103 protein-coding genes, 7 tRNA genes, 3 pseudogenes and 1 riboswitch (1 of these 114 cut by a window edge) are annotated in these 113,359 nt (G+C 72.2%); of the genes and pseudogenes, 90 read left to right on the top strand and 23 right to left on the bottom strand.

The features are described from left to right. Positions 1 to 930 precede the first annotated feature (930 nt). A complete protein-coding gene (locus tag VT52_RS04475; protein ID WP_107481238.1) occupies positions 931 to 1,815 on the top strand; it encodes a phosphotransferase family protein in 885 nt (294 codons plus the stop codon). Positions 1,816 to 1,916: 101 nt separating this feature from the next. After that, the gene (locus tag VT52_RS04470; RefSeq protein WP_079174822.1) at positions 1,917 to 2,216 is read left to right on the top strand and encodes a TFIIB-type zinc ribbon-containing protein; all 300 of its coding nucleotides are present in this window, start codon (positions 1,917 to 1,919) and stop codon (positions 2,214 to 2,216) included. Between the two features lie 52 nt (positions 2,217 to 2,268). On the opposite strand, the gene VT52_RS04465 is transcribed toward VT52_RS04470, so the two are convergent. The 5 genes from VT52_RS04465 to VT52_RS04445 all read right to left on the bottom strand — a co-directional run bounded on the left by VT52_RS04465 (position 2,269) and on the right by VT52_RS04445 (position 2,750). Next, positions 2,269 to 2,340: transfer RNA gene (locus tag VT52_RS04465), tRNA-Val, on the bottom strand. A gap of 29 nt (positions 2,341 to 2,369) precedes the next feature. Beyond that, a tRNA-Val gene (locus VT52_RS04460) sits at positions 2,370 to 2,441 on the bottom strand. A 51-nt stretch (positions 2,442 to 2,492) separates the two neighbouring features. Further along, a tRNA-Val gene (locus VT52_RS04455) sits at positions 2,493 to 2,564 on the bottom strand. A gap of 1 nt (position 2,565) precedes the next feature. Further along, positions 2,566 to 2,639, bottom strand: a tRNA-Cys gene (locus VT52_RS04450). Positions 2,640 to 2,677: 38 nt separating this feature from the next. Next, positions 2,678 to 2,750, bottom strand: a tRNA-Gly gene (locus tag VT52_RS04445). Between the two features lie 177 nt (positions 2,751 to 2,927). On the opposite strand from VT52_RS04445, the gene VT52_RS04440 reads away from it, so the two are divergent. The 3 genes from VT52_RS04440 to VT52_RS04430 all read left to right on the top strand — a co-directional run bounded on the left by VT52_RS04440 (position 2,928) and on the right by VT52_RS04430 (position 5,726). Next, positions 2,928 to 3,983 (top strand): chorismate-binding protein, encoded by a 1,056-nt coding sequence (locus tag VT52_RS04440; RefSeq protein WP_046425998.1) that lies wholly within the window; start codon positions 2,928 to 2,930, stop codon positions 3,981 to 3,983. Further along, positions 3,980 to 4,804, top strand: coding sequence for an aminotransferase class IV (locus VT52_RS04435; protein WP_046426000.1), 825 nt, complete (start codon positions 3,980 to 3,982; stop codon positions 4,802 to 4,804). The genes VT52_RS04440 and VT52_RS04435 overlap by 4 nt, the downstream gene beginning before the upstream one ends. Before the next feature lie 94 nt (positions 4,805 to 4,898). Continuing rightward, positions 4,899 to 5,726, top strand: a complete 828-nt coding sequence (locus tag VT52_RS04430) for a GNAT family N-acetyltransferase (protein WP_046426001.1) — start codon at positions 4,899 to 4,901, stop codon at positions 5,724 to 5,726. A gap of 129 nt (positions 5,727 to 5,855) precedes the next feature. On the opposite strand, the gene VT52_RS04425 is transcribed toward VT52_RS04430, so the two are convergent. Further along, entirely contained in the window at positions 5,856 to 6,380 is a 525-nt protein-coding gene (locus VT52_RS04425) for a DsbA family protein (protein WP_046426003.1), read from the bottom strand. Between the two features lie 274 nt (positions 6,381 to 6,654). Here VT52_RS04425 and VT52_RS04420 point away from each other — a divergent pair, with 274 nt between their 5' ends. Both VT52_RS04420 and VT52_RS37780 read left to right on the top strand, forming a co-directional pair. Further along, positions 6,655 to 7,116, top strand: coding sequence for a hypothetical protein (locus VT52_RS04420; RefSeq protein WP_046426005.1), 462 nt, complete (start codon positions 6,655 to 6,657; stop codon positions 7,114 to 7,116). Between the two features lie 164 nt (positions 7,117 to 7,280). Further along, entirely contained in the window at positions 7,281 to 7,433 is a 153-nt protein-coding gene (locus tag VT52_RS37780; protein WP_164932512.1) for a hypothetical protein, read from the top strand. A gap of 117 nt (positions 7,434 to 7,550) precedes the next feature. On the opposite strand, the gene VT52_RS04410 is transcribed toward VT52_RS37780, so the two are convergent. Next, entirely contained in the window at positions 7,551 to 8,111 is a 561-nt protein-coding gene (locus VT52_RS04410; RefSeq protein WP_046426007.1) for a CGNR zinc finger domain-containing protein, read from the bottom strand. Positions 8,112 to 8,421: 310 nt separating this feature from the next. Next, positions 8,422 to 8,835, bottom strand: a complete 414-nt coding sequence (locus VT52_RS04405) for an SsgA family sporulation/cell division regulator (RefSeq protein WP_004002642.1) — start codon at positions 8,833 to 8,835, stop codon at positions 8,422 to 8,424. A 190-nt stretch (positions 8,836 to 9,025) separates the two neighbouring features. On the opposite strand from VT52_RS04405, the gene VT52_RS04400 reads away from it, so the two are divergent. The 4 genes from VT52_RS04400 (at position 9,026) to VT52_RS04385 (ending at position 10,401) form a co-directional block, all read left to right on the top strand. Then, a complete protein-coding gene (locus tag VT52_RS04400) occupies positions 9,026 to 9,421 on the top strand; it encodes a TIGR02611 family protein (RefSeq protein ID WP_338059175.1) in 396 nt (131 codons plus the stop codon). An 83-nt stretch (positions 9,422 to 9,504) separates the two neighbouring features. Next, positions 9,505 to 9,576 (top strand) — tRNA-Val (locus VT52_RS04395). A 267-nt stretch (positions 9,577 to 9,843) separates the two neighbouring features. Further along, positions 9,844 to 10,290 (top strand): SRPBCC family protein, encoded by a 447-nt coding sequence (locus VT52_RS04390; protein WP_046426014.1) that lies wholly within the window; start codon positions 9,844 to 9,846, stop codon positions 10,288 to 10,290. 39 nt (positions 10,291 to 10,329) lie between these two features. Next, positions 10,330 to 10,401: transfer RNA gene (locus tag VT52_RS04385), tRNA-Val, on the top strand. Between the two features lie 98 nt (positions 10,402 to 10,499). Here VT52_RS04385 and VT52_RS04380 read toward each other — a convergent pair. Continuing rightward, positions 10,500 to 11,225, bottom strand: coding sequence for a 3'-5' exonuclease (locus VT52_RS04380; protein WP_046426017.1), 726 nt, complete (start codon positions 11,223 to 11,225; stop codon positions 10,500 to 10,502). Positions 11,226 to 11,392: 167 nt separating this feature from the next. Here VT52_RS04380 and VT52_RS04375 point away from each other — a divergent pair, with 167 nt between their 5' ends. The 4 genes from VT52_RS04375 to VT52_RS04360 all read left to right on the top strand — a co-directional run bounded on the left by VT52_RS04375 (position 11,393) and on the right by VT52_RS04360 (position 15,890). Next, positions 11,393 to 11,959 carry a DUF4365 domain-containing protein gene (locus VT52_RS04375; RefSeq protein ID WP_046426018.1) on the top strand — a complete coding sequence of 189 codons (567 nt, stop codon included), beginning with the start codon at positions 11,393 to 11,395 and terminating at the stop codon, positions 11,957 to 11,959. After that, positions 11,956 to 13,170, top strand: a complete 1,215-nt coding sequence (locus VT52_RS04370) for a hypothetical protein (RefSeq protein WP_046426019.1) — start codon at positions 11,956 to 11,958, stop codon at positions 13,168 to 13,170. Before VT52_RS04375 ends, VT52_RS04370 begins: the two co-directional genes overlap by 4 nt. Before the next feature lie 113 nt (positions 13,171 to 13,283). After that, a complete protein-coding gene (gene thrS / locus VT52_RS04365) occupies positions 13,284 to 15,260 on the top strand; it encodes a threonine--tRNA ligase (protein WP_046426020.1) in 1,977 nt (658 codons plus the stop codon). Between the two features lie 72 nt (positions 15,261 to 15,332). Beyond that, positions 15,333 to 15,890 carry an HIT family protein gene (locus VT52_RS04360; protein WP_063888371.1) on the top strand — a complete coding sequence of 186 codons (558 nt, stop codon included), beginning with the start codon at positions 15,333 to 15,335 and terminating at the stop codon, positions 15,888 to 15,890. Positions 15,891 to 15,960: 70 nt separating this feature from the next. On the opposite strand, the gene VT52_RS04355 is transcribed toward VT52_RS04360, so the two are convergent. Both VT52_RS04355 and VT52_RS04350 read right to left on the bottom strand, forming a co-directional pair. Then, positions 15,961 to 17,607 (bottom strand): hypothetical protein, encoded by a 1,647-nt coding sequence (locus VT52_RS04355; protein WP_107481237.1) that lies wholly within the window; start codon positions 17,605 to 17,607, stop codon positions 15,961 to 15,963. A 189-nt stretch (positions 17,608 to 17,796) separates the two neighbouring features. Next, positions 17,797 to 19,995, bottom strand: a complete 2,199-nt coding sequence (locus tag VT52_RS04350) for an elongation factor G-like protein EF-G2 (protein WP_046426025.1) — start codon at positions 19,993 to 19,995, stop codon at positions 17,797 to 17,799. Positions 19,996 to 20,325: 330 nt separating this feature from the next. Here VT52_RS04350 and pgsA point away from each other — a divergent pair, with 330 nt between their 5' ends. The 8 genes from pgsA to ruvC all read left to right on the top strand — a co-directional run bounded on the left by pgsA (position 20,326) and on the right by ruvC (position 27,002). Continuing rightward, complete coding sequence (pgsA, locus tag VT52_RS04340) at positions 20,326 to 21,042, top strand: phosphatidylinositol phosphate synthase (RefSeq protein ID WP_046426064.1); 717 nt, start codon at positions 20,326 to 20,328, stop codon at positions 21,040 to 21,042. Beyond that, positions 21,039 to 21,947 (top strand): phosphatidylinositol mannoside acyltransferase, encoded by a 909-nt coding sequence (locus VT52_RS04335; protein ID WP_046426027.1) that lies wholly within the window; start codon positions 21,039 to 21,041, stop codon positions 21,945 to 21,947. Before pgsA ends, VT52_RS04335 begins: the two co-directional genes overlap by 4 nt. Beyond that, a complete protein-coding gene (locus VT52_RS04330; RefSeq protein ID WP_046426029.1) occupies positions 21,944 to 23,107 on the top strand; it encodes a glycosyltransferase family 4 protein in 1,164 nt (387 codons plus the stop codon). Before VT52_RS04335 ends, VT52_RS04330 begins: the two co-directional genes overlap by 4 nt. 184 nt (positions 23,108 to 23,291) lie before the next feature. Next, a complete protein-coding gene (locus tag VT52_RS04325; RefSeq protein WP_046426031.1) occupies positions 23,292 to 23,834 on the top strand; it encodes a LemA family protein in 543 nt (180 codons plus the stop codon). A 127-nt stretch (positions 23,835 to 23,961) separates the two neighbouring features. Then, positions 23,962 to 24,867 (top strand): pyridoxal 5'-phosphate synthase lyase subunit PdxS, encoded by a 906-nt coding sequence (gene pdxS / locus VT52_RS04320; protein ID WP_037651067.1) that lies wholly within the window; start codon positions 23,962 to 23,964, stop codon positions 24,865 to 24,867. A gap of 27 nt (positions 24,868 to 24,894) precedes the next feature. Next, a complete protein-coding gene (gene pdxT / locus VT52_RS04315) occupies positions 24,895 to 25,500 on the top strand; it encodes a pyridoxal 5'-phosphate synthase glutaminase subunit PdxT (protein ID WP_046426033.1) in 606 nt (201 codons plus the stop codon). Positions 25,501 to 25,548: 48 nt separating this feature from the next. Then, the gene (locus VT52_RS04310) at positions 25,549 to 26,301 is read left to right on the top strand and encodes a YebC/PmpR family DNA-binding transcriptional regulator (RefSeq protein WP_046426035.1); all 753 of its coding nucleotides are present in this window, start codon (positions 25,549 to 25,551) and stop codon (positions 26,299 to 26,301) included. A 161-nt stretch (positions 26,302 to 26,462) separates the two neighbouring features. After that, positions 26,463 to 27,002 carry a crossover junction endodeoxyribonuclease RuvC gene (gene ruvC / locus VT52_RS04305; RefSeq protein ID WP_046426037.1) on the top strand — a complete coding sequence of 180 codons (540 nt, stop codon included), beginning with the start codon at positions 26,463 to 26,465 and terminating at the stop codon, positions 27,000 to 27,002. Positions 27,003 to 27,162: 160 nt separating this feature from the next. Here the strand turns inward: ruvC and VT52_RS04300 are convergent, their stop codons facing one another. Beyond that, positions 27,163 to 27,468 carry a hypothetical protein gene (locus VT52_RS04300; RefSeq protein WP_046426039.1) on the bottom strand — a complete coding sequence of 102 codons (306 nt, stop codon included), beginning with the start codon at positions 27,466 to 27,468 and terminating at the stop codon, positions 27,163 to 27,165. A gap of 419 nt (positions 27,469 to 27,887) precedes the next feature. On the opposite strand from VT52_RS04300, the gene ruvA reads away from it, so the two are divergent. The 6 genes and pseudogenes from ruvA to VT52_RS04270 form a co-directional block, all read left to right on the top strand. Beyond that, on the top strand, positions 27,888 to 28,496 hold the full coding sequence (gene ruvA / locus VT52_RS04295; protein ID WP_046426041.1) for a Holliday junction branch migration protein RuvA: 609 nt from the start codon (positions 27,888 to 27,890) through the stop codon (positions 28,494 to 28,496). A gap of 26 nt (positions 28,497 to 28,522) precedes the next feature. Next, positions 28,523 to 29,590 carry a Holliday junction branch migration DNA helicase RuvB gene (gene ruvB / locus VT52_RS04290; RefSeq protein WP_046426043.1) on the top strand — a complete coding sequence of 356 codons (1,068 nt, stop codon included), beginning with the start codon at positions 28,523 to 28,525 and terminating at the stop codon, positions 29,588 to 29,590. A 192-nt stretch (positions 29,591 to 29,782) separates the two neighbouring features. Continuing rightward, a complete protein-coding gene (gene yajC, locus VT52_RS04285; protein ID WP_046426046.1) occupies positions 29,783 to 30,289 on the top strand; it encodes a preprotein translocase subunit YajC in 507 nt (168 codons plus the stop codon). Positions 30,290 to 30,435: 146 nt separating this feature from the next. Then, entirely contained in the window at positions 30,436 to 32,229 is a 1,794-nt protein-coding gene (gene secD / locus VT52_RS04280; protein WP_206306434.1) for a protein translocase subunit SecD, read from the top strand. Positions 32,230 to 32,232: 3 nt separating this feature from the next. Beyond that, on the top strand, positions 32,233 to 33,330 hold the full coding sequence (gene secF, locus VT52_RS04275) for a protein translocase subunit SecF (protein ID WP_046426048.1): 1,098 nt from the start codon (positions 32,233 to 32,235) through the stop codon (positions 33,328 to 33,330). A 116-nt stretch (positions 33,331 to 33,446) separates the two neighbouring features. After that, positions 33,447 to 35,537, top strand: a pseudogene (locus VT52_RS04270) (RelA/SpoT family protein); the annotation flags it as partial. 83 nt (positions 35,538 to 35,620) lie between these two features. Here VT52_RS04270 and VT52_RS04265 read toward each other — a convergent pair. Together VT52_RS04265 and VT52_RS04260 are read right to left on the bottom strand one after the other, a co-directional pair. Beyond that, a complete protein-coding gene (locus VT52_RS04265) occupies positions 35,621 to 36,850 on the bottom strand; it encodes a DUF349 domain-containing protein (protein ID WP_046426055.1) in 1,230 nt (409 codons plus the stop codon). A gap of 143 nt (positions 36,851 to 36,993) precedes the next feature. Further along, the gene (locus VT52_RS04260; protein ID WP_046426058.1) at positions 36,994 to 37,818 is read right to left on the bottom strand and encodes a peptidylprolyl isomerase; all 825 of its coding nucleotides are present in this window, start codon (positions 37,816 to 37,818) and stop codon (positions 36,994 to 36,996) included. A 181-nt stretch (positions 37,819 to 37,999) separates the two neighbouring features. Between VT52_RS04260 and VT52_RS04255 the strand changes: the two genes are divergently transcribed. The 5 genes from VT52_RS04255 to rpsD all read left to right on the top strand — a co-directional run bounded on the left by VT52_RS04255 (position 38,000) and on the right by rpsD (position 43,785). Further along, the gene (locus tag VT52_RS04255; protein WP_046426059.1) at positions 38,000 to 38,707 is read left to right on the top strand and encodes an MBL fold metallo-hydrolase; all 708 of its coding nucleotides are present in this window, start codon (positions 38,000 to 38,002) and stop codon (positions 38,705 to 38,707) included. 13 nt (positions 38,708 to 38,720) lie between these two features. Then, positions 38,721 to 39,983 carry a histidine--tRNA ligase gene (hisS, locus tag VT52_RS04250; protein ID WP_046426062.1) on the top strand — a complete coding sequence of 421 codons (1,263 nt, stop codon included), beginning with the start codon at positions 38,721 to 38,723 and terminating at the stop codon, positions 39,981 to 39,983. A gap of 799 nt (positions 39,984 to 40,782) precedes the next feature. Continuing rightward, on the top strand, positions 40,783 to 41,436 hold the full coding sequence (locus tag VT52_RS04245) for a vitamin K epoxide reductase family protein (protein WP_046427987.1): 654 nt from the start codon (positions 40,783 to 40,785) through the stop codon (positions 41,434 to 41,436). A gap of 72 nt (positions 41,437 to 41,508) precedes the next feature. Continuing rightward, a complete protein-coding gene (locus VT52_RS04240; RefSeq protein ID WP_046427989.1) occupies positions 41,509 to 42,864 on the top strand; it encodes a replication-associated recombination protein A in 1,356 nt (451 codons plus the stop codon). A 306-nt stretch (positions 42,865 to 43,170) separates the two neighbouring features. Beyond that, positions 43,171 to 43,785 (top strand): 30S ribosomal protein S4, encoded by a 615-nt coding sequence (rpsD, locus tag VT52_RS04235; protein ID WP_046427991.1) that lies wholly within the window; start codon positions 43,171 to 43,173, stop codon positions 43,783 to 43,785. A 150-nt stretch (positions 43,786 to 43,935) separates the two neighbouring features. Here the strand turns inward: rpsD and VT52_RS04230 are convergent, their stop codons facing one another. After that, the gene (locus VT52_RS04230; RefSeq protein WP_053055729.1) at positions 43,936 to 46,071 is read right to left on the bottom strand and encodes an ATP-binding protein; all 2,136 of its coding nucleotides are present in this window, start codon (positions 46,069 to 46,071) and stop codon (positions 43,936 to 43,938) included. A 152-nt stretch (positions 46,072 to 46,223) separates the two neighbouring features. On the opposite strand from VT52_RS04230, the gene VT52_RS04225 reads away from it, so the two are divergent. The 13 genes from VT52_RS04225 (at position 46,224) to nusB (ending at position 59,277) form a co-directional block, all read left to right on the top strand. Continuing rightward, on the top strand, positions 46,224 to 46,679 hold the full coding sequence (locus tag VT52_RS04225; protein WP_086808818.1) for a DUF948 domain-containing protein: 456 nt from the start codon (positions 46,224 to 46,226) through the stop codon (positions 46,677 to 46,679). 9 nt (positions 46,680 to 46,688) lie between these two features. Continuing rightward, complete coding sequence (locus tag VT52_RS04220; RefSeq protein WP_046427995.1) at positions 46,689 to 47,045, top strand: hypothetical protein; 357 nt, start codon at positions 46,689 to 46,691, stop codon at positions 47,043 to 47,045. Next, the gene (gene alaS, locus VT52_RS04215; RefSeq protein ID WP_046427999.1) at positions 47,045 to 49,717 is read left to right on the top strand and encodes an alanine--tRNA ligase; all 2,673 of its coding nucleotides are present in this window, start codon (positions 47,045 to 47,047) and stop codon (positions 49,715 to 49,717) included. Before VT52_RS04220 ends, alaS begins: the two co-directional genes overlap by 1 nt. A gap of 25 nt (positions 49,718 to 49,742) precedes the next feature. Continuing rightward, positions 49,743 to 50,207: a Holliday junction resolvase RuvX gene (gene ruvX, locus VT52_RS04210; protein ID WP_046428003.1), complete on the top strand. Its 465-nt coding sequence runs from the start codon at positions 49,743 to 49,745 to the stop codon at positions 50,205 to 50,207. Positions 50,208 to 50,328: 121 nt separating this feature from the next. Next, on the top strand, positions 50,329 to 52,050 hold the full coding sequence (mltG, locus tag VT52_RS04205; protein ID WP_079174820.1) for an endolytic transglycosylase MltG: 1,722 nt from the start codon (positions 50,329 to 50,331) through the stop codon (positions 52,048 to 52,050). Then, the gene (locus tag VT52_RS04200; RefSeq protein WP_046428008.1) at positions 52,031 to 52,870 is read left to right on the top strand and encodes a shikimate dehydrogenase; all 840 of its coding nucleotides are present in this window, start codon (positions 52,031 to 52,033) and stop codon (positions 52,868 to 52,870) included. The genes mltG and VT52_RS04200 overlap by 20 nt, the downstream gene beginning before the upstream one ends. Before the next feature lie 196 nt (positions 52,871 to 53,066). Next, positions 53,067 to 54,251, top strand: a complete 1,185-nt coding sequence (aroC, locus tag VT52_RS04195; protein WP_046428010.1) for a chorismate synthase — start codon at positions 53,067 to 53,069, stop codon at positions 54,249 to 54,251. Next, a complete protein-coding gene (locus tag VT52_RS04190) occupies positions 54,248 to 54,763 on the top strand; it encodes a shikimate kinase (protein ID WP_046428012.1) in 516 nt (171 codons plus the stop codon). Before aroC ends, VT52_RS04190 begins: the two co-directional genes overlap by 4 nt. Next, positions 54,760 to 55,851 (top strand): 3-dehydroquinate synthase, encoded by a 1,092-nt coding sequence (gene aroB / locus VT52_RS04185; protein WP_046428015.1) that lies wholly within the window; start codon positions 54,760 to 54,762, stop codon positions 55,849 to 55,851. The genes VT52_RS04190 and aroB overlap by 4 nt, the downstream gene beginning before the upstream one ends. A 168-nt stretch (positions 55,852 to 56,019) precedes the next feature. Continuing rightward, positions 56,020 to 56,952, top strand: coding sequence for a Pro-rich N-terminal domain-containing protein (locus VT52_RS04180; protein WP_079174819.1), 933 nt, complete (start codon positions 56,020 to 56,022; stop codon positions 56,950 to 56,952). A 176-nt stretch (positions 56,953 to 57,128) separates the two neighbouring features. Then, positions 57,129 to 58,235 (top strand): aminopeptidase P family protein, encoded by a 1,107-nt coding sequence (locus VT52_RS04175; RefSeq protein ID WP_046423693.1) that lies wholly within the window; start codon positions 57,129 to 57,131, stop codon positions 58,233 to 58,235. Between the two features lie 44 nt (positions 58,236 to 58,279). Then, positions 58,280 to 58,846 carry an elongation factor P gene (gene efp, locus VT52_RS04170; protein WP_046423694.1) on the top strand — a complete coding sequence of 189 codons (567 nt, stop codon included), beginning with the start codon at positions 58,280 to 58,282 and terminating at the stop codon, positions 58,844 to 58,846. 2 nt (positions 58,847 to 58,848) lie between these two features. Continuing rightward, positions 58,849 to 59,277, top strand: coding sequence for a transcription antitermination factor NusB (gene nusB, locus VT52_RS04165; RefSeq protein ID WP_046423695.1), 429 nt, complete (start codon positions 58,849 to 58,851; stop codon positions 59,275 to 59,277). Positions 59,278 to 59,476: 199 nt separating this feature from the next. Here nusB and bldD read toward each other — a convergent pair whose 3' ends face one another. Then, complete coding sequence (gene bldD, locus VT52_RS04160) at positions 59,477 to 59,980, bottom strand: transcriptional regulator BldD (protein WP_014671524.1); 504 nt, start codon at positions 59,978 to 59,980, stop codon at positions 59,477 to 59,479. A 254-nt stretch (positions 59,981 to 60,234) separates the two neighbouring features. On the opposite strand from bldD, the gene pyrR reads away from it, so the two are divergent. The 14 genes from pyrR to VT52_RS04090 all read left to right on the top strand — a co-directional run bounded on the left by pyrR (position 60,235) and on the right by VT52_RS04090 (position 77,140). Next, entirely contained in the window at positions 60,235 to 60,807 is a 573-nt protein-coding gene (pyrR, locus tag VT52_RS04155; RefSeq protein ID WP_046423696.1) for a bifunctional pyr operon transcriptional regulator/uracil phosphoribosyltransferase PyrR, read from the top strand. Positions 60,808 to 60,896: 89 nt separating this feature from the next. After that, positions 60,897 to 61,874, top strand: coding sequence for an aspartate carbamoyltransferase catalytic subunit (locus VT52_RS04150; RefSeq protein WP_046423697.1), 978 nt, complete (start codon positions 60,897 to 60,899; stop codon positions 61,872 to 61,874). Between the two features lie 5 nt (positions 61,875 to 61,879). Further along, positions 61,880 to 63,193, top strand: coding sequence for a dihydroorotase (locus VT52_RS04145; protein ID WP_046423742.1), 1,314 nt, complete (start codon positions 61,880 to 61,882; stop codon positions 63,191 to 63,193). Further along, positions 63,190 to 63,750: a PH-like domain-containing protein gene (locus tag VT52_RS04140; RefSeq protein WP_046423699.1), complete on the top strand. Its 561-nt coding sequence runs from the start codon at positions 63,190 to 63,192 to the stop codon at positions 63,748 to 63,750. Before VT52_RS04145 ends, VT52_RS04140 begins: the two co-directional genes overlap by 4 nt. Continuing rightward, positions 63,747 to 64,889, top strand: a complete 1,143-nt coding sequence (carA, locus tag VT52_RS04135) for a glutamine-hydrolyzing carbamoyl-phosphate synthase small subunit (RefSeq protein WP_046423701.1) — start codon at positions 63,747 to 63,749, stop codon at positions 64,887 to 64,889. The genes VT52_RS04140 and carA overlap by 4 nt, the downstream gene beginning before the upstream one ends. Next, positions 64,882 to 68,190, top strand: coding sequence for a carbamoyl-phosphate synthase large subunit (gene carB / locus VT52_RS04130; RefSeq protein ID WP_046423703.1), 3,309 nt, complete (start codon positions 64,882 to 64,884; stop codon positions 68,188 to 68,190). Before carA ends, carB begins: the two co-directional genes overlap by 8 nt. Before the next feature lie 87 nt (positions 68,191 to 68,277). Then, complete coding sequence (locus VT52_RS04125) at positions 68,278 to 69,384, top strand: quinone-dependent dihydroorotate dehydrogenase (RefSeq protein ID WP_046423705.1); 1,107 nt, start codon at positions 68,278 to 68,280, stop codon at positions 69,382 to 69,384. Further along, positions 69,381 to 70,226 carry an orotidine-5'-phosphate decarboxylase gene (pyrF, locus tag VT52_RS04120; RefSeq protein WP_046423707.1) on the top strand — a complete coding sequence of 282 codons (846 nt, stop codon included), beginning with the start codon at positions 69,381 to 69,383 and terminating at the stop codon, positions 70,224 to 70,226. Before VT52_RS04125 ends, pyrF begins: the two co-directional genes overlap by 4 nt. A 269-nt stretch (positions 70,227 to 70,495) precedes the next feature. Further along, on the top strand, positions 70,496 to 70,819 hold the full coding sequence (locus VT52_RS04115) for an integration host factor (protein WP_037651003.1): 324 nt from the start codon (positions 70,496 to 70,498) through the stop codon (positions 70,817 to 70,819). Positions 70,820 to 70,880: 61 nt separating this feature from the next. Continuing rightward, positions 70,881 to 71,474, top strand: a complete 594-nt coding sequence (gene gmk, locus VT52_RS04110) for a guanylate kinase (protein WP_046423710.1) — start codon at positions 70,881 to 70,883, stop codon at positions 71,472 to 71,474. A 53-nt stretch (positions 71,475 to 71,527) separates the two neighbouring features. After that, positions 71,528 to 71,800 carry a DNA-directed RNA polymerase subunit omega gene (rpoZ, locus tag VT52_RS04105; RefSeq protein WP_005319902.1) on the top strand — a complete coding sequence of 91 codons (273 nt, stop codon included), beginning with the start codon at positions 71,528 to 71,530 and terminating at the stop codon, positions 71,798 to 71,800. A gap of 144 nt (positions 71,801 to 71,944) precedes the next feature. Then, positions 71,945 to 73,150: a bifunctional phosphopantothenoylcysteine decarboxylase/phosphopantothenate--cysteine ligase CoaBC gene (coaBC, locus tag VT52_RS04100; protein ID WP_240509636.1), complete on the top strand. Its 1,206-nt coding sequence runs from the start codon at positions 71,945 to 71,947 to the stop codon at positions 73,148 to 73,150. Positions 73,151 to 73,398: 248 nt separating this feature from the next. Continuing rightward, positions 73,399 to 74,607 (top strand): methionine adenosyltransferase, encoded by a 1,209-nt coding sequence (metK, locus tag VT52_RS04095; protein ID WP_037650999.1) that lies wholly within the window; start codon positions 73,399 to 73,401, stop codon positions 74,605 to 74,607. Positions 74,608 to 74,974: 367 nt separating this feature from the next. After that, a complete protein-coding gene (locus VT52_RS04090; RefSeq protein ID WP_046423715.1) occupies positions 74,975 to 77,140 on the top strand; it encodes a primosomal protein N' in 2,166 nt (721 codons plus the stop codon). A 340-nt stretch (positions 77,141 to 77,480) separates the two neighbouring features. Here the strand turns inward: VT52_RS04090 and VT52_RS04085 are convergent, their stop codons facing one another. Further along, complete coding sequence (locus tag VT52_RS04085; RefSeq protein WP_046423716.1) at positions 77,481 to 78,029, bottom strand: hypothetical protein; 549 nt, start codon at positions 78,027 to 78,029, stop codon at positions 77,481 to 77,483. A gap of 284 nt (positions 78,030 to 78,313) precedes the next feature. On the opposite strand from VT52_RS04085, the gene fmt reads away from it, so the two are divergent. Continuing rightward, positions 78,314 to 79,246: a methionyl-tRNA formyltransferase gene (gene fmt, locus VT52_RS04080; RefSeq protein ID WP_046423717.1), complete on the top strand. Its 933-nt coding sequence runs from the start codon at positions 78,314 to 78,316 to the stop codon at positions 79,244 to 79,246. A 213-nt stretch (positions 79,247 to 79,459) separates the two neighbouring features. Here the strand turns inward: fmt and VT52_RS04075 are convergent, their stop codons facing one another. After that, on the bottom strand, positions 79,460 to 79,918 hold the full coding sequence (locus VT52_RS04075) for a GNAT family N-acetyltransferase (protein ID WP_240509635.1): 459 nt from the start codon (positions 79,916 to 79,918) through the stop codon (positions 79,460 to 79,462). Between the two features lie 171 nt (positions 79,919 to 80,089). Here VT52_RS04075 and VT52_RS04070 point away from each other — a divergent pair, with 171 nt between their 5' ends. The 8 genes and pseudogenes from VT52_RS04070 to VT52_RS04035 all read left to right on the top strand — a co-directional run bounded on the left by VT52_RS04070 (position 80,090) and on the right by VT52_RS04035 (position 87,764). Then, positions 80,090 to 81,511 carry an RsmB/NOP family class I SAM-dependent RNA methyltransferase gene (locus VT52_RS04070; protein WP_046423721.1) on the top strand — a complete coding sequence of 474 codons (1,422 nt, stop codon included), beginning with the start codon at positions 80,090 to 80,092 and terminating at the stop codon, positions 81,509 to 81,511. Positions 81,512 to 81,685: 174 nt separating this feature from the next. Further along, entirely contained in the window at positions 81,686 to 82,372 is a 687-nt protein-coding gene (gene rpe, locus VT52_RS04065) for a ribulose-phosphate 3-epimerase (protein ID WP_046423723.1), read from the top strand. Positions 82,373 to 82,462: 90 nt separating this feature from the next. Next, positions 82,463 to 83,506: a sugar-binding transcriptional regulator gene (locus tag VT52_RS04060; RefSeq protein ID WP_046423724.1), complete on the top strand. Its 1,044-nt coding sequence runs from the start codon at positions 82,463 to 82,465 to the stop codon at positions 83,504 to 83,506. Between the two features lie 226 nt (positions 83,507 to 83,732). Next, complete coding sequence (locus VT52_RS04055) at positions 83,733 to 84,236, top strand: guanyl-specific ribonuclease (protein ID WP_079174818.1); 504 nt, start codon at positions 83,733 to 83,735, stop codon at positions 84,234 to 84,236. Continuing rightward, positions 84,233 to 84,553 (top strand): barstar family protein, encoded by a 321-nt coding sequence (locus tag VT52_RS04050; RefSeq protein WP_046423726.1) that lies wholly within the window; start codon positions 84,233 to 84,235, stop codon positions 84,551 to 84,553. The genes VT52_RS04055 and VT52_RS04050 overlap by 4 nt, the downstream gene beginning before the upstream one ends. 477 nt (positions 84,554 to 85,030) lie before the next feature. Next, a complete protein-coding gene (locus tag VT52_RS04045) occupies positions 85,031 to 86,473 on the top strand; it encodes a GuaB1 family IMP dehydrogenase-related protein (RefSeq protein WP_046423747.1) in 1,443 nt (480 codons plus the stop codon). A 95-nt stretch (positions 86,474 to 86,568) separates the two neighbouring features. Next, positions 86,569 to 87,297, top strand: a pseudogene (locus VT52_RS04040) (amino acid permease C-terminal domain-containing protein). Between the two features lie 14 nt (positions 87,298 to 87,311). Beyond that, on the top strand, positions 87,312 to 87,764 hold the full coding sequence (locus tag VT52_RS04035) for an Lrp/AsnC family transcriptional regulator (RefSeq protein ID WP_046423727.1): 453 nt from the start codon (positions 87,312 to 87,314) through the stop codon (positions 87,762 to 87,764). A 78-nt stretch (positions 87,765 to 87,842) separates the two neighbouring features. Here the strand turns inward: VT52_RS04035 and VT52_RS04030 are convergent, their stop codons facing one another. Continuing rightward, entirely contained in the window at positions 87,843 to 88,583 is a 741-nt protein-coding gene (locus tag VT52_RS04030) for a GntR family transcriptional regulator (RefSeq protein WP_046423729.1), read from the bottom strand. A gap of 230 nt (positions 88,584 to 88,813) precedes the next feature. Between VT52_RS04030 and VT52_RS04025 the strand changes: the two genes are divergently transcribed. The 11 genes from VT52_RS04025 to VT52_RS03975 all read left to right on the top strand — a co-directional run bounded on the left by VT52_RS04025 (position 88,814) and on the right by VT52_RS03975 (position 101,770). Continuing rightward, positions 88,814 to 89,974, top strand: coding sequence for an ABC transporter substrate-binding protein (locus VT52_RS04025; RefSeq protein WP_046423734.1), 1,161 nt, complete (start codon positions 88,814 to 88,816; stop codon positions 89,972 to 89,974). After that, on the top strand, positions 89,971 to 90,870 hold the full coding sequence (locus VT52_RS04020) for an ABC transporter permease (protein WP_046423735.1): 900 nt from the start codon (positions 89,971 to 89,973) through the stop codon (positions 90,868 to 90,870). The genes VT52_RS04025 and VT52_RS04020 overlap by 4 nt, the downstream gene beginning before the upstream one ends. Then, the gene (locus VT52_RS04015) at positions 90,855 to 91,673 is read left to right on the top strand and encodes an ABC transporter permease (RefSeq protein WP_046423737.1); all 819 of its coding nucleotides are present in this window, start codon (positions 90,855 to 90,857) and stop codon (positions 91,671 to 91,673) included. Before VT52_RS04020 ends, VT52_RS04015 begins: the two co-directional genes overlap by 16 nt. 9 nt (positions 91,674 to 91,682) lie before the next feature. Beyond that, complete coding sequence (locus VT52_RS04010) at positions 91,683 to 92,759, top strand: ABC transporter ATP-binding protein (RefSeq protein ID WP_046423739.1); 1,077 nt, start codon at positions 91,683 to 91,685, stop codon at positions 92,757 to 92,759. Positions 92,760 to 92,772: 13 nt separating this feature from the next. Beyond that, entirely contained in the window at positions 92,773 to 94,242 is a 1,470-nt protein-coding gene (locus VT52_RS04005) for an HAD-IA family hydrolase (protein ID WP_276207937.1), read from the top strand. A gap of 94 nt (positions 94,243 to 94,336) precedes the next feature. Then, on the top strand, positions 94,337 to 97,429 hold the full coding sequence (locus VT52_RS36715) for a sensor histidine kinase (protein WP_079174817.1): 3,093 nt from the start codon (positions 94,337 to 94,339) through the stop codon (positions 97,427 to 97,429). Continuing rightward, positions 97,419 to 97,856, top strand: coding sequence for a roadblock/LC7 domain-containing protein (locus tag VT52_RS03995; RefSeq protein WP_046421898.1), 438 nt, complete (start codon positions 97,419 to 97,421; stop codon positions 97,854 to 97,856). The genes VT52_RS36715 and VT52_RS03995 overlap by 11 nt, the downstream gene beginning before the upstream one ends. Positions 97,857 to 97,863: 7 nt before the next feature. After that, positions 97,864 to 98,247, top strand: a complete 384-nt coding sequence (locus VT52_RS03990) for a DUF742 domain-containing protein (RefSeq protein WP_240509634.1) — start codon at positions 97,864 to 97,866, stop codon at positions 98,245 to 98,247. 101 nt (positions 98,248 to 98,348) lie between these two features. Beyond that, a complete protein-coding gene (locus VT52_RS03985; protein ID WP_046421899.1) occupies positions 98,349 to 99,014 on the top strand; it encodes a DUF4232 domain-containing protein in 666 nt (221 codons plus the stop codon). Between the two features lie 205 nt (positions 99,015 to 99,219). Then, positions 99,220 to 100,008, top strand: a complete 789-nt coding sequence (locus VT52_RS03980) for a carbon-nitrogen hydrolase family protein (protein WP_046421900.1) — start codon at positions 99,220 to 99,222, stop codon at positions 100,006 to 100,008. Positions 100,009 to 100,072: 64 nt separating this feature from the next. Then, positions 100,073 to 101,770 (top strand): flavin monoamine oxidase family protein, encoded by a 1,698-nt coding sequence (locus VT52_RS03975; RefSeq protein ID WP_046421901.1) that lies wholly within the window; start codon positions 100,073 to 100,075, stop codon positions 101,768 to 101,770. A 42-nt stretch (positions 101,771 to 101,812) separates the two neighbouring features. On the opposite strand, the pseudogene VT52_RS35240 reads toward VT52_RS03975, so the two are convergent. From VT52_RS35240 to VT52_RS03965, 3 genes and pseudogenes are all read right to left on the bottom strand, one after another. Beyond that, positions 101,813 to 102,455, bottom strand: a pseudogene (locus VT52_RS35240) (LLM class flavin-dependent oxidoreductase); the annotation flags it as partial. A 15-nt stretch (positions 102,456 to 102,470) separates the two neighbouring features. Further along, positions 102,471 to 103,226, bottom strand: a complete 756-nt coding sequence (locus VT52_RS03970; protein WP_046421902.1) for a DUF5995 family protein — start codon at positions 103,224 to 103,226, stop codon at positions 102,471 to 102,473. Between the two features lie 100 nt (positions 103,227 to 103,326). Next, positions 103,327 to 104,718, bottom strand: coding sequence for a uracil-xanthine permease family protein (locus tag VT52_RS03965; protein WP_046421903.1), 1,392 nt, complete (start codon positions 104,716 to 104,718; stop codon positions 103,327 to 103,329). A 208-nt stretch (positions 104,719 to 104,926) separates the two neighbouring features. On the opposite strand from VT52_RS03965, the gene VT52_RS03960 reads away from it, so the two are divergent. Then, positions 104,927 to 105,385, top strand: coding sequence for an acyl-CoA thioesterase (locus tag VT52_RS03960; protein WP_046421904.1), 459 nt, complete (start codon positions 104,927 to 104,929; stop codon positions 105,383 to 105,385). On the opposite strand, the gene VT52_RS03955 is transcribed toward VT52_RS03960, so the two are convergent. Next, on the bottom strand, positions 105,345 to 106,547 hold the full coding sequence (locus VT52_RS03955) for an MFS transporter (protein ID WP_046421905.1): 1,203 nt from the start codon (positions 106,545 to 106,547) through the stop codon (positions 105,345 to 105,347). The genes VT52_RS03960 and VT52_RS03955 overlap by 41 nt on opposite strands. 144 nt (positions 106,548 to 106,691) lie before the next feature. Here VT52_RS03955 and VT52_RS03950 point away from each other — a divergent pair, with 144 nt between their 5' ends. The 8 genes from VT52_RS03950 to VT52_RS03915 form a co-directional block, all read left to right on the top strand. Continuing rightward, positions 106,692 to 107,969 (top strand): ROK family transcriptional regulator, encoded by a 1,278-nt coding sequence (locus VT52_RS03950; RefSeq protein WP_046421906.1) that lies wholly within the window; start codon positions 106,692 to 106,694, stop codon positions 107,967 to 107,969. A 633-nt stretch (positions 107,970 to 108,602) separates the two neighbouring features. Then, positions 108,603 to 108,733, top strand: a riboswitch (FMN riboswitch). 160 nt (positions 108,734 to 108,893) lie between these two features. Further along, positions 108,894 to 109,517 (top strand): riboflavin synthase, encoded by a 624-nt coding sequence (locus VT52_RS03945; RefSeq protein WP_046421907.1) that lies wholly within the window; start codon positions 108,894 to 108,896, stop codon positions 109,515 to 109,517. Then, positions 109,514 to 110,155 carry a nicotinamide mononucleotide transporter family protein gene (locus VT52_RS03940; RefSeq protein ID WP_046421908.1) on the top strand — a complete coding sequence of 214 codons (642 nt, stop codon included), beginning with the start codon at positions 109,514 to 109,516 and terminating at the stop codon, positions 110,153 to 110,155. The genes VT52_RS03945 and VT52_RS03940 overlap by 4 nt, the downstream gene beginning before the upstream one ends. Then, entirely contained in the window at positions 110,152 to 111,456 is a 1,305-nt protein-coding gene (locus tag VT52_RS03935; RefSeq protein WP_046421909.1) for a bifunctional 3,4-dihydroxy-2-butanone-4-phosphate synthase/GTP cyclohydrolase II, read from the top strand. Before VT52_RS03940 ends, VT52_RS03935 begins: the two co-directional genes overlap by 4 nt. 48 nt (positions 111,457 to 111,504) lie before the next feature. Continuing rightward, positions 111,505 to 111,987 carry a 6,7-dimethyl-8-ribityllumazine synthase gene (gene ribH, locus VT52_RS03930; RefSeq protein ID WP_046421910.1) on the top strand — a complete coding sequence of 161 codons (483 nt, stop codon included), beginning with the start codon at positions 111,505 to 111,507 and terminating at the stop codon, positions 111,985 to 111,987. Positions 111,988 to 112,021: 34 nt separating this feature from the next. Continuing rightward, entirely contained in the window at positions 112,022 to 112,294 is a 273-nt protein-coding gene (locus VT52_RS03925; RefSeq protein WP_046421911.1) for a phosphoribosyl-ATP diphosphatase, read from the top strand. Between the two features lie 64 nt (positions 112,295 to 112,358). After that, complete coding sequence (hisG, locus tag VT52_RS03920; RefSeq protein WP_046421912.1) at positions 112,359 to 113,207, top strand: ATP phosphoribosyltransferase; 849 nt, start codon at positions 112,359 to 112,361, stop codon at positions 113,205 to 113,207. A gap of 10 nt (positions 113,208 to 113,217) precedes the next feature. Next, on the top strand, positions 113,218 to 113,359 hold the 5' portion of the coding sequence (locus tag VT52_RS03915; protein WP_046421913.1) for a PH domain-containing protein. Its footprint extends 323 nt past the window's final position; the window shows 142 of its 465 coding nt (coding positions 1-142); its start codon is at positions 113,218 to 113,220; its stop codon lies beyond the right edge, outside the window.

Genomic DNA, 113,359 nt, shown 5'->3' with positions numbered 1-113,359 from the left:
CCGGAGCCCTCTTGACTGTCCGTCACCCTCAACCCGGTTTGTCCGAAGGGGCGTTGACCCCGCCGCGACCAGGGGCCACCTTCCTCTCCTCGCGTCCCGCGACCCGTCGCGGACGCCCCGTCCCGCCTGCCGTCGGCCGCCGCCCGAAGCGCGCCCGGCACCCGCTCCATGACCGTACCGAGTGATCGAAGTCACGCGTTCCGGCGTGCTGCCCGCATCCGACATGCCCGACACGGCGGGCGCCCCCTCGGGGAAGACCCCGAGACCTGGGTTCGGGTCTCCACCCAGGGGAGTAGACCGCGGCCGGGGGCTCATCCTCCGGGAGGCCCGCCAATCGGTACGAGGGCATGACGCCCGGTGCGGGCCCCACGCCTAGATTTGAGGTCAAGCGGCGGGTGCAGCGCTCGTCCCCCGAGGTCGGACACCCGCCGCTGTGAAGAAAAGCTGCAAGGACAACACCAGACGGTCAGGAGAGGGGCCATGGCCCACCCGGCACCGCGACGTTCCACGTTCGCACCCCGCCGAGCGGGCCGCCGCCACCCCTTGGTGGCGACGCTCATGGCCCTTCCCCTGGCGGCCCTGCTCCTGCTCGTCTTCGACGGCTGGGAGACGGTGGCCGCACAGGCGTCGTCCGTGGGTGCGATGCTGGGGCGCTGAGCGGCGACCCCAGGCCCGAAAGAGCGGTTCGGGCGGGGACATCCACCCATGAAACCCCGTGGGGACGGGGGTGCGGCGGACGGCACATATGCCGGCGCAGCTGGGGAGCTGCGCCGGCATCGCCGTCCCCGGGGTGCGGTCCGGCGTCCGGTGCGCGCCCGTGGGCGGCTGGTCACGCGGTTCCCCGCGCCCCCGCGGGACGCTCCCGCACCGCGACCGGCACCCCGCCCCGACCGTCCTGCCCCTCTCCCCGCCCCGACCACCCGAGGCCCCGTGACCATCCTCCCCGCGCTCACGGCACACGTCCGCGCCGACGGCACCCCCGCCGCCCCCACCACGCTCGCCGACCGGCCCGACGCCACCGTCCTCCGCCTCGGGGACACCGTCGTCAAGGCCCACGCCCCCGGCACCGACCCCGCCCAGCTGGCCCGCCGCCTCGAAACGGCCGCCCGGCTCCCCGGCATCCTGCTGCCGCCGCTCACCCCCGCCACGGAAGTACTGCGCGACCGCCTGATCACCTCCTGGCCGTACGGCACCCCCGTGGACCCCGGCAACCCCGCCGCCCCCTGGGAATCCGTGGCCGGCCTCCTCGCCCGGCTGCACCACAGCACCCCCGGCCCGGCCCTGCCCCCGATGCGCGGCCCCGCCAAGGCCGCCCGTGCCGTCACCCGGCTCCGCGCCGTCCGCCACGCACGCCTCCACCCCGGCGCCCGTCCCGTCCTCGACGCCTGGGCCGCCCTGCCCGCCTGGGCCCGCGCCGAGGCCCCGATGCCCGGACCCGCCGCCCTCTGCCACGGCGACCTCCACCTCGGCCAGCTCGTCCGGCATCCCGCCCCCGACGGCCCCTGGCTGCTGATCGACGTGGACGACCTGGGGCTCGGCGCACCCGCCTGGGACCTCGCCCGCCCCGCCGCCTGGTTCGCCTGCGGACTCCTGCCGCCCGACGACTGGACCCGCTTCCTGACCGCCTACCGGGCGGCGGACGGCCCGGCCGTCCCCGCGGCCGGCGAACCCTGGCCCGCCCTGGACGTCCCGGCCCGCGCCCTCACCGTCCAGACGGCCGCCCTGGCGATCACCAAGGCGGCCGCGGCGGACCGTCCCCTGGACACGGTCGAACAGGCCGTCGTCGACGCCTGTGCCCGCATGCCCGCGCGGTGACCCGGGGCCCTGCCCGCGGTCGTCGCAACCGCACGCGGAGAAACGGAGTCTGTGCTGGGGAGCCACCAAGCAGTACCGACCGGCGAGGAGTTGAGCCGACGATGCATTGTCCGAAGTGCCACGCACCCATGCAGACGTACAACCGCAGCGGCGTCCAGATCGAGCAGTGCGGCGGGTGCCGCGGCATCTTCCTCGACTACGGCGAGCTGGAGACGCTGACCCGGCTGGAGTCCCAGTGGTCCAGGCCCGTCCCGCCCGCCCCGCAGGGCTACCCCGCCCCGTCCGCGCCCGCCTGGGGCGCCCCGTACGGCGGCCACGGCGGTGGTCACCACGAGCACGGGCACCACGGTCATCACGATCACCACCGCCGGAGCTTCACGCACATGCTGTTCTCCAGCTGAGGCCCACGCGGAAGCCCCCGGCCGTGGAAACGGCCGGGGGCTTCTCGGTGTGTGGACGATACTGGGATTGAACCAGTGACCTCTTCCGTGTCAGGGAAGCGCTCTCCCGCTGAGCTAATCGTCCGGGGACGGTGATCCGGGGATCACGGTCAGTGCGCGATACTGGGATTGAACCAGTGACCTCTTCCGTGTCAGGGAAGCGCTCTCCCGCTGAGCTAATCGCGCGGGTGTGGACCTTCGTGAGATCCGGGATCTCCGGACGGACCGGTGATCCAGTGGACGATACTGGGATTGAACCAGTGACCTCTTCCGTGTCAGGGAAGCGCTCTCCCGCTGAGCTAATCGTCCTTGGAGGTGGAGACGGGATTTGAACCCGTGTAGACGGCTTTGCAGGCCGTTGCCTCGCCTCTCGGCCACTCCACCAGGAGTGTAGGGGATCGGGATGACCCCTTCTTCCTTCGAGCGGACGACGAGGCTCGAACTCGCGACCTCAACCTTGGCAAGGTTGCGCTCTACCAACTGAGCTACGTCCGCTTGTCGTTTCGGTCCGCTTCCGCGTCCCGGCGACGTGTTGAACTCTAGCGGATTCCCGGGCCAGTACAAAAACGCGTTTGCGCAGCGTGCTGCGGTAGGCCCGGCGGACCCGGTGGTCAGGGCCCCCTCCGGGACGTCCCCGGGTCACCTCCGGGACACCCACCTAGACTCGGGCACGTGCTCCACCATGCTCCCGGCCTCCCCCCGCTGGCCCGCTTCGGCGACCGGCTCGCCACCGGCCTCCTCGATGTCACCAGTGACCCCGCCGCCCTGGAGTCCACCGGCTTCTGGGCCGTGTGCGCGGACTTCGAGGGCCGTCTGACCTGCGCACGCTTCGCGGACGTACGACACGCTCCGGTGCCCGCCCCGGCGCCCGGCGCCTGGCACGGCCCCGCGGTGGGGGACTGGGCCACCTCCCTGGACCACGCCGCCTACACCGCGGCCGTCCGCCGCATCCGTGCCCACATAGCGGCCGGCGAGGTCTACCAGGCCAACCTCTGCCGGGTGCTCAGCGCGCCGGTCGCCCCGGACGCCGACGTGGACGCCCTGACCGCTGTGCTGGCCCGCGGCAACCCGGCGCCGTACGCGGGCACGATCCGCCTGCCCGCGCACGGCGTGGAGATCGCCACCGCCTCCCCGGAGCTGTTCCTGCGCCGGTCCGGCCGCACCGTGGAGTCCGGACCCATCAAGGGCACCGGCCGCACCGAGGCGGACCTGCTGGAGAAGGACTACGCCGAGAACGTGATGATCGTGGACCTGGTCCGCAACGACATCGGGCGCGTCTGCGCCACCGGCAGCGTCACCGTCCCCGATCTGTGCGTCGTGGAGAAGCACCCCGGCCTCGTCCACCTCGTCTCCACCGTCCGCGGCGAGCTGCGCGCCGGCACCGGCTGGCCCGAGCTGCTCGGCGCCGCCTTCCCGCCCGGGTCCGTCACCGGCGCGCCCAAGTCCAGCGCCCTGCGGATCATCGAGGCCCTGGAACCGGTGCCGCGCGGCCCCTACTGCGGCGGCATCGGCTGGGTGGACGCCGACCGGGGCACCGCCGAGCTGGCCGTGGGCATCCGTACCTTCTGGATCGACCGCGCCGACGGCGTCCTGCGCTTCGGCTCCGGCGCCGGCATCACCTGGGGGTCGGACCCGGAGGGGGAGTGGCAGGAGACCGAACTGAAGGCGTCCCGGCTGCTCGCGGTAGCGTCGGGGTCGTACGAGGCGAGTGGAGAGGCGTGCGCATGAGGATCTGGCTGGACGGCGGGCTGCGGGAGGCGGATTCCGCCCGGGTCTCCGTGTTCGACCACGGGCTGACCGTCGGCGACGGCATCTTCGAGACGGTGAAGGCGGCCGAGGGGCGCACCTTCGCGCTCACCCGGCACCTCGACCGGCTGACCCGCTCGGCCCGGGGCCTCGGGCTGCCCGACCCCGACCACGACGAGATCCGCGAGGCGTGCACCGCCGTGCTCGCGGCCAACCCGATGCCGCTCGGCCGGCTGCGGATCACCTACACCGGCGGCCACGGCCCGCTCGGCTCCGACCGCGGTGAGCACGGTCCGACCCTGGTGGTCGCCCTCGGCGAGACCGCCCGCCGCCCCGACAGCACGGCCGTGATCACCGTCCCCTGGACCCGTAACGAGCGCGGCGCCCTGACCGGCCTGAAGACCACCTCGTACGCCGAGAACGTCGTCGCCCTCGCCCGCGCCCACGAACAGGGCGCCTCCGAGGCCCTGTTCGCCAACACGGTCGGCCAGCTGTGCGAGGGCACCGGCTCGAACGTCTTCGTCGTCCTGAACGGCGAGATCCACACCCCGCCGGTCTCCTCCGGCTGCCTCCCCGGCATCACCCGCGCCCTCGCCGTCGAATGGACCGGTGCCAAGGAGACCGACCTCCCGCTCGACGTGCTGGACCGCGCCGACGAGATCTTCCTGACCTCGACCCTGCGCGACGTCCAGGCGGTGCACCGCCTGGACGACCGCGAACTCCCGGGCGCACCTGGCCCGGTGACCGCCAAGGCGATGCGGATCTTCGAGGAGCGGGCGGGGGCGGACCCCGACCCGCGGTGACGCGGCGACCGGTCGGCCGCCGCGGGCACCGCGATCACCGTCCGGAACCGGCGAACGGACTGACTCGGCCCGTGCCGTGGGTAGAACACGTGTGATGACCACGACCCTGCGGCCGGCCGAGCCGCTCCGACAGCACCCCGACGGCACGCGTTCGCGCCGCTACCAGGTGTGCGTGAACAGCCGTCCCGTCGGCGAGATCCGCCTCGGCACCTCGCCGGTCCTCGGGGACACGGTGGCCCGCGTCGACGAGCTGCGGATCGCCGAGGCCGACCGCCGCCGCGGCCGGGGGACGATCGCCGCGCTCGCCGCGGAGGAGGTGGCGCGCGGCTGGGGCTGCCGGCAGATCGAGACCGTGGTACCGGTGGCCGCGGCCGACAGCGCGCTTCGGCTCTTCGACGCCCTCGGCTACACCCTCCGCAACCGGGGCATGGAGAAACGCCTCGACGCCGGCCCGCCCGCGCTGCCCCCGGACATCCTCGAACGGCCCATGACCGAGGACGAGTTCACGGCATGGCGGGCACGCGAGCACGAGCGCCACGCCCGCGCCTGGGCCGAGCGGGGCGTCCCCGAGGCCGCCGCCCGCGCCAGGGCCGGCGACGACCAGGCCCGGCTGCTGCCGCACGGGCTCGCGACCGAGGGCATGCTCCTCAGCGTCCTGGAGCGCGCGGGAACCCGGGTCGGCACCCTGTGGCTGGCCCTGCGGGAGGACACGGCGTACGTGTACGACGTCCGGACCGACGCGGCCGAGCGCGGCCGGGGGTACGGCAGGGCCCTGATGCTGCTCGCGGAACGCCAGGCACTGGCGGCCGGCCGGCCGCTCATCGGCCTCAACGTGTTCGCGGGCAACACCCCGGCCGAGCGGCTGTACGAGTCGCTCGGCTACGAGACGGTGACGTACTCCCTGTCGAAGCCGCTGCTGTAGGCGGGCCGGTGCCGCCCGGTGTCCGCCGCCCGGTGCCGCTCCCGCCCGCGGCCACGCCCGCGCGGGCGTGGCCGACGTCCCGACCCGCGGGGAGCCCTCGGTCGTCCCGCCCGCCCGTCGCGGGAGTCCTCAGCCCTTCTGCCCGCCCAGCAGCCGGTCCGCGATCTCCTCGATCCGGGCGCGCAGCCCCTCCTGGCTCTTCCCGCCGTCCAGCCGCTCGCCGCCGATGACGTACGTCGGGGTGCCGGTCACGCCGATCGCCTTGCCCTCGGCCTGGTCGGCGTCGACGATCAGGATGTGCCGGCCGTCGATCAGCGCGGTGTCGAACTCCTCGGCGTCCAGGCCGAGCTCACGGGCCACCTCGACCAGCAGGGGTTCTCCCTCACGGCCCAGCTCGTCGACCCGCGCCAGGACGGCCTCCACGTACGGCCAGCCGTCGCCCTGCGCCAGCGCCTCCTCGACGGCCTGCGCGGCGGCGAAGGCGTGCTTGTGCCGCTCCAGCGGGAAGTGCCGCAGCCGTACGTCCAGCCGGTCGCCGTAGCGGGCGCGCAGGGCGCGCACGTCGTCGAGGGCGGTGCGGCAGTCGGGGCACTGGAGTTCGCACCAGACGTCGAGGACGACGGCGTCGGCGGGCGCGGGGGAGGAGTCGCTCATGCGCCCAGTCTTCCAGGCGGGGCACGACCGCCCCAATCCGGACCCGGGCACGGGCCGCGCGGGTCCCCAGGGGGCCGGGACCCGCGCCTCCCGCGTCCTCGGCCACGGCACCCGAGGAGGAGGCGACCCGGAGATCACCCTGATCTGTGGCCCGGACCGTGGCCCCGCACGGGCCGGGCGGTGCAGGATGGAAGGGACGAAGCGCACACGGCGTGCCGTGGTGCCGCTTTTGCCGTACGACCCGCCACCCCGCCGAGCCCGCCTGGAGGACCGGATGATCGCCGAGACAGTCTGCTCCGCCGTGTCCGCGGCGGGCCTGGGTATCGCGGTGGTCACGGCCTACCGCAGACGTTTCCTGGCGGCGGCCCGCATCGCGGCCTACGCGCTGGTGCCGGTCGGCCTCGTGATGACCGGCGTCGTGGGCTGGCTCTCGGACACCGCCTTCAGCCCCACCGCCTGGGCCGGCTTCGGCGTGCTGGCCGCGGCCTGGGCGCTGTTCGCCGCCACCCGCGCGGTGGAGCGCCGCAGGGGCCGCGCGGGCGCCGACGCCGAACACGCCGCGGCGGCCGGTACCGCTGCGGCCCGCCCGGCCGCCACCGCACCCGTCTCGTCCGCCCCGGCCCTGCGCCGGGGCCGGGGCAAGGGACAGGAGCCGGGGCAGGTCCAGGGCGAGCGGCCCGCGTCCGGTGACGACTTCAGCGACATCGAGGCGATCCTCAAGAAGCACGGCATATGACAGTCACATGACTCGCCGGATCGTCACAGTGGGTCCGCGGACGTCCGGAATCGTTCACCAGCCGAAGCGAGCCGGAAGCAAGATCATGGGATTCGGCGAACTCCCGCAAGATCGTGCGTCTTGATCGCTCGCGGGGTTCCGTTTGCGCCATCATCGGCCGCGAGATGCTGGATACGACACAGAGCGAGGCCGCGCCGCCGAAGGACGAGCCGCGCGGGTGCCTCTTCGCCCTTTCCCAGCCACCGCTGATGATCTTCCTTGCGGTGATCGGGTGTCTGATCCTCATGGCTGCGCTGCACGATCTGCTGTTGCTGTGAGCCGTACACGTCCGTCCCGGCGCCACCCGCCGGGACCGACGTCGCCCCGAGGACCGCCACCGCCGAGGACGCGGGCGCCGGTCCCGGCCGGATCCCTCGGTGCCGGGCGGAAACAGGTCAGCCGGTCGCTTCCTTGCGGCGCGCCCGGTAGGCGGCCACGTGCAGCCGGTTGCCGCAGGTGCGGCTGTCGCAGTAGCGGCGGGAGCGATTGCGGGAGAGGTCCACGAAGGCGCGGCGGCAGTCCGGGGCCTCGCAGCGGCGCAGGCGCTCCTCCTCGCCGGCGACGACGAAGAAGGCCAGGGCCATGCCGCAGTCGGCGGCGAGGTGGTCGGCCACCGAGGAACCGGGGGCGTAGTAGTGGACGTGCCAGTCGTAGCCGTCGTGATCGGTCAGCCGCGGGGTGGTGCTCGCCGCCGCGACCAGCTCGTTGATCAGCCCGGCGGCGCTCCTGGAGTCCGGGGCCGCGAAGATCGCCGCGAACCGCGCCCGGACCGCCCGCACGTCCGAGAGATCGGCCGAGGAGACCACGCCGACATCGCTGATCTCGTGGTTCCGTACGAATTCCGCGAGGGCCGGGACGTCGGGCAGCCCCTCCGGCGCCGCCTCGTCCTCCGGCGCGGTGTTCACCAGGTCCACCACGGTGTCGAGGGCGCACCGGGTGTCATGGGTGATCAGCACGTTTCGCTCCCTGGCCTGGGGGTCGGGCAGGCGCCCGCCGATGCTGGCCGATGGTAGCGACATCGCGCCCGCCGCACGGGCCGTGTCCGGCCCCGGCCGCCGGTGGAACGCCGCCGGGGGCCCCAGAGGGTCCCGGAAGCCGCCGTACGCCCGCCCAGGGCCGCCGCGGCGGCACGCGGCCGGGCGCGCGGACGGACCGACGCCGTTCCGTGAGCGCTCACGGTGACGGCGCCGGCCCGTGCCGTATGCGGTTGTCCTGGCCCGAGCCGTCTCCCCGAGTGGACGGCGCCGGGCTGCTCGGAAGGGCGGGCTAGCTTTCCGCCAGGATGTGGGAGAGCTCCTGGTCCAGATCGAAGTGCCGGTGCTCCGTGCCGGGCGGCACGGCGGCGTCGGTTCGCTTCAGGAAGGACTCGAGGGCCCGTGCGGGCGCCTCGAGCAGGGCCTCCCCCTCAGGGGAGCTGAGGGCGATGCAGACAACGCCCTGACCGTGGCTGCGGGACGGCCAGACGCGGACGTCTCCGGTTCCGGTGGGCCGGTGCAGCCCCTCGGCGAGGAGGTCGCGGGCGAACACCCACTCGACGGTCTCCTCGGCTCCGGTGTGGAAGGTGGCGTGCACGGCGTAGGGGTCGGCCGTGTCGTACCGCAGGCCTGCGGGGACAGGCAGGGAGGACTCGCTCGACACAACGAGGCGCAGGTGCAGCTCGCAGCTGACCGTGGTGTTCATAAGCGCCAGGGCCTTTCGCTCAGTGTGCGCTCGGGGATTCGCACGTCGGCGAAATCGACATGCCACCTACGGTGCCGTTGTAAACCCCTCTGAGGGTTTTGCGTGCGTTTACGACACTCTTCCGGCCGAGAACTCGTACCGGATCTACGACCATTCCGGTGATGTGAATCACTCGGGTAGCGTTGTCGGTGTGAATACGGGGAGTGACGAACCTGGGCTCGGGTCGCGGGCGCCCGAATTCATCAGGGCGCGCCGGGTGCTGCACCGCGGCTGGCAGGCCGGCGTCTTCGCGATCGGACTCGCCGTCGTGGTCGCCGGCGTCGCCATGCTCGCGCTGCCCGGACCCGGCTGGGTGGTGATCTTCGCCGGCATGGCGATCTGGGCGACCGAGTTCGTCTGGGCCCAGATCGTGCTCCGCTGGACCAAACGCAAGGTCACCGAGGCGGCACAGCGTGCCCTGGACCCCCGGGCGCGCCGCCGGAACATCGCGCTGACCGCGATCGGAGCGGTGATCATCCTGGTGCTCGGCTCGATCTACCTGTGGCGGTTCGGGCTCGTGCCGCCCTGGCGGGCCAAGGACGGGTGAGCCGCTCGCACCGCCGCGCGCGCACCGGCGGGCCGCTGGTCGAAGGCACCGCCTGACATGGGGTAATGTTCTTCCTGTGCCCGGGGCGATTAGCTCAGTGGGAGAGCGCTTCGTTCACACCGAAGAGGTCACTGGTTCGAACCCAGTATCGCCCACCCCGGACCGACGGCCCATCCGCGAAAGAGCGGCTGGGCCGTCGTCGTATTCCAAGGCCCGTGACGAACCGTCACCCGGCGGGAGAAGTTCCGGTCGCGCGTAACTGGCCAAATCTCCGCGGGTTTTCCGGAAAGCCGGGGATTTTCCCGCGTGCGGCACCGGGAGTGCCGAATTCCGGGTGGGCCGACACCCGTGAGCGGTAAGCGTTCTGAGTGCCGGTCAGCGGACGGCGGGGGCGCCCGTCCGGGTGCGGGCAGACTCGGCGCATGGACTGGAACCACTACCGCTTCCGCAGCCCGTGGCGCCTGCCCGTGCCGCCCGCCGCCGTCTTCGCCGTGCTGGAACGGCCGGAGGACTACCCCCGCTGGTGGCCCCAGGTGCGCTCGGTGATCCGGCTCGACGACGCCACCGGCGTCCTCACCATCCGCTCGGCGCTGCCCTACGCCATGACCTTCACCGCGCACGAGCGGCGCCGCGATCCCGCCGCGGGGATCCTGGAGATCGCCATGAGCGGCGACATCGAGGGCTGGGCGCGCTGGACCGTCACCGCCGCGGGTCCCGGGACGCTCGCGGTCTACGAGCAGGAGGTCGACGTCCGCAAGCCCCTGCTCCGGCGCCTGGCCGTACCCGCCCGCCCGCTCTTCCGCGCCAACCACCGCCTGATGATGCGGGCCGGACGGCGCGGACTGCTGCTCCGGCTGCGAGCGGTTTGAAGGATCGGCCTCGGGACCTGTATTGTTCAGTGCGTTCCCGGGCGATTAGCTCAGTGGGAGAGCGCTTCGTTCACACCGAAGAGGTCACTGGTTCGAACCCAGTATCGCCCACCGGGAGAGGGCCGGTCCGCGACAGCGGACCGGCTCTTCTGCTGCCGAGGGTCCTCGCGCCGTCCGGTCCCCGGCCACTCGCTCGGGCGCCGAAGGTCCTACGCCGCCGCCGGCATCTCCGGCCGCAGCGGCCACTCCGTGTCGACCGTCTCGTCCGAACCGTTGCGGGCGAACCAGGACTGGAGACCACGGGCCTGCGCGGCGTGCCAGTCGGCCTGGAGGGTGTGCAGTTCGGCGGGGGAGAGGCGCTCCAGGCGGGTGGCGAAGCGGCGCCCCAGCGCGCGGACCACCTCCAGCGCGGCCAGCGCGTCCGCCGCCGCGTCGTGCGCCCCCTCCAGCTCCACGCCGTAGTGCGCGCACAGGTCCGTCAGCGTGCGGCGCCCCTTGCGATAGCGGTCCAGATGCTTGTCCAGCACCCGCGGATCCAGCACCCGCAGCGGCACCGACGGGAACCACCGCTCCAGCGAGGACGCCCGGTGCCGGCGCAACTCCCGGTCCAGCAGCGTCAGATCGAACGGCGCGTTCATCACCACCAGCGGACGCCCCCGCGCCGCGTGCTCCGCCAGCTGCTCGGCTATCTCGAACATCACCGGAGCCGGCCAGCGCCCGTTGCGCTGGAGGTGCTCCTCCGTCAGCCCGTGCACCGCGGTCGCCCCCGCCGGCACCGGGACCCCCGGGTTCACCAGCCAGCGCGAGACGCGGGGCAGGGTCTCCGGCGCGTCCTGGACGACGACGGCGGCCGACACGATCCGGTCGGTCTCGACGTCCACGCCCGTGGTCTCCGTGTCGAAGGCGGCCAGCGGCCCCTCGTACCAGTACGTCATGCCAACCAACTCCTCGATCATGCACGGCAGATGACGTCCCGTCTTCTGCCTGTTTGGTGATACCCGGGCCGTTTGCGCCGTACGCCGCCGGGAGACAACAGGAGTACGGGTCTTTGCAGTTCAGCAGCCCGCAGCGGGGAAACTCTTGGTTCGGAAGGCTGTCGGTCATGGCCACTCTGCAGCCCGAGCGCGGCGGGCTGCTGCCCGAGCGCACGGGCACCGTCCGCGGCTCGCTCGCCACCACCGCCTGCATGGAGACGCTCCAGGTCGGCTATCTGCACGCGGTCGCCGCCGCGGCCGGCTGCTCGCTGTCCCAGCCCTTCCCGGACAACGGCATCGACTGGCACGTCAGCCACAGCGCGCCCGGCCACACCGTCGACGACGAGGTCACCATCAAGGTCCAGCTGAAGGCCACGTACCAGATACCGCCCCACCCCCCGGGCCGTACCTTCTCCTTCACCCTCGACAACGACCATCTGCGCAAACTCGCCCGCACACCCGTCTCGGTGCACAAGATCCTCGTCGTGATGCTGGTCCCGCGCGCCCAGGGCGACTGGCTGCGCGCCGGCCACGACCGGCTCGACCTGCGGCACTGCTGCTACTGGGTCAACCTGGCCGGCCACCCCCTCACCGGCCGGACCCGGACCACCGTGCGGATACCGACCACACGCATCTTCGACGACCGGGCGCTGTGCGAGATCATGACCCGCGTCGGGACGGGAGGCAGACCATGAGGATCCGTCCCCACGAGGAGCCGGTGCCGCCGCGGGCACATCCCGACGCCCTCCCGTGGCACCGCCCGCCGGACCCCGCCGGCGTCGACCCCGCGATCCTCGCCGCCCTGCTGCGCCGGCACGGCTGGCAGCGGCGCGGCGGAGCCGCCGGACGCTACGGCCGCTGGACCCCGCCCGGCCCGGCCGGCGCCGGCACCAGCCTGCTCGTGCCCGAGAGTCGCGCCTACCCCGACAGCGACGACCTCCTCGCCGAGGCCCTGGACGCCCTCGCCCGCAGCGACACCCCCGCCGCCCGCGAGGTGCTGATCTGCCTCGCCGTACCCAGCGACGAGATCCGCTGGTGGCGCGAGACCCCGAGCGGCCCGGCGGGCGCCGCCTCCTGGGGGCACGAGGAGCAACTGCGCGACGCCGGACGCCAGTTGCTGCTCGCCGCCGCGCTCGCCACCCGCGCTCGGGCCGGCTACCACGGTGCCCGCCACCGGCGCGCCGCCACCGCCCTGCTCGACCATGTCCTCGTCGGCCCCGCCGCCGAGGACGGCCGGCTGACCGCCTTCGCCCCCGTGGCCGTCGCCCGCCCCCTCGCCGTCCGCCTCCACCAGGCCCTGCACGCCGCCCGCGAGGCCATCGACTACCGGCGCGCCACCGGCGGCATGGACGCCTTCGCCGGAGCCGTCGAGGCCGGCGTCAGCCGCGAACTGACCGAGGCGATCGGCGCGCTGGTACGGGGCACCGAGGGGGCCGGGGTCGCCGTCGCCTGGGCACCCGCCGCCGGTGTCCCCGAGGGCTGCGCCCCGGGCGCCGAACCCGTGGAGTTCTCCCCCGGCGACCTGCCCGTGCTGCGCGAGGCCGCGGCCCGCTACCTGCACGAGGAGCCCTCCGTGCCCGTGCGGATCACCGGCGCGGTGGTGCGCCTGCGCCGCTCGGGTCCGCGCGGCGAGGGCACCGTACGGCTGCGCGTCCTCGCCGGCGCCGAGGTGCCGCACGTCCGCGTCACCCTGGACGAGGAGGACTACCGCATCGCGGGCCACGCCCATCTCGTCGGCCTCCCGGTGCGGGTGCGCGGCCGGCTGGAGCGGCGCGGCGGCTTCCGCAGGCTCACCGGCGCCTCCGGGGTGGTACCCGTACAGGTGGACGAGGCCGAGCGGGACCGGCTCATGAAGTCCCTGCAGGAGAACCTGGACTTCTTCGAGGAGGCCTGCGGGGAGGAGTGAGGGGCCGGGGACCGACCGTAATCGTTTCGCGGTCGGCGCCCTCGGGTCGGTACGATCGCCTGTGCGCGCGCTCCTGGTATGGCGCCGCATCCACCTTCAGGCAGGAGAGACCGGTGTCAGACGTCCGTGTGATCATCCAACGCGATTCCGAGCGGGAAGAACGCGTGGTGACGACGGGCACTACGACCGCCGACCTCTTCGCGGGCGAGCGCTCGGTCGTCGCCGCGCGCGTGGGCGGCGAGCTGAAGGACCTCGCGTACGAACTGTCCGAGGGCGACGCGGTCGAGGCCGTCGAGATCGCCTCCGAGGACGGCCTGAACATCCTGCGCCACTCCACCGCGCACGTCATGGCCCAGGCCGTGCAGGAGTTGTTCCCCGAGGCCAAGCTGGGCATCGGTCCGCCGGTCAAGGACGGTTTCTACTACGACTTCGACGTCGAGAAGCCGTTCACGCCCGAGGATCTCAAGGCCATCGAGAAGAAGATGCAGGAGATCCAGAAGCGCGGGCAGAAGTTCGCCCGTCGCGTCGTCACCGACGAGGCCGCCCGCGAGGAGCTGGCAGGCGAGCCGTACAAGCTGGAGCTGATCGGCCTCAAGGGCGCCGCGTCGCACGACGACGGCGCGGACGTCGAGGTCGGCGCGGGCGAGCTGACGATCTACGACAACCTGGACGCGAAGACCGGCGAGCTGTGCTGGAAGGACCTCTGCCGCGGTCCCCACCTGCCCTCCACCCGCCTCATCCCGGCGTTCAAGCTGATGCGCAACGCGGCCGCCTACTGGCGCGGCAGCGAGAAGAACCCCATGCTCCAGCGCATCTACGGCACCGCCTGGCCGTCCAAGGACGAGCTGAAGGCGCACCTGGAGTTCCTCGCCGAGGCCGAGAAGCGCGACCACCGCAAGCTCGGCGCCGAGCTGGACCTCTTCTCCGTCCCCGAGCAGATCGGCTCCGGCCTCGCCGTCTTCCACCCCAGGGGCGGCATCATCCGCCGCACCATGGAGGACTACTCGCGGCGTCGCCACGAGGAGGAGGGCTACGAGTTCGTCTACACCCCGCACGCGACGAAGGGGAAGCTCTTCGAGACCTCGGGCCACCTGGACTGGTACGCCGACGGCATGTACCCGCCCATGCAGCTCGACGAGGGCGTGGACTACTACCTCAAGCCCATGAACTGCCCGATGCACAACCTGATCTTCGACGCGCGCGGCCGCTCGTACCGCGAACTTCCGCTGCGCCTCTTCGAGTTCGGGACCGTGTACCGGTACGAGAAGTCGGGCGTCGTGCACGGCCTCACCCGCGCCCGCGGCTTCACGCAGGACGACGCGCACATCTACTGCACCCGTGAGCAGATGTCCGAGGAACTGGACAAGACGCTCACCTTCGTCCTCGGGCTGCTGCGGGACTACGGTCTGACCGACTTCTACCTGGAACTGTCCACCAAGGACCCGGAGAAGTTCGTCGGCTCCGACGAGGCGTGGGAGGAGGCGACCGAGACCCTGCGCCAGGTCGCCGAGAAGCAGGGCCTGCCCCTGGTCCCCGACCCGGGCGGCGCCGCGTTCTACGGCCCGAAGATCTCCGTCCAGGCCAAGGACGCGATCGGCCGCACCTGGCAGATGTCGACCATCCAGCTCGACTTCAACCTGCCCGAGCGGTTCGACCTGGAGTTCACCGGCTCCGACGGCACCAAGCAGCGCCCGGTCATGATCCACCGCGCGCTGTTCGGCTCCATCGAGCGCTTCTTCGCGGTGCTCCTGGAGCACTACGCGGGCGCCTTCCCGGCATGGCTGGCCCCGGTGCAGGCGCTCGGCATCCCGATCGGCGACGCCCACGTCGAGTACCTGGAGAAGTTCGCCGCGACGGCCCGCAAGCAGGGTCTGCGCGTCGAGGTGGACTCCTCCTCGGACCGCATGCAGAAGAAGATCCGAAACGCGCAGAAGCAGAAGGTGCCCTTCATGGTCATCGCGGGCGACGAGGACATGTCGAACGGTTCGGTGTCCTTCCGCTACCGCGACGGCTCCCAGGAGAACGGCATCCCGGTCGACGAGGCCATCGCCAAGATCGCCAAGATCGTGGCGGAGCGGGCCCAGGTCTGACCCTGGCCGAGAAGGGCCCCCGGCGGACTTCCGTCCCCGGGGGCCCTGGCCTGTACGGGTCCCTCACGCCATATGCTGCGTAGCATGACGAGTGAGCCGGAGCAGCAGATCGGCGTGGGGACGCAGGACGCGTTCCAGCGCCTGTGGACGCCTCATCGGATGGCCTACATCCAGGGCGAGAACAAGCCGAGCGGCCCGGAGGCCGGAGACGGCTGCCCCTTCTGCTCGATCCCGGCCAAGTCCGACGAGGACGGTCTGATCATCCGTCGCGGCGAGCACGTCTACGCCGTTCTCAACCTGTATCCGTACAACGGCGGCCATCTGATGACCGTGCCCTACCGGCACGTGGCCGACTACACGGAGCTCACCGGGCCGGAGACCATCGAGCTGGCGGAGCTGACCAAGCAGGCGATGACCGCCCTGCGCACGGCGTCCGGGGCGCACGGCTTCAACATCGGCATGAACCAGGGCGCGGTGGCGGGCGCCGGCATCGCCGCCCATCTGCACCAGCACGTCGTGCCCCGCTGGGGCGGCGACACCAACTTCATGCCCGTGGTCGGCCACACCAAGGTCCTCCCGCAGCTCCTCGCCGACACCCGGAAGATGCTGGCGGACGCCTGGCCCGCGTAGTCCCGCGTGCCCCGGGACACGTAGAGGGCGCCCCCTTGCCCGGGGACGCCCTCTACGTGTCCATGACGCGCTACGCGTCGTACAGGTCCGCCTTCCTCGGCGACGGATCCTGGATCGCCCCGCTCAGCACCGAGGAGCGGCTGCCGAACTTCTCCGTGTCGACGCCGTGTTCCTTGAGGACCTTGATCGCGGCCGAGTGCACGACCCGCAGTACCGGGGTGGCCGCGCGCAGCGCGTCGTCGGCCATGAAGCGGTGCTTCCACGGCTGGTCGGCCCAGGCGTGCCGCAGGCCGAACGGCTCGGGCAGGCCCAGCGAGCCGCCGAGCCAGTTGAGCAGCGGCGGGTACCAGGCCAGCGGGGCGCGCACGGCGAGCCGTACGACCTCGTCCGTGGTCATCAGCGGCAGGTTGATCTTGCGGGTCTCCCAGAACCGGAAGGTCTTGGCGACCTCCTTGGTCCGGCCCTCCGGCTTGCCCCAGAACAGCCCGTTCACCGGGCCGAGCGCATGGCCGGTGACCTCGATGCGCAGCGTCTCGTGCAGCACGGTGACCGTGATCATCATGGTGATCACCAGCTGACCGTCCCACAGCGTCCACTGCACGCCCAGGTAGTGCCGGTCGCCCTTGCCGAACTGCTGCTTGTTGCAGATGTCCTGTATGGCGTGCGGCTTGACCTGGAAGGCCTCCACGTCGGAGCCCTCGGGCCGGGACACCGCCCCCGCGCCCTCCGGGACCGGGGTGACGATCCAGTGCTTGACCGACGGCTTGGGGAAGCCCCCGGTGTTCAGCGGGCCGCGCTCCAGCAGGGCCAGCTGGTCATGGATCGCGCGGATGACGTCCCAGCTGCGGAACGGATGGATCTCCCGGCCGGGGTCGGCGGACACCAGTTCCTCGGCGAGCTGCCAGGAACCCCAGCGGGTGCCCATGCCGAGTATGCCCTTGGGGCCCGCGTAGAAGACCGAGTTGGACTGCTGCTCGGCGGTGAGCCGGGCCAGGGACTCGCGCAGCGCGTCGGCAGCGGTCTGGTCGGGGCCGCGCGGCACCGCCTCGGGCACCTTGATCCCGACGCTGCTTCCCGACAGCAGGCCGTCCCACCGGGCCCGCAGGTCCTGGGCGGTGCGCTCGCAGATCCGCTTCGCCAGATACCAGCCGATGACGGGCAGCACCACGGCCGCCCGCGCGTACCACCCCCAGAATCCGCCGAACGGCATCTTGACCAGGAACAGCACGGCCAGCAGGCCCACGCCGAGCAGCAGGACGGTGGCCAGGGTGCCGGCCCGTTTGTCGTCCCGCCCGGCGACGAAGGCGCGCAGCTGGAAGACGAGCAGCCAGGCGAGCAGCCCCGGCAGGAAGAGCACGCCGCACAGGACCGTCACGAGCGTCAGCCGGTTGTCGCGCTCCCGGCGGATGTTGTTGGCCGCCAGACAGTGCTCGACCACGAACTGGGGTTCGGAGCCGAACGACTGGATGAGCGGCTTGCGGCCGGCGCCGAGCATGCGGTCCACCACGGCGCGCGAGAAAGCCTCGCCGAGGTTGGGCCTGAACAGTGCGATCCTGCCGCCCGTGACGGAGGACTGGTGCCACTCGTTGTCCGCGTCCTTGATCTTGTCGACCGGGCCGTCCCGGTAGGCCGCGGAGGCCAGCGCGGCCGTCGCCGCCTGCTGGCCGTCGCCGGAGACGGGCACCTGGGGCCCGTCCCACTCCGTTCCAAACGACATTCCCGCCCCCATCGCCGCCGGTGTCGCTCCTGCGGCCTTCCCGGCTTCCCTGCCCCGCACACCTGTCGGGCCCGTCGGCGTACCGGAACCGGACGGCCGGCGCGGGACGTGCCCAGGTGATCAGCGTATCCGCCGGCACCGTCACACGGAGGGCGGACGGCCGAAGCCGCCCGCCCCGGAATCCGGGAACTACCCCTCGTCCCCGCCCTGTTCGCGGATGCGTTCGGCGATCTGCGCCGGCATCGGCTCGTGCCGCGCGTACGCCCGGTCGAAGCGGGCCGTGCCGTGAGAGAGCGAGCGCAGGTCGACGGCGTAGCGGCCGATCTCGAACTCGGGGACCTCGGCCCGGATCAGCGTGCGTCCGGCGCCCACCTGTTCGGTGCCGAGCAGCCTGCCCCGGCGGCCCGACAGGTCGCTCATCACGGCGCCCACGTAGTCGTCGGGGACCAGGACGCCCACTTCGGCGACCGGCTCCAGCAGATGGATCCTCGCGTCGGCCGCGGCCTCGCGCAGGGCGAGCGCGCCCGCGGTCTGGAAGGCGGCGTCGGAGGAGTCCACCGAGTGCGCCTTGCCGTCGAGCAGGGTGACCCGCACGTCCACCAGCGGATGTCCGGCGGCGACGCCCTTGGCGGCCTGGGCGCGGATCCCCTTCTCTACGGACGGGATGAACTGGCGCGGCACCGCGCCGCCGACCACCTTGTCCACGAACTCGATGCCGGAGCCGCCCGGCAGCGGTTCGACCTCGATCTCGCAGATGGCGTACTGGCCGTGCCCGCCGGACTGCTTGACGTGCCGGCCGCGCCCGGTGGCCCGGTTCGCGAACGTCTCCCGCAGGGAGACCTTGTGCGGTACGACGTCCACCTGGACGCCGTAGCGGCCGCGCAGCCGTTCCAGCGCGACGTCCGCGTGCGCCTCGCCCAGGCACCAGAGCACCACCTGGTGGGTGTCCTGGTTGTGCTCCAGGCGCATCGTCGGGTCCTCGGCGACCAGCCGGGACAGCCCTTGCGAGAGCTTGTCCTCGTCGGCCTTGCTGTGCGCCTGGATGGCGACCGGGAGCAGCGGGTCCGGCATCTGCCAGGGCTCCATCAGCAGCGGGTCGTCCTTGGCGGACAGCGTGTCCCCGGTCTCGGCGTGGCCGAGTTTGGCCACGCACACCAGATCGCCGGCGACGGCCTGGGTGAGGGGCCGCTGCTGTTTGCCGAAGGGCATGGACAGGGCGCCGATCTTCTCGTCGACGTCGTGGTCCTCGTGCCCCCGGTCGGTCAGGCCGTGCCCGGAGACGTGCACCGTGCGGTCGGGGCGCAGCGTGCCGGAGAAGACGCGGACCAGGGAGATCCGGCCGACGTAGGGGTCGGAGGCGGTCTTGACGACCTCGGCGGCCAGCGGCCCGTCGGTGTCGCACGGCTTGAGCTCGCGGGCCTTTCCGTCGGGGGTGGTCACGCCGGGCACCGGGTGCTCGAACGGGGTCGGGAAGCCGCCCGTGATCAGGTCGAGCAGTTCCACGGTGCCCAGGCCCTGGCGGGCGCCGTCCGCGGCGGGGGCGGCCGCGAGCACCGGGAAGAACCTGCCCCGGGCCACGGCCCGCTCCAGGTCCTGGATCAGGGTCTTGATCTCGACCTGCTCACCGCCGAGGTAGCGGTCCATCAGGGTCTCGTCCTCGCTCTCGGCGATGATCCCCTCGATGAGCCGGTTGCGGGCCTCGTCCAGGTCCGGCAACTGGTCCTCGCCGGGTTCGGACTCCTTGCGCTCCCCGCTCGAGTAGTCGGACAGCTTGCGGGAGAGCAGCCCCACCAGGCCGGTCACGGGCGCGTGCCCGTCGGGGCCCTCGGCGCCGCGCAGCGGCAGGTAGAGGGGCAGGACGGCGTCCGGGTCGTCGTCGCCGAAGGCCTCCGCGCAGATCCGGGTGGTCTCCTCGAAGTCGGCGCGGGCCGCCTCCAGGTGCGTGATCACGATCGCGCGGGGCATCCCGACGGCCGCGCACTCCTCCCAGACCAGGCGGGTGGAGCCGTCCACGCCGTCCGAGGCCGAGACGACGAAGAGGGCCGCGTCCGCGGCGCGCAGACCGGCCCGCAGTTCCCCCACGAAGTCGGCGTATCCGGGGGTGTCCAGAACGTTGATCTTGATGCCGTCCCAGGCGAGCGGTACCAGGGACAGCTGGACGGAGCGCTGCTGGCGGTGCTCGATCTCGTCGTAGTCGGAGACGGTGCCGCCGTCCTCGACGCGGCCCGCCCGGTTCACCGCCCCGGCGGTCAGCGCGAGGGCCTCCACCAGGGTCGTCTTGCCCGATCCGGAGTGGCCGACCAGCACCACATTCCGTATGGACGCGGGTTGGTCGGCCGTCAGAGCCCTGCCGGCGGCCCCGGGGTGTGTCTGAGTCTTGTCGCCCATGATCCTGCCTCCCGTGCACGGTGAGGTCATCGGGGCGCGGACGCGCGAACCGCGTGCTGCGGCGGCTTCGGCGACGCCCGCGGTTATTCGAGCTTTCCACTCCCGTCACGCCGCGTCCATACGACGGACCCGATCCCGCCGCCGGCGCCCCGCACCGGGTCGTACGGTTCCCCGTGCCCGCGTTCCCCGCCGGGTCGTACGGTTCCCGCGCCGGCGGTCCGCGCGGGGTCGTAGGAACCGCTTCCCGGGGTCTTCGCGCGAGCCCGGCGCACCACCGCGGCGCACGGACCGCGGGTGCCCGCCCGCCACGCGTACGCGCGCGTGGCTACGATGGGCCAGCCGGCGGCCATCAGGGCCGCGGCGACACCGACCGTCGGGAAGGCCATGCTGAACAAGTACGCGCGTGCATTCTTCACGCGTGTCCTCACACCGTTCGCCGCGTTTCTCATCCGACGGGGGGTGAGCCCCGACACGGTCACGCTGCTCGGCACGGCGGGCGTGGTGGCGGGCGCGCTGGTCTTCTATCCCCGGGGCGAGTTCTTCTGGGGCACGGTCGTGATCACCCTGTTCGTCTTCTCCGACCTGGTCGACGGGAACATGGCCCGCCAGCTGGGCCGCTCCAGCCGCTGGGGCGCCTTCCTGGACTCCACCCTGGACCGGGTCGCCGACGGCGCGATCTTCGGCGGCTTCGCCCTCTGGTACGCGGGGCAGGGCGACAACGACATGATGTGCGCGGTCTCGATCTTCTGCCTGGCCAGCGGCCAGGTGGTGTCCTACACGAAGGCGCGCGGCGAGTCGATCGGGCTGCCGGTCGCCGTGAACGGGCTGGTCGAGCGCGCCGAGCGGCTGGTGATCTCGCTGGTCGCGGCCGGTCTCGCGGGTCTGCACAAGTTCGGTGTGCCGGGCATCCAGTGGCTGCTGCCGGTCGCCCTGTGGATCGTGGCCGCGGGCAGCCTGGTCACGCTGATCCAGCGGGTCGTCACCGTGCGCCGCGAGTCCGCCGAGGCCGAGGCGGCCGCGCGGGACGCGAGCGGGGCGGCGAAGTGAGCGTTCCGGACCGGCTCAGCGACGCGCTGTACGGCGCGGGCTGGAGCACCGTCAAGAAGCTCCCGGAACCCGCCGCCGCCCGTCTGGGGCGGACCGTCGCCGACCTCGCCTGGAAGAAGCGCGGCAAGGGCGTGCTGCGCCTGGAGGCGAACTACGCGCGCGTCGTGCCGGGCGCGAGCCCCGAGCGCCTCGCGGAGCTGTCCCGCAAGGGCATGCGCTCCTACCTGCGCTACTGGATGGAGTCCTTCCGGCTGCCCGCCTGGAGCCCGGAGCGGATCAGGGCGGGCTTCGACCCGAAGGACATACACCACCTGACGGAGGGCCTCGACGCGGGCAAGGGCGTGATCCTCGCCCTGCCGCACCTGGCCAACTGGGACCTGGCCGGCGCCTGGGTCACCACGGAGCTGCGCACCCCGTTCACCACGGTCGCCGAACGCCTCAAGCCCGAGACGCTCTACGACCGCTTCGTCGCCTACCGCGAGGGTCTCGGCATGGAGGTGCTGCCGCACAGCGGCGGCTCCGCCTTCGGCACCCTGGCCCGCAGGCTGCGCGACGGCGGCCTGGTCTGCCTGGTCGCCGACCGCGATCTGTCCGCCTCCGGCGTCGAGGTCGACTTCTTCGGCGAGAAGGCCCGGATGCCCGCGGGCCCCGCCCTGCTCGCCCAGCACACCGGCGCCCTGCTGCTGCCGGTCACCCTCTGGTACGACGACTCGCCCGTCATGCGCGGCCGGGTCCACCCGCCGATCGAGGTGCCCGGGTCGGGTACCCGCGCCGAGAAGGCGTCCGTCATGACACAGGCCCTGGCCGACGCCTTCGCCACCGGGATCGCCGAGCACCCGGAGGACTGGCACATGCTGCAGCGGCTGTGGCTTGCCGACCTCGACCCCGCGAAGGGACCCTCGTGAGAATCGGGATCGTCTGCCCGTACTCCTGGGACGTGCCCGGTGGCGTCCAGTTCCACATCCGCGACCTCGCCGAGTACTTCATCCGCCTCGGCCACGAGGTCTCGGTGCTGGCCCCGGCCGACGACGACACCCCGCTGCCGCCGTACGTCGTCTCGGCGGGCCGCGCGGTCCCGGTGCCGTACAACGGCTCGGTGGCCCGGCTGAACTTCGGGTTCCTGTCGGCCGCGCGGGTACGGCGCTGGCTGCACGACGGGGCCTTCGACGTGGTGCACATCCACGAGCCGACCTCGCCCTCGCTGGGCCTGCTCACCTGCTGGGCGGCGCAGGGCCCCATCGTGGCCACCTTCCACACCTCCAACCCGCGCTCCCGGGCGATGATCGCCGCGTACTCCATCCTCCAGGCCGCCCTGGAGAAGATCAGCGCCCGGATCGCGGTCAGCGAGTACGCCCGGCGCACCCTGGTCGAGCATCTGGGCGGGGACGCGGTGGTCATCCCCAACGGCGTCGACGTCGACTTCTTCGCGAGGGCCGAGCCGAAACCCGCGTGGCAGGGGGAGACTATCGGCTTCATCGGCCGGATCGACGAGCCCCGCAAGGGCCTGCCCGTGCTGATGAAGGCCCTGCCGAAGATCATGGCCGCCCGGCCCGGCGCACGGCTGCTGGTCGCGGGCCGCGGCGACGAGGAGGCGGCCGTCGAGAACCTGCCCCGGGAACTGCGTTCCCGGGTGGAGTTCCTCGGCATGATCAGCGACGAGGACAAGGCCCGCCTGCTGCGCAGCGTCGATGTCTACGTGGCGCCCAACACCGGCGGTGAGAGCTTCGGGATCATCCTGGTCGAGGCCATGTCGGCGGGTGCCCCGGTGCTCGCGTCCGACCTCGACGCCTTCGTCCAGGTCCTCGACCAGGGCCGGGCGGGGGAGATCTTCGCCAACGAGGACGCCGACGCGCTCGCCGACGCCGCCGTACGGCTGCTGGCCGACCCGGAACGCCGGGCCCGCCTGCGCGCCCACGGCAGCGCCCACGTACGGCGCTTCGACTGGTCCACGGTCGGCGCGGACATCCTCTCCGTCTACGAGACGGTCACGGACGGCACGACGGCGGTCGCGGCGGACGAACGCTCGACGGGTCTGCGGGCGCGGTTCGGACTGGCGCGGGACTGACGCCTTTCTCTGATCAGGCCGGCCGGCTCCGGGCAACGGCACCCTGCCGCTGACCCGAGCGGGGTCCGGTGGGAACGGAGGCCCCCGGGTCCCCGCGCCCGCCGCGGACCGCCGCCCAGGGCCTCCGCCGCGGGCCTTCCGGCGCGCTTTCGGCGGGGCCAGGGGGTGCCGATAGCCTTCCCGCGTGACCGCAACCCTCATCTGGATCCTCGTCGCCCTCCTCGCGATCGGCGTCTACCTGAGCTGGACCGCAGGACGCCTGGACCGGCTGCACGTACGGATGGACGCCGCCCGCGCCGCGCTCGACGCCCAGCTGCTGCGCCGTGCCTCCGTGGCCCAGGAGCTCGCCACCTCCGGGGTGCTCGACCCGGCCGCCTCGATCGTGCTGTACGAGGCCGCGCACGCCGCCCGGCAGGCAGAGGAGGAGCAGCGGGAGGTCGCCGAGAGCGAGCTGAGCCAGGCCCTGCGCGCGGTGTTCGCGGAACCGGACCAGGTGGAGGCCCTGCGCGAGGCGCCCGGCGGCGAGGACGCGGTTCATGAACTGGCCGAGGCCGTGCGCCGGGTCCCGATGGCCCGCCGTTTCCACAACGACGCCGTGGGCGCCGCCCGCCGGCTGCGCGAGCACCGCAAGGTCCGCTGGTTCAGGCTGGCCGGCCACGCCCCCTTCCCGCTGGCCTTCGAGATGGACGACGAACCCCCCGCCGCCCTGGTGGAACGGGTCGCTTGACCGCCCCTCACCTGGCATTCCCAGCGAAAACGAGCCACCGGCTTTCCATTGGCCCTTGCTGTGGCCTGGTCCGCTCGCGTTTCCTCGGTGCAGCAGAGAACCCTCTTTCACTTCAGTGAGGTCGCCCGTGTCCACCACCGAGAACCAGGCTCCCGAGACCGGCACCGCCCGCGTGAAGCGCGGCATGGCCGAGCAGCTCAAGGGCGGCGTCATCATGGACGTCGTCACCCCGGAGCAGGCGAAGATCGCCGAGGACGCGGGCGCCGTCGCCGTCATGGCCCTGGAGCGGGTCCCGGCCGACATCCGCAAGGACGGCGGCGTGGCCCGTATGTCCGACCCGGACATGATCGAGGGCATCATCGACGCCGTCTCGATCCCGGTCATGGCCAAGTCCCGCATCGGCCACTTCGTCGAGGCCCAGGTCCTCCAGTCCCTCGGCGTGGACTACATCGACGAGTCCGAGGTGCTCACCCCGGCCGACGAGGTCAACCACTCGGACAAGTGGGCGTTCACCACCCCCTTCGTGTGCGGCGCCACCAACCTGGGCGAGGCCCTGCGCCGTATCGCCGAGGGCGCCGCGATGATCCGCTCCAAGGGCGAGGCCGGCACCGGCAACGTCGTCGAGGCCGTGCGCCACCTGCGCCAGATCAAGGGCGAGATCGCCAAGCTGCGCGGCTGCGACAACAACGAGCTGTACGCCGCCGCCAAGGAGCTGCGCGCCCCCTACGAGCTGGTCAAGGAGGTCGCCGAGCTGGGCAAGCTCCCCGTGGTGCTGTTCTCCGCCGGCGGCGTGGCCACTCCGGCCGACGCGGCCCTGATGCGCCAGCTCGGCGCCGAGGGCGTGTTCGTCGGCTCCGGCATCTTCAAGTCCGGCGACCCGGCCAAGCGCGCCGCCGCCATCGTGAAGGCGACCACCTTCTACGACGACCCGAAGATCATCGCGGACGCGTCGCGCAACCTCGGCGAGGCCATGGTCGGCATCAACTGCGACACCCTCCCCGAGACCGAGCGCTACGCGAACCGCGGCTGGTAAGCACAGGTCCACAGGTATCCGAACCCCATGAACACTCCTGTCATCGGTGTCCTGGCGCTCCAGGGCGACGTACGGGAGCACCTCATCGCCCTGGCCGCGGCGGACGCCGTGGCCAGGCCGGTGCGGCGCCCCGAGGAACTCGCCGAGGTGGACGCGCTCGTCCTGCCCGGCGGCGAGTCCACCACCATCTCCAAACTGGCCGTGCTCTTCGGCGTGATGGAGCCGCTGCGCGCCCGGGTGCGCGCCGGCATGCCCGTCTACGGCACCTGCGCGGGCATGATCATGCTGGCCGACAAGATCCTCGACCCGCGCTCGGGCCAGGAGACCATCGGCGGCATCGACATGATCGTGCGCCGCAACGCCTTCGGACGCCAGAACGAGTCCTTCGAGGCGGCGGTCGACGTGCGCGGCGTCACGGGCGATCCTGTGGAGGGCGTCTTCATCCGCGCCCCCTGGGTGGAGTCCGTGGGCGGGGACGCCGAGGTGCTCGCCGAGCACGGCGGCCACATCGTCGCCGTCCGCCAGGGCAACGCGCTCGCCACGTCGTTCCACCCGGAACTGACCGGCGACCACCGGGTCCACGCACTGTTCGTCGACATGGTGCGCGCCACCGCCGCCGTGGAGTCCTTGTAGGATCTCAGGCGTTCGTTCATAGATGGGTAACGCGAAGGAGACAGGCAGATGTCCGGCCACTCTAAATGGGCTACGACGAAGCACAAGAAGGCCGTGATCGACGCCAAGCGCGGCAAGCTCTTCGCGAAGCTGATCAAGAACATCGAGGTCGCGGCGCGCATGGGCGGCGTGGACCTCGATGGCAACCCGACGCTCTACGACGCCGTCCAGAAGGCCAAGAAGCAGTCGGTTCCGAACAAGAACATCGACTCCGCGATCAAGCGCGGTGGCGGTCTCGAGGCCGGCGGCGCCGACTACGAGACGATCATGTACGAGGGTTACGGCCCGAACGGCGTCGCGGTGCTCATCGAGTGCCTCACGGACAACCGCAACCGCGCCGCCTCCGACGTGCGCGTCGCCATGACCCGCAACGGCGGCAACATGGCCGACCCGGGCTCGGTGTCGTACCTCTTCAACCGCAAGGGCGTCATCATCGTCCCCAAGGGCGAGCTGACCGAGGACGACGTGCTCGGCGCCGTCCTCGACGCCGGTGCCGAGGAGGTCAACGACCTCGGCGAGTCCTTCGAGGTGCTCAGCGAGGCCACCGACCTGGTCGCGGTCCGCACCGCCCTCCAGGAGGCCGGCATCGACTACGACTCCGCCGAGGCCAACTTCGTCCCGACCATGCAGGTCGAGCTGGACGAGGAGGGCGCCAAGAAGATCTTCAAGCTGATCGACGCCCTGGAGGACAGCGACGACGTGCAGAACGTCTTCGCCAACTTCGACGTGAGCGACGAGGTCATGGAGAAGGTCGACGCGTAACGCGTACGGCTGACCGACCGGGCCGACGGGACACACCCCGTCGGCCCGTCGCGTTCTCGGGTGCCGGTGCGCGCGTCGACGGGGGCGTTGGTGCGCGGCGTTGTCAGTGGCACCCGATAGCCTGCACAAACAGGTGATCGAGCGGTCGGAGGGAGGGGCCCGTGCGGGTACTGGGGGTGGACCCGGGACTGACCCGGTGCGGGATCGGCGTGGTCGAAGGGGTCGCGGGGCGTCCGCTCACCATGATCGGCGTCGGCGTCGTCCGCACCCCCGCGGACGCCGAGCTCAGCCGCCGGCTGCTCGCCATCGAGCAGGGCATCGAAGCGTGGCTGGACGAACACCGGCCCGGGTTCGTCGCCGTGGAGCGCGTCTTCAGCCAGCACAACGTACGCACCGTGATGGGCACCGCCCAGGCCAGCGCCGTCGCCATGCTGTGCGCCGCCCGCCGCGGCATCCCCGTCGCGCTGCACACCCCCAGCGAGGTCAAGGCCGCCGTCACCGGTTCGGGTCGCGCCGACAAGGACCAGGTCGGCGCCATGATCACCCGGCTGCTCCGGCTCGCCGAGCCCCCCAGACCCGCCGACGCGGCCGACGCCCTCGCCCTCGCCATCTGCCACATCTGGCGCGCCCCCGCCCAGAACCGGCTCCAGCAGGCCGTCGCCCTGCACACCGCCCACGCAAGGAAAGGCCGTACGGCATGATCGCGTTCGTCAGGCCAAGGACTCGCGGATACGCCACCGGAGAATGATCGCCCACACCACTCCAAGGGGCATGACCATCTGTCGTCCTCGCCTGGGCATGACGTGCGAGGAGGGCCGTGCCCGGCGGCACGGCCCTCCTGTTCGATCAGCTGCCAGACGGTCAGTCGATTTCCTTGATGGAGCCGGTGTGCTTCAGGTGGCCCTTGCCGTCGGCCTTCACGGTGGCGGCGCGCATGTACTCGACCTTGCCGTCCTTCCACCAGATGTTGATCGTCGCCGTCCTCTTGCACGTGTTGTGGAAGTAGACGGTGGTGGTGGAAATGCCGTCACCGTAGGAGTAGTTGAAGCACCCGGTGGTGCCCCTCGTCAGGCCGGACGAAGCCGTGGCTGCCTGCGCGGGAGTCGCGATGGCCATGCCGGCCAGCAGCACGGAAGCGGTCACGGCGGCCTTCGCCATGGAGCGCATGTGGTTCCCCGATTCTCTGTCACTTGGTCATGAGCGAGCGTTCGCCCGCTCGTAGCCGAACGGCGGTTACTCGCTCGACTGTTCGAGAAGTTATAAGTGATCAAGCGCGTGAAGCAATGAAGAATCGGCCGTAAATGTCCGACTTATCGCAACTTGTCAAGCGACTCTCGTGTGGTGAGCCATGATCCTTTACCCGTCCTTTGATCTTCAAGGCGCGCGACGCGTTGTCGGTGGCACCCAATAACCTGGCACAACGGCGGGCCCCGGAAGGCCCGAGTCGACACGGAGAGGTGGTGGAACGTGGTACGCGTACCCGGGGGCGTCCGTCGGTGCTCACGATGCGGCGTCGCCAGGCCGTTTGCCTCCCACCCCCCTGTCGTCGCTCCGTTCATCACCCGCACCACGAAAGGCCGTACGGCATGATCGCGTTCGTCAGCGGCACCGTCGCCGCGCTCGCCCCCGACGCCGCGGTGGTGGAGGTCGGCGGTGTCGGCATGTCCGTCCAGTGCACCCCGGACACGCTCTCCGCGCTCCGCGTCGGCCGGCCCGCCACACTGCACACCTCCCTGGTCGTGCGCGAGGACTCGCTGACCCTGTACGGCTTCGCGGACGACGACGCCCGCCAGGTCTTCGTCCTGCTCCAGACCGCCAGCGGTGTCGGCCCCCGCCTCGCCCAGGCCATGCTCGCCGTGCACTCCCCGGACGCGCTGCGCCGAGCCGTCGCCACCGGCGACGAGAAGGCCCTCACCGCGGTCCCCGGCATCGGCAAGAAGGGCGCCCAGAAACTCCTTCTGGAGCTTAAGGACCGCCTCGGCGCGCCCGCCGGCACCGCCCCCGCCGTCGGCGCCCCGGTCACCCAGGGCTGGCGCGACCAGCTGCACGCGGCCCTCATCGGCCTCGGCTACGCCACCCGCGAGGCCGACGAGGCCGTGACCGCCGTGGCCCCGCAGGCCGAGGCGGTGGGCGGCACCCCGCAGGTCGGCCGGCTCCTGAAGGCCGCCCTCCAGACCCTGAACCGCGCCCGCTGACCCCCACCCCTGTTGAGGCACACCACATGAACTGGGACGACACGGCCGACACGCCCGCCGAGCGACTGGTGGGCTCCGCGGCCGACCGCGAGGACCAGGCCGTCGAGGCCGCCCTGCGCCCCAAGGACCTCGGCGAGTTCATCGGCCAGGAGAAGGTCCGCGAACAGCTAGACCTGGTGCTGCGCGCGGCCCGCGCGCGCGGCGCCACCGCCGACCACGTGCTGCTCTCCGGAGCCCCCGGCCTCGGCAAGACCACCCTGTCGATGATCATCGCGGCCGAGATGGGCGCCCCCATCCGCATCACTTCCGGCCCCGCCATCCAGCACGCCGGCGACCTCGCCGCGATCCTCTCCTCCCTCCAGGAGGGCGAGGTGCTCTTCCTGGACGAGATCCACCGCATGTCCCGGCCCGCCGAGGAGATGCTGTACATGGCGATGGAGGACTTCCGCGTCGACGTCATCGTCGGCAAGGGCCCCGGCGCCACCGCCATCCCCCTCGAACTGCCCCCGTTCACCCTGGTCGGCGCCACCACCCGGGCCGGCCTGCTGCCGCCTCCGCTGCGCGACCGCTTCGGCTTCACCGCGCACATGGAGTTCTACGGTCCCCGCGAACTGGAGCGCGTCGTGCACCGCTCCGCACAGCTCCTGGACGTCGGCATCGAGGGGGACGGCGCCGCCGAGATCGCGGGCCGCTCCCGCGGCACCCCCCGTATCGCCAACCGCCTGCTGCGCCGCGTCCGCGACTACGCGCAGGTCAAGGCGGACGGCATGATCACCCGGGACATCGCCGCGGCCGCCCTCGCCGTCTACGAGGTCGACGAACGTGGCCTGGACCGGCTGGACCGCGCCGTCCTGGAGGCTCTGCTGAAGCTTTTCGCCGGCGGTCCCGTCGGCCTGTCCACCCTGGCCGTCGCGGTGGGGGAGGAGCGGGAGACCGTCGAGGAGGTCGCCGAACCCTTCCTGGTCCGCGAGGGACTGCTGGCCCGCACCCCGCGCGGCCGCGTCGCCACGCCCGCCGCCTGGACGCACCTCGGACTGACCCCGCCCGGCTCCGCCACATCGGGAAACGGACAACCGGACCTGTTCGGGGCGTGACACCGCCGCCCCCGGGTGCCGCTCCGCTCGGGCAGTGGCCCGGTGCGGAACCCAGGTGCCATGCTGGGCGTTGTTCCATGTGCGCGGACTCGCTTAGACTCCGCCGATGCCGCCCTTGCGGGTGGCGCCGACACAGCCCCATCCCCGAAAAGGCCGCTCTCCGTCGCGGTCGCGCGAAGGAAATCCCGTCCCGTGAATCCGTATACCCTTCTCCCGTTCATCGTGCTCATCGCGGCCATGTTCCTGATGACGCGCTCTGCCAAGAAGAAGCAGCAGCAGGCCGCGCAGATGCGCAACGAGCTGCAGCCCGGCTCCGGTGTCCGCACGATCGGGGGAATGTACGCGACGGTCAAGGAGATCAACGAGGACACCGTCCTCCTCGACGCCGCTCCCGGCGTGGACCTCCTCTTCGCGAAGAACGCGATCGGCGCCGTCCTCACCGACGACGAGTACAACCGCATCGTGCACGGCATCGAGCACGACCTGAAGTCCGACGCCGACATCGTCCCGGACGACGCCTCCTCCCTCACCGAGACCGACGAGACCGACGGACCTGCCGCCGCTGCCGCCGCCTCCGACGACAAGATCGACCTCGGTAAGAAGGACGCCGACGAGGACACCGCCGGCGAGTCCGAGGCCGCCGGGGCCCCGACGGAGGACGAGCCGAAGAAGACCGACGGCGATTCCGACGCGAAGTAGTCACGCCCCGGTGGTGCGCGAGACGGCGTGATCACGCCCCCGCGCACCACCGGGCGCGTCTGTTTCCCGCACGGGGAGCCCGACACCATGTCATGGCCGCCGAGCGCCGACCGGGCGCCGAGCGGCCCGAGAGGGAGTACGAGAAGGTGGCAGCACCTAAGAAGGGCCGGAGCTCGAGCGCCCAGGGCAAACCAGGGCGCTCACTGGCCCTCATCCTGATCGCCATCGTGGCGCTCACCGGAGGGATGTTCGCCTCAGGGCACACCACCCCCCGTCTCGGTATCGACCTTGCCGGCGGCACCAGCATCACGCTGACGGCGGTCAACCAGCCGGGCCAGCCCAACGCGATCAACAAGACCAACATGGACACCGCGGTCGACATCATGAACCGCCGTGTCAATGGTCTCGGTGTGTCGGAGACGGAAGTCCAGACCCAGGGCGATCGCAACATCATCGTCAATATTCCGCGTGGCACGAACTCCAAGGAGGCGCAGCAGCAGGTCGGCACCACCGCCAAGCTGTACTTCCGTCCCGTTCTCCAGCGGGAGCCCCAGGGCGCAACCGGCCACCCCACCCCGAGCAGCAGTTCGGGCAAGAGCGGCAGCCCCTCTCCCGGTGCCACCGGCAGCCCCTCGCCGAGCGCGTCCACCGGGTCCGGCAAGCAGAAGGCCACCGGATCCGACACCCCCTCGGCCTCTGCGACCGCTCAGGGGCGTGCCGTCACCGACGGGTTGAAGAAGACCTCGCCGACGCCGTCCGCGACTGGCTCCGCGTCTCCCACGGCCACCTCGCCCTCGCCGTCCCCGTCCGGGAGCACGGGCTCCAGCGACCTCCAGGCGCGCTACGCAAGCCTCGACTGCACCAAGCCCTCCGCGCAGAACAGTGCAGGCCAGGGCGCCAAGCCCGGCGAGCCGACCGTCGCGTGTGGCAAGGACGGCAAGATCTGGAGCAAGTTCCTGCTCGGCCCCGTCTCCGTCGACGGCCAGGACGTCAAGAAGGCACAGGCCGTCTTCGACACCCAGGGCGCGAGTGGCTGGCAGGTCCAGATGACCTTCGACTCGAAGGGCGCCAAGAAGTTCGCGGACATCACGGGCCAGCTGGCGCAGAAGACCTCCCCGCAGAACGAGTTCGCGATCGTCCTCGACGACCAGGTTGTCTCGCACCCGTTCGTCCAGACCGCCATCAGCGGTGGCCAGGCCGAGATCTCTGGCAGCTTCAACCAGCAGGACGCCCAGAGTCTCGCCAACATGCTGTCGTACGGCGCGCTCCCGCTGTCCTTCAAGGAGTCCAGCGTCACCACGGTGACCGCCGCGCTCGGCGGCCAGCAACTGCACGCCGGCCTGCTTGCAGGCGCGATCGGCCTCGCCCTGGTGATCATCTACCTCGTGTTCTACTACCGCGGGCTGTCGCTCATCGCCGTGGCGTCCCTGATGGTCTCGGCGATCCTCACCTACGTGATCATGTCGCTGCTCGGCCCGGCCATCCACTTCGCGCTGAACCTGCCGGCCGTCTGCGGAGCCATCGTCGCCATCGGTATCACCGCGGACTCGTTCATCGTGTACTTCGAACGCATCCGGGACGAGATCCGCGAGGGCCGCTCGCTGCGCCCCGCCGTCGAGCGTGCCTGGCCGCGCGCCCGGCGCACCGTCCTGGTCTCCGACTTCGTGTCGTTCCTCGCCGCCGCCGTCCTGTTCATCGTGACCGTCGGCAAGGTCCAGGGCTTCGCGTTCACGCTGGGTCTCACCACCCTGCTCGACGTGGTCGTCGTCTTCCTGTTCACCAAGCCGCTGATGACGCTGCTCGCCCGCCGCAAGTTCTTCGCGAACGGCAGCAAGTGGTCCGGACTCGACCCGAAGAGCCTCGGCGTCAATCCGCCGCTGCGCCGCACCCGCCGTCCCGCCGGCCCCACCGCCGGCCCCGCCGACCCGAAGGAGGCCTGAGCGATGTCGAAACTCGGCTCCATCGGCGCCCGGCTGCACCGCGGTGAGATCAGCTACGACTTCATCGGCAAGCGCAAGATCTGGTACGGCGTCTCGATCCTGATCACCATCACGGCCATCCTCGGCCTGGCGGTGCGCGGCCTGAACATGAGCATCGACTTCCAGGGCGGCGCCGTCTTCACGACGCCGACCAACATGAGCGTCTCGATCGCTCAGGCGGAGTCGTACGCCAAGGACGCCTCCGGCCACGAGGCCGTCGTGCAGAAGCTCGGCAACGGCAGCCTGCGCATCCAGGTCGCCGGCCTGGACACGGCCCAGTCGGACAAGGTCAAGCAGAACCTGGCCAAGGACCTCAAGCTCGACCCCGAGAAGCTCGCCGCCGACCTGGTCGGCCCGAGCTGGGGTCAGCAGATCGCCGACAAGGCCTGGGAGGGCCTGGTGATCTTCATGGTCCTCGTCGTGATCTACCTCGCCATCGCCTTCGAATGGCGCATGGCCGTCGCGGCCCTGGTCGCGCTGATCCACGACATCACCATCACGACCGGTATCTACGCCCTGGTCGGCTTCGAGGTCTCGCCCGGCACGATCATCGGTCTGCTCACCATCCTCGGTTACTCGCTCTACGACACGGTCGTCGTCTTCGACAGCCTCAAGGAGCAGACGAAGGACATCACCAAGCAGACCCGCTTCACCTACAGCGAGATCGCCAACCGGTCGATCAACGGCACCCTGGTCCGCTCCATCAACACCACGGTCGTCGCGCTGCTGCCGGTCGCCGGTCTGCTCTTCATCGGCGGCGGCTTCCTCGGCGCCGGTGACCTCAACGACATCTCGCTGTCGCTGTTCGTCGGCCTCGCGGCCGGTGCGTACTCCTCGATCTTCATCGCCACCCCGCTGGTCGCCGACCTCAAGGAGCGCGAGCCCGCGATGAAGGCGCTGACCAAGCGGGTCATGGCCAAGCGCGCCCAGGCCGCTTCGGAGGACGGCCGCGCCACGGACGGCGGCGACGCCGAGGACGCCGCGCCCGCCGTGGTCGGCCCGCGCAACCAGCCCTCCTCCCGCGGCCGCGGCCGCGGCCGCCAGGCGGGCAAGCGCCGATGACCGACATCCAGGAGCTGCTGCTCAGCCGCATCCGTGACGTCGCGGACTACCCGGAGCCGGGTGTGATGTTCAAGGACATCACCCCGCTCCTCGCGGACCCCGCCGCGTTCACCGCCCTGACCGACACGCTCGCCGTCACCACCATCCTCGCCGAGCTGGGCATGGACCCGGCGACGCTGATGGCGGGCCTGCTGCACGACACCGTCGAGGACACCGAGTACGGCCTGGAGGACCTGCGCCGCGACTTCGGCGACGTGGTCGCCCTGCTCGTCGACGGCGTCACCAAGCTGGACAAGGTCAAGTTCGGCGAGGCCGCGCAGGCCGAGACCGTGCGCAAGATGGTCGTCGCCATGGCCAAGGACCCCCGCGTCCTGGTCATCAAGCTCGCCGACCGCCTGCACAACATGCGCACCATGCGCTACCTCAAGCGCGAGAAGCAGGAGAAGAAGGCGCGCGAGACCCTGGAGATCTACGCGCCGCTCGCCCACCGCCTGGGCATGAACACCATCAAGTGGGAACTGGAGGACCTCGCCTTCGCGATCCTCTACCCCAAGATGTACGACGAGATCGTCCGCCTGGTGGCCGAACGGGCGCCCAAGCGCGACGAGTACCTCGCCATAGTGACCGACGAGGTCCAGTCGGACCTGCGCGCCGCCCGCATCAAGGCGACCGTCACCGGCCGCCCGAAGCACTACTACAGCGTCTACCAGAAGATGATCGTCCGCGGTCGCGACTTCGCGGAGATCTACGACCTGGTGGGCATCCGTGTCCTGGTCGACACGGTCCGCGACTGCTACGCCGCCCTCGGCACCGTGCACGCGCGATGGAACCCGGTCCCCGGCCGGTTCAAGGACTACATCGCGATGCCCAAGTTCAACATGTACCAGTCGCTGCACACCACGGTGATCGGTCCCAACGGCAAGCCCGTCGAACTCCAGATCCGCACCTTCGACATGCACCGCCGCGCCGAGTACGGCATCGCCGCGCACTGGAAGTACAAGCAGGAGGCCGTCGCCGGCGCCTCCAAGGTGCGCACCGACGCGCCCAGGACCGCCGGCAAGGACAAGGACGCCATCAACGACATGGCGTGGCTGCGGCAGTTGCTCGACTGGCAGAAGGAGACCGAGGACCCGGGCGAGTTCCTGGAGTCCCTGCGCTTCGACCTGTCGCGCAACGAGGTGTTCGTCTTCACGCCCAAGGGCGACGTCATAGCGCTCCCGGCCGGCGCCACCCCGGTGGACTTCGCGTACGCCGTGCACACCGAGGTGGGCCACCGCACCATAGGAGCGCGGGTCAACGGCCGCCTCGTACCGCTGGAATCCACCCTGGACAACGGCGACCTGGTCGAGGTCTTCACCTCCAAGGCGCCCGGCGCCGGACCCTCCCGCGACTGGCTCGGCTTCGTCAAATCGCCCCGGGCGCGCAACAAGATCCGCGGCTGGTTCTCCAAGGAGCGCCGGGACGAGGCGATCGAGCAGGGCAAGGACGCCATCGTGCGGGCGATGCGCAAGCAGAACCTGCCGATCCAGCGCATCCTCAACGGCGACTCCCTGATCACGCTCGCGCACGAGATGCGCTACTCGGACATCTCCGCGCTGTACGCGGCGATAGGCGAGGGCCACGTCTCCGCGCAGAACATCGTCCAGAAGCTGGTGCAGGCCCTCGGCGGCGAGGAGGCCGCCACCGAGGAGATCGACGAGACGGTCCCGCCGTCCCGCGGCCGCCGCAAGCGGCGCTCCAGCGCCGACCCGGGAGTCGTCGTCAAGGGCGTCGACGACGTATGGGTCAAGCTGGCCCGCTGCTGCACGCCCGTGCCCGGCGACCCGATCATCGGCTTCGTCACCCGCGGCAGCGGCGTCTCCGTGCACCGCAGCGACTGCGTGAACGTGGAGTCGCTGTCCCGGGAGCCGGAGCGCATCCTCGACGTCGAGTGGGCGCCCACCCAGTCCTCGGTCTTCCTGGTCGCCATCCAGGTCGAGGCCCTGGACCGCTCCCGCCTGCTGTCGGACGTCACCCGAGTCCTGTCCGACCAGCACGTGAACATCCTCTCGGCCGCCGTCCAGACCTCCCGCGACCGCGTCGCCACCTCCCGCTTCACCTTCGAGATGGGCGACCCCAAGCACCTCGGGCACGTCCTGAAGGCCGTACGGGGGGTGGAGGGCGTGTACGACGTCTACCGCGTGACCTCGGGACGCACCCGGTCGTAACCGCCCGGGGCCGTGGTGCCCCACGGCACGGAGAAGGGCCCCGTACGCGCGTACGGGGCCCTTTCACACCGGCAACAGGAGAATCAGCCGCCGAACTCCTGCAGGCCCTTCAGGGCCTGGTCCAGGAGCGCCTGGCGGCCCTCCAGCTCCTTCTGGAGCTTGTCGGCCCTGGAGTTGTTGCCCTGGGCGCGAGCCTGGTCGATCTGCGCCCCGAGCTTGTCCACGGCGGCCTGGAGCTGACCGGTCAGACCCTCGGCACGCGCCCGCGCCTCGGGGTTCGTCCGGCGCCACTCGGCCTCCTCGGCCTCCTGGATCGCCCGCTCCACCGTGTGCATCCGGCCCTCGACCTTCGGACGCGCGTCCCGCGGGACGTGGCCGATGGCCTCCCAGCGCTCGTTGATCGAACGGAAGGCGGCACGGGCGGCCTTCAGCTCGCCGATCGGCAGGAGCTTCTCGGCCTCCTCGGCCAGCTCCTCCTTGAGCTTGAGGTTCTCCGCCTGCTCCGCGTCCCGCTCGGCGAACACCGAGCTGCGCGCGGCGAAGAACACGTCCTGGGCGCCGCGGAAGCGGTTCCACAGGTCGTCCTCGTGCTCGCGCTGGGCGCGGCCCGCGGCCTTCCACTCCGACATCAGATCGCGGTAACGGGCCGCCGTGGGACCCCAGTCCGTGGAGCCCGACAGCGACTCGGCCTCGGCGACCAGCCGCTCCTTGATCCGACGAGCGTCCTCGCGCTGCGCGTCCAGCTGCGCGAAGTGCGCCTTGCGGCGCTTGGAGAACGCCGACCGGGCGTGCGAGAAGCGGTGCCACAGCTCGTCGTCGGACTTCCGGTCGAGGCGGGGCAGCCCCTTCCAGGTGTCCACCAGCGCCCGCAGCCGCTCACCCGCGGCCCGCCACTGGTCGGACTGCGCCAGCTGCTCCGCCTCGGCGACCAGGTCCTCCTTGGCCTTGCGGGCCTCGTCGGACTGCTTGGCCCGCTGGATCTTGCGCTCCTCGCGGCGCGCCTCGACCGTCTCCACGAGCTTGTCCAACCGACCGCGCAGCGCGGCCAGATCGCCGACCGCGTGATGCGCGTCCACCTGCTCGCGCAGATGGCCGATGGCGGTCTGAGCGTCCTTCGCCGACAGGTCGGTGGTCCGCACTCGCTTCTCGAGGAGGCCGATCTCGACAACCAGGCCCTCGTACTTGCGCTCGAAGTAGGCCAGCGCCTCCTCAGGGGAGCCGGCCGCCCAGGATCCGACGACCTGCTCGCCGTCGGCCGTACGCACGTACACGGTCCCCGTCTCGTCGACGCGGCCCCACGGGTCGCTGCTCACAGCGCCTCCTCCACATGATGCCTGCGGGGTGCCTCAGCGCCCCGGGCATCGACCACAGTTTCGTCACGGCCAACATAGGCGACCAGCGGGTTCCCTGTCCGCATCCAGCGCGACCGAAATTCCACCGACGACCTTGATCGACCTCAGGACTTGGTGACCGTCGCCTTGTTGATCACAACGGTCGCGTTCGGGGCACCGTCACCCTGACCGGTGCTCTCGCCCGCCGCCGCGATCTTGTTCAGCACCTTCATGCCGGACGCCGAGATCGTGCCGAACGGCGTGTACTGGGGCGGCAGCGGGCTGTCCTTGTAGACCAGGAAGAACTGGCTGCCGCCGGTGTGCTTCTGGCCGGTGTTGGCCATCGCCACCGTGCCCGCCGGGTAGGTGTTCTTCTTCAGGCTGGCGTCCTTCAGGTTCTCGTCCGGCAGCGTGTAGCCGGGGCCGCCCATGCCGGTGCCCTGCGGGTCGCCGCACTGGAGCACGTAGATGCCCTGCGTGGTCAGCCGGTGGCACTTGGTGTGGTCGAAGAAGCCCTTGCCCGCGAGGAAGTCGAAGGAGTTGACCGTGTGCGGGGCCGCCGACGTCTTCAGCGCGACCGGGATGTCACCGCACGTCGTCGAGAGGTCCAGCGTGTACTTCGCCGACGTGTCGATCGACATCGCCGGCTCCTTCTTCCAGCTGAGCTTCTTCACCGAGCCCGCCGCCGGCTTCTGGCACGGGTCCGGCGCCTTGCTGGGCTTCGCGGACGCGCTCGGCGTCGTCTTCGCACCTGCGTCGGTCTTCTTGTCGTCGCCTCCCAGCACGTGGGTCGTGTAGAGCGCCACACTGCCGATCACGATGACGCCCAGTACCGACGCGATCGCGGAGTTGCGCACGCGGGCCCTGCGCCGCGACTCGGTGCGCCGCTGCTGCTGCCGCAAGAACTTCTCCCGGGCGAGCTGACGCCGCCGCTGCTCCTGGCTGACCACCGGGTTCTCTCCTCATGCGTGTCGTGTGTCGAGCGGTACGCGTGCGTCCGCGTGGGCCGACCACTGCGTGTAGCCCCGTACCGTATATGGGTTCGCTGAGGAAACGGCAGCGCCGGTAGGCTCTGGGTGCGGCCGAGGCCGCCTTGTCGCCACCTGTCGGACCGAGAAACGAAGGACGATCGTGCTCATTGCCGGGTTCCCCGCCGGGGCCTGGGGGACGAACTGCTACCTCGTCGCCCCCGCCGCCGGTGAGGAGTGCGTGATCATCGACCCGGGCCACCAGGCCGCCGACGGAGTCGAGGAAGCGCTGAAGAAGCATCGGCTCAAGCCCGTCGCCGTCGTCCTCACCCACGGCCACATCGACCATGTGGCCTCGGTCGTCCCCGTGTGCGGCGCCCATGACGTGCCCGCCTGGATCCATCCCGAGGACCGCTTCATGATGAGCGACCCGGAGAAGGCGCTCGGCCGCTCGATCGGCATGCCCCTCATGGGCGAGCTGACCGTGGGCGAGCCCGACGACGTCCGGGAGCTGGCCGACGGCGCGAAGCTGGGGCTGGCCGGGATGGAGTTCTCCGTCGCGCACGCGCCGGGCCATACCAGGGGGTCGGTGACCTTCCGGATGCCCGAGAGCGCCGACGTGCCGTCGGTGTTCTTCTCCGGGGATCTGCTGTTCGCCGGCTCCATCGGACGCACCGACCTGCCGGGCGGATCCATGGCGGACATGTTCGCGTCGCTGGCACGGGTGTGCCTGCCGCTCGACGACTCCACCGTGGTCCTGTCCGGCCACGGCCCCCAGACGACCATCGGCCGCGAGCGCGCCACCAACCCCTATCTGCGGGAAGTGGCGGCCGGCCAGGGAGCCCCCGCGGCTCCCCGACGAGGAATGTGACGAGAGAGCTTCCGTGAGCACCTTCCAGGCCCCCAAGGGCACCTACGACCTGATCCCGCCGGACTCCGCGACGTACCTGGCGGTCCGCGACGCGATCGCCGCCCCGCTGCGCAACTCGGGCTACGGCTACATCGAGACCCCCGGCTTCGAGAACGTGGAGCTGTTCGCGCGCGGTGTGGGCGAGTCCACCGACATCGTCACCAAGGAGATGTACGCCTTCGAGACCAAGGGCGGCGACAGGCTCGCGCTGCGCCCCGAGGGCACGGCCTCCGTGCTGCGCGCGGCCCTGGAGGCCAACCTGCACAAGACCGGCAACCTCCCGGTCAAGCTCTGGTACTCGGGCTCGTACTACCGCTACGAGCGCCCGCAGAAGGGCCGCTATCGCCACTTCTCCCAGGTCGGTGCCGAGGCGATCGGCGCGGAGGACCCGGCGCTGGACGCCGAGCTGATCATCCTGGCCGACCAGGCGTACCGCTCGCTGGGCCTGCGTGACTTCCGCATCCTGCTCAACAGCCTGGGCGACAAGGAGTGCCGGCCGGTGTACCGGGCCGCGCTCCAGGACTTCCTGCGCGTCCTGGACATCGACGAGGACACGCGCCGGCGCGCCGAGATCAACCCGCTGCGCGTCCTGGACGACAAGCGCGAGTCGGTGCAGAAGCAGCTCACCGGCGCCCCGCTGCTGCGGGACTACCTGTGCGACGCCTGCAAGGCGTACCACGAGGAGGTCCGCGAACTGATCACGGCGGCGGGCGTGGCCTTCGAGGACGACCCGAGGCTGGTCCGCGGCCTGGACTACTACACCCGCACCACCTTCGAGTTCGTGCACGACGGCCTCGGCTCGCAGTCCGCGGTGGGCGGCGGCGGCCGCTACGACGGCCTGTCCGAGATGATCGGCGGCCCCGCGCTGCCCTCCGTCGGCTGGGCCCTCGGCGTCGACCGCACGGTCCTCGCACTGGAGGCCGAGGGCGTCCGGCTGGACATCCCGTCCACCACGTCCGTGTACGCCGTGCCGCTCGGGGAGGAGGCCCGCCGCGTCCTGTTCGCCAAGGTCACCGAGTTGCGCAAGGTGGGCATCGCGGCGGACTTCGCGTACGGCGGCAAGGGCCTCAAGGGAGCCATGAAGAACGCCAACCGCAGCGGCGCGCGCTACACCCTGGTGGCCGGCGAGCGCGACCTGGCCGAGGGAGTCGTCCAGCTCAAGGACATGGAGTCCGGCGAGCAGAGCGCGATCGGCGTCAACGAGATCGTGGCGGAGCTGGAGTCACGGCTCGGCTAGCCGCCGTCAGCGAGCGGGGGAAGGGCGCCGGGGACATCCCCGGCGCCCTTCGCCGTCGCTCCGGCACCCGTGCCCCCTGAGCGGCAACAGGACGCCGACGCCGGGCACGGCGCACGCCGGGAGACCCGGCGGAGGATTCACGCGGGTCGCGGCCGGGGGCGTGCGGGGCCGTGACCTTCGGGGGCCGGTGAGACGGAACCGGCCAGATCTCGCCGGGGGCCGGGGGCCGGGGGCCGGGGGCGCCGAGCGCGCCGGCGTCGGGCCGGGGTGGCGGCGTCGGCTGGGGGAGGGGGCCTCGGCCGTCCCGGTGAGTGACCTTCCGGGGCCGCGCGGGCGTGGTGCCGCACGGCCCCGGCGGCCGTCAACACCGCGGACGCTGATTCGTCCTGCCGGAGGATTCCCTTCCGGGACCGCCGGGCGCGGTCCTCCGCCGCCGGGTCCCCGCCGAGCGCCGGGACCTCGCCGCCGTTTTGGGAGTGGTCGTCCCGGGCGGTCCCCACCGTGCCGCTGCCGCCCGCGCCATGGGGTCCGAGCAGGTCGAACACCGCGCCGCGCCGGACGCCGGGAACCGGGCCGTCCACCGTGGTCACGTCCACCCACCGCTCGCGCGGACTCCGCACGTTCACCGCGAATTCGTTCGCGTGTGCTGTCATGGCCTTGATGCTCCGGCCAAAACCGTGCGGTCCGTGACCATCGGGCGGACGTCCTTATGTCCGTCGAACGGTGGACACACAGAAGGGTGCGGCACAATGGCCGGTGCCCGAAGTTGGTCCAACTCTCAAGTGACGGAATCGGCGTGATGAGCAAGACGACAGTCAACGACGTCTCCGCGGTGTCCGGTCCCGACCGCCCCGCCGACGGCCGCACCGCGGGCGGCAGCCGCGCCTTCGCCCTGCTGCTGGTCATCACCGGCGCGGCCGGACTGCTGGCCGCCTGGGTGATCACGCTCGACAAGTTCAAGATCCTCGAGTACAAGGTCGCGGGCAAGACCTTCACGCCCGGCTGCAGCGTGAACCCGGTGGTCTCCTGCGGCAGCGTGATGGAGAGCAAGCAGGCCGCCGTCTTCGGCTTCCCCAACCCGATGCTCGGCCTGGTCTGCTACGGCATCGTGATCTGCGTCGGCATGAGCCTGCTGACCCGCGCCCGCTTCCCGCGCTGGTACTGGCTGACGTTCGACTTCGGCACCCTCTTCGGCGTCTGCTTCGTCACCTGGCTCCAGTTCGAGTCCCTGTACCGGATCAACGCGCTGTGCCTGTGGTGCTCGCTGGCCTGGGTCGCCACGATCACCATGTTCTGGTACGTCACCTCGTCCAACATCCGCAACGGCTTCCTGCCCGCCCCGCGCTGGCTGCGCTCCTTCCTGGGCGAGTTCACCTGGGTGCTGCCGCTCACCCACTGCGGCATCATCGCCATGCTGATCCTGACCCGCTGGGGCAGCGCCCTCTGGGCCTGAGACCCCGTTTTGCGGCCCGGTCCCGGCACGGGGCCGGGCGGCATTGTCAGTGCCGTGACTTAGGGTTTCAGCGTGGAACCCGACCTCTTCACCGCCGCAGCAGAAGAACGCCAGGAGAAGGACCCGGCGGCCAGCCCCCTGGCGGTGCGCATGCGCCCGCGCACTCTCGACGAGGTCGTGGGCCAGCAGCACCTGCTCAAACCCGGCTCACCCCTGCGCCGCCTGGTCGGCGAGGGCTCCGGCGGCCCCGCCGGACCCTCCTCGGTGATCCTCTGGGGCCCTCCCGGCACCGGCAAGACCACCCTCGCGTACGTCGTCTCCAAGGCCACCAACAAGCGCTTCGTCGAGCTGTCCGCGATCACCGCGGGCGTCAAGGAGGTGCGCGCGGTCATCGACGGCGCCCGCCGCGCCGCCGGCGGCTTCGGCACCGAGACCGTCCTCTTCCTGGACGAGATCCACCGCTTCAGCAAGGCCCAGCAGGACTCCCTGCTCCCCGCGGTCGAGAACCGCTGGGTGACCCTGATCGCGGCCACCACCGAGAACCCCTACTTCTCGGTGATCTCCCCGCTGCTGTCCCGCTCCCTGCTGCTCACCCTCGAACCCCTCACGGACGACGACGTACGCGGCCTGCTGCGGCGCGCCCTCGGCGCCGAGCGCGGCCTGAAGGGCGCGGTCACCCTCCCCGAGGACACCGAGGAACACCTGCTGCGCATCGCCGGCGGCGACGCCCGCCGCGCCCTGACCGCCCTGGAGGCCGCCGCCGGGGCCGCCCTCGACCAGGGCGAGAGCGGGATCTCCCTCGCCACCCTGGAGCAGACCGTGGACCGGGCGGCGGTCAAGTACGACCGCGACGGCGACCAGCACTACGACGTCGCCAGCGCCCTCATCAAGTCCATCCGCGGCTCGGACGTGGACGCGGCCCTGCACTACCTCGCCCGCATGATCGAGGCCGGCGAGGACCCCCGGTTCATCGCCCGGCGCCTGATGATCTCCGCCAGCGAGGACATCGGTCTGGCCGACCCGAACGCGCTGCCCGTCGCGGTCGCCGCCGCCCAGGCCGTCGCCATGATCGGGTTCCCCGAGGCGGCCCTCACCCTCAGCCACGCCACCATCGCCCTCGCGCTCGCCCCCAAGTCCAACTCCGCGACGACCGCGATAGGCGCCGCCCTCGACGACGTCCGCAAGGGCCTGGCCGGCGCGGTGCCGCCGCACCTGCGCGACGGCCACTACAAGGGCGCCGCCAAGCTCGGCCACGCGCAGGGGTACGTATATCCGCACGACCTGCCCGAGGGCATCGCCGAGCAGCAGTACGCCCCGGACGCGATCAAGGACCGCGAGTACTACGCCCCGACCCGTCACGGCGCCGAGGCGCGGTACGCGGACGCGGTCGACTGGACCCGCAAGCACCTCGGTCGCCGGCGGTCCTGAGCAGCCTGTAGAATGCTCCGAAGCGCCCAGTCCCGTGCCGTCAGAGCGGGACAACGGGCCGGAGATCCCGTCCTTTCGGGGACGGACTCCAGGAGCGTCGCGCACCGTCGAACGGTGTCGCGGGCAGCCCACCACCACCCGGAGCCCGGGAGCGGTCGGTGGGCCACTCGCGTGCTGCACGTATGTGCCCAGATCAGGGAAGCGGCTGCCCAGCGGGTCCCCAGCGGACCGGCGGGTCTTCCCGGCTGCGGATGCGACCTCCCGAAACCTCTGGCAAGCCGAACACTACGAAACGAGATTGAGACAGTGGCGAACCAGTCCCGCCCCAAGGTCAAGAAGTCGCGTGCCCTCGGCATCGCGCTGACCCCGAAGGCCGTCAAGTACTTCGAGGCCCGCCCCTACCCGCCGGGTGAGCACGGCCGCGGCCGCAAGCAGAACTCGGACTACAAGGTCCGTCTGCTGGAGAAGCAGCGCCTGCGCGCTCAGTACGACATCTCCGAGCGCCAGCTGGTCCGTGCCTACGACCGTGCGTCCAAGGTCCAGGGCAAGACCGGTGAGGCCCTGATCGTGGAGCTGGAGCGCCGCCTCGACGCGCTGGTCCTGCGTTCGGGTCTCGCCCGCACGATCTACCAGGCCCGCCAGATGGTCGTCCACGGCCACATCCAGGTCAACGGCCAGAAGGTCGACAAGCCGTCCTTCCGCGTCCGTCCGGACGACGTCGTGCAGGTCCGCGACCGCTCCAAGGACAAGACGCTCTTCCAGATCGCCCGTGAGGGTGGCTTCGCCGCGGACGGCGAGACCCCGCGCTACCTCCAGGTGAACCTCAAGGCCCTGGCGTTCCGCCTGGACCGCGAGCCGAACCGCAAGGAGATCCCGGTGATCTGCGACGAGCAGCTCGTCGTCGAGTACTACGCCCGCTGATCCCAGCCCCGGCGCAGCACCGCACTCCGGACCGCCGTCCTCCCCGTCCCGCTGGGCGGGGGAGGCGGCGGTTCCGCGTTCTCCGGGCTCGGGGCGGGGCGGCGGCCCCGCGTTCGCCGGGCCGTGCCGCCCGCCAGGGCGAGAGAGTTCCTAACGGCCCTTCCCCGCCTCGCAGCCCCCGCCCGTGCGCACCGCGTCCCATCGCCGCGCCCCGCGCGGAGCCGGTACCGAGGCCGGCGGCCGGATCCCCGCCCGGCCCAGCGCCCGGTTCACCGCGGCCTCCCGGTCCAGGCGCCCCCCGCGTCGTACGTACTCCTCGTAACGGGCGTCGCCGAGCGCCCCGCGGGCGGCTGACTCGCACTGGGCGTGCGGGGCGTTGTAGTGCGCCGAACCGAAGAGCGGAAGGCCCACCGAGGGCCACAGACGGGCGGCCGCGCCCTGGAGGACGGCCGCCTCGGCGGCATCCCCCTCGGTCGCCGTCACCAGGGCGAGCAGTTCGAGGGTCAGCACCGAGCCGAGCAGATCGTCGAAGGCGTGGGCGTTGCGCAGGCACTCGGTCAGCAACTCCCGCGCCCGCGCCGGCGAGCCCTCCCGCCAGGCCGCGTACGCCAGGACGTACAAGGCGTACGACCGTGCCCAGCGCTCCCCGCGCTCCTCGCACACCCGGCGCACGTCCTCGCACAGCCGTACCGCCTCCGGCAGATCCCCCTGGAAGGCGCGCGCCATCGCCAGCTCGACGCGCCCCATGAGCACGTTGCTGTTCAGCTCGCCGATCTCCCCGTAGCGCGCGAGCGCCGAGCGCAGCAGCGTTTCTGCACGCGGCAGATCGTCCGTGACCAGCGCCAGACAGCCGGTGCGGTGTTCCGCGTAGGCCAGCGCCATCGCGTCCGCCGACCGCTCCGCCCGCTCCCGGCACGCACGCAGCGCCCGACGCGCGGGCCCGCTGTCGCCCTGGAGCACCGCCACGTACCCGAGCACCCACAGCGCCTTCAGCCGGGACCGCTCGTAGCCCGACTCCAGAGCCACGCTCCGCTCCAGCCAGCGCCGGCCCTCCGCCAGCCGCCCGCAGCCCACCCAGCAGAACCACAGCGACCCCGCCAGGTACTGCCCCAGATGCGCCTCCCCGGGCTCGCCGAGGCTGAACTCCATCGCGGCCCGCAGGCTGGGCAGCTCCACCGCCACCCGCGCCGCCACCTCCCGCTGCCGGGGCGAGAACCACTCCAGTTCGCACCAGGTCGCCAGGCCCACGTACCAGTCCCGGTGCCGCCGCCGCAGCCGCGCCGCGTCCCCGGTCGCCTCCAGCCAGCCGGCTCCGTAGTCCCGTACGGTGTCGAGCATCCGGTAGCGCGAACCCGCCTCGGTCTCCTCGCGGACGATCACCGACTGGGCCAGCAGCTCCGAGAGCACGTCGAGGATGTCCGTGTCGGGCAGCTCCGCCCCGCTGCACACGTATTCGACCGCCTCCAGGTCGAAGGTCCCCGCGAACACCGTGAGCCGTGCCCACAGCAGCCGTTCCGCCGGGGTGCACAGTTCGTGGCTCCAGCCGATCGCCGTGCGCAGCGTCCGGTGCCGGGGCAGCGCGTCACGGCCGCCGCCGGTCAGCACCCGGAACCGGTCGTCCAGCCGGTCCAGCAGCTGCGCCGCGGACAGGGCCCGCAGCCGGGCCGCCGCCAGCTCCAGCGCCAGCGGGATGCCGTCGAGCCGTGCGCACAGCTCCCGCACCTCGGGGCCGTCGGACACCGCGATCCCCTGCTCGCCGGCCCGGTCCGTGAGCAGCCGCACCGACTCGTCCGCGCCGAGCGGCGCCAGTGGGAACAGCCGCTCGCCCGCGAGGCCCAGCGGGCGTCGGCCCACCGCCAGCACCCGCAGCTCCGGCAGCCCCCGCAGCAGCTGTGCGACCAGCGCCGCGGTGGCCGCCACCAGATGCTCGAACCCGTCGAGGACCAGCAGCGTCGGGCACGCGGCCAGCTGCTCCAGCACCGTCTCGCGCGGCGCCCGGGTGGTGTGGTCGGTCAGCCCGAGGGCCTCCGCCACCTCGTACTCCACGAGCTCCGGGTCGTGCGCCGCCGCCAGCTCGACCCAGCCGTGCGCCGTGTCCCAGCCGGCGACGACCCGCGCGGCCAGCCGGGACTTGCCCACCCCGCCGGGCCCGGTCACCGTCACCAGCCGGGCCGACCGCAGGGCCGCGGCGAGCCGCGCGGCCTCCGCCGCGCGTCCGACGAATCCGGTCAGTTCGAGGGGCGGCTCGCCGCCGGCGAAAGGTTCTGGGCACTGAGGACCTCGCATGGGACACGGAGCGTACTGAACCGTGTTCATTCCGTACAATCGCTTCCCGTAACTCCACCGTTCCCGCCGGTAATCCGGTACGGAGCGTCCGCCCCGGCGCGATAGGCTCGGGACACGACTTTTCCGATGCTCAGGCACGTTTCAGGGAGCGGGTGCGCACAGTGTCCGGTGGCGAGGTGGCCGGGATCCTGGTGGCCGTCTTCTGGGCGATCCTGGTCTCCTTCCTCGCGGTGGCCCTCGCGAGGGTGGCCCAGACGCTCAAGGCGACCACCAAGCTCGTGGCGGACGTGACCGACCAGGCCGTCCCGCTGCTCGCGGACGCATCCCAGGCGGTGCGTTCCGCGCAGACCCAGATCGACCGGGTCGACGCGATCGCCACCGACGTCCAGGAGGTCACCTCCAACGCCTCCGCGCTGTCCACCACCGTCGCCTCCACCTTCGGCGGTCCGCTGGTCAAGGTCGCGGCCTTCGGCTACGGCGTCCGCAGGGCGCTCGGCGGCCGCAAGGAGGAGGACGTGCCCGGGAATTCGGCCCGGCGTACGGTGATCGTGGGCCGCACGGTCCCCGCCGCACGACGCAAGCGCAACCTCCGCGGGAAGAGGGACTGAGACCGAGCCATGTTCCGTCGTACCTTCTGGTTCAGCACCGGCGTCGCCGCCGGCGTCTGGGCCACCACCAAGGTCAACCGCAAGCTGAGGCAGCTGACCCCCGAGAGCCTGGCCGCGACCGCGGCCAACAAGGCCCTGGAGACGGGTCAGCGCCTGAAGGACCGCGCGGTCGGCTTCGCGCTCGACGTCCGCGACAACATGGCCCAGCGGGAGGACGAGCTCCAGGAGGCCCTCGGCATCCAGGACGACGCGCTCCCGGCGCCCCGGCGGCTCACCGCCATCGAGTACACCCCGAGCACCGACCGCACCAACCCGAAGTACATCGAATCCCCGATGCACTCGTACAACCGGAATGAGGACCACTGATGGAGTCGGCCGAGATTCGCCGCCGCTGGCTGAGCTTCTACGAGGAGCGCGGTCACACCGTCGTCCCTTCGGCGTCGCTCATCGCGGACGACCCGACTCTGCTCCTCGTCCCGGCCGGCATGGTTCCCTTCAAGCCCTACTTCCTGGGTGAGGTCAAGCCGCCCTTCCAGCGCGCCACCAGCGTGCAGAAGTGCGTGCGCACGCCCGACATCGAAGAGGTCGGCAAGACCACCCGCCACGGCACGTTCTTCCAGATGTGCGGCAACTTCTCCTTCGGCGACTACTTCAAGGAAGGCGCCATCAAGTACGCCTGGGAGCTGCTCACCAGCCCCCAGGACAAGGGCGGTTACGGCCTCGACCCCGAGCGCCTGTGGATCACCGTCTACCTGGACGACGACGAGGCCGAGCGGATCTGGCACGAGGTCGTCGGCGTGCCCAAGGAGCGCATCCAGCGCCTGGGCAAGAAGGACAACTTCTGGTCCATGGGCGTCCCCGGCCCCTGCGGCCCCTGCTCCGAGATCAACTACGACCGCGGCCCCGAGTTCGGCGTCGAGGGCGGCCCGGCCGTCAACGACGAGCGGTACGTGGAGATCTGGAACCTCGTCTTCATGCAGTACGAGCGGGGCGAGGGCACCGGCAAGGACGACTTCGAGATCCTCGGCGACCTGCCCAGCAAGAACATCGACACCGGCCTCGGCCTCGAACGCCTCGCCATGATTCTGCAGGGCGTGCAGAACATGTACGAGATCGACACCTCGATGGCCGTCATCGAGAAGGCCACCGAGCTGACCGGCGTCCGCTACGGCGACGCCCACGACTCGGACGTCTCCCTGCGCGTGGTCACCGACCACATGCGCACGTCCGTGATGCTCATCGGCGACGGTGTCACCCCGGGCAACGAGGGCCGCGGCTACGTGCTGCGCCGCATCATGCGTCGCGCCATCCGCAACATGCGTCTGCTGGGCGCCACCGGACCGGTCGTCAAGAGCCTGATCGACACCGTGATCGCCATGATGGGCCAGCAGTACCCGGAGCTGATCACCGACCGCGAGCGCATCGAGAAGGTCGCCCTCGCCGAGGAGAACGCCTTCCTGAAGACCCTGAAGGCCGGCACCAACATCCTGGACACCGCCGTCACCGAGACCAAGCAGTCCGGCGGTGGCGTCCTGTCCGGTGAGAAGGCCTTCCTGCTCCACGACACCTGGGGTTTCCCGATCGACCTCACCCTGGAGATGGCCGCCGAACAGGGCCTCGCCGTGGACGAGGAGGGCTTCCGCCGGCTGATGAAGGAGCAGCGGGAGCGCGCCAAGGCCGACGCCCAGGCCAAGAAGACCGGCCACGCCGACCTCGGCGCCTACCGGGAGATCGCCGACAGCGCCGGTGCCACCGACTTCATCGGGTACGCCGACACCGAGGGCGAGTCCACCATCGTGGGCCTGCTGGTCGACGGCGTCTCCTCGCCCGCCGCCTCCGAGGGCGACGAGGTCGAGGTCGTCCTGGACCGCACCCCGTTCTACGCCGAGGGCGGCGGCCAGATCGGCGACACCGGCCGGATCAAGGCCGACTCCGGCGCCGTCATCGAGATCCGCGACTGCCAGAAGCCGGTCCCGGGCGTGTACGTGCACAAGGGCGTCGTCCAGGTCGGCGAGGTCACGGTCGGCGCCAAGGCCCAGGCCTCCATCGACGTGCACCGCCGCAAGGCCATCGCCCGCGCCCACTCGGCCACCCACCTCACCCACCAGGCCCTGCGCGACGCCCTCGGTCCGACGGCCGCCCAGGCCGGTTCCGAGAACCAGCCGGGCCGCTTCCGCTTCGACTTCGGCTCGCCGTCCGCCGTGCCGACGGCCGTGATGACCGACGTCGAGCAGAAGATCAACGAGGTCCTCGCCCGCGACCTCGACGTGCACGCCGAGGTCATGGGCATCGACGAGGCCAAGAAGCAGGGCGCCATCGCCGAGTTCGGCGAGAAGTACGGCGAGCGGGTCCGTGTGGTGACCATCGGCGACTTCTCCAAGGAGCTGTGCGGCGGCACGCACGTGCACAACACCGCCCAGCTGGGCCTGGTGAAGCTGCTCGGCGAGTCGTCGATCGGCTCCGGTGTGCGCCGTATCGAGGCCCTGGTCGGTGTGGACGCCTACAACTTCCTCGCCCGTGAGCACACGGTCGTCAACCAGCTGACCGAGCTGCTCAAGGGCCGCTCCGAGGAGCTTCCGGAGAAGGTCTCCGTCATGCTCGGCAAGCTGAAGGACGCCGAGAAGGAGATCGAGAAGTTCCGCGCCGAGAAGGTGCTCCAGGCCGCCGCCGGTCTCGCCGACTCGGCCAAGGACGTGCGGGGCATCGCCCTGGTCACCGGCCGGGTGCCGGACGGCACCACGCCGGACGACCTGCGCAAGCTGGTCCTCGACGTGCGGGGTCGCGTCCAGGGCGGCCGGGCCGCCGTGGTCGCCCTGTTCACGGTGAACAACGGCAAGCCGCTGACGGTCATCGCCACCAACGAGGCCGCCCGCGAGCGTGGTCTGAAGGCCGGTGACCTGGTGCGCACGGCCGCCAAGACCCTCGGTGGCGGCGGTGGCGGCAAGCCGGACGTCGCCCAGGGAGGCGGCCAGAACCCGGCCGCCGTCGGGGAGGCCGCCGAGGCCGTCGAGCGTCTCGTCGCCGAGACCGCCAAGTGATATCCGAGTAAGGAAACGGTCGGAAATGCGCAGAGGACGTCGGCTTTCGATCGACGTCGGGGACGCCCGGATCGGGGTCGCCTCGTGCGACCCCGACGGGATCCTCGCCACTCCGGTGGAGACGGTCCCCGGCCGGGACATCCCCGCCGCCCATCGCCGGTTGCGTCAACTGGTTGCGGAATATGAGCCGATCGAGGTAATCGTCGGTCTCCCTCGTTCCCTCAAGGGGGGCGAGGGCCCCGCCGCCGCCAAGGTCCGCGCCTTCACCCAGGACCTCGCCAAGGGCGTCAAGCCGGTGCCGGTCCGCCTCGTGGACGAGCGGATGACGACCGTGACGGCCACGCAGGGACTGCGGGCCTCGGGGGTGAAGTCCAAGAAGGGCCGGTCCGTCATCGACCAGGCCGCGGCCGTGATCATCCTCCAGCAGGCCCTCGAATCCGAACGGGTGTCAGGTAAGCCACCCGGCGAGGGCGTCGAAGTGGTCATCTGATCGCGATACGGTAACGTTCCGCGCGATGCGACGGCGTTCGAACAGCCGACGCACAGCAAGAGGCGGAACGGAAGCCGGCTCCCGGTCGCGTGACCGTGGGCCTCGCGGCTCTAGGGGATCGATGACCGAGTATGGCCGGGGCCCAGGCTCCGAACCGTGGCATCCGCAGGACCCGTTGTACGGGGACGGCGGATGGGAAGGGCAGCAGGCCTACGCCGGGCATCAGGCTGCCTACGGCGGCCTGTCGCAGCAGCAGTACCCGCAGCAGCCGCAGCAGCAGTACGGCGGCGAGTGGGCCCAGGGCCCGCAGCCCGGTTACGACGGTCAGCAGTACCCGTACCACGACGGCCAGGTCCATCCCCCGTACGACCCCCACTACCAGGGCCAGTACCCGCAGCACCCGCAGCAGCCGGGCCATCCGCAGCAGCCCGGCCACCACCAGGGCGGCTGGGACGCGACCGGCACCCACGGCCAGGTGCCCTACGCGGCCGACCCCGGTGACCCCTACGGGCAGCAGCCCGTCGCCTACGGAGCCGAGCAGCCCGACCTCTACGGCACCGAGGACGCCTACCCCCCGCCGGAGCCTCCCGGCCGCAGGCGCCCCGAGGCCCGGCCGGACCCGGACGCCCCCGCCGACGACGAGGAGGAGGAGCACGCCTTCTTCGCGGGCGGCGGCGATGACGACGAGGACGGCGAGGAGTACGAGCTGGCCGGCCGCCGGGAGCGGCGCGGCGGCAAGGGCAGGAAGCCCGTCAAGAGCAAGAAGCGCCGTACCGGCTGCGCCTGCATGGTCGTCGTCCTGGTCTTCGGCGGCGGCCTCGGCGGTGTCGGGTACTACGGCTACAAGTTCTACCAAAATCGTTTCGCCCCGGCCCCGGACTACGCGGGCGACGGCACCGGCGTGACGGTGACCGTCGAGATCCCCAAGGGTGCCGGCGGCTGGGACATCGGCCGGCGGCTGAAGGAGGCCGGTGTCGTCAAGAGCGCCGAGGCCTTCGTCCACGCCCAGGGCACGACACCGGGCGGCGACTCGATCCAGGCCGGCGCCTATCTCCTGAAGAAGGAGATGTCCGCCGCGAGCGCGGTGCGCATGATGCTCGACCCGAAGAGCCAGAACAATGTCGTGGTGACGCCGGGCGAGCGTAATTCCGCCGTTTACCAGGCCATCGACAAGAAGCTGGAAATGGCCGCCGGCAGCACCGAGAAGATCGCTAAGAAGGACCACACCGGTCTCGGAGTTCCGTCCTGGGTGCGGAAGAGCCCCACGATGAAGGACCCGCTGGAGGGCTTCCTCTTCCCGGGCACCTATCCGGCCGCCAAGGGCATGAAACCGGAGGCGATCCTCAAGCAGATGGTGGCCCAGGCCAAGGAGCGGTACGCCGCCTACGGCCTGGACGCGAAGGCCAAGTCCCTTGGTCTGCATGACGGATTCGAGCTGGTCACGGTCGCGAGCCTGGTCCAGGCCGAGGGCAAGACGCACGACGACTTCCGCAAGATGGCCGAGGTGGTCTACAACCGTCTGAAGCCCACCAACACCGAGACGAACCAGCTGCTCCAGTTCGACTCGACGTACAACTACGCCAAGGGCACCAGCAACATCCATATCTCCGAGAAGGAGATCAACAGCAACCAGAGCCCGTACAACACGTACACCCACAAGGGCCTGCCGCCCGGTCCGATCGGCAACCCCGGCGAGGACGCGATCAAGGCGGCCCTGAATCCGACCCACGACGGCTGGATCTATTTCGTCGCGACCGACGGTACGACCAATACCGAATTCGCCAAGACCTACGAAGAATTCCAGCAGCTCAAGGACAAGTTCAATGCCACCTCGGGCAACTGACGCCCGCCGGGCCGCCGTGCTCGGAAAGCCCATCGCCCACTCCCTCTCCCCGGTGCTGCACCGGGCCGCCTACGCCGAACTCGGGCTCACCGACTGGTCGTACGACCGGTTCGAGGTCGGCGAGGCGGAGCTGCCCGGATTCTTCGAGAAGCTCGGGCCCGAGTGGGCGGGGCTGTCGCTGACCATGCCGCTGAAGCGGGCGGTCATCCCGCTGCTGGACGAGATCAGCGAGGCCGCCGCCTCGGTGGACGCGGTCAACACGGTCGTGTTCGGCGCGGACGGCCGCACCCGGGGGGACAACACCGACATCCCCGGCATGGTCGCCGCGTTGCGTGAACACGGCATCGAAGAGGTCGGGTCCGCCGCGATCCTCGGCGCCGGCGCCACCGCCTCCTCCGCGCTCGCCGCGCTGTCCCGCGTCTGCACCGGGGAGGTCGTCGCCTATGTGCGCAGCGAGCCCCGCGCCGCCGAGATGCGCCAGTGGGGCCGCCGCCTCGACGTGGACGTCCGTACGGCCGACTGGTCGGACGCGGCCGAGGCGCTGCGCGCCCCGCTGGTGATCGCCACCACCCCGGCCGGCACCACCGACGCCCTCGCCGCCGCCGTGCCCGAGCGCCCCGCCACCCTCTTCGACGTGCTCTACGAGCCCTGGCCCACCGAGCTGGCGGCTCGCTGGTCCATGTGCGGCGGCGCGGTGGTCGGCGGCCTCGACCTGCTGGTCCACCAGGCCGTCCTCCAGGTCGAGCAGATGACCGGCCGCGCCCCGGCGCCGCTGGAGGCCATGCGCCGGGCCGGGGAGCAGGCCCTCGCCGCCCGCTGAGCGGCCGCGTCCGGCACGCGTCCCGTCCACCGGGCGCCCGTACCCCGTCCGCTGGCTGGACCGGGCACCGGACACCCGCCGCGGACGTGGGAGGATCGGACATGGCGGACCGGGGTCGCGCATCCGGTCACGCCGTCGGCGCCCGCGGGGAACGCGTGGGCCGGGCAGTACCGGGCGCGAACACTGAGGAGCACCGTTGAGCAGGCTGCGTTGGCTGACCGCGGGGGAGTCCCACGGTCCCGCACTTGTGGCGACGCTGGAGGGCCTTCCCGCCGGCGTACCGATCACCACGGAGATGGTGGCGGACCACCTCGCGCGGCGGCGGCTCGGCTATGGCCGCGGTGCGCGGATGAAGTTCGAACGGGACGAGGTCACCTTTCTGGGTGGTGTCCGGCACGGGCTGACCCTGGGTTCGCCGGTCGCGATCATGGTGGGCAACACCGAGTGGCCCAAGTGGGAGCAGGTCATGTCGGCCGACCCGGTCGCAGCCGAGATCCTCGACGGGCTCGCCCGCAACGCGCCGCTGACCCGGCCGCGGCCCGGCCACGCGGACCTGGCGGGCATGCAGAAGTACGACTTCGAGGAGGCCCGCCCGATCCTGGAACGCGCCTCCGCCCGTGAGACGGCCGCCCGGGTGGCGCTGGGCGCGGTGGCCCGCTCGTACCTGAAGGAGACGGCCGGGATCGAGATCGTCTCCCACGTGGTCGAGCTGTGCTCGGTGAAGGCCCCGGCCGGGGTGTACCCGACACCGGCCGACGTGGAGAAGCTGGACGCGGACCCGCTGCGCTGCCTGGACCCGGACGCGTCCAGGGCGATGGTCGAGGAGGTCGACCAGGCCCACAAGGACGGCGACACGCTCGGCGGCGTGGTCGAGGTGCTGGCGTACGGCGTGCCGGTCGGGCTGGGCTCGCACGTGCACTGGGACCGCAAGCTCGACGCGCGCCTCGCCGGTGCCCTGATGGGCATCCAGGCGATCAAGGGCGTGGAGATCGGCGACGGCTTCGAGCTGGCCCGGGTGCCGGGCTCGCGGGCGCACGACGAGATCGTGGGCACCCCGGAGGGCATCCGGCGGGTCTCCGGCCGCGCGGGCGGCACCGAGGGCGGCCTGTCCACGGGCGAGCTGCTGCGGGTGCGGGCCGCCATGAAGCCGATCGCCACCGTGCCGCGCGCGCTGCGGACCGTGGACGTGACCACCGGCGAGGCCGCGCAGGCCCACCACCAGCGCTCCGACGTCTCCGCGGTGCCGGCCGCGGGCATCGTGGCCGAGGCCATGGTCGCGCTGGTCCTCGCGGACGCGGTGGCGGAGAAGTTCGGCGGCGACTCGGTGGGCGAGACCCGCCGGAACGTCCGCTCGTACCTCGACAACCTGCGGATCCGATGAGCGGGCCGCGTCTCGTCCTCGTCGGCCCGATGGGCGTCGGCAAGTCCACCGTGGGCCGGCTGCTGGCCGAGCGGCTCGGCACCGGCTACCGGGACACCGACGACGACATCGTGGCCGCCGAGGGCCGGGAGATCTCCGAGATCTTCGTGGACGACGGCGAGGAGCGCTTCCGGGAGCTGGAGAAGGCGGCCGTGGCCACCGCGCTCGCCGAGCACGAGGGCGTCCTCGCGCTCGGCGGCGGCGCGGTCCTCGACCCGGACACCCGCGCGCTGCTCGGCCGGCACCCGGTGGTCTACCTCTCCATGGACGTGGAGGAGGCGGTCCGGCGCACCGGTCTGAACGTGGCCCGCCCGCTGCTCGCGGTCAACCCGCGCAAGCAGTGGCGCGAGCTGATGGAGGCACGCCGCCACTTGTACGAGGAGGTCGCCACCGTCGTCGTACAGACGGACGGCCGCACCCCCGAAGAGGTCACCCGAGCAGCGCTGGACGCAGTGGAGTTGAAGAAGGCATGAGCGAGGCAGTCACCCGGATCCAGGTCGCGGGCACCGCGGGCACCGATCCGTACGAGGTGCTGGTCGGCCACCGGCTCCTGGGCGAACTGGCCGGGTTGATCGGCTCCCGGGCCAAGCGGGTCGCGGTGATCCACCCGGAGGCGCTGGCCGAGACCGGGGACGCGCTCCGCGCCGACCTGGCCGATCAGGGCTACGAGGCGATCGCCGTCCAGGTGCCCAACGCCGAGGAGGCCAAGACCGCCGAGGTCGCCGCCTACTGCTGGAAGGCGCTCGGCCAGTCCAACTTCACCCGCACCGACGTCATCGTCGGCGTGGGCGGCGGCGCGACCACCGACCTCGCCGGGTTCGTGGCCGCGACCTGGCTGCGCGGGGTGCGCTGGATCGCCGTGCCGACCACCGTCCTCGCCATGGTGGACGCGGCCGTCGGCGGCAAGACCGGCATCAACACCGCCGAGGGCAAGAACCTGGTCGGCGCCTTCCACCCGCCGGCCGGTGTGCTGTGCGACCTGGCCGCGCTGGAGTCCCTGCCGGTCAACGACTACGTCTCCGGGCTCGCCGAGATCATCAAGGCCGGCTTCATCGCCGACCCGGTGATCCTCGACCTGATCGAGGCCGACACCGAGGCCGCGCGCAGCCCGCGGGGCCCGCACACGGCCGAACTGATCGAGCGCTCGATCCGGGTGAAGGCCGAGGTCGTCTCCTCGGACCTGAAGGAGTCCGGCCGCCGCGAGATCCTCAACTACGGCCACACGCTCGGCCACGCCATCGAGAAGAACGAGCGCTACAAGTGGCGGCACGGCGCCGCGGTCGCGGTCGGCATGCACTTCGCCGCCGAACTCGGCCGTCTCGCGGGCCGGCTGGACGACGCGACGGCCGACCGGCACCGCGCGATCCTCGAAGCCGTCGGTCTCCCGCTGCACTACCGCTACGACCAGTGGCCCAAGCTGGTCGAGAACATGAAGGTCGACAAGAAGTCCCGCGGCGATCTGCTGCGCTTCATCGTCCTCGACGGCCTGGCCAAGCCGACCGTCCTGGAGGGTCCCGACCCGGCGGTCCTGCTGGCCGCCTACGGGGAAGTCGGCGAGTAGCCCCGCGTCTTCGCAGGTCGCGCCATCTTTTTCGGCGCGGCGGGCACTTCGGATCGTCCCCGGCCGTTTCACCGAACGACGGCCGGGGACGGTACCGTTCGCGGAGGAGCGGGGCCCACCCCCGCCGCCTGCACCCCCAACTGCCTGTACGAGACGGAGTGGCAACGGATGCAGCACGCAGTGGGATCTCCGCTGCCGCCGCCCCATCAGCCGGGGCACCAGCCGCACACCGGCTGGCCGTCGGCCGCCCAGCCCCCGGGCGAACCCCCCGCGCCGGGCTCCGCCCCGCCCCCGGGCTTCCCGCCCCCCTCTCCCGGCGTCCCCCCGGGCCGGCAGTCACCGCCGGTTCCGCCCGCACAGGCACCGACGGCGTATCCCGGGCCGCACCCGCAAGCGCGGCCGCCGGCCCCGGCCCGGTCCGCCGCCCCCGGGCACCCGCCGCCCCCGGCACCCGACGGCACCGGTCATGTGCACCTGCCCCCGGGCGCCCCCTTCGGTGTGCCGACCCCGGCGCCGACCGCCACCGCGGTGCCCGATCCGACGACCACCACGCTGGCCGTCCTGCTGATCGGACCCGCCGGCGCGGGCAAGACCAGCGTCGCGAAGTACTGGGCGGACCACCGCCGCGTGCCCACGGCCCACGTCAGCCTGGACGACGTCCGCGAGTGGGTCCGTTCCGGCTTCGCCGACCCCCAGTCCGGCTGGAACGACCACTCCGAGGCCCAGTACCGGCTGGCCCGCCGCACCTGCGGCTTCGCCGCGCGCAACTTCCTGGCGAACGGCATCTCCTGCATCCTGGACGACGCGGTCTTCCCGGACCGCCCGGTCGTCGGCCTCGGCGGCTGGAAGCGCCACGTCGGCCCCGGCCTGCTCCCGGTCGTCCTGCTGCCCGGCCTGGACATCGTCCTGGAGCGCAACGCGGAGCGCTCCGGAAACCGCCGCCTCACCGACGAGGAGGTCGCCCGCATCCACGGCCGCATGGCCGGCTGGTACGGCTCGGGCCTCCCGATCATCGACAACTCCCAACTGGACGTCCCCGGCACGGCGCGGGTCCTGGACGAGGTCCTGGCGAGGGCGATAGCGAGCCCCCCGAACTGGTGATCGCGGGGGAGCCGGCCCGTTTCGAGGGGCGCGGGGCCGTGTCGTACGCGGTTTCGCCGCGCGGGTGTACTCGATCACGCCCCGCCCGCACCCGGCCGCGGAGCGGAACGCCTCCGCGAACCCCACTCGGCCCCCCTGAATCGGCACAAACCGCATAAAACTCCTACGCTCATCTCATGTCAGAGGTGTACGCGAACCGCCGATCCCGCCTCCGGGACCACTTCAACGCGGCCGGCACCGCGGCAGCGCTCGTCACCCGCCCCGCCAACGTGCGCTACCTCGCGGCCGCCGCCCCGCACGGCGCCGTGCTGCTCCTCGGCAGCCGCGAGGACCTCCTGGTGTGCGCGGTCCCGCCCGACGACCGTCCCTTCGAGGGCCGCCCGGACGACTCCCTGCGGGTGCAAATCCTGCCCGCGCGGGACGGCGACACCGCCGTGACCGCCGCCGGCCTCGCCCGGGGCCAGGGCGCGGACTCCCTCGCCGTCGAGGAACACCATCTGACGGTCGCCCGGCACCGGGCCATCGCCGCCGCCGCCCCGGCCCTGCGCCTCGCGGACGTCGGATGCGCCGTGGAGCAGCTCAGGATCGTCAAGGACGAGGAGGAGATCTCCTGCCTGCGGATCGGCGCCGAGATCGCCGACCAGGCCCTCGGTGAGCTGCTGGAGTCCATCCTTGTCGGCCGCACCGAGCGGCACCTTGCCCTGGAGCTGGAGCGCCGCCTGGTCGACCACGGCGCCGACGGCCCGGCCTTCCCCACCTCCGTCGCCACCGGCCCGAACTCCGGCCGCCGCGGCCACCGGCCCACCGACCGGCGAGTGGAGGAGGGCGACTTCCTCTCGGTGTGCCTCGGAGCGACCTACCGCGGCTACCGCTGCGAGATCGGCCGTACGTTCGTCATCGGCACCTCGCCGGCGGACTGGCAGATCCAGCTGTACGACCTGGTCTTCTCCGCCCAGCGCGCCGGTCGCGAGGCGCTCGCCCCCGGCGCCGCCTACCGCGACGTGGACCGCGCGGCTCGCCATGTGCTGGACTCCGCGGGCTATGCGGAGGCCCTTCCGCCGCTCACCGGTCACGGTGTCGGACTCGAAATCGACGAGGACCCGCAGCTGGCCCCCGCGGCCATGGGTAAACTGGACGCTTGCGTGCCGGTCACCGTCGAACCGGGGGTCCACCTCCCGGGCCGGGGCGGTGTCCGGATCGATGACACGCTCGTCGTGCGCCCCGAGGCGGACGGCGGACCCGAGCTACTCACCATCACGACCAAGGAGCTGCTCGCGCTGTAGCGCGTGACCCGGGGTCGTACGTCAGTCCAGGAGATTCCGCAACCGTGGCTTCCACGAACGACCTCAAGAACGGCCTGGTGCTCAAGCTCGAAGGCGGCCAGCTCTGGTCCGTCGTCGAGTTCCAGCACGTCAAGCCCGGCAAGGGCCCGGCCTTCGTGCGCACCAAGCTCAAGAACGTGCTCTCCGGCAAGGTCGTCGACAAGACCTTCAACGCCGGTGTCAAGGTCGAGACCGCCACTGTCGACAAGCGCGACATGCAGTTCTCGTACATGGACGGCGACTACTTCGTCTTCATGGACATGGAGACCTACGACCAGCTGATGGTCGACCGCAAGGCCGTCGGCGACGCCGCCAACTTCCTCATCGAGGGCTTCACCGCCACCGTGGCCCAGCACGAGGGCGAGGTGCTCTTCGTGGAGCTGCCCGCCGCCGTCGAGCTGGTCATCCAGGAGACCGAGCCGGGCGTCCAGGGCGACCGCTCCACCGGTGGCACCAAGCCCGCCGTCCTGGAGACCGGTCACCAGATCCAGGTTCCGCTCTTCATCACCACCGGTGAGAAGATCAAGGTCGACACCCGTACGAGCGACTACCTCGGCCGGGTGAACAGCTAACCGTGGCTGCCCGCAACACGGCCCGCAAGCGCGCCTTCCAGATCCTCTTCGAGGGCGACCAGCGCGGCGCCGACGTCCTGACGGTCCTCGCCGACTGGGTCCGGCTCTCCCGGTCCGACACCCGGCAGCCGCCGGTCAGCGAGTACACGATGCAGCTGGTCGAGGGGTACGCCGAGCACGCCCGGCGCATCGACGAGCTGATCGCCCAGTACGCGGTCGGGTGGACGCTCGACCGGATGCCGGTCGTGGACCGCAACATCCTGCGGCTGGGCGCGTACGAGCTGATCTGGGTGGACGAGACCCCGGACGCCGTCGTGCTGGACGAGATGGTGCAGCTGGCGAAGGAGTTCTCGACGGATGAGTCGCCCTCGTTCGTCAACGGCCTGCTGGGGCGGCTCAAGGAGCTGAAGCCGTCGCTCCGCCGGGCCTGACCGGAAAGACCGCCTGGAGGGGCGCCGGGCACCTGTCCTCGGACAGGGCCTCGCGCCCCTTCGGCGTGGGTGCCCCGGCCCGCGCCGGGACGCCGGCCGGGGCAGTCTTACGGAAACGCCGCCGGGGTGGCCCGAACCGTCTGGTTCGGGCCACCCCGGCGACACGTTTCTGCTCGCTTTCGCGCTGAGCCCTACGCCGTCACGCCTCTTCGTGCGTGGCCACCGCGCGGCGGGCGTCCGCGTCCAGGACGCCCCAGCTGATCAGCTGCTCGGTGAGGACGGAGGGGGACTGGTCGTAGATGACGGCGAGTGTGCGCAGGTCGTCCTGGCGGATGGAGAGCACCTTGCCGTTGTAGTCGCCGCGCTGGGACTGGATGGTCGCCGCGTAGCGCTGCAGGGGGCCCGCCTTCTCGGCCGGCACCGTGGCCAGCCGCTCCAGGTCGAGGACCAGCTTCGGCGGCGGCTCGGCGGCACCGCCGGGCGTGGTGCCCGGCAGGAGCTCCTGCACCGGGACGCCATAGAAATCGGCCAGCTCGGCAAGGCGCTGCACGGTCACGGCACGGTCGCCGCGCTCGTACGAACCCACCACCACGGCCTTCCAGCGACCCTGGGACTTCTCCTCGACACCGTGGAGGGAAAGGCCCTGCTGGGTGCGGATGGCCCGGAGCTTGGCCCCGAGCTGTTTGGCGTATTCGCTGGACATATAGCTCCCCGGACACTGTGTCGACGCGGCCGGCTGTCTTCCCGCCGCGCGTTTTGGTAACTCACTGTGAGGTTACGCAGCGTGATTCTTCTGCGTCAAGCCGAATGGGCCACCCCGACGCTTCCGTGGTAGTCATGGCGCGTTGGGCCAAGGGGGTGAACCAGAGCGGTCCCTGCGACCTGCTACCGTGGATGGCGCAATTCCGACGTCCTTTAAGGTCCGTCCCGTGAGGCGGAGAAGGAGGTCCGTTTTCTATGGACACGCACGCCCATCTGTCGGCAAGCGATGCCCGGCCCGTTCTGGAGGGCCCCGACATCGCACGGGTACTGACCCGTATCGCCCACGAGATCGTCGAGCGCGCCAAGGGCGCCGACGACGTGGTTCTCCTCGGCATTCCCACCCGGGGCGTCTTCCTCGCCCAGCGGCTGGCCGCCAAGCTCGAGCAGATCACCGACCGCGCCATCCCGGTCGGCTCCCTCGACATCACCATGTACCGCGACGACCTGCGCATGCATCCGCCGCGTGCGCTGGCCCGCACCGAGATCCCCGGTGACGGCCTCGACGGCAAGCTGGTCGTCCTCGTGGACGACGTGCTCTTCTCCGGCCGTACCATCCGCGCCGCCCTCGACGCCCTGAACGACCTCGGGCGCCCGCGCGCGGTCCAGCTCGCGGTCCTCGTCGACCGCGGCCACCGGGAACTGCCGATCCGCGCCGACTACGTCGGCAAGAACCTCCCCACGTCGCTGCGGGAGACGGTCAAGGTCCAGCTCGCCGAGGAGGACGGTCGCGACACCGTGCTGCTCGGTGTGAAGCCGGCCGACCAGTAGCAAGCCGGGCGCACCAGGGTCGCTCCGGCGTACCCACCCGCGCCCGGGTTTGCCTCAATCCTCCCGAACTGCCCTACGGAGCCTGACAGATGCAGCGTCATCTCATCTCGGCCGCCGACCTCACCCGCGACGACGCCGTCCTGATCCTCGACACCGCCGAGGAGATGGCCCGGGTCGCCGACCGGCCGATCAAGAAACTGCCGACCCTGCGCGGCCGTACCGTCGTGAACCTCTTCTTCGAGGACTCCACGCGTACCCGGATCTCCTTCGAGGCCGCCGAGAAGCGCCTGTCCGCGGACGTCATCAACTTCTCCGCCAAGGGATCGAGCGTCTCCAAGGGCGAGTCCCTGAAGGACACCGCCCAGACCCTGGAGGCGATGGGCGTCGACGCCGTCGTCATCCGGCACGGCGCCTCCGGCGCGCCCTACCGCCTGGCCACCTCCGGCTGGATCGACGCCGCCGTGATCAACGCGGGCGACGGCACCCACCAGCACCCCACCCAGGCCCTGCTGGACGCCTTCACCATGCGCCGCCGCCTGGTCGGCCGCGACGCCGGCCTCGGCCGGGACCTGGCCGGCAAGCGCGTCACCCTGGTCGGCGACGTCCTGCACAGCCGGGTCGCCCGCTCCAACGTCGACCTGCTGCACACCCTCGGCGCCGAGGTCACCCTGGTCGCCCCGCCCACCCTGATCCCGGTCGGCGTCGAGTCCTGGCCCTGCGAGGTGTCGTACGACCTCGACAGCACGCTGCCCAAGTGCGACGCGGTGATGATGCTGCGCGTGCAGCGGGAGCGGATGAACGCCGCCTTCTTCCCGACCGAGCGCGAGTACTCCCGGCGCTACGGCCTCGACGGCGAGCGCATGGCCAGGCTGCCCGAGCACGCCATCGTGATGCACCCCGGCCCCATGGTGCGCGGCATGGAGATCACCGCCGAGGTCGCCGACTCCGACCGCTGCACCGTCGTCGAGCAGGTCGCCAACGGCGTGTCCATCCGCATGGCCGTCCTGTACCTGCTGCTCGGCGGCAACGAGCCCGCCGCCGCCCCCATCCGCACTGAGGAGAAGTGACCGACATGAGCAAGATCCTGATCCACGGTGCGAAGGTGCTCGGCGGCGAGCAGCAGGACGTGCTGATCGACGGCGAGACCATCGCCGCCACCGCCCGGCAGGGCGGGATCGACTGGAGCGCCACCGGCGTCAGCGCCGAGGACGTCGAGGTGATCGAGGCCGAGGGCAAGGTCCTGCTGCCGGGCCTGGTCGACCTGCACACGCACCTGCGCGAGCCCGGCCGCGAGGACTCCGAGACCGTCCTCACCGGCACCCGCGCGGCCGCCACCGGCGGCTACACGGCCGTGTTCGCCATGGCCAACACCTTCCCCGTCGCCGACACCGCGGGCGTCGTCGAGCAGGTCTGGCGGCTCGGCAAGGAGCACGGCTACTGCGACGTCCAGCCCATCGGCGCCGTCACCGTCGGCCTGGAGGGCAGGAAGCTCGCCGAGCTCGGCGCCATGCACGAGTCCGCCGCCGGGGTCACCGTCTTCTCCGACGACGGCAAGTGCGTGGACGACGCGGTGATCATGCGCCGTGCCCTGGAGTACGTGAAGGCGTTCGGCGGCGTCGTCGCCCAGCACGCCCAGGAGCCGCGGCTGACCGAGGGCGCCCAGATGAACGAGGGCGTCGTCTCCGCCGAACTCGGCCTGGGCGGCTGGCCCGCCGTCGCCGAGGAGTCGATCATCGCCCGCGACGTCCTGCTCGCCGAGCACGTCGGCTCCCGCGTCCACATCTGCCACCTGTCGACCGCCGGCTCCGTCGAGATCGTCCGCTGGGCCAAGTCCCGCGGCATCCAGGTCACCGCCGAGGTCACCCCGCACCACCTGCTGCTCACCGACGAGCTGGTGCGCACCTACAACCCCGTCTACAAGGTCAACCCGCCGCTGCGCACCGAGCGCGACGTCATGGCGCTGCGCGAGGCCCTCGCCGACGGCACGATCGACATCGTCGCCACCGACCACGCCCCGCACCCGCACGAGGACAAGGACTGCGAGTGGGCCGCGGCCGCCATGGGCATGGTGGGTCTGGAGACCGCGCTGTCGGTGGTGCAGGAGACCATGGTCGACACGGGTCTGCTGGACTGGGCCGGCGTCGCCGACCGGATGTCCGCCAAGCCCGCGCGGATCGGACAGGCCGCCGGACACGGCCGTCCCGTCTCGGCCGGTGAGCCTGCCAACCTCATCCTGGTCGACACGGCATACCGTGGCCAGGTGGACCCCGCGGGCTTCGCCTCGCGCAGCCGCAACACCCCCTACCAGGGGCGCGAGCTGCCGGGCCGTGTGACGCACACGTGGTTGCGGGGCAAGGCCACGCTCGTCGACGGGAAGCTCACGTGACACCTGTAATCCTGCTGGCCGAGGCGGAGAAGTCGGCCCCGGTCACCGACTGGCCGGCGCGCATCGGCTGGCTCGTCGGACTCCTGCTCTTCATCGCGCTCGTCTACTGGCTGATGCGCGAGGGCTGGAAATGGCGCGCCACGCTCCAGAGCGACATCCCGGAGCTGCCCGGCGTGCCCGAGGACCCCGGCCCGGTGAGACTGGCCATGAGCGGCCGCTACCACGGCTCCACCACCGCAGGGCAGTGGCTGGACCGCATCGTGGCCCACGGCCTGGGCACCCGGAGCCTGGCCCGGCTCACCCTCACCGACGCGGGCCTGGAGGTCGAACGCCCCGGCGCCGACGACTTCTTCATCCCCGCCACCGCCCTGCGCGAGGCCCGGCTCGACAAGGGCATCGCCGGCAAGGTCCTCACCGAGGGCGGACTGCTGGTGGTGACCTGGGCGCACGGCGACAAACTGATCGACTCCGGCTTCCGCTCCGACCACGCGGCCGAGCACCCCGAATGGGTCGACACGCTCAACCACATGATCAACGACACGGAAGGCGCACGATGACGACCTCCACCAGGGGAGCCGCGAAGACTCCCGCCGTACTCGTCCTGGAGGACGGCCGCATCTTCCGCGGCCGCGCCTACGGGGCCGTGGGGGAGACCTTCGGCGAGGCCGTGTTCTCCACCGGCATGACCGGCTACCAGGAGACCCTCACCGACCCGTCGTACGACCGCCAGATCGTCGTCGCCACCGCCCCGCAGATCGGCAACACGGGCTGGAACGACGAGGACGACGAGTCGGGCCGCATCTGGGTCTCCGGCTACGTGGTCCGCGACCCCGCGCGCGTGCCGTCCAACTGGCGTGCCAAGCGCTCCCTGGACGACGAGCTGGAGCGCCAGGGCGTCGTCGGCATCTCCGGCATCGACACCCGCGCCCTCACCCGCCATCTGCGCGAGCGCGGCTCCATGCGCGCCGGCGTCTTCTCCGGCGAGGCGATCGCCGCCGAGCCGGAGCTGCTGGCCCGCGTGCAGGCCCAGCCGCACATGAAGGGCGCGAGCCTCTACGAGGAGGTCGCCACCAAGGAGGCGTACGTCGTCCCCGCGGTCGGCGAGAAGAGGTTCACCGTCGCCGCCGTCGACCTCGGCATCAAGGGCATGACCCCGCACCGGATGGCCGAGCGCGGCATCGAGGTGCACGTCCTGCCCGCCACCGCCACCGCCGAGGACATCTACGCCGTCGGCCCCGACGGCGTGTTCTTCTCCAACGGCCCCGGCGACCCCGCCACCGCGGACGGCCCGGTCGCCCTGATGACCGCCGTCCTGGAGCGCAGGACGCCGCTGTTCGGCATCTGCTTCGGCAACCAGATCCTCGGCCGCGCCCTCGGCTTCGGCACCTACAAGCTGAAGTACGGCCACCGGGGCATCAACCAGCCGGTCCAGGACCGTACGACCGGCAAGGTCGAGGTCACCGCGCACAACCACGGCTTCGCCGTCGACGCGCCCCTCGACCGGGTCAGCGACACCGAGTTCGGCCGTGCCGAGGTGTCCCACGTCTGTCTGAACGACGACGTCGTGGAGGGGCTCCAGCTGCTCGACCAGCCCGCCTTCTCCGTCCAGTACCACCCCGAAGCGGCGGCCGGCCCGCACGACGCCGCCTACCTGTTCGACCGCTTCGTTTCCCTGATGGAGGGCCAGCGTGCCTAAGCGCACCGATATCCAGTCCGTCCTGGTCATCGGCTCCGGCCCGATCGTCATCGGCCAGGCCGCCGAGTTCGACTACTCCGGCACCCAGGCATGCCGCGTGCTCAAGGCCGAGGGCCTGCGCGTCATCCTCGTCAACTCCAACCCGGCGACGATCATGACCGACCCGGAGGTCGCCGACGCCACGTACGTCGAGCCGATCACCCCCGAGTTCGTCGAGAAGATCATCGCCAAGGAGCGCCCCGACGCCCTGCTGCCCACCCTGGGCGGCCAGACGGCCCTGAACACCGCCATCTCGCTGCACGAGAACGGCGTCCTGACCAAGTACGGCGTCGAACTGATCGGCGCCAAGCCCGAGGCCATCCACAAGGGCGAGGACCGCGACCTCTTCAAGGACGTCGTGGAGGAGGTCCGCCGCAAGACCGGGCACGGCGAGTCCGCCCGCTCGGTGATCTGCCACACCATGGACGACGTCCTCAAGGGCGTCGAGACGCTGGGCGGCTACCCGGTCGTCGTACGCCCCTCCTTCACCATGGGCGGCGCCGGCTCCGGCTTCGCGCACGACGAGGAGGAGCTGCGCCGCATCGCCGGCCAGGGCCTCACCCTCTCGCCGACCACCGAGGTGCTCCTGGAGGAGTCCATCCTCGGCTGGAAGGAGTACGAGCTGGAGCTGATGCGCGACAAGAACGACAACGTCGTGGTCGTCTGCTCCATCGAGAACTTCGACCCCATGGGCGTGCACACCGGTGACTCCATCACCGTCGCGCCCGCGATGACGCTCACCGACCGCGAGTACCAGATCCTGCGCGACATCGGCATCGCCGTGATCCGCGAGGTCGGCGTCGACACCGGCGGCTGCAACATCCAGTTCGCGGTCGACCCCGCGGACGGCCGCGTGATCGTCATCGAGATGAACCCGCGCGTGTCGCGCTCCTCGGCCCTCGCCTCCAAGGCGACCGGCTTCCCGATCGCGAAGATCGCTGCCAAGCTGGCTGTCGGCTACACCCTGGACGAGATCCCGAACGACATCACCCAGGAGACGCCGGCCTCCTTCGAGCCCACGCTCGACTACGTGGTCGTCAAGGCGCCCCGGTTCGCGTTCGAGAAGTTCCCGCAGGCCGACTCCACGCTGACCACCACCATGAAGTCGGTCGGCGAGGCCATGGCCATCGGCCGCAACTTCCCCGAGGCCTTCCAGAAGGCGCTGCGCTCGCTGGAGAAGAAGGGCAGCCAGTTCACCTTCGTCGGCGAGCCCGGCGACAAGGAGGCCCTGCTGCGCGAGGCGGTGCGGCCCACCGACGGCCGGATCAACACCGTCATGCAGGCCATGCGCGCCGGTGCCACCCCGGAGGAGGTCTTCGAGTACACGAAGATCGACCCCTGGTTCGTGGACCAGCTCTTCCTCATCAAGGAGATCGCGGACGAGCTGGCCGAGGCCGCCGAGCTGACCGGCGAACTGCTCGCCGAGGCCAAGCGGCACGGCTTCTCCGACCAGCAGATCGCCGAGATCCGCGGCCTGCGCGAGGACGTCGTCCGCGAGGTCCGGCACGCGCTCGGCATCCGCCCGGTCTACAAGACGGTCGACACCTGCGCCGCCGAGTTCGCCGCCCGGACGCCGTACTTCTACTCCGCCTACGACGAGGAGTCGGAGGTCGCCCCGCGCGAGAAGCCGGCCGTCATCATCCTCGGCTCCGGCCCCAACCGCATCGGCCAGGGCATCGAGTTCGACTACTCCTGCGTCCACGCCTCCTTCGCGCTGTCCGACGCCGGGTACGAGACCGTGATGGTCAACTGCAACCCGGAGACCGTCTCCACCGACTACGACACCTCCGACCGGCTGTACTTCGAGCCGCTCACCCTGGAGGACGTCCTGGAGATCGTGCACGCCGAGCAGGAGGCGGGCCCGGTCGCCGGTGTCATCGTCCAGCTCGGCGGCCAGACCCCGCTCGGCCTCTCGCAGGCCCTCAAGGACAACGGCGTGCCGGTCGTGGGCACCTCCCCGGAGGCCATCCACGCCGCCGAGGACCGCGGCGCCTTCGGCCGCGTCCTCGCGGAGGCCGGCCTGCCCGCCCCCAAGCACGGCACCGCCACCACCTTCGGCGAGGCCAAGGCCATCGCCGACGAGATCGGCTACCCGGTCCTGGTCCGGCCCTCGTACGTGCTCGGCGGGCGCGGCATGGAGATCGTCTACGACGAGACCCGCCTCGCCGCCTACATCGCCGAGTCCACCGAGATCAGCCCGTCCCGCCCGGTCCTGGTCGACCGCTTCCTGGACGACGCCATCGAGATCGACGTCGACGCGCTCTACGACGGCGAGGAGCTGTACCTCGGCGGTGTCATGGAGCACATCGAGGAAGCCGGCATCCATTCCGGCGACTCGGCGTGCGCCCTGCCCCCGATCACCCTCGGCGGCTTCGACATCAAGCGGCTGCGCGCCTCCACCGAGGCCATCGCCAAGGGCGTCGGCGTGCGCGGTCTGATCAACATCCAGTTCGCGATGGCCGGCGACATCCTCTACGTCCTGGAGGCCAACCCGCGCGCCTCCCGTACTGTCCCCTTCACCTCGAAGGCGACGGCGGTGCCGCTCGCCAAGGCCGCCGCCCGGATCTCGCTCGGCGCGACCGTCGCCGAGCTGCGCGCCGAGGGGCTGCTGCCGAAGCAGGGCGACGGCGGCGAGCTGCCGCTGGACGCGCCGATCTCCGTCAAGGAGGCCGTGATGCCCTGGTCGCGCTTCCGCGACATCCAGGGCCGTGGTGTGGACACCGTCCTCGGCCCGGAGATGCGCTCCACCGGCGAGGTCATGGGCATCGACTCGGTCTTCGGCACGGCCTACGCCAAGTCGCAGGCGGGCGCCTACGGGCCGCTGCCCACCAAGGGCCGCGCGTTCATCTCGGTCGCCAACCGCGACAAGCGTTCGATGATCTTCCCGGCCCGCGAGCTGGTCGCCCACGGCTTCGAGCTGATGGCCACCTCCGGCACCGCCGAGGTCCTCAAGCGCAACGGCATCAACGCCACCGTGGTGCGCAAGCAGTCCGAGGGCACCGGCCCGAACGGTGAGCGGACCATCGTCCAGCTCATCCACGACGGCGAGGTCGACCTCATCGTCAACACGCCGTACGGCACCGGCGGCCGCCTCGACGGCTACGACATCCGCACCGCCGCCGTCGCCCGCTCCGTGCCCTGCCTGACGACCGTGCAGGCGCTCGCCGCGGCCGTCCAGGGCATCGACGCCCTCAACCACGGCGACGTGGGCGTCCGCTCGCTCCAGGAACACGCACGGCATCTGACCGCCGCCCGCGACTAGCAGCCCCGAGGGGGACACCGGAAACGGTGTCCCCCTCTTCATGAGGACCCCCCGGTGCTCATGAGGACCCCAGAGGACTTCCCCACGATGTACAAGCTGTTCTTCCGTCTGGTCTTCAAACGGATGGACCCCGAGAAGGCCCACCACCTCGCCTTCCGCTGGATCCGGCTCGCCGTGCGCGTCCCGGTGCTGCGCACCTTCGTCGCGGCCGCCCTCGCGCCCCGCCACAAGGAGCTGCGCACCGAGGCGCTCGGACTGCGGATGCACGGCCCGTTCGGCCTCGCGGCCGGTTTCGACAAGAACGCCGTGGCGATCGACGGGATGTCGATGCTGGGCTTCGACCACGTCGAGATCGGCACGGTCACCGGCGAGCCGCAGCCCGGAAACCCCAAGAAGCGCCTGTTCCGCCTCGTCGCGGACCGCGCGCTGATCAACCGCATGGGCTTCAACAACGACGGCTCGCTGGCCGTGGCGGCCCGCCTGGCCACCCGTGAGCCCGTCTTCAGGACGGTCGTCGGCGTCAACATCGGCAAGACCAAGGTCGTCCCGGAGGCGGATGCCGTCGCCGACTACGTGAAGTCCGCCGAGCGCCTCGCGCCGTACGCCGACTACCTGGTCGTCAACGTCTCCTCGCCGAACACGCCCGGCCTGCGCGACCTCCAGGCCGTCGACCACCTGCGCCCGCTGCTGACCGCCGTCCGCGAGGCCGCCGACCGCACGGTCGCCAACCGCCGGGTCCCGCTCCTGGTGAAGATCGCCCCGGACCTCGCCGACGAGGACGTCGACGCCGTCGCCGACCTGGCCGTGGAGCTGGGCCTGGACGGCATCATCGCCACCAACACCACCATCGCCCGCGAGGGCCTCGGCCTGAGGTCCCCCGCCGCGCTGACCGGGGAGACCGGCGGCCTGTCCGGCGCGCCCCTCAAGGCGCGCTCCCTGGAGGTCCTGCGCCGCCTGTACGCGCGTGTGGGCGACCGGATCACCCTGGTGGGCGTCGGTGGCGTCGAGACCGCCGAGGACGCCTGGCAGCGCATCCTGGCCGGCGCCACGCTGGTCCAGGGCTACAGCGCCTTCGTCTACGAGGGCCCCTTCTGGTGCCGCGCGATCCACAAGGGCCTCGCCGCCCGCCTGCGCACCAGCCCGTACGCCACCCTCGCCGACGCGGTCGGCGCCGATGTGAGGAAGCCCGCATGACTTCGCTGGAGCCCTTCGGCGCCCGGCTGCGCCGCGCCATGGACGAGCGCGGCCCGCTGTGCGTCGGCATCGACCCGCACGCCTCCCTGCTCGCCGCGTGGGGCCTGGACGACGACGTGGCCGGACTGGAGCGGTTCAGCCGTACCGTCGTGGCGGCCATGGCCGACCGGGTGGCCGTGCTCAAGCCGCAGAGCGCGTTCTTCGAGCGGTTCGGCTCGCGCGGCGTCGCCGTCCTGGAGAAGTCGGTCCAGGAGGCGCGCGAGGCCGGCGCCCTGGTCGTGATGGACGCCAAGCGCGGTGACATCGGCTCGACCATGGCCGCGTACGCCGAGGCGTTCCTGCACAGGGACGCCCCGCTGTTCTCCGACGCGCTGACCGTCTCGCCGTACCTCGGCTACGGCTCGCTGAGACCGGCCGTGGAGCTGGCCAGGGAGAACGGCGCCGGGCTGTTCGTGCTGGCGCTGACCTCCAACCCGGAGGGCGGCGAGGTGCAGCACGCGGTGCGCGCCGACGGCCGGGGCGTGGGCGCGACCATGCTGGCCCACCTGGCGGCCGAGAACGCGGGAGCGGAGCCGCTGGGCTCCTTCGGCGCGGTCGTCGGCGCCACGCTCGGCGACCTGTCCGCCTACGACCTGGACATCAACGGCCCGCTCCTCGCGCCCGGCATCGGCGCCCAGGGCGCGACCCCGGCCGACCTCCCGGGGGTCTTCGGGGCGGCCGTACGCAATGTCGTGCCGAACGTCAGCCGGGGCGTGCTGCGGCACGGACCCGACGCCGGGGCGCTGCGCGCGGCGGCCGAACGCTTCGCCGAGGAGATCCGGGCGGCCGTCGACGGAGCCTGAGGCACGCCTTCGGGTGCTCGGTCGGGCGGACCGGAGTCGGCTTGAGTGTGAATACATCCTCAAATCAAGGGCAGTATGTCTGAAATGTCCGGCCTGACGGAGGCTGACCAGGACTTTTCCGCTGTTCTCGCTGACTCTGGCGGACTTGGCCGCTAGTCTCCGAGCGAGGGTGAACGGGCAAGCGTGTTGCTCGTGGCTCCCCAGGTGTGGGGCGACTAGGTTCCTCACCGGTCCGTATCCGACAGTTCGACATCCGAGGTGACGTAGGCGTGGCTCTTCCGCCCCTTACCCCTGAACAGCGCGCAGCCGCGCTCGAAAAGGCCGCCGCGGCTCGCCGGGAGCGGGCCGAGGTCAAGAATCGACTCAAGCACTCCGGCGCCTCCCTGCACGAGGTGATCAAGCAGGGTCAGGAGAACGACGTCATCGGCAAGATGAAGGTCTCCGCGCTGCTCGAGTCCATGCCGGGCGTGGGCAAGGTCCGCGCCAAGCAGATCATGGAGCGTCTGGGCATCTCCGAGAGCCGCCGTGTGCGGGGTCTCGGCTCCAACCAGATCGCTTCCCTGGAGCGTGAGTTCGGCAGCACCGGCGCCTGAGTCCGGCCCCGCGCCGGACCGGGAGTCCCGGGCACCCCGGGATTGCTGGAATAATCGCTGCATGGCTGCAACATTCCGGGGGACGACCCCCGAGCCCCCGGACGTACGTCCGCGGCTGACCGTGCTCTCCGGCCCCTCGGGGGTCGGCAAGAGCACGGTCGTCGCCCATATGCGCAAGGAACACCCCGAGGTCTGGCTCTCGGTGTCGGCGACGACCCGCAAGCCGCGCCCCGGTGAGCAGCACGGAGTCCACTACTTCTTCGTCACCGACGACGAGATGGACAAGCTGATCGCCAACGGCGAACTGCTGGAGTGGGCCGAATTCGCCGGCAACCGGTACGGCACGCCCCGCGCCGCCGTCCTGGAGCGGCTGGAGAAGGGGGAGCCCGTCCTGCTGGAGATCGACCTCCAGGGCGCCCGTCAGGTCCGTGAGTCCATGTCCGAGGCACGGCTGGTGTTCCTGGCTCCGCCCTCCTGGGAGGAACTGGTGCGCAGGCTGACCGGCCGGGGCACCGAGTCGCCCGAGGTCATCGAGCGCCGCCTGGCGGCGGCCAGGACCGAACTGGCGGCCGAGCCGGAGTTCGACGAGACCCTGGTCAACACCTCCGTCGAGGACGTGGCCCGCGAGCTGCTAGCCTTGATGGACGTTGTGTAATCGTGACTCTGATCACGATCATTGATTCTTTTCCATCCATCGGAAGGTAGAGCGTGTCCTCTTCCATCACCGCGCCCGAGGGCATCATCAACCCGCCGATCGACGAGCTCCTCGAGGCAACCGACTCGAAGTACAGCCTCGTGATCTACGCGGCCAAGCGTGCTCGCCAGATCAACGCGTACTACTCGCAGCTCGGCGAGGGCCTCCTCGAGTACGTGGGTCCGCTCGTCGACACCCACGTGCACGAGAAGCCGCTCTCGATCGCCCTGCGCGAGATCAACGCCGGTCTGCTGACCTCCGAGGCCATCGAGGGCCCCGCGCAGTAAGTACTTCCGGGGCTCGCCCAGTGATTCGAGGGCTCGCCCGGTAGTACGTTCAGACCGCAGATGGTTTTATCCACAGGCCCGGCAGCCATGCTGCCGGGCCTGTGGTGTGTCATGGGTGTTGCAGGTTTTCCGGACCGAGGAGACATGGTGGACAAGCCGAGGGTGGTACTGGGGGTCAGCGGTGGCATCGCCGCCTACAAGGCCTGTGAGCTGCTGAGAAGGTTCACCGAGTCGGGCCACGACGTGCGCGTGGTGCCGACCGCTTCCGCGCTGCGCTTCGTCGGCGCCGCCACCTTCTCCGCCCTGTCCGGCAACCCCGTCGCCACCGAGGTCTGGGACTCCGTGCACGAGGTCCCGCACGTCCGCATCGGCCAGCACGCCGACCTCGTCGTGGTCGCCCCCGCCACCGCCGACATGCTCGCCAAGGCCGCCCACGGACTCGCCGACGACCTGCTCACCAACACCCTCCTGACGGCCCGCTGCCCCGTGGTCTTCGCCCCTGCCATGCACACCGAGATGTGGGAGCACCCCGCCACCCAGGAGAACGTGGCCACGCTGCGCCGCCGCGGCGCCGTCGTCGTCGAGCCGGCCGTCGGCCGCCTCACCGGCGTCGACACCGGCAAGGGCCGGCTGCCCGACCCGGGCGAGATCTTCGAGGTCTGCCGCCGGGTCCTCGCCCGCGGCGTCCGGGAGCCCGATCTGCGCGGCCGCCATGTCGTGGTCTCCGCGGGCGGCACCCGCGAGCCCCTGGACCCGGTGCGCTTCCTCGGCAACCGCTCCTCGGGCAAGCAGGGCTACGCCCTCGCCCGCACCGCCGCCGCCCGCGGCGCCCGGGTGACGCTGATCGCGGCCAACACCCACCTGCCCGACCCCGCGGGCGTGGACCTCGTACGGGTCGGCACCGCCGTCCAGCTGCGCGAGGCCGTGCTGAAGGCCGCGGCGGACGCGGACGCCGTCGTCATGGCCGCGGCCGTCGCCGACTTCCGCCCCGCCGCCTACGCCACCGGCAAGATCAAGAAAAAGGACGGCCAGGAGCCCGAGCCCGTCGTCCTGGTGCGGAACCCGGACATCCTCGCCGAGGTCTCCGCCGAACGGGCCAGGGCCGGACAGGTGATCGTGGGCTTCGCCGCCGAGACCGACGACGTCCTCGCCAACGGCCGCGCCAAGCTCGCCCGCAAGGGCTGCGACCTGCTCGTCGTCAACGAGGTGGGGGAGCGCAAGACCTTCGGATCCGAGGAGAACGAAGCCGTCGTACTGGGCGCCGACGGCAGCGAGAACCCCGTGCCGCACGGGCCCAAGGAGGCCCTCGCCGACGTCGTCTGGGACCTCGTCGTGGACCGCCTCGGCTGACCCCGGCGCGGCCGGCCGGGCGAATCCGGGGACGGATTCAGGCCATGCTCAAGTCGGGTACCGCTACCCTGGCCAAGGTCGTCGGGCATTGTGCACAATGCCCGTGCCGCAGGTCACAGCGCTCCCGAGAGGCGAGACAGTGGCCCATCGGCCGAGCGCGACCGATAAACTGTCGAAGGTCGACCGGGCGCAGCCCCGCGTCGACTGCAAATGATCAGCCAGCAGCCGCTGCAACCACAGGGAGCGTTGTGTCCCGTCGCCTGTTCACCTCGGAGTCCGTGACCGAGGGTCACCCCGACAAGATCGCTGACCAGATCAGCGACACCATTCTCGACGCGCTTCTGCGCGAGGACCCGTCCTCGCGGGTCGCCGTGGAGACGCTCATCACCACCGGCCTGGTGCACGTGGCCGGCGAGGTGACCACCAAGGCGTACGCGGACATCGCCACCCTGGTCCGCGGCAAGATCCTGGAGATCGGCTACGACTCCTCGAAGAAGGGCTTCGACGGCGCCTCCTGCGGCGTGTCGGTGTCCATCGGCGCCCAGTCCCCGGACATCGCGCAGGGCGTCGACACCGCGTACGAGTCCCGCGTCGAGGGCGACGAGGACGAGCTGGACAAGCAGGGCGCGGGCGACCAGGGCCTGATGTTCGGTTACGCGTCCGACGAGACGCCGACCCTGATGCCGCTTCCGGTCTTCCTGGCGCACCGCCTGTCGAAGCGGCTGTCGGACGTCCGCAAGAACGGCACCATCCCCTACCTGCGCCCCGACGGCAAGACGCAGGTCACCATCGAGTACGACGGCGACAAGGCCGTCCGCCTCGACACGGTCGTCGTCTCCTCGCAGCACGCCTCCGACATCGACCTCGAGTCGCTGCTGGCCCCCGACATCCGCGAGTTCGTGGTGGAGCCGGAGCTGAAGGCCCTGCTGGAGGACGGCATCAAGCTGGACACCGAGAACTACCGTCTGCTGGTCAACCCGACGGGCCGGTTCGAGATCGGTGGCCCGATGGGTGACGCGGGCCTGACCGGCCGCAAGATCATCATCGACACGTACGGCGGCATGGCCCGCCACGGTGGCGGCGCGTTCTCCGGCAAGGACCCGTCCAAGGTGGACCGCTCGGCCGCGTACGCGATGCGCTGGGTCGCCAAGAACGTCGTGGCCGCGGGCCTCGCCTCGCGCTGCGAGGTGCAGGTGGCGTACGCGATCGGCAAGGCCGAGCCGGTGGGTCTGTTCGTGGAGACCTTCGGCACGCACAAGGTCGACACCGACCGGATCGAGAAGGCGATCGACGAGGTCTTCGACCTGCGTCCGGCCGCGATCATCCGCGACCTCGACCTGCTCCGCCCGATCTACGCCCAGACCGCCGCGTACGGCCACTTCGGCCGCGAGCTCCCCGACTTCACCTGGGAGCGTACGGACCGCGTGGACGCCCTGCGCAAGGCCGCGGGCGTCTGATCCCGCACCGCGTGACGAGGCCCGGCTCCCCTTCGGGGGAGCCGGGCCTCGGTGTTCTCCGGGCGGGGTTCGGTGCGCGAGCCCCAGCCGGACCCGGCGCCGCGCGCGGTCGGTCTCCAGGACCCTGACCCGAAGCTCCTGCCCGGGAGGAAGCCGTACCGCGCCTCGTCCTCGCGGGCCGGTACCGGATTCAGCGGTGGGCGCGGACAAGGGGTGTCCACGGTGAGGCCGCCGGGCGCTCACGGGGTGAGCGGGTCACGGCTCCTTCCGGGCGTCAGCCCTCGCGGGTCCGAATCGCGACCGGGACGATCGAGGGCCGGCCCGGCACCCCGGGGCGTTGTCAGTCGGGTTTGGTAAGAATGCAAGCGTGAGCAGCGAGAACGGGGGGCCCCGGGCGGACGGGGGAGGCGGGGCCGAAGGGGCGCCGCCGGAGCAGCTTGCGCTCATCCGGGAGAGCGTGCGCAAGGCCGGGACGCCCCGGGCCAAACCGCGGACCTGGCGGGGCGCCGCGCTCGCGGAGCGGCTGCCGGTCGCCCGGGTGCTGGTCGACAAGGGCGTGCTCCACCTCGACCGCTACTTCGACTACGCGGTCCCCGCCGAACTGGACGAACAGGCACAGCCCGGCGTACGGGTGCGGGTGCGCTTCGGCGCCGGACGGCACCGGGTGCGCGAGGGCCGCCGCGAGGGCGGGGGCCTCATCGACGGCTTCCTGATCGAGCGGCTGGCCGAGTCCGACTACTCCGGCCCCCTCGCCGCGCTCGCCCAGGTGGTGTCCCCCGAGCCCGTGCTCGACGAGGAACTGCTCCGCCTCGCCCGCGCCGTCGCCGACCGGTACGCGGGCAGCCTCGCCGACGTCCTCCAGCTCGCCGTACCGCCCCGCAGCGCCCGCGCCGAACGGCGGCCCTCGCCCGCGGCCCTGCCGTCCCCCGAGGCACCCGACCCCGGCTCCTGGACGCGGTACGAACAGGGCGGCGCCTTCCTGCGGACACTGGCCGACGGCGGCGCCCCCCGGGCCGTGTGGCACGCGTTGCCGGGACCGCGGTGGAGCGAGGAACTGGCCCGCGCCGTCGCCGCCACGCTCGCCTCGGGGCGCGGCGCGCTCGTCGTCGTACCCGACGGACGGGCCGCCGCCCGCGTCGACGCCGCCCTGACCGACCTGCTCGGCAAGGGCCACCACGCCCTGCTCACCGCCGACGCCGGGCCCGAGAAGCGGTACGCGCAGTGGCTCGCGGTACGGCGCGGATCCGTGCGCGCGGTCGTCGGCACCCGGGCCGCCATGTTCGCGCCCGTACGGAACCTCGGGCTCGTCGCGATCTGGGACGACGGCGACGACAGCCACAGTGAACAGCACGCCCCCCAGCCGCACGCGCGCGACGTCCTGCTGCTGCGCGCCACCCTCGACAGGTGCGCCTTCCTGCTGGGCGGCTTCGCCTGCACCGTCGAGGCGGCCCAACTGGTCGAGAGCGGCTGGGCGCGCCCCCTGATCGCCGGACGGGAGCAGATACGGCGGTCCGCGCCCCTCGTCCGCACCGTCGGGGACGAGGATCTCGCCCGCGACGAGGCCGCCCGCGCCGCCCGGCTGCCCACCCTCGCCTGGCAGACGGCCCGCGAGGGGCTGCGGCACGGACCGGTGCTGGTCCAGGTGCCGCGCCGCGGGTACGCCCCGCGTATGGCCTGCGACCGGTGCCGGGCGCCGGCGCGCTGCCCGCACTGCTCCGGGCCGCTCCAGGGCCAGGAAGCGGGCCTGCCGCGCTGCGGCTGGTGCGGGCGTGCGGAGGGCGGCTGGCACTGCCCCGAGTGCGGCGGCTTCCGGCTGCGCGCCCAGGTGGTCGGCGCCCGGCGCACCGCCGAGGAACTGGGCCGGGCCTTTCCCGCCGTACCGGTACGCACCTCGGGGCGTGAACACGTACTGGACACCGTGCCGGACACGCCCGCCCTGGTGGTGAGCACCCCGGGCGCCGAACCGGTCGCCGAGGGCGGCTACGCGGCGGCGCTGCTGCTGGACGGCTGGGCCATGCTCGTACGACCCGATCTGCGGGCCGGTGAGGACGCGCTGCGCCGGTGGATCGCGGCGGGGGCGCTGGTCCGGCCGCAGGGCGAGGGCGGCACGGTGGTCGTGGTGGCCGAGCCGACCCTGCGGCCCGTCCAGGCACTGGTGCGCTGGGACCCCGTGGGACACGCGCTTCGGGAACTGTCCGAGCGGGCCGAGCTGGGCTTTCCGCCGGTGTCCCGGATGGCTGCGGTGTCCGGGACGGCGGAGGCTGTCGCGGAGTTCCTCGCCGCGGTCCGACTGCCGTCGGACGCCGAGGTGCTGGGGCCGGTGCCGGTGCCGTCCGCCGCGCCCGGCGGGCCCCGAAGGCCCGGGTCGCCGCCGCCCGGTGAGCACTGGGAGCGGGCTCTCGTACGGGTCCCTCCGGGCAGCGGCTCGGCACTGGCATCCGCCCTGAAGACCGCGCAGGCGGCGCGGATGGCACGGGGGAGCGGGGAGGCGGCGCGGGTGCGGGTGCGGATCGATCCGCCGGACATCGGGTGAGCGCCGGACACCTGGGGCCCGGCAGGGTGCGGGAGCCCGGGGGAGAGGGCCTGTGAACTCCGGGCCCCGTCCCGGGGTTTCCCGGCGGCCTGGCCGTGGGGCCCGTTCCAGGGACCTGTGGACCCGTTCCCGGGCACCGTCCTTGGGCCTGCCGCTGGGACTCCCGCTGAGGCCCGGTCCTGGACCCGAGGCCCGGTCCTGCTGAGTCCTGGTCCTGGGCCCGGCCCTGGGCCTTGGCCCCGAGGTCCGGCCCAGGGGCCTGACCGAGGTGGCGGCCTTCCCGAGCCCTTCCTGGGCCCTCCCGGAGGCGTGCCCGGGGGTCCCGGGAGGGCGGGCGCGGTCAGCCGTTGCGCGGGCCGGGGAATGCCGTCGGGCGGGTGTCCTCCCGGAGCGTGGGGCTGCCCGCGGTCGGCTGGGTGGGCATGGAGCGTGCGGCGGGGACCGTCGGTACCGGCATCGTGGGCAGCCCGGCGTTCACATTGAGCGTGCGGGTGCCGGACGGCTCCGGGGCACGCTCGGCCTCGGCGGCCGCCTGGGCCGCGGCACGACGGGCGCCGTAACGGCGGTGCACCGCCTGCTTGGTGACGCCGAGCGCCGAGCCCACCGCGTCCCAGGAGAAGCCGAGTGAGCGGTCGAAGTCCACGGCGGCCGTGACCAGGGTCTCGACGCTGTCCCGCAGTTCCTGGGCGAGGCGGACCGTCGGGGCGGGGGCGCGTCCGTAGACGACGAAGCCCGTGGACGGGCCGGTGCGGCGCGGGCGGTAGACGTTGCCCAACTGGGCGGTGAGCGTGCGCAGTGCGTCCACCTGCCGGCGGACCCGCTCGATGTCCCGCACCAGCAAGTGCAGGCTGGCCCGAGCCTGGGCGTCGTGGGTTGCGTGGTCGGCCATGAACAAGCCTCTCGAACCGGCGTTGAAAGGGATCGGGCGGCCTAAGCGGCCCTATGTGGTCAACTCTTTCTTGACCAACGCGTATGCGCTCCGCTGGTCACGGGGTGGGGGCGTACGGGCATATGCGTACGCCGTCGGTCCATCCGCGCGCCGCCCCCGATTCCGGTCGGCCCGCGCGTCGGGTGGGTCGATCGCCCCGGTGCTCCGCGCGGTCCCGGTTCCCGGGCGGTCATAGACTGGTGCGCCGCCCGTCCGATCTCCGCCCGAGAGGCCCGATCCCGCCCATGAAGCTCGTCTTCGCCGGTACCCCCGAGGTCGCCGTTCCCGCCCTGGACGCCCTGCTCGCCTCCGGGCGGCACGAGGTGGCCGCCGTCGTCACCCGGCCCGACGCCCCCGCGGGCCGGGGCCGCAGGCTGGTCGCGTCGCCCGTGGCCGAGCGGGCGCAGGAGGCCGGCATCGAGGTGCTCAAGCCGGCCAAGCCGCGCGACCCCGAGTTCCTGGCGCGGCTGACGGAGATCGCCCCGGACTGCTGCCCGGTCGTCGCCTACGGCGCGCTGCTGCCCCGCGTCGCCCTCGACATCCCGGCCCACGGCTGGGTCAACCTGCACTTCTCGCTGCTGCCCGCCTGGCGCGGCGCGGCGCCCGTGCAGCACGCGCTGATGGCGGGCGACGAGATCACGGGCGCGTCCACCTTCCTCATCGAGGAGGGCCTGGACTCCGGGCCGGTGTACGGGACGGTGACCGAGGAGATCCGGCCCACCGACACCAGCGGCGACCTGCTCACCCGGCTGGCGTTCGCCGGGGCCGGGCTGCTCGCGGCGACCATGGACGGCATCGAGGACGGCACCCTGAAGGCCGTACCGCAGCCGGGCGAGGGCATCACCCTCGCGCCGAAGATCAACGTCGAGGACGCCGAGGTGGACTGGGCGGCACCGGCGCTGCGCGTCGACCGGGTCGTGCGCGGGTGCACCCCGGCGCCCGGAGCCTGGACCACCTTCCGCGGCGAGCGGCTCAAGCTCATCCAGGTCGCCCCCGTCCCGGAGCGGACCGATCTCGCCCCGGGCCACCTCGCCGCGGGCAAGAACAGCGTGCACGTGGGCACCGGCTCCTACGCCGTCGAACTCCTCTGGGTCCAGGCCCAGGGCAAGAAGCCGATGCGCGCGGCGGACTGGGCCCGGGGGGCGCGGATCGGCGAGGGGGAGATCCTGGGCGGCTGAGTCCGGCTGAGTCCGGTTGGGGGCTGGCCGGGAGTGAGCCGGCCTCCGGGCCGGAGCCGGAGCCGGGTCCGCCCTCCCGCGTACCCGGCGGCCCGAGCGGCCGGGAGCCCGGCCGCTCGGCGCCCGCGGCCACCCCCGATTCCTCGCCCAGGGTCTCGGGCGCCCCGGCCTGTCCCGGGGCGCGAATGCCCGCGCGAGGGGATGCCTGATCCCTCAGGGCGCCGCGTCGAGCGGCAGGACGCGTCGGAAGACGACCATGGCCCGGCCGGGGCCGTCGTAGTCGTCGACGGTCCTCGCGTCGAATCCGAGGCGGCGGTGGAACGCGATCGATCCGGCGTTGCCGGGTGAGGTGATCGCCTTCAGCCGCTGTGCGCCCTGACGGTGCGCGGCATCGGCGAACGCCGCGTACAGACGACGTCCGAGACCGGTGCCGCGGGCGTCGTCGCGGGTGGCGATCAGGTGTACGTAGCCGGTGCCGGCGGGGGTGACGAACCCGATGACGTACCCATGGATCCCGTCCTCGGCTCGGGCCACCAGGCAGGTCTCGCCGAACTCCCGCACCAGCGCCGAGAGGTGCAGGGCCCGCAGGTCGCGTTTCCCCCAGTAGCGGTGGTGATCGGCGAGGACCTGGTGGATGTCGGCCGTCCCGGCCGGGGTGATCTGTGCGCGCATGACACGGATCATGGCAGGCGTCCTGCCCGTCCCGGCGGCGGAATTCCTCCCGGGCGGCGGAATCCCCGCCGGGCCCCTCCCGCCGCCCTCTCTCCACCCCCGCACCTGCGGCCGTCCCTCTCGACGTAGGCTTGGCCGCATACCCCTTTTCACCTCCGGAGCACCTTTTTCGTGAGCGAGCAGTCACGGCGGGGTCACAAGCCCGCCAAGCCCTACCGGCGTCCCAAGAAGGACCCTGTCCGCATCCTGGCCTTCGAGGCGCTGCGGGCGGTGGACGAGCGGGACGCGTACGCCAACCTCGTGCTGCCCCCGCTGCTGAGGAAGGCACGGGAGAAGGACGACTTCGACGCGCGGGACGCCGCGCTCGCGACCGAGCTGGTGTACGGGACGCTGCGCAGGCAGGGTACGTACGACGCCGTGATCGCCGCCTGTGTGGACCGGCCGCTGCGCGAGGTCGACCCGCCGGTGCTGGACGTGCTGAGCCTCGGCGCGCACCAGTTGCTCGGGACCCGGATCCCGACGCACGCCGCCGTGTCCGCCACCGTGGAGCTGGCCCGGGTCGTGCTGGGCGACGGGCGGGCCAAGTTCGTCAACGCGGTGCTCCGCAAGATCGCGCAGGACGACCTCGACGGCTGGATCGCCAAGGTCGCGCCGCCCTACGACGAGGACCCCGAGGACCACCTCGCCGTCGTGCACTCCCACCCCCGCTGGGTCGTCTCCGCGCTGTGGGACTCCCTGGGCGGCGGGCGGGCCGGCATCGAGGAACTGCTCGCGGCCGACAACGAGCGGCCCCTGGTGACGCTGGTGGCCCGGCCCGGCCGGGCCACCACCGAGGAACTGCTGCGCGAGGAGGCCGCGGAGGCCGGGCGCTGGTCCCCGTACGCCGTGCGGCTGGCCGAGGGCGGGGAGCCGGGCGCGGTCGAGGCGGTGCGCGAGGGCCGCGCCGGGGTGCAGGACGAGGGCAGCCAGCTGGTCGCCCTCGCGCTGGCCAACGCGCCTCTGGAGGGGCCGGACACCAAGTGGCTCGACGGCTGCGCGGGACCCGGCGGCAAGGCCGCCCTGCTGGGGGCGCTCGCCGCCGAACGCGGTGCCGTGCTCCTCGCCTCGGAGAAGCAGCCGCACCGGGCCGGTCTGGTGGCCAGGGCGCTGGCCGGCAATCCGGGGCCGTACCAGGTCATCGCGGCGGACGGCACGCGGCCGCCGTGGCGGCCCGGCAGCTTCGACCGGGTCCTGGTGGACGTGCCCTGCACCGGGCTCGGCGCGCTGCGCCGGCGGCCCGAGGCGCGCTGGCGCAGGCGGCCCGAGGACCTGGACAATTTCGCTCCCCTCCAGCGCGCCCTGCTGCGCACCGCGCTCGACTCGGTGCGCGTCGGCGGCGTCGTCGGCTACGCCACCTGCTCCCCGCACCTCGCCGAGACCCGGGTGGTCGTCGCCGATGTGCTCAAGCAGTACCCGGACGCCGAACTTCTCGACGCCCGGCCGCTCCTGCCCGGGGTCCCCGCGCTCGGGGAGGGCCCGGACATCCAGCTGTGGCCGCACGTGCACGGCACCGACGCGATGTACCTCGCGCTGATCCGCAGGACCGCCGGCTGACGGGCGCGAGGAGCGGCCGCGCGGTTCCCGTCTCACCGGGTGCGTCGGCTTCGTCGCCGTGTGTTGTCCACAGGCGCGAGCGGATCGTCCGATGAACAACGGATCAGTATGATGAGCGGTCTCGCCTGTGGACGGGCGCGAACATCAGTGCCTCGGACATGGCAGTCTTGGGGCATGGCCGCGCAGATCAACCCCAGCATCCTGTCCGCCGACTTCGCACGCCTCGCGGAGGAGGCCAAGGCTGTCCAGGGCGCCGACTATCTCCACGTCGACGTCATGGACAACCATTTCGTCCCCAACCTCACGCTCGGCGTGCCGGTGGTGGAATCCCTGGCCCGTGCGACGGACACCCCGCTGGACTGCCACCTGATGATCGAGGACCCCGACCGCTGGGCTCCCCGGTACGTGGAGGCGGGGGCCTCGTCCGTCACCTTCCACGTGGAGGCGGCCGCCGCCCCGGTCCGTCTCGCCCGCGAGATCCGTGCCAAAGGTGCGCGCGCCTCCATGGCGCTCAAGCCCGCGACGCCGATCGAGCCGTACGAGGACCTGCTGCCGGAACTCGACATGCTGCTGGTCATGACCGTCGAGCCGGGCTTCGGTGGCCAGGCCTTCCTCGACATCATGCTGCCGAAGATCCGCCGTAGCCGGGAGCTGATCGCCAAGCACGGCCTCCAGCTCTGGCTCCAGGTCGACGGCGGTGTCTCGGCGTCCACGATCGAGCGGTGCGCGGAGGCGGGCGCCGATGTGTTCGTGGCCGGCTCGGCGGTCTACGGGGCGAAGGACCCGGCGGAGGCGGTGCGTGCCCTGCGCGCCCAGGCGGACACGGCCACCGCCAAGGCGTCCTGGGCATGCGACCACTGAGCCACGGCTACGTGAACGGTTGAGAGAACGCCGTCCATCAGGGCGGATCAGTCGCGCCGGATCTGCAAGGATGAACGGCGAATCCAGAGTGTGAACAGCAGTGAGGAGATCGCCGTGTCGGGTATGTCGGCGGGCCGGTCAGCCATGCGGATGGGACCCGCTGAGCTGGTCCAGGCGGCGGCCATGGCCCGCCGCTTCTACCTCGAGGGCAAGTCCAAGATCCAGATCGCGGAGGAGTTCGGCGTCAGCCGCTTCAAGGTGGCCCGGGTCCTGGAGACCGCTCTCGAACGGGATCTCGTACGCATCGAGATCCGTGTACCGGCCGAGCTGGACGCCGAGCGCTCCGACGCGCTCCGCGCCCGCTACGGCCTGCGGCACGCCGTCGTGGTCGAGTCCCCGGCCGAGGCCGAGGAGACCCCTGACCCGGAGAACCTCGGCGAGGTCGCCGCGGACCTGCTCGGCGAACTGGTCAACGAGGGGGACGTGCTCGGGCTGGCCTGGGGCCGGTCCACCATCCACATGGCGGCCGCGCTCGACCGGCTGCCGCCGTGCACGGTGGTGCAGCTGACGGGTGTGTACGACGCCGGCACCTCCGAGCGCGGCTCGGTCGAGGCCGTCCGCCGTGCCGCGCAGGTGTCGGGCGGCGACGCCCACCCGATCTACGCGCCGATGCTGCTGCCGGACGCGGCCACCGCGGCGGCCCTGCGCAACCAGACCGGGATCGCCCGTGCCTTCGAGTACTTCGACAAGGTCACGGTCGCCTGCGTCTCCATCGGTTCCTGGGAGCCGGGCATCTCGACGGTGCACGACATGCTCAGCGACGAGGAGCGGGCGCACTACGCCTCGCTCGGCGTCGCCGCCGAGATGGCCGCGCACCTCTTCGACGCCGAGGGGCGCCGGATCGGGCGGGACCTCGGGGAGCGGTGCATCACCGTCAAGGCGGACCAGCTGCGCCGTATCCCGGAGGTCGTCGCGATCGCCGGCGGTCAGCGCAAGGCGTCCGCGATCGACGCGGTGCTCCGCTCCGGGCTGGTCACCAGCCTGGTCACGGACACCTCGGCCGCGGACTACCTGATGACCGCGGGCCCGGCGCCGAAGCCCGCCCTGAGCCGTCAGGACCCCGACGGCCAGTAGGACGGGCGGTGCGGGGGCCGGAGGCGGTCCCTGTGCGCCGTGTGCCGCCCTGCCGCCGGGACCGCGGGCCCGACGGCAGGGCCGGGATGCCGCCGGGGCGGTGACGGTGGCCGGCGGCCGGGCCGTTCGGCGCCCCGCGGCCGGGCACCCCCGGTCGGAGCGCCGCCCTGTCGTCGTCCTGTAGTTCCGTCGTCCTGCCCGCTACCGTCGTGGCAGCATCATCCGCATGCCGTCGTCGCCCCGCTCCCTCCCCCCGACGCCCGAACGGTCCCGTTCCCGGACGCCCGGCCGGCCCTCCTTCCGGCCTCTGTCCCGGCTCATCGCCGGGCTGCTCGTCGTCCTCGCCGTCCTGCTGGCCGGGTGCTCCCCGACCGCGCCGACCGGTAGCGGCACGAGCGGGACGCCCACCGGCGCGTCCGCCGGATCCGTCGCCACCCCGGGCTGGGCCGAGGGCATGGCGACCGTGCCCGAGTCGCGGCTGCCGGCCGAGGCGCGGCGGACGCTGGCGCTCATCGACCGGGGCGGGCCCTACCCCTACGCGCGGGACGGCATCGTCTTCGGGAACTTCGAGCGGCACCTGCCGAAGCACCAGCGCGGTTACTACCACGAGTACACCGTGCGGACACCGGGCTCGCGCGACCGCGGGGCCCGGCGCATCATCACCGGGCAGGGCGGGGAGTTCTACTACACCGGTGATCACTACAACTCGTTCCGGGCGGTACTGAGATGACCGAGAACCTCACGGACCGCCGGGTCGTCGCCCTGGACCTCACCGGGGTCACGGACAAGTCCGGCCTGATGGACGCCGTGGCACGCGCCCTGCGCCTGCCCGACTGGTTCGGCCGGAACTGGGACGCGCTCCTCGACAGCCTCTGCGACCCCTCGGTCTGGCCGCCCGAGGCGGGCGGACGCGGCCTGCTGCTCGTCGTCACGGGCTGGGAAGCCTATGCACGGACCCGGCCCGACGAGTGGCGCGTGGCCCGCGAGGTCTTCACCGAGGCGACCGAACGCCCCGCACCCCTCACCGTGGCCCTCGCCCTGGCCTGAGGGCACTCGGGGCGGCCCCTTCGGCGGTGGCCGGCGTCAGCCGGGCCGCCACTTCGCGGGGGCGGCCGAACGGGCCGACCGGGTGCCCGGGGCGCGCCGCCCCGTGAACGTCGCCGCGAGCCCCCGGGCGGATCGGCCCGGGACCCCACGGACCTCCGGCGGGTCCATGACCCGGTACGTCCGGACGGACCCGGCGAGGCGGCGGCCGCGGCGACGGCGCTCCTGGAGCGGGCGCGGCGCCGAGGGCCGACCGGACGCGCCGCACGGCGCCCGCGAGGCGTTCCGGCGCGAGACGCCCGCCGCGCCGCGCGGGCCGGGCGCGCGGCCTTCGGCGGATCCTCCGAAGCCGGGCCGGCCACGCTGGAGGTTCCGCCCGGGGACGGTCGGCGCCGGGCCATGGGAGAATGAAGTACGTGCTCTTTTTCCCCTGGCGCACCCGTCGGGGGGTCACCTCTGAACGACTGGGATGTGCGGCACGTGCGTTTCCTCAATGACATCCGGCCCACGTACGACCTGACGTACGACGACGTGTTCATGGTGCCGAGCCGCTCCGCGGTGGGCTCCCGGCAGGGCGTGGACCTCAGCTCGCCGGACGGCACGGGAACGACCATCCCGCTCGTCGTCGCCAACATGACCGCCATCGCCGGCCGCCGTATGGCCGAGACCGTGGCCCGCCGCGGCGGCCTCGTGGTCATCCCGCAGGACATCCCGAACGATGTGATCATCGACGTGGTGTCCTGGGTGAAGAGCCGCCACCTGGTGCTGGACACCCCCATCGTGCTGGCCCCGCACCAGACCGTCGCCGACGCCCTCGCGCTGCTGCCCAAGCGGTCGCACAACGCGGGCGTGGTCGTGGACGACGAGCGGCGTCCCGTCGGTGTCGTCACCGACGCGGACCTCTCCGGTGTCGACCGCTTCACCCAGCTCGAAGTGGTCATGTCCAAGGACCTGCTCCTGCTGGACGCGGACATCGACCCCCGCGAGGCCTTCAACACCCTCGACGCGCACAACCGCCGCTACGCCCCGGCCGTCGACAAGGACGGCAGGCTGGCCGGCATCCTCACCCGCAAGGGCGCCCTGCGCGCGACCCTCTACACCCCGGCCGTGGACGCGAACGGCAGGCTGCGCGTCGCCGCCGCCGTCGGTATCAACGGCGATGTGGCGGGCAAGGCCAAGGAACTGCTCGACGCGGGTGTGGACACGCTCGTCATCGACACCGCGCACGGCCACCAGGAGTCGATGATCAGCGCGATCAAGGTGGTGCGGGCGCTCGACCCGCGGGTGCCGATCGTCGCGGGCAACATCGTCTCCGCCGAGGGCGTCAAGGACCTGATCGACGCGGGCGCGGACATCATCAAGGTCGGTGTCGGCCCCGGCGCCATGTGCACCACCCGGATGATGACCGGCGTGGGCCGCCCGCAGTTCTCCGCGGTCCTCGAATGCGCCGCCGAGGCGAAGAAGTACGGCAAGCACGTGTGGGCCGACGGCGGCGTCCGCCACCCGCGCGACGTGGCCATGGCGCTGGCCGCCGGCGCCTCGAACGTGATGGTGGGCTCCTGGTTCGCCGGTACGTACGAGTCCCCGGGCGACCTCCAGCACGACGCGAACGGCCGCCCGTACAAGGAGTCGTTCGGCATGGCGTCCGCGCGCGCGGTGCGCAACCGCACCTCGGAGGAGTCGTCCTACGACCGTGCCCGCAAGGCGCTGTTCGAGGAGGGCATCTCCACCTCGCGGATGTTCCTCGACCCGGCCCGCCCGGGTGTCGAGGACCTGATCGACTCGATCATCGCGGGCGTCCGCTCCTCCTGCACCTACGCCGGTGCCGACTCGCTGGAGGAGTTCGCCGAGCGGGCCGTCGTCGGCGTCCAGAGCGCGGCCGGGTACGCCGAGGGCAAGCCGCTGCACGCCAGCTGGAGCTGATCACGCGCTCTTCGGCCCCCGCCGCTGCCGGCGGGGGCCGTCGGCGTCCGGCGACCGGAGCACGGTGTTCCGTCACGTGACGTACCGTGGACGCGATGATCACCCGTCAGCAGCCGTCCGCGGGCCTCGGCGCGCGCCTGCTGCGCCGCAAGCCCGTGGAACTGCTGGTCGCCGGGGGCGGCCACGGCGGGGGCGGAACGCTGCGGCGCGCCCTCGGGCTGTGGCAGCTGACCATGATCAGCATCGGTGCCACCCTCGGCACCGGTCTCTTCGTGGTCCTCGGCGAGGCCGTCCCCAGGGCGGGCCCCGCCGTCATCCTGTCCTTCGTGCGAACTGCTGCGCGGCACGGTCGGCTTCACCTTCCCGGCCGCCCTGTCCGCCCCGCCGGGTCACGGCGGCGTCTTCAACCTGCCCGCCCTGCTCGTCGTACTGCTCGCCATGGTGTTCCTGCTCGGCGGCGTCGGGTGCACCCGAGGAGCGGCACGCCGCGGGCCAACACCGTCATCGTGTCCCTGTTCTGCGGCGTCCTCGCCGCCGCGGTCCCGCTGGGACAGCTGGCCGACGCCACCAGCATCGGCACGCTGTTCGCCTTCGCGCTCGTCAATGTGGCGGTCGTGGTGCTGCGGCGGACGCAGCCGGGCATGCGGCGCACCTTCCGGGTGCCGCTGTCGCCGCTCCTGCCCGCGCTCGGCTTCTTCTTCTGCGTGTGGCTCATGGCCAGCCTGTCCACCGCGACCTGGACGGTGTTCGGTGTCTGGCTGGCGGCCGGGCTCGTGTTCTACTTCGTATACGGCTTTCGCCGGTCCCGTCTCGCGAAAAAGTAAGTGAACCACCCGCTGTGTTGAACGATCTCGACGAACGCATCGTGCACGCCCTCGCCGAGGACGCCCGCCGCTCCTACGCGGACATCGGGCAGATGGTCGGACTGTCCGCGCCGGCGGTGAAACGGCGCGTGGACCGATTGCGGGCCACCGGAGCGATCACCGGGTTCACCGTGCGGGTGGACCCCGCGGCGCTCGGCTGGGAGACCGAGGGGTACATCGAGATCTACTGCCGCCGGAACACGTCGCCGGAGACGATCCTGCGGGGCCTGGAGCGGTACCAGGAGGTCGTGGCGGCGTCGACGGTCACCGGGGAGGCGGACGCGATCGCGCAGGTCTTCGCCTCCGACATGCGGCACTTCGAACGGGTCCTGGAGCGGATCGCGGGCGAGCCGTTCGTGGAGCGGACGAAGTCCGTGCTGGTGCTGTCGCCCCTGCTGCGGAGGTTCTCCTCCGGGGCGCCGGGATAGCACTCGGCCCGCGGCGCCCTGCTCCGGCCCCGGGTCCGTCCCGCCTTCTCGCGCTTTCCCGCGTCCCTCAGGGGCGTCCTAGTCCGCCGTCTTCCGCGAGAGCGCGTTGTTCCCGATCGAGTTGTGCACGCTGAACGTCACCGCGTCCGGGCGGTAGCGGTCGTCGGACCATTCCACCGGGCGGCCCTCCCGGGTCGTCGTCACGCGGCGGACGCGCAGGAGGGGGCTGGTGCGGCGGACGCGGAGCAGTCCGGCGTCGCGCGCACCGCAGGCCACCGCGTCGATGATGTGCTCGCCGTAGGCGAAGACCAGGCCGGTCTCGTCGTACAGGCGCTGGGTGACGGAGGGGCAGTCGGGATCGATGGACTCGACGGCGGGGGAGATCCAGTCGGCGTAGACCGTGCGTTCGAGCAGGACCGGGTCGCCGTCCAGGCCGCGCAGCCTGAGGACGTGCAACACGGGTGTGCGCAGCGGGAGCTGGAGCCGGGCGGCGTCCTCGTGGGTGGCCGGGCGGTAGGACTGCTCGACCACGTGCCCGGTCGCCTCGCGGCCCATCGCGCGGGCCCACTGGGCGAAGCTGCGCAGCTCCTCGAAGCTCTGGCTGCGGCGGCTCGCGAGGACGACGCGGCGGGCACCCTGGCGGGAGCCGATCAGCCCCTCCGCGGTGAGCGCGGCGACGGCCTGGCGGACCGTCCCGCGCGAGACGCCGTAGTGGGCGGCCAGCTCCGACTCCGAGGGCAGGCGGCCACCGACCGTGTACTGCTCGCGGTCGATCGCCCGGCGCAGCTCGTCGGCGATCTCCTCGTGTCGCGCCGTCATGCTTCCCCTCTGCGTAGGCGGCTGTGCACAGCGTGACCAGCCTAATCGACGTTTCACAGTGTGCCGGGCGGGCCGCAACTGTGCAGGGAATCGGCGGCTCATGTTCCCTCCGTGTTCACGGACAGGACACCGGGGGCGGGCGTACTGAGGCCGACTTGTTCAGACAAGTTTGTCGAGCGGGTCCGCAATCCCCCGTAGCACCTCACCCTCGTGCTCCCCCTGGAGAGACCGTGAAGTTGTCCCTGCCGAGAAACGCCGCGCTCGGCGGCTCCCTCGCCGTCGTCGCCGCGCTCGCGCTGAGCGCCTGCGGCGCCGCCCCCGACAACGCGTCGACCACCACCAAGGACGGCAAGAGCGCCGCCACCGCCACCTCCGCGGCCGACTTCGGCGGCATGGACGCCCTCGTCAAGGCGGCCCGGAAGGAGGGCTCGCTGCACATCATCGCGGTGCCCCGCGACTGGGCCAACTACGGCGCGATCATCGACGCCTTCCAGAAGAAGTACGGCATCAAGATCCAGGACGAGAGCCCCGACGGCTCCAGCCAGGACGAGATCAACGCCGTCACCTCCCGCAAGGGCCAGGACCGCGCCCCCGACGTCCTGGACCTCGGCAGCTCCTTCGCCCTCAGCGCCGCCCAGCAGGGCCTGCTCGCCCCCTACAAGGTGGCCGCCTTCGGCGACATCCCGGCCGGCCAGAAGGACCCGCAGGCGCGCTGGTACAACGACTACGGCGGCTACATCTCCATCGGCTGCGACGCCAAGCGCGTCAAGGTGTGCCCGACCACCTTCAAGGACCTGCTCAAGCCCCGGTACAAGGGCCAGGTCGCGCTCAACGGCAACCCCACCAAGTCCGGTTCGGCCTTCGGCGGCGTCTACGCGGCGGCGCTCGCGAACGGCGGCTCCTTCGGCGACATCCAGCCCGGCCTGGACTTCTTCGCCGAGCTGAAGAAGAACGGCAACTACACGCCGGTCGAGTCCACCCCGGCCACCGTGGAGAAGGGCGAGACCCCGATCTCCATCGACTGGGACTACCTGAACGCCGGTTACGCCGACGAGTTCAAGTCCAAGGGCCTCGACTGGAAGGTGGCCGTCCCGAGCGACGGCCAGTACGCCCAGTACTACTCCCAGGCCGTCACCAAGGACGCCCCGCACCCCGCGGCCGCCCGCCTGTGGCAGGAGTTCCTGTACAGCGCCGAGGGTCAGAACCTGTGGCTCAAGGGCTACGCCCGCCCGGCCCTGATGACCTCCATGCAGTCGGCCGGCACCCTCGACAAGACCGCCGCCGCCAAACTGCCCCAGGTCACCGGGTCGGCTTCCTTCCCGACCGAGGCCGAGCAGAGCAAGGCCAAGACGGTCATCGCGCAGGGCTGGGGTAAGGCCGTCTCCGGATGACCACCGCCCTCCCCCGTACGGACGTGGCGCCCGTCGCTTCGGCGAAGCGGCGGCGCCGCGCCCCGGGCTGGCTGGCCGTGCTGCCGCTGCTGGTCTTCACCGCCGTCGCCTTCGGCCTGCCCGCCCTCGCGATCCTCGACGGCGCCTTCACCACGAAGGACGCCACCACCGGCGCCACCTCCTACACCGGCGCCAACATGACGGCCTCGCTGCACGGGGCGTACCTCACCGCCCTGCTCGGCAGCGTCAAGCTGTCCGCGATCTCCGCCGTGCTCGGCGCCCTGTTCGGACTGCCGCTCGCCCAGGCCGTCGCGAGCTCCCGCTCCCGCGCGCTGCGCGAGGCCGTGCTGACCGCGTCCGGTGTGCTCGCCAACTTCGGCGGCGTTCCGCTGGCCTTCGCCTTCGTCGCCACCCTCGGCAACGCGGGCGTGCTCACCCTGCACCTCGGTCTGAAGGACAGCGGCTGGGACCTGTACAGCTTCTGGGGACTGGTCCTCGTCTACCTGTACTTCCTCATCCCGCTCATGGTCCTCACCATCACCCCCGCCCTCGACGGCCTGCGCGTCCAGTGGCGGGAGGCCGCGCTGAACAACGGCGCCACCGGCACGCAGTACTGGCGGCACGTCGCCCTGCCCGTGCTCGCGCCCTCCCTGCTCGGCGGATTCGTGCTGCTGTTCGGCAGCGCCTTCGCCGCCTACGCCACCGCCGCCGCGATGGTCGGCAGCGCGGTCCCGCTGGTCACCCTCCAGATCGCCGACGCCCTGTCCGGCAACGTCCTGGTCGGGCAGGAGAACGTCGCCCTGGCCCTCAGCCTCGACATGGTCCTGGTGGCCGGCCTGGTGATGGCCGTGTACCTGCCCCTGCAACGCCGGAGCGCCCGATGGCTCGACGCCTGACCCCCTGGCGGTGGGCCGTCCTCGGCCTCGCCGCCCTGTACTTCCTGGTCCCGCTCGCCGCCTCCGTGATCTTCACGGTGGACGACCCCGGCGGCATCAGCTTCGACGCCTACACCAAGATCCTCTCCACCGGCGGCTTCGTCTCCAGCCTGCTGCTGTCGCTGGAGCTGGCCGTGGCCACCATCGTGGTCGTGCTGCTGCTGATGGTGCCCGCCGTGGTCGCCCTCAGGCTCGGTGCGCCCCGGCTGCGCCCGGTGGTCGAGGTGGTCTGCTCGCTGCCGCTGGTGGTGCCGCCGATCGCGTTCGTCGCGGGCATCGTCACCGTGCTCAAGTGGGGCCCGGACCATCTGTCCCGGACCCCGCTGTTCCAGACCTTCGTGGCGATCCAGAACCCCAACTTCCCCGTCGTCCTGGTCCTCGCCTACGTCGTGATGGCGCTGCCCTTCGTGTACCGGGCGCTGGACGCGGGCCTGCGCGCCATCGACGTGCGCACCCTGGTGGAGGCCGCCCGCAGCTGCGGCGCCTCCTGGCCCAAGGCGCTGCTGCGGGCGGTACTGCCCAATCTGCGCGGGGCGCTGCTGAACGCGTCCTTCCTCACGCTGGCGCTGGTCCTCGGCGAGTTCACCGTCGCCCAGCTGCTCGGCTACCAGCCCTTCGCCGTATGGATCTACAACGTCGGCAGCGACCAGGCCCAGATGTCCGTCGCCGTGTCCGTGCTCAGCCTGCTCGTCACCTGGGCCCTGCTCCTCGCGCTCGCCGGCGTCGGCGGCGGACGCAACCGAACCGCTCCTTCCCGGGGATGACCACACACCATGACCGCCACCACACTTGAGAAGACCGCCACCGAGCAGGCGGCGACCGTCGAATTCCGCGGCCTGCGCCGCGAGTTCGGTGCCACCGTCGCCCTCGACGGACTCGACCTCACCGTCCGGCCGGGCGAGTTCCTGGCCCTGCTCGGCCCCTCCGGCTGCGGCAAGACCACCGCCCTGCGCATGCTCGCCGGGTTCGAACACCCCGACTCCGGCGCGGTGCTGGTGGACGGCCGGGACATCACCCAGGTGCCGGCCCACCGCCGCGACGCCGGGATGGTCTTCCAGTCGTACAGTCTCTTCCCGCATCTCGACGCCATCGACAACGTGGCCTTCGGGCTGCGCATGCGGGGTGTCCGGGCTGCCGAACGTCGCGCCAGGGCTGCCGAGTTGCTGGAACTGGTCGGCCTCGGCGACAAGGGTGAGCGCTTCCCGCACCAGCTCTCCGGCGGCCAGCAGCAGCGCATCGCGCTCGCCCGTGCCCTCGCCCTGCGCCCCCGCGTCCTGCTGCTCGACGAGCCGCTGTCCGCGCTGGACGCCAAGGTCCGGCTGAGCCTGCGCGAGGAGATCCGCCGGCTCCAGCAGGAACTCGGCATCACCACGCTGTTCGTCACCCACGACCAGGAGGAGGCCCTGTCGGTCGCCGACCGGGTCGCGGTGATGCGCGCCGGCCGGCTCGAACAGTGTGCCGAACCGGCCGAGTTGTACGGCCGTCCCGCCACCGCCTTCGTCGCCGAGTTCGTCGGCACCATGAGCCGGATCCCCGGCGAGCTGAAGGACGGCACCGTCGAGGTGCTCGGACAGCGGCTGCCCGCCGACGGCGAGGCGGCGGACGGCGCGGTGGACGTCCTGGTGCGGCCGGAGAACCTGCTGGTGCGGGCCGACGAGCGGGGCGGCGCCCGGGTCGTCGCCACCGCCTTCCTCGGCGCGGTCGTCCGGCTCACCGTACGGCTCGCCGACGGTACCGAGGCCAAGGCCGACCTGCCCGCGCACGAGGCCGCGGGCCTGGGCGCCGGAGCCGCCGTCACCGCATCGCTGCCGGAGCGCCCCGTGCTCGTGGCCGCCCGCACCGAGAACTGAGGACAGACCCCACGTGACCACCCCCCACAACTCCCGGCTCCCGCTCCAGGCAGTCCTGTTCGACATGGACGGCACGCTCGTCGACACCGAGCGCCTGTGGTGGGAGGCGGTCGAGGCCGTCGCCGGCCGGCCGCTGACCGAGGCCGACCAGCCGGATGTGCTCGGCCGCCCGGTGGAACACACCGCCGACTGGCTCGCCCGCACCACCGGGCGGCCCGCCCGGCACCTCGCAGCCGGACTCCACCGCGAGTTCGCCGACCGGGTCCGCACCGGGATCGTGCCCCGCCCCGGCGCCCTCGCCCTGCTGGCCGCGCTGGCCGCCGAGGGTGTCCCGACGGCCCTGGTCACCGCGTCCCCGCGCGCGGTCGCCGACGTCGTCGTCGAGGCCCTCGGCACCCACCGGTTCGCGGTCTCCGTCACGGCCGACGACACCGCCCGCACCAAGCCCGACCCCGAGCCCTACCTCGCCGCCTGCCGTGCGCTCGGCGTCGAGCCGGCGGCCTGTGTGGCCGTCGAGGACACCGCGACCGGCGTGGCCTCCGCCGAGGCCGCCGGGTGCGCGGTGCTGGCCGTGCCCTCCCTCGCCCCGATCGGCGCCGCGCCCGGCCGCACCGTGCGGGACAGCCTGGCCCCCGTCACCGTCGAGGAGCTGAGGGCCATGACCGCACCCGCCCTGACCGTCATGAGCTGGAACCTCTGGCTCGGCGGCGCGCCGATCGACGACCACCGGGCCAAGCAGGTCAAGGTGATCCTGGACAGCGGGGCCGACGTCGTCGGGCTCCAGGAGACCGCGGGCACCGCCGCCCAGGAACTGGCCGAGGCCCTCGGCTGGCACCACCACCGGGCCGGCGAGAACCTCGGCGTCATCAGCCGCCACCCGATCACCGCCCGCTTCGGCGACCCGGACGTCGGCTTCTACGGCGCCGCGGGCGTCCGCGTCCAGATCGCTCCCGGCCGCGCGGTCGACGTGTGGACCGCCCATCTGCACTACACGCCGTACGGGCCCTACGAGTCCGCCTTCGACGGGCTGCCGGCGGCCGAGCTGATCGCCCACGAGGAACTGCGGCTCGCCCAGATGCGCGAGGCGCTGGAGCGGATCGAGAAGGCCTCCGAGGAGGGCGTCCCGGTGGTCCTGACCGGCGACTTCAACTGCCCCTCGCACCTGGACCGGCCCGAGGTGGCGTGGCCGGTGACGAAGGCCGCAGAGGAGGCGGGGCTCGCCGACTCCTACCGCCAGACTCACCCCGACCCCCTGGCGGTCCCCGGACACACCTGGTCGCCGATCCACCCGGTGCACGAGGACGGCAGCGGGCGGCCCGAGCCGCAGGACCGGATCGACTACGTCCTGCACCGGGGCCTGAACGTGCGGAGCGCGCGCACCGTGGTCACCGGTGACCCCCGCCCTTGGCCGGACGTGGCCGAAAACGAATGGCCCTCCGACCATGCGGCGGTCCTCGCTTCCTTTGCGTTTCCTCTGAGCTGACCTGGGGATACCGGGGGTCGGCGTTGCGGTTCGAGGTGACCGTCCCGTAAGTTGTGCGAGCTCTCTACTGACTGGTAATACCGGTAGGTCCTCCATGCGCTGGTCCCTCGGCCGTACCACCACCGTCCGCACCCGGATCGTGGCGCTCGCGCTCGCACCGGCCGTCGCCCTGATGGCGCTGTGGGGCTTCGCCATGGTGTCGGTCACCGCGGAACTGCGCGCGCTGATCCGCGTCCAGGGGGTCTACCACGACTTCGGCACGCCCGTGGACACCGCGGTCGGGCAGATCCAGATCGAGCGCCGGCTGTCCGCCGCCTACCTGGGCGCCGGCGGCCGGGACGCCTCGGGGGCGGGGCAGCTGCTGGGCCAGCAGCGCCGCACCGACCAGGTGGTCGACGCGATGCGGCAGGCGGTCCGGGACGGCGACCGGAGCCGGCTCACGGCGCGCCAGCGGCAGTCGCTGGACGCGATGGTCACGGCCACCGACCGGCTCGACGGGCTGCGTCAGCGCGTGCTCACCCGGAAGATCAGCTGGGACCAGGCGGTCGAGCAGTACAGCGCGCTGGTGGAGCCCGGCTTCGACGTGGAGTCCACGCTCACCGCGCTCCAGGCGGGGCAGCTCGCCCGGGAGAGCCGGACCGTCCTCGAACTGGTCCGGGTGCGCGAGTTCGTCTCCCGCGAGGACGCGCTGGTCGTCGGCGCGCGGGCGGCGGGCACCACCCTGACCCCGGGCCAGTACGCCGCGCTCACCCAGACCGTCGAGGACCGGCGCGTCTTCCAGCAGACCTATGTGCCCGACCTGCCCGCCGACTCCCGGGCCCTGTTCGAGAAGTTCCAGAACGGCGCGCTGTACCGCTCGCTGGACCAGGGCGAGGACGCGCTGCTGCGGGCCGGGGCGGGCGGGGCGTCGCGGGCGGTCGCGGCGGACAGCTGGCGCTCGACCGCCGACCGGATCGTCCGCCAGTACCGCGACCTGTGCACCGAGGCCGCTGACAACTCCGCCGCGCGCGGGCGGGCGTTCGCCTACCGGGAGCTGACGAAGGCGGCGATCGCCGGTGGCGCCGGACTGGTCGTCGCGGGGCTGTCGCTGTGGTTCGCGGTGCGCGGCGCGCGGCGCATCTCGCGCCGGCTGGAGGCCCTGCGGGACGCCGCCGATGTACTCGCCGGGCGACAACTCCCCGATGTGATGCGCCGCTTGGGCGCCGGTGCGGAGGTGGACGCGGTGGCCGAGGCGCCGCCGCTCGCCACCGCCGAGGACCGCGACGACGAGATCGGGCAGGTCGGCCGGTCCTTCAACACCGCGCGCCTGGCCGCCATCGAGGCCGCGGTGAAGCAGGCGACCCTGCGCCGGGGCCTGTTCGCGGTGCTGCTCAACATCGCGCGGCGCAACCAGGCGCTGGTGCACCGGCAGCTGAAGCTGGTGGACACGCTGGAGCGGCGTACCGAGGACCCCGACGTCCTGCGCGAGCTGTTCCGCATCGACCACCTCACCACCCGTATGCGGCGGCACGCGGAGAGCCTGATCATCCTCTCCGGCGCGGCGCCCGGACGCCGTTGGCGCCGGCCCGTGCCCATCGCGCGGGTCGTCTCCTCGGCGGTCGGCGAGATCGAGGACTACGCGCGGGTGGTGGTGCCGCCGATGCCGGACACCGGGATCGCGGCGGACGCGGTCGCCGACGTCGTCCACCTCTTCGCCGAACTCCTGGAGAACGCCACGGTGTTCTCGCCCCCGCACACCCAGGTGACGCTGCGCACCGGGCGGGTCGGCGGCGGCTTCGTGCTGGAGATCGACGACCGCGGGCTCGGCCTCGACGCCGAGGCCCACGCCCACGCCGAACGCACCCTCACCGACCCCGACGCCTTCGACCCCACCCGCCACGACCGCCTCGGCCTCTACGTCGTCGGCCGCCTGGCCGCCCGCCACGGGATCGAGGTCGCCCTCCGGGACTCCCCGTACGGCGGTACGACCGCGGTGGTCCTCCTCCCGCGGACGATCCTGGCGGAGGCCGTGGAGACGGACACCCGACCGGGCACCGAACCGCCGGCCGGGGCCACCGGGGCACGGCCCGAGCACACGGGAGCCGAGCACGGGGGAGCGCGCGTTCCGCTGCCGCCCGAGGAGCACGGCGAGGCACGACCGCTGCCGTCACGGCGGGGGAACGACTCGGTGAACGGCGGCCCGGCCTCGTCCTGGGCCCCGGCGACGGGGGAGTCCGGTACGCCCGGGGGCGGCGCCGAAGGCCCGATGCCGTCCGGGCGGCGGGCTTCGTCCGGGGGCGCGGGTCCGGTCGAGCCGGGTGCCGGGCGGGATGCTGCGGGGCCTGAGTCCGTGCCGTCCGGGGGGCCGGTTTCGTCCGGGGCCGGTGCCGGGTGGCAGGCGTCTTCCGGGCGGCCGGCCTCGGTCGAGCCGGGTGCCGGGCGGGACGCGGCGGGGTCCGAGCCTTCGTCGGCCGGGGGGCCGGGTACGTCCGGAGCCGGGTGGGGAGAGCGGTCCGAGCGGCCGGGTACGCACGAGTCGGGTGCCGGATGGGGTGTGCCGTCCGAGCCCCTGCCGTCGAGGCGGGGGCCGGGTACGCCCGCGTCCGGCGCCGTGCCGGGGGCGCCGTCCTCCCGGGCGGGGGCTCCGTGGCGGGGAGCGCCCGAGCCCCGGCCCGCGGCGGGGCCCGGCGTGCCCGGATCGCCGGTGACACCGTCGCCGGATGCCGACGCCGCCGCGCGGACGCCGTCGCCGGGCGGTTCCACCTGGCCCGCGCGGCCCGGGTCCCTGCCCACGAAGGGCTCCGACCCGTCCGGGGCCGGCGCCGCGCGGCAGCCTCCGCACCCCTCCCCGCCCGCCCCCGGTGCCACCGACGTCGTGCCCGCAGACCCCGGGAGCGCCCCTCTCCCGCCCCTCCCCGCCAGGCGCGCCGGCGTCCCGTCCGAGCCCCCGGCCGACGGTGCCGCCCCCAGCCTCCCCACCCGTGTCCGCCAGGCCTCCCTCGCGCACCAGTTGCGCGACGAGCCGCGGGCCCAGGCGGAGGACGGCCGGCGGGAGGTCGGCGCCGACGAGATGCGGGCGATCTTCGGCGCGTTCCAGCGTGGGCTCGACCAGGGGCGCAAGGGGATGCCCACGCGGCCCGCGGCCGGCGCTGACGACACCGTGAACACCCATGTCGACGAAGGGACGGACACCGACGATGCACGGTGACGACCAGACCCGTGACCAGCCCGCCGCACCCGCCGGAACACCCGGCACCGACCTCGGCTGGCTGCTGGACGACCTCGTGGCGCGCACCGACCACGTCCGCCAGGCCGTGCTGCTGACCGCCGACGGCCTCGCGCTGAGCAGCTCCGAAGGCATGCCCCGGCAGGACATCGAGCACCTGGCCGCCGTCTGCTCCGGCTTCCACGCTCTCGCCCGCTCCGCGGGGGAGCGGTTCACCGCAGGCGAGGTCCGCCAGACCATGGTGATGCTCGACGATGCCTACCTGTTCATCACCCCGGCCGGGCACGGCAGCCGGCTCGCCGTGCTCAGCGAGGCCGGCACCGACGTCGGCCAGCTCGCCCACGAGATGGCCCTGCTGGTCCGCCGCCTCGGCAGTCATCTGGACGCGGCAGCCCGTGCCACCCCATGATCCCGCCGTGAGCGACGAGCACTGGTACGAGGACGAGACCGGGTCGATGGTGCGGCCCTACACCGTGACCCGGGGCCGCACCCGGCCCTCGGACCGGCATTCCATCGACCTGATGTCCCGGGTCACCGCCGTGGAGACGGCGGACGCGACGGAGGCCGGTGTCGACCACGCGAGCGCCGCCCTGCTGGAGCTGGTACGGCGCGGCCCGCGCCCGGTCGCCGAGCTGGCCGCCGACGCCGACCTGCCCCTGACCGTGGTGCGGGTGCTGCTCGGCGACCTGGCCGAGGCGGGCCTCGTCCGCGTCACCGCGCCCCGCCGCGACCCGGCCGGCGGTCCCGGCGCCGACCCCGGGCTGCTCCGGGAGATCGTCGACCGGCTGCGCGAGATCTAGTGTTTGTAACAGCCATGTAGGGGACCGGCGTTCGCCGGAACCCCTGATCCACCCCGGCTGTCTCAGGGAACAGCACGTCAGCCGTAGTTCTAAGGGGAATCATGCGCGTCCAGAAGATCTCGCTGCTCGCCGTCGCGGTCGTCGCGGGCCTGTCGCTCACCGCCTGCGGGAGCAGCGACGACAACTCCGGCGGCAGCGACTCGTCCTCGCCGAGCAGCACCGCCTCGGACACCTCGGGTGCGCAGGGCTCCGGCGGTGACGGCGGCACCGGCGGCTCGACGGGCTCCACCGCCTCCTCGGGGTCCGGCTCCACCGGCCAGAACGGCGGCGGACCGGGCTCCGCGAACGGCCCCACCGGCTCCGGTCGCGCCTCCGGCACCGGCTGCACCACCGCCCACCTGGCCTTCAGCACCTCCGGCGGCATGGGCGAGGGCGAGCTGATCGTCAACATGAAGAACACCGGCTCGGCCAACTGCACCCTGCACGGCTTCCCGGGCGTCGACCTGAAGGGCAAGGACGGCACGGTCAGCGCCTCCCGCAGCAAGCTCGCCGCCCCCACCGTCACCCTCCAGCCGGGCGCCGAGACCCGCTTCACCCTGCACTACCCGCCGAACAACTCCGGCGGCTCCGGGGAGACCTTCACCCAGCTCGTCGTCACCCCGCCGAACGAGACCCACTCCACGACCCTGAACGCCGGCATCAACGTCCCCGTCACCGACGGCAGCGGCCCCGGCATCACCGTCGACCCGGTCGGCACCGGCAAGTAGCGCGGGCCCCGAAGCGCACGGGGGCGCCCGCACAGCGCCCCCAGGCGGCACTCCGGCGCGGTCGCGCAACGAATCGCCGCCCCGCCGCCCTCGCACGCAACGAACCGCGCACCGGCGCGCAACGGCTGCTCCTTGTCCGGCCGAGCGCGCCGACCGTACCGTCTATCTGACCCCGAACCCCCTCCGTGACCGGTGAGGTAGACGCATGCGCACCGCCCTGCTCCAGAGCTCCGGCCACCCCGGCTCCGTCACCGAGAACCTCGCGGTGCTGGACGAGGCCGCGGGCCGGGCCGCCGCCGCGGGCGCCGCGCTGCTGACCGCACCCGAGATGTTCCTCACCGGTTACGCGATCGGCGACGAGATCGGCCGCCTCGCCGAGCCCGCCGACGGCGCCTGCGCCGCCGCGATCGCCCGGACCGCCGTCCGGCACGGAGTCGCGATCGCCTACGGCTACCCCGAGCGCGACGGCGACACGGTCCACAACTCCGCCCAGCTGATCTCCGCCGACGGCACCCGGCTCGCGAACTACCGCAAGACCCACCTGTTCGGCTGCTTCGAGCGCGACCACTTCACCCCGGGCGAGCGCCAGGTCGTACAGGCCGAGCTGAACGGCCTCACCGTCGGCCTGCTGATCTGCTACGACGTCGAGTTCCCGGAGAACGTCCGGGCCCACGCCCTCGCCGGCACCGACCTGCTGCTGGTCCCGACCGCGCAGATGCACCCGTACCAGTTCGTCGCCGAGGCCATGATCCCGGTGCGCGCCTTCGAGAACCAGATGTACGTCGCGTACGTCAACCGGGTCGGCCAGGAAGGGGAGTTCGAGTTCGTCGGCCTCTCCGTCCTCGCCGGTCCCGACGGCGTCCCGCGGACCCGTGCGGGACGCGCCGAGCAACTGGTGTTCGCCGACGCCGACCCGGCCTTCCTGGCCGCCTCCCGCGAGGCCAACCCCTACCTGAAGGACCGTCGCCCGGAGCTGTACGGCTCCCTGAGCTGACCCGACGCTCCCCCGGCCCGACCTCCCCCTCTCCCAGTTCTTCCCCGCAAGGAGTCCGTACCCCATGACGTCCACGGTGCCCAACGCCGTCGAGCACACCGACGGGCAGCAGCCGCCGATCACCATGTTCGGCCCGGACTTCCCCTACGCCTACGACGACTACCTCGCCCACCCGGCGGGCATCGGCCAGATCCCCGCGACCGAGCACGGCACCGAGGTCGCCGTCATCGGCGGCGGCCTGTCCGGCGTCGTCGCCGCGTACGAGCTGATGAAGATGGGCCTCAAGCCCGTCGTCTACGAGGCCGACCAGCTCGGCGGCCGGCTGCGCACCGTCGGTTTCGAGGGCTGCGACGAGGAACTCAACTGCGAGCTGGGCGCGATGCGCTTCCCGCCCTCCTCCACCGCCCTGCAGCACTACATCGACCTGGCCGGCCTCACCACCCGGCCCTTCCCCAACCCGCTGGCCGAGGCGACGCCGTCCACCGTCGTGGACCTCAAGGGCGAGTCGCACTACGCCGTCACCGTGGACGACCTGCCCCAGGTGTACCGGGACGTCGCCGACGCCTGGAACAAGTGCCTCGAAGAGGGCGCCGACTTCTCCGACATGAACCGCGCCATGCGCGAGCGGGACGTGCCGCGCATCCGCGAGATCTGGGCGAAGCTGGTCGAGAGGCTCGACAACCAGACCTTCTACGGCTTCCTGTGCGACTCCGAGGCCTTCAGGTCCTTCCGGCACCGGGAGATCTTCGGCCAGGTCGGCTTCGGCACCGGCGGCTGGGACACCGACTTCCCCAACTCCATCCTGGAGATCCTGCGCGTCGTCTACACCGAGGCCGACGACCACCACCGCGGCATCGTCGGCGGATCCCAGCAGCTGCCGCTGCGCCTGTGGGAGCGCGAGCCGGCGAAGATCGTCCACTGGCCCCACGGGACCTCGCTCGGCTCCCTGCACCCGAACGGCGAGCCGCGCCCGGCAGTGACCCGGCTGCACCGCACCGCGGGCAACCAGATCACCGTGACGGACGCGAACGGCGACATCCGCACCTACAAGGCGGCGATCTTCACCGCCCAGTCCTGGATGCTGCTGTCCAAGATCGCCTGCGACGACTCGCTCTTCCCGATCGACCACTGGACCGCCATCGAGCGCACCCACTACATGGAGTCCAGCAAGCTCTTCGTCCCGGTCGACCGGCCGTTCTGGCTGGACAAGGACGAGGAGACGGGGCGCGACGTCATGTCGATGACCCTCACCGACCGCATGACGCGCGGGACCTACCTCCTGGACGACGGTCCGGACAGGCCGGCCGTGATCTGCCTGTCGTACACCTGGTGCGACGACAGCCTGAAGTGGCTGCCGCTGTCCGCGAACGAGCGGATGGAGGTCATGCTGAAGTCGCTCGGCGAGATCTATCCGAAGGTCGACATCAGGAAGCACGTCATCGGCAACCCGGTGACCGTCTCCTGGGAGAACGAGCCCTACTTCATGGGCGCGTTCAAGGCCAACCTGCCCGGCCACTACCGCTACCAGCGGCGCCTGTTCACGCACTTCATGCAGGACCGGCTGCCCGCCGACAAGCGGGGCATCTTCCTCGCCGGCGACGACATCTCCTGGACGGCCGGCTGGGCCGAGGGCGCCGTCCAGACCGCGCTGAACGCGGTCTGGGGCGTCATGCACCACTTCGGCGGCCGGACCGACCCGACCAACCCCGGTCCCGGCGACGTCTACGACGAGATCGCGCCGGTGGAGCTCCCGGAGGACTGACCGGGCACCGGCCCGGGACGGCGGGGCGCGGGCGGCCGGTCGGACTCCGGCCGCCCGCGCCTTCTCGAACACCTCGGCGGCGACGTCCGTCAGCTCCGCCGGGTCCCGCGCGGTGCCCTGGAGGTCGAGGAGGATCTCCTCCGGACCGGCCTCCGCGTACTCCGCCAGGTCCTGGACGATCTAATCGGCGCCGCCCTGGAACGGGCGGCGGCCGGCGCCCTCGTGGCCCTCGCGCCGTAGCTCGGCGTTCACCCGCGGCACCGTGCGGATCGGCTCCGTACGGCCCCGCTCCCCGGCCAGTTCGCGCAGCTGCCGCCACTGCTCGGCGACCCGCAGGCCGCCCGTGGCCACCGGTGCCGTCGGTGATCTCGTCCAGCACCGCGCCACGCTCCTCGAAGGGCCGTACGCCCGCGGCGGCGTACCCGTCCAGGGACCAGCCGGTGTCGAGGCCCGCCAGTACCCGGCCGCCGCCGGCCGCGTCGAGCGCGGCCGGCGCCCTGGCCGGCTGGAACGGCGGATGCGGCGGCGCCACCAGCACGCCGGTGCCCGGTTTTGCGCGCTCGGTGGCCGCCGCGGCCGGGGTGAGGGTGACCAGCGGCTTTGCCACCGACCGGGAGCGGTCGGGCCAGGGCGGGCCGTCGATGCCGTACAGCCCCTGGGCGGCGGGCTCCGGGAACAGGGCCCGCCCGATCGGGCTGTCTCAGAGCACGGGCTCTTCGGGGGCGCGCGCGGTGCCGCCGCTCGCGTTCTCCCAGCACGCGAGCGGCGTCAGCAGCATCCTGCCCGCGAACCCCACCGCCGCGTCCAGCCGTTCGGTGAACTCCCCGGCGATCTCGGGGCTGTGCCGCAGCGCCCACAGGGCACGCGCCGCCGCCCAGGCCGCGTCCCGGGCGCGCTCCAGGCTCCAGGCGCCCAGCAGATGGGTGAGCGGGTCGGCGAGCTGGAGCAGGTCGGGGCCCGGCATCAGATCCTCGCGTACCCGCTCCTCCAGGGCCGTGAGGATCTCGCCGACCTGGTCGAACTCGTCGGCCAGATCGGCGGGTTCGCAGCCGACGGTGCGGCAGGCGTCCACCACGGCGAGGGCCAGGTCGTGCCCGATGTGCGCGTTGACGCCGGCGAGCGCGAACTGGAGCGGACGGACATGGGGATGGTGGCGCAGCTGGAACAGCGGTCGCCAGCAGGCGGGCGGTCGCAGGCCGGCCTCGGCGGCGTCGATCGCGGTGAGGTACCGGTCGGCGAAGCGCACGTCCAGCGCCGCGGCCGCCCGCGGATCGGGGAACTCCCCGGCGCCCAGGCGGCGGTCGATGTCCTCGGTGACGGTGAGGTACACGCGGTTGAAGACGGCGACGCCGTCCCGCTCGGGCAGGACGGCGGCCAGCGCCCGCATCCGGGAGACCACGGAGCCGACGGGGCCGGTGGTGCCGGCGGGGCCGATGGCGGGGGACGACTGCGACATGGGGGAAGGGTCGCAGCCCGGGTCCGGCCGACGCGCCGACCGGCCCGGTGCGTCGCCGGAACGGGGGAACGGGTCTCCACGACCCGGGGGGAACGTGCGCCTACGACCCGGCGGTCGGGGACTCCGGGTCGTAGCTGGAGGTGCCCTCGTCCAGCAGCGGCTCCTGCCGCTTGAGGTGGGCCGGGGCGAAGGCGCGCAGCGCGTGGTAGCCGGTGATGACGACCAGGGTGCCCAGCGCGATACCGCTGAGGGAGAAGTTGCTGGTGAACTTCATGCTGACGTTGCCCACGCCGATGATGATGCCCGCGGCGGCCGGCACCAGGTTCAGCGGATTGCGCAGGTCCACCTTGGCGTTGAGCCAGATCTGCGCGCCGAGCAGGCCGATCATGCCGTAGAGGATGACCGTGATGCCGCCGAGCACACCGCCCGGGACGGCGGCCACGATCGCGCCGAACTTCGGGCACAGGCCGAACAGCAGGGCGAAGCCCGCGGCCGCCCAGTACGCGGCGGTGGAGTAGACGCGGGTCGCGGCCATCACGCCGATGTTCTCGGAGTAGGTGGTGTTCGGCGGGCCGCCCACCGCGGTGGACAGCATCGAGGCGACGCCGTCGGCCGAGATCGCCGTACCCAGCTCGTCGTCCAGCGGGTCGCCGGTCATCTCGCCGACCGCCTTGACGTGGCCCGCGTTCTCCGCGACCAGTGCGATGACGACCGGCAGCGCGACCAGGATCGCCGACCACTGGAAGGACGGGCCGTGGAAGTGCGGCAGACCGATCCAGTCGGCCTTGGAGACGCCGGAGAGGTCCAGGCGCCAGTGGTCGGTCAGCCTGCCGTCGCCGCCCACGGAGTGGATCTTGCCGAAGACCCGGTCGAAGACCCAGGAGATGCCGTAGCCGAAGATCAGCCCGAGGAAGATCGCGATCCGGGACCAGAAGCCCCGCAGACAGACCACCGCGAGCCCGGTGAACAGCATCACCAGCAGCGCCGTCCACTGGTCCTGCGGCCAGTAGGTGGAGGCGGTCACCGGGGCCAGGTTGAAGCCGATCAGCATCACGACCGCGCCGGTCACGACGGGCGGCATGGCCGCGTGGATGATCCGCGCCCCGAACTTCCGCACCGCGAGGCCCACCAGGAACAGCACCGCGCCGACGGCGAGGGTCGCGCCGGTCACCGTGGCGCTCGTACCGCCCTGCGCGCGGATGACGGCGGCCACGCCCACGAAGGACAGCGAGCAGCCGAGATAGCTGGGCACCCGGCCCCGGGTGGCGAGCAGGAAGATGACCGTGGCGACGCCGGACATCATGATCGCCAGGTTGGGGTCCAGGCCCATCAGTACCGGTGCCACGAAGGAGGCGCCGAACATCGCGACCACGTGCTGGGCGCCGAGGCCCACCGTCCGGGGCCAGGACAGCCGTTCGTCGGGCCGTACCACTGCTCCGGGCGCGGGAGTCTTCCCGTCACCGTGCAGTTTCCAGCGCACGCCGAGGTCCATGGTGGGGTTTCGCTTTCTGTGGTGCGTCCGGGCAGCCGTGAGGGCCGGGGGAGCGGGGTTCGTCCGCACCATTGTCGCTGGTCGTCGGCACCCTCCGCGCACGCCGTCCACGCGGGGGCGTCCCGGAAGGCGTGCTGAGCGGTCGCTTAGTATGTAGGACCGTACGCCCCGGGGATCACCCCCGACCGCCTTGTCCAGGAGCCCCGCCGTGACCGTCGAAGCCCCCTCCGCCCCCGCCGTCGGCCACGGCCGGCTGATCCCCGTCACCGTCCACTTCGACGACCTCGACGCGCTCGGCCTGCTGCACAACGCCCGCTATCCGCTGCTGGTCGAGCGCGCCTGGACCGAGCTGTGGCACGAGCACGGCATCCGCTTCGACGGCGACTGGGTTGCGGCCGGGGACGCCTGCAACGCCGTACGCGAACTGCGCATCGGCTACGAGGCCCCGGTCACCAGCCCCGGCCGCTACGCCGTGCACCTGTGGCTGGAGCGGCTCGGCGACACCGGGCTGACCTACGGCTTCCGGTTCTGCTCGGCGGACGGCTCCGAGACCTACGCCCGGGGCGCCCGGGTGCTGGTGCGGCTCGACGCGACCACCCTGCGCCCGGCGCCGTGGAGCGACGGCTTCAGGGCCGCGGCCCGGGAACTGCTGCGGCCCGCGGACTGACCTCCCGCTCGACACCGCGCTCGGCGGAGCGCAGTACGCCCGCGCACGCCACGAGCCCGCACGCGAGCGCCGTCACCACGCCGAACGAGACCACCAGGCTGGTCGCCTGGGCCACCCCGCCGATCAGGCCGGGCGCGATCAGCCCCGAGGTGTAGGTGATGGTCGCCACGCCCGCGATGGCCTGGCTGGGGTTGGGCCCGGCGTGCCCGGCGGCGGCGAAGCACAGCGGTACGACGACCGCGATGCCCAGTCCCGTCAGGGCGAAGCCGCCCATCGCCACCGCGGGCCGCCCGGCGAGGACGACCAGCAGACCGCCGAGGACGGCCAGGACACCCCCGGCCCGGACCGTGCGCACCGCGCCGAACCGGTTCACCACCGCGTCCCCGGCGATCCGGGCCACGGCCATCGTCAGCATGAAGGCGGTGGTCGACGCCGCCGCGAGGCCGGCCGAGCCGTCCAGCCGGTTCCGCAGGAACACCGCCGACCAGTCGAGGCTCGCGCCCTCCGCGAACACCGCGCAGAAGCCGACCATGCCGATCAGCAGCGCGGAGCGGGGCGGCAGCGCGAACCGGGGCGGGGGCTCCTCGTCGGCGGTCGGCCGGATGTCCGGCACCCAGGCGCAGGAGAGCACCCCGAGCAGGGTCAGGACGGCCGAGGCCAGCAGGAAGTGGGTGCGCGCGTCGACGCCGAGGTGGGCGGCGAGGGTGCCGGCGGCCGAGCCGGCCAGGGCGCCCGCGCTCCACATCCCGTGCAGGCCGGACATCACCGACCTGCCGAGCCGCCGTTCCACCTCGACGCCGAGCGCGTTCATGGCCACGTCCGCCATGCCCGCGCAGGCGCCGTAGGTGAACATCGCGAGGCACAGGACGGGCAGGTTCGGCGCGAGGGCGGGCAGGACGAGTGAGAGGGTCCACAGGGCGATCAGTCCGCGCAGGGCGTCGCGGCTGCCGAAGCGGTGGCTGATCCGGCCCGCGAGCGGCATCGCGCAGGAGGCGCCGAGCGCGGTGAAGGCGAGCGCGAAGCCCAGCCGGCCCGTGCCGAGCGAGGCGTGGTCCTGGACCCAGGGCACACGGGTCGCGAAGGAGCCGGTCACGGCGCCGTGGACGGCGAACACGGTCGCGACGGCGTACCGCGCGCGACGCACCCCCCTCATGTCCTCCATGACTGCGCTCCTCCCCGGGAGTTGGTGCGCCGTAAACTATCAGGGACCCTGCCTGATAGATAGCGCTCAGCGCGCGCGGGCCGGCCCGGCGGGCGGGCCGGGACCGACCGGGCGCCGCTCTGCCGATGTGGAAGGATCCCCGCCATGCCCGCATCACCGAGCACCGCCCGGGTCATCAACGACCGGTTGGCCCTGGGGCTCCTCCAGGAACAAGGCCCGCTGACCGCAGGGCAGTTGAAACAGCTGACGGGACTGTCCCGGCCGACCGTCGCCGACCTCGTCGAACGACTCGGCGCGGCCGGCCTGATCGACGTCGTGGGGGAGTCCGGCGCGACGCGCCGGGGCCCCAACGCCCGGCTCTACGGCATCGCCGCCGACCGCGCCCACCTGGCGGCGCTCGATGTGCGCACCGAGGGGGTCGTCGTGCTGGTCGCCGACCTGGTGGGACGGGTACTCGCGGAGGCGTCCGTGCCGATCGGGGGGGACACCGGGACCGGGCCCGCGGTGCAGCGGGTGGTGGCCGCGGTGGCGGGCGCCATGGGGCGGGCCGGCGTCGACGGACTGCACACGGTCGGCATCGGCGCGCCGGGCCTCATCGACCCGGCCACGGGTGACCTGCGCGACTCCGCGGGGCTGCCCGCGTGGCACCGCAGCCTGTCCGCCGCCCTCCAGGAGCGACTGCCCGGGGCCCGTGTCACGGTGGAGAACGAGACCAACCTCGCCGCCCTCGCCGAACAGCGCGAGGGCGCCGCGCGCGACCGCGACACCTTCGTCCTCCTCTGGCTCGGCCACGGCACCGGCGCGGCGGTCGTCCTCGACGGCACCCTGCGCCGCGGCGCCTCCGGCGGCACCGGCGAGATCGGTTTCCTCCCGGTCCCGCGCACCCCCACGGTGCCCTCCGCCACGGACTGCTCGGGCGGCTTCCACACGTTGGCGGGGGCGGCGGCGGTCGTGGCCCTGGGGGCGGAGCACGGCCTGCCGGCGCCTTCGGCGGCGGACGGGCCGGGGGCGGCGGAAGTGGTGCGGGTGGCGGTGGAGAGGATGCTCGCGGCGGCCGACGGGACCGTGGACGCGTCCCGGCCGAAGCCGCGGGGGCGGCAGCCGTCCGAGTCGGCGGCGGAGGGCGCCGACCACCGCTTCCTCACCGCCCTCGCCGACCGGATCGCCATCGGCGTCGCCTCCGTCGTCGCCGTCCTCGACCCCGGTTGCGTGGTCCTCGGCGGGGAGATCGGCCGGGCCGGCGGCGAGGTCCTCGCCGGACTCGTCGCGGAGCGGCTGCGCCGGATGTCCCCCCTGTCCACCGAGGTCCGCGCCGGCGCCCTCGGCGGCTCCGCCGTCCTGCGCGGTGCCCTGCTGACCGCCCGCGACCGGGCCCAGGACACCCTGTGGTCCGACCCGCCGCGGCCACCGCTCCCGTCGTAGCCGCCGGCCGGTGGCGGCCGGTCGTGCGGAACCGGGTCCGGCCCAAGGGGGGCGAGGGAACCGATTCGGGGGCGGCGCGGGTCCGGGTGGGGATCGGAGGGGGTGGTGGAGGCCGGTTCGGGGTCGCGCCCGGGGTCGTGAGGCGGGGTCGGAGGTGTCGGGTCCGTCGCTCCTGCCTGTGCCCGGCCGGGCAGTTGCCGGACGGTGCCGGGACCTGTCCCCGCCGGCGTCGCGCGCCGGTCGTGTCGCTGCGGTCCGTCGCGTCGCCGCCGCCGGGTACCCGGCCGCTTCTTCGTCCCGGCCCCGGGGGTCGCTCGCGGTCGCCGCGCCCGGAGCCGGTCCGCGTCGCGCCCGTCCAGGGGGCCGGACATGGGGCGTCGCCCCGGTTCCGGACCGCTGGCGACCCGGCGGCGGGCAAGGGCCGTCGTCACCGCCGCCGGGCCCGATCGGCACCCTAAAAGGACTAGACCATTAGGGTCAATGGGGATGGAGGGGCCAACGCGAGCCGAGCGAAAGGGAGTTGCGGGCGAATGCCCCCGGGCCTGTGGAGGGGGGCACGGAGTGTGAGCGAGCCCACACGGACCCCCTGTCGGCGCGGCCGCCCGGCGTGGCACACTGGCCGTGTACCAGAAGCAGCGCACTCCGGGGTCGGTGAAAGTCCGAACCGGCGGTTACAGTCCGCGACCCGGTCGCCTCCAGCGACCGGTTGACCAGGTGAAATTCCTGGACCGACGGTTAAAGTCCGGATGGGAGGCAGTGCGCGGCGGGCGGGCATGCGTTCCGTGTGCGCGCCGCCGTATCCGGTCGCGTCCGTACAGGACGGGTCCCGTTCGGCGACGTCCCGATCGTGTGCTCATCCGTAGATTCTGTCGTCCGTCGACAGGCCCCGGAGTCCGTGCCCCATGAGGCAGGAGGACCCGGGAAGTGTTCACCGGAATCGTCGAAGAGCTGGGTGAAGTCACCGCCGTCGAGAATCTCGGCGACGCCTCCCGTTTCCGGCTCCGCGGACCCGTCGTCACCGACGGCGCCCGGCATGGCGACTCCATCGCCGTGAACGGGGTCTGTCTCACCGTCGTCGACCACGAGGGCGACGAGTTCACCGCCGACGTCATGGCCGAGACCCTGAAGCGCTCCAGCCTGGGCGCGCTCGGCATCGGCTCCCGCGTCAACCTCGAACGCCCCACCGCCGTCGGCGCCCGCCTCGGCGGACACATCGTGCAGGGCCATGTCGACGGCACCGGCGAGGTCCTGGAGCGCACGGTCTCCGACCACTGGGAGATCGTGAGGATCTCCCTGCCCGCCGACCTCGCCCGCTACGTGGTCGAGAAGGGCTCCATCACGGTCGACGGCATCAGCCTCACCGTCGTGGACGCCGGCCCGGACCACTTCACGGTCAGCCTCATCCCCACCACCCTCGCCCTGACCACGCTCGGCGTGAAGCAGCCCGGCGACCCGGTCAACCTCGAAGTGGACGTCATCGCCAAGTACGTCGAGCGGCTCCTGACGACGGGCCGGGCCGACACGAGCGGACAGGAGGCCGGCCGGTGAACTCGCTCAACACCGAGGCGTTCACCCTCTTCGGACAGCACATCCTGTGGTCCGACATGACCGGAAACATCCTCGGCCTGATCGGACTCGTCCTCGGCTGGCGCCGCTCCCTGTGGAGCTGGCCGGTGCAGTTCGTCTCCGGCCTCGTCCTCTTCGCCGCCTTCTACGGCCACCTGACCGGCAGCGCCGGCAAGCAGGCCGTCGTCATGGCGGTCGCCCTCTACGGCTTCTGGCAGTGGAACCGCGGCCGGAGCGGGGCCGGTGACGGCCACATCTCCCCCCGGTTCGCCACCTGGCGCGAGCGCGCCACCCTGACCGGCGCCGCCGCGATCGGCACCGTCGCCGTCGCCCTGCTGTTCACCGCGTTCCCGGAACTCTCCTGGGACCCCTGGCCGGACGCCTACATCTTCGTCGGCACCGTCGTCGCGATGTACGCCCAGGCCAAGGGCATGGTCGAGTTCTGGTTCGCGTGGCTGCTCGTCGACGTCGTCGGCGTCCCCCTCAACTTCGCCAACGGCTACGCCTTCTCCGGCTTCGTCTACGTCATCTACGGCGCGCTCGTCCTGTGGGGCATGCGCGACTGGTGGCTGCGCTCCCGCAAGAGCCCGCGGCCCGTTCTGGAAGGAGCACCGGCATGACCTCGGCCACCCCGCTCTACGACCCCTACTCCTACTCCTACGAAGGCGACGACATCGAGGAGTTCACCCTCGACTCCGTCGAGCAGGCCGTCGCCGACATCGCCGCCGGCCGCCCCGTGATCGTCGTCGACGACGAGGACCGGGAGAACGAGGGCGACCTCGTCATCGCCGCCGAGAAGGTGACCCCCGAGATCGTCGCCTTCATGATGAGCGAGTGCCGGGGCCTGGTCTGCGCCCCCATGGAGGCGGCGGAACTCGACCGGCTGCGGCTGCCGCAGATGGTCGAGGACAACACCGAGTCGATGAAGACCGCCTTCACCGTCTCCGTGGACGCCTCCGGCGCGCACGGCGTGACCACCGGCATCTCCGCCGCCGACCGCGCCACCACGCTCCGGCTGCTCGCGAGCGGCACCGCCGGGCCCGCCGACTTCGTGCGCCCCGGCCATGTCTTCCCGCTGCGCGCCCGGCCCGGCGGCGTCCTGGAGCGCAACGGCCACACCGAGGCCGCCGTCGACCTGGCCCGGCTCGCGGGGCTCCGCCCGGCCGGCGCCATCGTGGAGATCGCCGGCGAGGACGGCCGGATGCTCCGGCTGCCCGAGCTGATCCCCTTCGCCCGCAAGCACGGTCTGACGATCATCTCCATCGAGGACCTGATCGCCCACCGCCGCGGCACCGAGCCCACCGTCCGCCGCGAGGCCGCGACCCGGCTGCCCACCCGGCACGGCGTCTTCACCGCGCACGGCTACCGCTCCACCGTCGACGGCGTCGAGCACGTCGCGCTCGTCCACGGCGAGATCGGCACCGGCGAGGACGTCCTGGTCCGTATGCACTCCGAGTGCCTCACCGGCGACGTCTTCGGTTCGCTGCGCTGCGACTGCGGCCCCCAGCTGGACAGCTCCCTGGCCCGCATCCAGGAGGAGGGCCGCGGCGTCGTGGTCTACCTGCGCGGGCACGAGGGCCGCGGCATCGGCCTGCTGTCCAAGCTGCGCGCCTACGAGCTCCAGGAACAGGGCCGCGACACGCTGGACGCCAACCTGGAACTCGGCCTGCCCGCCGACGCCCGTGACTACGGGGCCGGCGCCCAGATCCTCGCCGACCTCGGCGTGCGCAGCGTCCGGCTGATGACCAACAACCCCGACAAGGCCGACGCGCTGGAGAGCCACGGTGTGAAGGTGGCGGGGCGCGAGCCGATGCCGGTCCAGGCGGGCGAGCACAATCTGCGCTATCTGCGCACCAAGCGGGACCGGATGGGTCACGACCTGCCCTGGCTGGACACCCCGGCCACCTGCCCGAACCAGTAGAACCAGCAAGCAAGCGAAGCCAGTCGAACGAAGGCACTTAGGAGAGACGTGAGCGGCAAGGGTGCACCGGAACTGTCCGTACGCAACGCCGGCGACCTCAGGGTCGCGGTCATCGCGGCGCAGTGGCACGAGAAGGTGATGGACGGTCTGGTGAACGGCGCCCTGCGCGCCCTCGGCGAACTGGGGATCGACGAGCCGACCCTGATCCGGGTCCCGGGCAGCTTCGAGCTCCCGGTCGCCGCCAAGGTGCTGGCCGCGCGCTACGACGCGGTGGTCGCCCTCGGCGTCGTCATCCGCGGCGGCACCCCCCACTTCGACTACGTGTGCCAGGGGGTCGCCCAGGGCCTCACCCAGGTCTCCGTGGAGACCGGCGTCCCGGTCGGCTTCGGGGTGCTCACCTGCGACACCGAGGAGCAGGCCCTGGACCGGGCCGGCATCGAGGGCTCCAGTGAGGACAAGGGCCACGAGGCGGTGATCGCGGCGGTCTCGACGGCCGCGACGCTGCGTTCGGTATCCGAACCCTGGCACTGAGGCGCCGGCCGGAGCGCGTAGGGTAAGGACCACCATGTCCAAGAAGACGTTCGAGGAGCTCTTCACCGAGCTCCAGCACAAGGCCGCCCACGGCGATCCCGCCACCTCCCGCACCGCCGAACTGGTCGGCAAGGGGGTCCATGCCATCGGCAAGAAGGTCGTCGAAGAGGCCGCCGAGGTCTGGATGGCCGCCGAGTACGAGGGCGAGGAGGCGGCAGCCGAGGAGATCTCCCAGCTGCTGTACCACGTCCAGGTGATGATGGTCGCCCGCGGGATCTCCCTGGACGACGTCTACGCCCACCTCTGACCGAACCGCCGCGCTCCGCCGCGGTACCCCGCACCCCCCTCACACCGCAAAGGAAGCCGTCCTCATGCTGCGCATCGCCGTCCCCAACAAGGGTTCCCTGTCCGGCCCTGCGGCGGACATGCTGCATGAGGCCGGCTACCGGCAGCGGCGCGAGTCCAAGGAGCTGCGGATCGTCGACCCGGGCAACGAGGTCGAGTTCTTCTACCTCCGCCCCCGCGACATCGCCATCTACGTCTCCTCCGGCCGCCTCGACATCGGCATCACCGGCCGCGACCTGCTGGTCGACTCCGGCGCGGACGCCGAGGAGATCCTCCCGCTGGGCTTCGCCCGCTCCACCTTCCGCTTCGCCGGCAAGCCGGGCACCGCCGGCGGCGTCGAGGAGCTGAAGGGCCGTACGGTCGCCACCTCGTACGAGGGCATCGTCGCCCGGCACCTCGCCGACAGCGGCGTCGACGCCTCCGTCGTCCACCTGGACGGCGCCGTGGAGACCGCGATCGAGCTGGGCGTCGCCGAGGTCATCGCCGACGTCGTGGAGACCGGCACCAGCCTGCGCAACGCGGGCCTGGAGGTCTTCGGCGAGCCGATCATGAAGTCCGAGGCCATCGTGATCCGGCGCACCGGTGCGGACGTGGAGGAGCCGAAGGTCCAGCAGTTCCTGCGCCGCCTCCAGGGCGTCCTGGTCGCCCGGACGTACGTGATGATGGACTACGACTGCCGGGTCGAGCAGCTGGAGAAGGCCGTCGCCCTCACCCCCGGCCTGGAGTCCCCGACCGTCTCCCCGCTGCACAACGAGGGCTGGGTCGCGGTCCGCGCCATGGTCCCCGCCAAGGAGGCGCAGCGGATCATGGACGACCTCTACGCCATCGGCGCCCGCGCCATCCTGACCACGGCCATCCACGCCTGCCGCCTCTGAGGGGTACGTGATGTCCGACCCGACCGCGCTGCCGACCCTTCCCGTCACCTTCCGGCCGGGTCACACCCGGGCCATCCTGCTCACCGCCGCCGCGGCGATCTTCCTCACCCTCTCGGGGGTCGCCCTGCTCCTGGACGGTCTCGGCCCGGGGG

Source organism: Streptomyces malaysiense (genome assembly GCF_000980885.2).
GTDB classification, from domain to species: domain Bacteria; phylum Actinomycetota; class Actinomycetes; order Streptomycetales; family Streptomycetaceae; genus Streptomyces; species Streptomyces malaysiense.
The sequence above is the reverse complement of the archived record's forward strand: the minus strand, read 5'-3'. Positions and strand labels throughout refer to the sequence as shown.

What these genes read in the sequence shown, in the direction of transcription:
- VT52_RS04470 (WP_079174822.1), top strand. Translation starts at nt 1,917, where the DNA reads ATGCATTGTCCGAAGTGCCACGCACCCATGCAGACGTACAACCGCAGC.
- VT52_RS04435 (WP_046426000.1), top strand. Translation starts at nt 3,980, where the DNA reads ATGAGGATCTGGCTGGACGGCGGGCTGCGGGAGGCGGATTCCGCCCGG.
- VT52_RS04430 (WP_046426001.1), top strand. Translation starts at nt 4,899, where the DNA reads ATGACCACGACCCTGCGGCCGGCCGAGCCGCTCCGACAGCACCCCGAC.
- VT52_RS04425 (WP_046426003.1), bottom strand. Translation starts at nt 6,380, where the DNA reads ATGAGCGACTCCTCCCCCGCGCCCGCCGACGCCGTCGTCCTCGACGTC.
- VT52_RS04420 (WP_046426005.1), top strand. Translation starts at nt 6,655, where the DNA reads ATGATCGCCGAGACAGTCTGCTCCGCCGTGTCCGCGGCGGGCCTGGGT.
- VT52_RS37780 (WP_164932512.1), top strand. Translation starts at nt 7,281, where the DNA reads ATGCTGGATACGACACAGAGCGAGGCCGCGCCGCCGAAGGACGAGCCG.
- VT52_RS04405 (WP_004002642.1), bottom strand. Translation starts at nt 8,835, where the DNA reads ATGAACACCACGGTCAGCTGCGAGCTGCACCTGCGCCTCGTTGTGTCG.
- VT52_RS04390 (WP_046426014.1), top strand. Translation starts at nt 9,844, where the DNA reads ATGGACTGGAACCACTACCGCTTCCGCAGCCCGTGGCGCCTGCCCGTG.
- VT52_RS04380 (WP_046426017.1), bottom strand. Translation starts at nt 11,225, where the DNA reads ATGACGTACTGGTACGAGGGGCCGCTGGCCGCCTTCGACACGGAGACC.
- VT52_RS04375 (WP_046426018.1), top strand. Translation starts at nt 11,393, where the DNA reads ATGGCCACTCTGCAGCCCGAGCGCGGCGGGCTGCTGCCCGAGCGCACG.
- VT52_RS04370 (WP_046426019.1), top strand. Translation starts at nt 11,956, where the DNA reads ATGAGGATCCGTCCCCACGAGGAGCCGGTGCCGCCGCGGGCACATCCC.
- VT52_RS04360 (WP_063888371.1), top strand. Translation starts at nt 15,333, where the DNA reads ATGCTGCGTAGCATGACGAGTGAGCCGGAGCAGCAGATCGGCGTGGGG.
- VT52_RS04355 (WP_107481237.1), bottom strand. Translation starts at nt 17,607, where the DNA reads ATGTCGTTTGGAACGGAGTGGGACGGGCCCCAGGTGCCCGTCTCCGGC.
- VT52_RS04350 (WP_046426025.1), bottom strand. Translation starts at nt 19,995, where the DNA reads ATGGGCGACAAGACTCAGACACACCCCGGGGCCGCCGGCAGGGCTCTG.
- pgsA (WP_046426064.1), top strand. Translation starts at nt 20,326, where the DNA reads ATGGGCCAGCCGGCGGCCATCAGGGCCGCGGCGACACCGACCGTCGGG.
- pdxT (WP_046426033.1), top strand. Translation starts at nt 24,895, where the DNA reads ATGAACACTCCTGTCATCGGTGTCCTGGCGCTCCAGGGCGACGTACGG.
- VT52_RS04310 (WP_046426035.1), top strand. Translation starts at nt 25,549, where the DNA reads ATGTCCGGCCACTCTAAATGGGCTACGACGAAGCACAAGAAGGCCGTG.
- VT52_RS04300 (WP_046426039.1), bottom strand. Translation starts at nt 27,468, where the DNA reads ATGCGCTCCATGGCGAAGGCCGCCGTGACCGCTTCCGTGCTGCTGGCC.
- ruvA (WP_046426041.1), top strand. Translation starts at nt 27,888, where the DNA reads ATGATCGCGTTCGTCAGCGGCACCGTCGCCGCGCTCGCCCCCGACGCC.
- ruvB (WP_046426043.1), top strand. Translation starts at nt 28,523, where the DNA reads ATGAACTGGGACGACACGGCCGACACGCCCGCCGAGCGACTGGTGGGC.
- secF (WP_046426048.1), top strand. Translation starts at nt 32,233, where the DNA reads ATGTCGAAACTCGGCTCCATCGGCGCCCGGCTGCACCGCGGTGAGATC.
- VT52_RS04245 (WP_046427987.1), top strand. Translation starts at nt 40,783, where the DNA reads ATGAGCAAGACGACAGTCAACGACGTCTCCGCGGTGTCCGGTCCCGAC.
- VT52_RS04230 (WP_053055729.1), bottom strand. Translation starts at nt 46,071, where the DNA reads ATGCGAGGTCCTCAGTGCCCAGAACCTTTCGCCGGCGGCGAGCCGCCC.
- VT52_RS04220 (WP_046427995.1), top strand. Translation starts at nt 46,689, where the DNA reads ATGTTCCGTCGTACCTTCTGGTTCAGCACCGGCGTCGCCGCCGGCGTC.
- alaS (WP_046427999.1), top strand. Translation starts at nt 47,045, where the DNA reads ATGGAGTCGGCCGAGATTCGCCGCCGCTGGCTGAGCTTCTACGAGGAG.
- ruvX (WP_046428003.1), top strand. Translation starts at nt 49,743, where the DNA reads ATGCGCAGAGGACGTCGGCTTTCGATCGACGTCGGGGACGCCCGGATC.
- mltG (WP_079174820.1), top strand. Translation starts at nt 50,329, where the DNA reads ATGACCGAGTATGGCCGGGGCCCAGGCTCCGAACCGTGGCATCCGCAG.
- VT52_RS04200 (WP_046428008.1), top strand. Translation starts at nt 52,031, where the DNA reads ATGCCACCTCGGGCAACTGACGCCCGCCGGGCCGCCGTGCTCGGAAAG.
- VT52_RS04190 (WP_046428012.1), top strand. Translation starts at nt 54,248, where the DNA reads ATGAGCGGGCCGCGTCTCGTCCTCGTCGGCCCGATGGGCGTCGGCAAG.
- aroB (WP_046428015.1), top strand. Translation starts at nt 54,760, where the DNA reads ATGAGCGAGGCAGTCACCCGGATCCAGGTCGCGGGCACCGCGGGCACC.
- VT52_RS04180 (WP_079174819.1), top strand. Translation starts at nt 56,020, where the DNA reads ATGCAGCACGCAGTGGGATCTCCGCTGCCGCCGCCCCATCAGCCGGGG.
- VT52_RS04175 (WP_046423693.1), top strand. Translation starts at nt 57,129, where the DNA reads ATGTCAGAGGTGTACGCGAACCGCCGATCCCGCCTCCGGGACCACTTC.
- bldD (WP_014671524.1), bottom strand. Translation starts at nt 59,980, where the DNA reads ATGTCCAGCGAATACGCCAAACAGCTCGGGGCCAAGCTCCGGGCCATC.
- pyrR (WP_046423696.1), top strand. Translation starts at nt 60,235, where the DNA reads ATGGACACGCACGCCCATCTGTCGGCAAGCGATGCCCGGCCCGTTCTG.
- VT52_RS04150 (WP_046423697.1), top strand. Translation starts at nt 60,897, where the DNA reads ATGCAGCGTCATCTCATCTCGGCCGCCGACCTCACCCGCGACGACGCC.
- VT52_RS04145 (WP_046423742.1), top strand. Translation starts at nt 61,880, where the DNA reads ATGAGCAAGATCCTGATCCACGGTGCGAAGGTGCTCGGCGGCGAGCAG.
- carA (WP_046423701.1), top strand. Translation starts at nt 63,747, where the DNA reads ATGACGACCTCCACCAGGGGAGCCGCGAAGACTCCCGCCGTACTCGTC.
- VT52_RS04125 (WP_046423705.1), top strand. Translation starts at nt 68,278, where the DNA reads ATGTACAAGCTGTTCTTCCGTCTGGTCTTCAAACGGATGGACCCCGAG.
- pyrF (WP_046423707.1), top strand. Translation starts at nt 69,381, where the DNA reads ATGACTTCGCTGGAGCCCTTCGGCGCCCGGCTGCGCCGCGCCATGGAC.
- gmk (WP_046423710.1), top strand. Translation starts at nt 70,881, where the DNA reads ATGGCTGCAACATTCCGGGGGACGACCCCCGAGCCCCCGGACGTACGT.
- coaBC (WP_240509636.1), top strand. Translation starts at nt 71,945, where the DNA reads ATGGTGGACAAGCCGAGGGTGGTACTGGGGGTCAGCGGTGGCATCGCC.
- VT52_RS04085 (WP_046423716.1), bottom strand. Translation starts at nt 78,029, where the DNA reads ATGGCCGACCACGCAACCCACGACGCCCAGGCTCGGGCCAGCCTGCAC.
- fmt (WP_046423717.1), top strand. Translation starts at nt 78,314, where the DNA reads ATGAAGCTCGTCTTCGCCGGTACCCCCGAGGTCGCCGTTCCCGCCCTG.
- VT52_RS04075 (WP_240509635.1), bottom strand. Translation starts at nt 79,918, where the DNA reads ATGCGCGCACAGATCACCCCGGCCGGGACGGCCGACATCCACCAGGTC.
- rpe (WP_046423723.1), top strand. Translation starts at nt 81,686, where the DNA reads ATGGCCGCGCAGATCAACCCCAGCATCCTGTCCGCCGACTTCGCACGC.
- VT52_RS04055 (WP_079174818.1), top strand. Translation starts at nt 83,733, where the DNA reads ATGCCGTCGTCGCCCCGCTCCCTCCCCCCGACGCCCGAACGGTCCCGT.
- VT52_RS04050 (WP_046423726.1), top strand. Translation starts at nt 84,233, where the DNA reads ATGACCGAGAACCTCACGGACCGCCGGGTCGTCGCCCTGGACCTCACC.
- VT52_RS04030 (WP_046423729.1), bottom strand. Translation starts at nt 88,583, where the DNA reads ATGACGGCGCGACACGAGGAGATCGCCGACGAGCTGCGCCGGGCGATC.
- VT52_RS04020 (WP_046423735.1), top strand. Translation starts at nt 89,971, where the DNA reads ATGACCACCGCCCTCCCCCGTACGGACGTGGCGCCCGTCGCTTCGGCG.
- VT52_RS04015 (WP_046423737.1), top strand. Translation starts at nt 90,855, where the DNA reads ATGGCTCGACGCCTGACCCCCTGGCGGTGGGCCGTCCTCGGCCTCGCC.
- VT52_RS04010 (WP_046423739.1), top strand. Translation starts at nt 91,683, where the DNA reads ATGACCGCCACCACACTTGAGAAGACCGCCACCGAGCAGGCGGCGACC.
- VT52_RS36715 (WP_079174817.1), top strand. Translation starts at nt 94,337, where the DNA reads ATGCGCTGGTCCCTCGGCCGTACCACCACCGTCCGCACCCGGATCGTG.
- VT52_RS03995 (WP_046421898.1), top strand. Translation starts at nt 97,419, where the DNA reads ATGCACGGTGACGACCAGACCCGTGACCAGCCCGCCGCACCCGCCGGA.
- VT52_RS03985 (WP_046421899.1), top strand. Translation starts at nt 98,349, where the DNA reads ATGCGCGTCCAGAAGATCTCGCTGCTCGCCGTCGCGGTCGTCGCGGGC.
- VT52_RS03980 (WP_046421900.1), top strand. Translation starts at nt 99,220, where the DNA reads ATGCGCACCGCCCTGCTCCAGAGCTCCGGCCACCCCGGCTCCGTCACC.
- VT52_RS03975 (WP_046421901.1), top strand. Translation starts at nt 100,073, where the DNA reads ATGACGTCCACGGTGCCCAACGCCGTCGAGCACACCGACGGGCAGCAG.
- VT52_RS03970 (WP_046421902.1), bottom strand. Translation starts at nt 103,226, where the DNA reads ATGTCGCAGTCGTCCCCCGCCATCGGCCCCGCCGGCACCACCGGCCCC.
- VT52_RS03965 (WP_046421903.1), bottom strand. Translation starts at nt 104,718, where the DNA reads ATGGACCTCGGCGTGCGCTGGAAACTGCACGGTGACGGGAAGACTCCC.
- VT52_RS03955 (WP_046421905.1), bottom strand. Translation starts at nt 106,547, where the DNA reads ATGGAGGACATGAGGGGGGTGCGTCGCGCGCGGTACGCCGTCGCGACC.
- VT52_RS03950 (WP_046421906.1), top strand. Translation starts at nt 106,692, where the DNA reads ATGCCCGCATCACCGAGCACCGCCCGGGTCATCAACGACCGGTTGGCC.
- VT52_RS03935 (WP_046421909.1), top strand. Translation starts at nt 110,152, where the DNA reads ATGACCTCGGCCACCCCGCTCTACGACCCCTACTCCTACTCCTACGAA.
- VT52_RS03925 (WP_046421911.1), top strand. Translation starts at nt 112,022, where the DNA reads ATGTCCAAGAAGACGTTCGAGGAGCTCTTCACCGAGCTCCAGCACAAG.
- hisG (WP_046421912.1), top strand. Translation starts at nt 112,359, where the DNA reads ATGCTGCGCATCGCCGTCCCCAACAAGGGTTCCCTGTCCGGCCCTGCG.